108 protein-coding genes, 2 tRNA genes, 3 pseudogenes, 1 riboswitch and 1 other annotated feature (1 of these 115 running past the window's edge) are annotated in these 115,343 nt (G+C 52.5%); of the genes and pseudogenes, 33 read left to right on the top strand and 80 right to left on the bottom strand.

The features are described from left to right. The 9 genes from XI25_RS11315 to XI25_RS11275 form a co-directional block, all read right to left on the bottom strand. Positions 1–397, bottom strand: partial view of an ABC transporter substrate-binding protein gene (locus XI25_RS11315; protein ID WP_046678674.1) — the start only. It extends 626 nt beyond the left edge of the window; only the first 397 of its 1,023 coding nucleotides appear in the window; the start codon lies at positions 395–397; its stop codon lies off the left edge, out of view. A gap of 347 nt (positions 398–744) precedes the next feature. Continuing rightward, entirely contained in the window at positions 745–1,107 is a 363-nt protein-coding gene (locus XI25_RS11310; protein ID WP_046678673.1) for an arsenate reductase family protein, read from the bottom strand. Positions 1,108–1,126: 19 nt separating this feature from the next. Then, positions 1,127–2,095: an RluA family pseudouridine synthase gene (locus XI25_RS11305; protein WP_046678672.1), complete on the bottom strand. Its 969-nt coding sequence runs from the start codon at positions 2,093–2,095 to the stop codon at positions 1,127–1,129. 3 nt (positions 2,096–2,098) lie between these two features. Beyond that, positions 2,099–2,659 (bottom strand): cob(I)yrinic acid a,c-diamide adenosyltransferase, encoded by a 561-nt coding sequence (locus tag XI25_RS11300; protein ID WP_046678671.1) that lies wholly within the window; start codon positions 2,657–2,659, stop codon positions 2,099–2,101. Positions 2,660–2,860: 201 nt separating this feature from the next. Continuing rightward, positions 2,861–3,124 (bottom strand): aspartyl-phosphate phosphatase Spo0E family protein, encoded by a 264-nt coding sequence (locus XI25_RS11295; RefSeq protein ID WP_046678670.1) that lies wholly within the window; start codon positions 3,122–3,124, stop codon positions 2,861–2,863. A 117-nt stretch (positions 3,125–3,241) separates the two neighbouring features. Continuing rightward, positions 3,242–4,447 (bottom strand): aminotransferase class I/II-fold pyridoxal phosphate-dependent enzyme, encoded by a 1,206-nt coding sequence (locus XI25_RS11290; RefSeq protein WP_046678669.1) that lies wholly within the window; start codon positions 4,445–4,447, stop codon positions 3,242–3,244. A 13-nt stretch (positions 4,448–4,460) separates the two neighbouring features. Continuing rightward, positions 4,461–4,961, bottom strand: a complete 501-nt coding sequence (locus XI25_RS11285) for an Lrp/AsnC family transcriptional regulator (protein ID WP_046678668.1) — start codon at positions 4,959–4,961, stop codon at positions 4,461–4,463. 190 nt (positions 4,962–5,151) lie between these two features. Then, positions 5,152–5,535: a spore coat protein gene (locus tag XI25_RS11280; RefSeq protein WP_327204766.1), complete on the bottom strand. Its 384-nt coding sequence runs from the start codon at positions 5,533–5,535 to the stop codon at positions 5,152–5,154. Positions 5,536–5,553: 18 nt separating this feature from the next. Continuing rightward, positions 5,554–5,790 carry a hypothetical protein gene (locus XI25_RS11275; RefSeq protein ID WP_046678667.1) on the bottom strand — a complete coding sequence of 79 codons (237 nt, stop codon included), beginning with the start codon at positions 5,788–5,790 and terminating at the stop codon, positions 5,554–5,556. Between the two features lie 229 nt (positions 5,791–6,019). Between XI25_RS11275 and XI25_RS11270 the strand changes: the two genes are divergently transcribed. Continuing rightward, a complete protein-coding gene (locus tag XI25_RS11270) occupies positions 6,020–7,255 on the top strand; it encodes an NAD(P)/FAD-dependent oxidoreductase (protein WP_046678666.1) in 1,236 nt (411 codons plus the stop codon). Between the two features lie 43 nt (positions 7,256–7,298). On the opposite strand, the gene XI25_RS11265 is transcribed toward XI25_RS11270, so the two are convergent. From XI25_RS11265 to XI25_RS11250, 4 genes are all read right to left on the bottom strand, one after another. Beyond that, on the bottom strand, positions 7,299–8,504 hold the full coding sequence (locus XI25_RS11265) for an MFS transporter (protein WP_046678665.1): 1,206 nt from the start codon (positions 8,502–8,504) through the stop codon (positions 7,299–7,301). A 173-nt stretch (positions 8,505–8,677) separates the two neighbouring features. After that, positions 8,678–9,241 (bottom strand): hypothetical protein, encoded by a 564-nt coding sequence (locus XI25_RS11260; protein ID WP_046678664.1) that lies wholly within the window; start codon positions 9,239–9,241, stop codon positions 8,678–8,680. A gap of 130 nt (positions 9,242–9,371) precedes the next feature. Then, positions 9,372–9,791, bottom strand: a complete 420-nt coding sequence (locus tag XI25_RS11255) for a DUF350 domain-containing protein (protein WP_046678663.1) — start codon at positions 9,789–9,791, stop codon at positions 9,372–9,374. A 119-nt stretch (positions 9,792–9,910) separates the two neighbouring features. Next, complete coding sequence (locus tag XI25_RS11250; protein WP_046678662.1) at positions 9,911–12,277, bottom strand: endonuclease MutS2; 2,367 nt, start codon at positions 12,275–12,277, stop codon at positions 9,911–9,913. A gap of 162 nt (positions 12,278–12,439) precedes the next feature. Between XI25_RS11250 and XI25_RS11245 the strand changes: the two genes are divergently transcribed. Together XI25_RS11245 and XI25_RS11240 are read left to right on the top strand one after the other, a co-directional pair. Further along, the gene (locus XI25_RS11245) at positions 12,440–12,799 is read left to right on the top strand and encodes a phage holin family protein (protein WP_046678661.1); all 360 of its coding nucleotides are present in this window, start codon (positions 12,440–12,442) and stop codon (positions 12,797–12,799) included. Positions 12,800–12,981: 182 nt separating this feature from the next. Next, positions 12,982–13,371, top strand: coding sequence for a cytochrome c oxidase subunit II (locus tag XI25_RS11240; RefSeq protein ID WP_046678895.1), 390 nt, complete (start codon positions 12,982–12,984; stop codon positions 13,369–13,371). Positions 13,372–13,531: 160 nt separating this feature from the next. On the opposite strand, the gene zapA is transcribed toward XI25_RS11240, so the two are convergent. From zapA to XI25_RS11195, 9 genes are all read right to left on the bottom strand, one after another. After that, a complete protein-coding gene (gene zapA, locus XI25_RS11235; protein ID WP_235439826.1) occupies positions 13,532–15,367 on the bottom strand; it encodes a cell division protein ZapA in 1,836 nt (611 codons plus the stop codon). 325 nt (positions 15,368–15,692) lie between these two features. After that, on the bottom strand, positions 15,693–18,143 hold the full coding sequence (gene pheT, locus XI25_RS11230) for a phenylalanine--tRNA ligase subunit beta (RefSeq protein WP_046678660.1): 2,451 nt from the start codon (positions 18,141–18,143) through the stop codon (positions 15,693–15,695). Between the two features lie 28 nt (positions 18,144–18,171). Further along, entirely contained in the window at positions 18,172–19,206 is a 1,035-nt protein-coding gene (gene pheS, locus XI25_RS11225; RefSeq protein WP_046678659.1) for a phenylalanine--tRNA ligase subunit alpha, read from the bottom strand. A gap of 72 nt (positions 19,207–19,278) precedes the next feature. Further along, positions 19,279–19,549 (bottom strand) — a binding site (T-box leader). A 93-nt stretch (positions 19,550–19,642) separates the two neighbouring features. After that, positions 19,643–20,479, bottom strand: a complete 837-nt coding sequence (locus XI25_RS11220) for a nucleotidyltransferase domain-containing protein (RefSeq protein ID WP_046678658.1) — start codon at positions 20,477–20,479, stop codon at positions 19,643–19,645. A gap of 101 nt (positions 20,480–20,580) precedes the next feature. Next, positions 20,581–22,437 carry a ribosomal protection-like ABC-F family protein gene (gene abc-f, locus XI25_RS11215; protein ID WP_046678657.1) on the bottom strand — a complete coding sequence of 619 codons (1,857 nt, stop codon included), beginning with the start codon at positions 22,435–22,437 and terminating at the stop codon, positions 20,581–20,583. Continuing rightward, positions 22,376–22,675, bottom strand: coding sequence for a hypothetical protein (locus XI25_RS11210; RefSeq protein WP_046678656.1), 300 nt, complete (start codon positions 22,673–22,675; stop codon positions 22,376–22,378). The genes abc-f and XI25_RS11210 overlap by 62 nt, the downstream gene beginning before the upstream one ends. Positions 22,676–22,839: 164 nt before the next feature. After that, on the bottom strand, positions 22,840–23,805 hold the full coding sequence (locus XI25_RS11205; RefSeq protein ID WP_046678655.1) for an ornithine cyclodeaminase: 966 nt from the start codon (positions 23,803–23,805) through the stop codon (positions 22,840–22,842). A gap of 11 nt (positions 23,806–23,816) precedes the next feature. Then, a complete protein-coding gene (sbnA, locus tag XI25_RS11200) occupies positions 23,817–24,785 on the bottom strand; it encodes a 2,3-diaminopropionate biosynthesis protein SbnA (RefSeq protein WP_046678654.1) in 969 nt (322 codons plus the stop codon). Continuing rightward, positions 24,785–26,050: an AMP-binding protein gene (locus XI25_RS11195; RefSeq protein WP_046678653.1), complete on the bottom strand. Its 1,266-nt coding sequence runs from the start codon at positions 26,048–26,050 to the stop codon at positions 24,785–24,787. Before XI25_RS11195 ends, sbnA begins: the two co-directional genes overlap by 1 nt. Positions 26,051–26,299: 249 nt before the next feature. Between XI25_RS11195 and XI25_RS11190 the strand changes: the two genes are divergently transcribed. Beyond that, positions 26,300–27,085 (top strand): YheC/YheD family protein, encoded by a 786-nt coding sequence (locus XI25_RS11190; protein ID WP_046678652.1) that lies wholly within the window; start codon positions 26,300–26,302, stop codon positions 27,083–27,085. A 300-nt stretch (positions 27,086–27,385) separates the two neighbouring features. Here XI25_RS11190 and XI25_RS11185 read toward each other — a convergent pair. The 12 genes and pseudogenes from XI25_RS11185 to ilvB all read right to left on the bottom strand — a co-directional run bounded on the left by XI25_RS11185 (position 27,386) and on the right by ilvB (position 40,491). After that, positions 27,386–27,459 (bottom strand) — tRNA-Gly (locus tag XI25_RS11185). 11 nt (positions 27,460–27,470) lie between these two features. Further along, positions 27,471–27,544 (bottom strand) — tRNA-Pro (locus tag XI25_RS11180). Positions 27,545–27,653: 109 nt separating this feature from the next. Beyond that, a complete protein-coding gene (locus tag XI25_RS11175) occupies positions 27,654–29,759 on the bottom strand; it encodes a putative bifunctional diguanylate cyclase/phosphodiesterase (RefSeq protein WP_046678651.1) in 2,106 nt (701 codons plus the stop codon). Between the two features lie 291 nt (positions 29,760–30,050). After that, positions 30,051–31,009 (bottom strand): annotated as a pseudogene (locus XI25_RS11170) (aldolase catalytic domain-containing protein). Positions 31,010–31,119: 110 nt separating this feature from the next. After that, a complete protein-coding gene (locus tag XI25_RS11165) occupies positions 31,120–32,625 on the bottom strand; it encodes a leucyl aminopeptidase (protein ID WP_046678650.1) in 1,506 nt (501 codons plus the stop codon). Positions 32,626–32,767: 142 nt separating this feature from the next. After that, the gene (locus tag XI25_RS11160; RefSeq protein ID WP_046678649.1) at positions 32,768–33,883 is read right to left on the bottom strand and encodes an ATP-binding protein; all 1,116 of its coding nucleotides are present in this window, start codon (positions 33,881–33,883) and stop codon (positions 32,768–32,770) included. Between the two features lie 321 nt (positions 33,884–34,204). Next, positions 34,205–34,612: a hypothetical protein gene (locus XI25_RS11155; protein WP_046678648.1), complete on the bottom strand. Its 408-nt coding sequence runs from the start codon at positions 34,610–34,612 to the stop codon at positions 34,205–34,207. A 326-nt stretch (positions 34,613–34,938) separates the two neighbouring features. Next, positions 34,939–35,478, bottom strand: a complete 540-nt coding sequence (locus tag XI25_RS11150; RefSeq protein WP_046678647.1) for a peroxiredoxin — start codon at positions 35,476–35,478, stop codon at positions 34,939–34,941. A 188-nt stretch (positions 35,479–35,666) separates the two neighbouring features. Next, the gene (leuB, locus tag XI25_RS11145; protein ID WP_046678646.1) at positions 35,667–36,746 is read right to left on the bottom strand and encodes a 3-isopropylmalate dehydrogenase; all 1,080 of its coding nucleotides are present in this window, start codon (positions 36,744–36,746) and stop codon (positions 35,667–35,669) included. A gap of 370 nt (positions 36,747–37,116) precedes the next feature. Beyond that, on the bottom strand, positions 37,117–38,109 hold the full coding sequence (ilvC, locus tag XI25_RS11140) for a ketol-acid reductoisomerase (RefSeq protein WP_046678645.1): 993 nt from the start codon (positions 38,107–38,109) through the stop codon (positions 37,117–37,119). A 146-nt stretch (positions 38,110–38,255) separates the two neighbouring features. After that, complete coding sequence (gene ilvN, locus XI25_RS11135) at positions 38,256–38,747, bottom strand: acetolactate synthase small subunit (protein WP_046678644.1); 492 nt, start codon at positions 38,745–38,747, stop codon at positions 38,256–38,258. 1 nt (position 38,748) lies between these two features. Then, entirely contained in the window at positions 38,749–40,491 is a 1,743-nt protein-coding gene (gene ilvB / locus XI25_RS11130) for a biosynthetic-type acetolactate synthase large subunit (RefSeq protein ID WP_046678643.1), read from the bottom strand. Between the two features lie 604 nt (positions 40,492–41,095). Here ilvB and XI25_RS11125 point away from each other — a divergent pair. Beyond that, on the top strand, positions 41,096–41,539 hold the full coding sequence (locus XI25_RS11125) for a GNAT family N-acetyltransferase (RefSeq protein WP_046678642.1): 444 nt from the start codon (positions 41,096–41,098) through the stop codon (positions 41,537–41,539). 6 nt (positions 41,540–41,545) lie between these two features. On the opposite strand, the gene XI25_RS11120 is transcribed toward XI25_RS11125, so the two are convergent. The 5 genes from XI25_RS11120 to XI25_RS11095 all read right to left on the bottom strand — a co-directional run bounded on the left by XI25_RS11120 (position 41,546) and on the right by XI25_RS11095 (position 44,725). Continuing rightward, a complete protein-coding gene (locus tag XI25_RS11120) occupies positions 41,546–41,863 on the bottom strand; it encodes a hypothetical protein (protein WP_046678641.1) in 318 nt (105 codons plus the stop codon). A 192-nt stretch (positions 41,864–42,055) separates the two neighbouring features. Further along, on the bottom strand, positions 42,056–42,415 hold the full coding sequence (rplT, locus tag XI25_RS11110) for a 50S ribosomal protein L20 (RefSeq protein ID WP_046678639.1): 360 nt from the start codon (positions 42,413–42,415) through the stop codon (positions 42,056–42,058). 30 nt (positions 42,416–42,445) lie between these two features. Beyond that, positions 42,446–42,646 (bottom strand): 50S ribosomal protein L35, encoded by a 201-nt coding sequence (gene rpmI, locus XI25_RS11105; RefSeq protein WP_046678638.1) that lies wholly within the window; start codon positions 42,644–42,646, stop codon positions 42,446–42,448. Between the two features lie 27 nt (positions 42,647–42,673). Beyond that, entirely contained in the window at positions 42,674–43,168 is a 495-nt protein-coding gene (gene infC, locus XI25_RS11100; protein WP_046678637.1) for a translation initiation factor IF-3, read from the bottom strand. A 318-nt stretch (positions 43,169–43,486) separates the two neighbouring features. Continuing rightward, the gene (locus tag XI25_RS11095) at positions 43,487–44,725 is read right to left on the bottom strand and encodes a glycosyltransferase family 2 protein (RefSeq protein WP_046678636.1); all 1,239 of its coding nucleotides are present in this window, start codon (positions 44,723–44,725) and stop codon (positions 43,487–43,489) included. An 819-nt stretch (positions 44,726–45,544) separates the two neighbouring features. Between XI25_RS11095 and XI25_RS11090 the strand changes: the two genes are divergently transcribed. Next, positions 45,545–46,672, top strand: a complete 1,128-nt coding sequence (locus XI25_RS11090; protein WP_046678635.1) for a UDP-N-acetylglucosamine--LPS N-acetylglucosamine transferase — start codon at positions 45,545–45,547, stop codon at positions 46,670–46,672. A gap of 275 nt (positions 46,673–46,947) precedes the next feature. On the opposite strand, the gene trmB is transcribed toward XI25_RS11090, so the two are convergent. Then, a complete protein-coding gene (gene trmB / locus XI25_RS11085) occupies positions 46,948–47,661 on the bottom strand; it encodes a tRNA (guanosine(46)-N7)-methyltransferase TrmB (protein ID WP_046678634.1) in 714 nt (237 codons plus the stop codon). A gap of 281 nt (positions 47,662–47,942) precedes the next feature. Continuing rightward, the gene (locus XI25_RS11075) at positions 47,943–48,122 is read right to left on the bottom strand and encodes a hypothetical protein (protein ID WP_046678632.1); all 180 of its coding nucleotides are present in this window, start codon (positions 48,120–48,122) and stop codon (positions 47,943–47,945) included. A gap of 338 nt (positions 48,123–48,460) precedes the next feature. Here XI25_RS11075 and XI25_RS11070 point away from each other — a divergent pair, with 338 nt between their 5' ends. From XI25_RS11070 to XI25_RS11055, 4 genes are all read left to right on the top strand, one after another. Further along, a complete protein-coding gene (locus XI25_RS11070; protein ID WP_046678631.1) occupies positions 48,461–49,414 on the top strand; it encodes a TIGR01212 family radical SAM protein in 954 nt (317 codons plus the stop codon). Continuing rightward, entirely contained in the window at positions 49,414–49,998 is a 585-nt protein-coding gene (locus XI25_RS11065) for a class I SAM-dependent methyltransferase (protein WP_046678630.1), read from the top strand. The genes XI25_RS11070 and XI25_RS11065 overlap by 1 nt, the downstream gene beginning before the upstream one ends. 90 nt (positions 49,999–50,088) lie before the next feature. Next, positions 50,089–51,057, top strand: a complete 969-nt coding sequence (locus XI25_RS11060) for a type I phosphomannose isomerase catalytic subunit (protein ID WP_046678629.1) — start codon at positions 50,089–50,091, stop codon at positions 51,055–51,057. 65 nt (positions 51,058–51,122) lie between these two features. Beyond that, complete coding sequence (locus XI25_RS11055; RefSeq protein ID WP_046678628.1) at positions 51,123–52,088, top strand: alpha/beta hydrolase; 966 nt, start codon at positions 51,123–51,125, stop codon at positions 52,086–52,088. Between the two features lie 121 nt (positions 52,089–52,209). Here XI25_RS11055 and XI25_RS33690 read toward each other — a convergent pair whose 3' ends face one another. Genes XI25_RS33690 through recQ form a run of 3 tightly spaced genes read right to left on the bottom strand, consistent with a single transcriptional unit; the run spans position 52,210 to position 56,126 of the window. Then, the gene (locus XI25_RS33690) at positions 52,210–52,380 is read right to left on the bottom strand and encodes a hypothetical protein (RefSeq protein WP_235439825.1); all 171 of its coding nucleotides are present in this window, start codon (positions 52,378–52,380) and stop codon (positions 52,210–52,212) included. 39 nt (positions 52,381–52,419) lie between these two features. Next, positions 52,420–54,189 carry a B12-binding domain-containing radical SAM protein gene (locus XI25_RS11050; RefSeq protein WP_046678627.1) on the bottom strand — a complete coding sequence of 590 codons (1,770 nt, stop codon included), beginning with the start codon at positions 54,187–54,189 and terminating at the stop codon, positions 52,420–52,422. 56 nt (positions 54,190–54,245) lie between these two features. Continuing rightward, positions 54,246–56,126, bottom strand: a complete 1,881-nt coding sequence (recQ, locus tag XI25_RS11045) for a DNA helicase RecQ (RefSeq protein WP_046678626.1) — start codon at positions 56,124–56,126, stop codon at positions 54,246–54,248. A gap of 194 nt (positions 56,127–56,320) precedes the next feature. Between recQ and XI25_RS11040 the strand changes: the two genes are divergently transcribed. Together XI25_RS11040 and XI25_RS11035 are read left to right on the top strand one after the other, a co-directional pair. Beyond that, on the top strand, positions 56,321–57,181 hold the full coding sequence (locus tag XI25_RS11040) for a helix-turn-helix domain-containing protein (protein WP_082112326.1): 861 nt from the start codon (positions 56,321–56,323) through the stop codon (positions 57,179–57,181). Between the two features lie 98 nt (positions 57,182–57,279). Beyond that, a complete protein-coding gene (locus tag XI25_RS11035) occupies positions 57,280–57,741 on the top strand; it encodes an SRPBCC family protein (RefSeq protein WP_046678625.1) in 462 nt (153 codons plus the stop codon). A gap of 365 nt (positions 57,742–58,106) precedes the next feature. On the opposite strand, the gene XI25_RS11030 is transcribed toward XI25_RS11035, so the two are convergent. From XI25_RS11030 to XI25_RS31270, 7 genes are all read right to left on the bottom strand, one after another. Then, a complete protein-coding gene (locus XI25_RS11030) occupies positions 58,107–60,197 on the bottom strand; it encodes a glycoside hydrolase family 2 TIM barrel-domain containing protein (RefSeq protein ID WP_235439824.1) in 2,091 nt (696 codons plus the stop codon). Between the two features lie 182 nt (positions 60,198–60,379). After that, the gene (locus XI25_RS34525) at positions 60,380–60,556 is read right to left on the bottom strand and encodes a hypothetical protein (RefSeq protein ID WP_235439823.1); all 177 of its coding nucleotides are present in this window, start codon (positions 60,554–60,556) and stop codon (positions 60,380–60,382) included. Continuing rightward, the gene (locus tag XI25_RS34520) at positions 60,532–61,050 is read right to left on the bottom strand and encodes a hypothetical protein (protein WP_235439822.1); all 519 of its coding nucleotides are present in this window, start codon (positions 61,048–61,050) and stop codon (positions 60,532–60,534) included. The genes XI25_RS34525 and XI25_RS34520 overlap by 25 nt, the downstream gene beginning before the upstream one ends. Beyond that, entirely contained in the window at positions 61,013–61,357 is a 345-nt protein-coding gene (locus tag XI25_RS34515; protein ID WP_235439821.1) for a hypothetical protein, read from the bottom strand. Before XI25_RS34515 ends, XI25_RS34520 begins: the two co-directional genes overlap by 38 nt. Before the next feature lie 8 nt (positions 61,358–61,365). Beyond that, entirely contained in the window at positions 61,366–62,070 is a 705-nt protein-coding gene (locus tag XI25_RS34510) for an extracellular solute-binding protein (protein ID WP_235439820.1), read from the bottom strand. Positions 62,071–62,175: 105 nt separating this feature from the next. Next, on the bottom strand, positions 62,176–63,804 hold the full coding sequence (locus XI25_RS11020) for a response regulator (RefSeq protein WP_046678624.1): 1,629 nt from the start codon (positions 63,802–63,804) through the stop codon (positions 62,176–62,178). Continuing rightward, on the bottom strand, positions 63,801–65,576 hold the full coding sequence (locus XI25_RS31270) for a sensor histidine kinase (protein WP_052759558.1): 1,776 nt from the start codon (positions 65,574–65,576) through the stop codon (positions 63,801–63,803). Before XI25_RS31270 ends, XI25_RS11020 begins: the two co-directional genes overlap by 4 nt. Before the next feature lie 229 nt (positions 65,577–65,805). Between XI25_RS31270 and XI25_RS11010 the strand changes: the two genes are divergently transcribed. The 4 genes from XI25_RS11010 (at position 65,806) to speD (ending at position 69,428) form a co-directional block, all read left to right on the top strand. Next, positions 65,806–66,675: an ABC transporter permease gene (locus XI25_RS11010; RefSeq protein ID WP_046678891.1), complete on the top strand. Its 870-nt coding sequence runs from the start codon at positions 65,806–65,808 to the stop codon at positions 66,673–66,675. Positions 66,676–66,728: 53 nt separating this feature from the next. Continuing rightward, entirely contained in the window at positions 66,729–67,598 is an 870-nt protein-coding gene (locus XI25_RS11005) for a carbohydrate ABC transporter permease (RefSeq protein WP_046678623.1), read from the top strand. Positions 67,599–67,952: 354 nt separating this feature from the next. After that, complete coding sequence (locus XI25_RS11000; RefSeq protein WP_152669118.1) at positions 67,953–68,342, top strand: hypothetical protein; 390 nt, start codon at positions 67,953–67,955, stop codon at positions 68,340–68,342. A gap of 273 nt (positions 68,343–68,615) precedes the next feature. Continuing rightward, complete coding sequence (gene speD / locus XI25_RS10995; protein WP_046678621.1) at positions 68,616–69,428, top strand: adenosylmethionine decarboxylase; 813 nt, start codon at positions 68,616–68,618, stop codon at positions 69,426–69,428. Positions 69,429–69,581: 153 nt separating this feature from the next. Here the strand turns inward: speD and XI25_RS10990 are convergent, their stop codons facing one another. Beyond that, positions 69,582–70,382 carry an MBL fold metallo-hydrolase gene (locus tag XI25_RS10990; RefSeq protein ID WP_046678620.1) on the bottom strand — a complete coding sequence of 267 codons (801 nt, stop codon included), beginning with the start codon at positions 70,380–70,382 and terminating at the stop codon, positions 69,582–69,584. A gap of 17 nt (positions 70,383–70,399) precedes the next feature. Further along, the gene (locus XI25_RS10985) at positions 70,400–71,005 is read right to left on the bottom strand and encodes a winged helix-turn-helix domain-containing protein (protein ID WP_046678619.1); all 606 of its coding nucleotides are present in this window, start codon (positions 71,003–71,005) and stop codon (positions 70,400–70,402) included. Between the two features lie 225 nt (positions 71,006–71,230). Between XI25_RS10985 and XI25_RS10980 the strand changes: the two genes are divergently transcribed. Further along, entirely contained in the window at positions 71,231–71,746 is a 516-nt protein-coding gene (locus tag XI25_RS10980) for a hypothetical protein (RefSeq protein ID WP_046678618.1), read from the top strand. A 139-nt stretch (positions 71,747–71,885) separates the two neighbouring features. On the opposite strand, the gene XI25_RS10975 is transcribed toward XI25_RS10980, so the two are convergent. The 3 genes from XI25_RS10975 to XI25_RS10970 form a co-directional block, all read right to left on the bottom strand. Then, positions 71,886–72,749, bottom strand: a complete 864-nt coding sequence (locus XI25_RS10975; RefSeq protein ID WP_046678617.1) for a VOC family protein — start codon at positions 72,747–72,749, stop codon at positions 71,886–71,888. Between the two features lie 268 nt (positions 72,750–73,017). Continuing rightward, a complete protein-coding gene (locus XI25_RS33685) occupies positions 73,018–73,185 on the bottom strand; it encodes a hypothetical protein (protein ID WP_200901409.1) in 168 nt (55 codons plus the stop codon). A 120-nt stretch (positions 73,186–73,305) separates the two neighbouring features. After that, positions 73,306–74,229 (bottom strand): AEC family transporter, encoded by a 924-nt coding sequence (locus XI25_RS10970; protein ID WP_046678890.1) that lies wholly within the window; start codon positions 74,227–74,229, stop codon positions 73,306–73,308. A gap of 209 nt (positions 74,230–74,438) precedes the next feature. Here XI25_RS10970 and XI25_RS10965 point away from each other — a divergent pair, with 209 nt between their 5' ends. Next, positions 74,439–75,341 (top strand): AraC family transcriptional regulator, encoded by a 903-nt coding sequence (locus XI25_RS10965; RefSeq protein WP_046678616.1) that lies wholly within the window; start codon positions 74,439–74,441, stop codon positions 75,339–75,341. Between the two features lie 169 nt (positions 75,342–75,510). Here the strand turns inward: XI25_RS10965 and XI25_RS10960 are convergent, their stop codons facing one another. After that, complete coding sequence (locus XI25_RS10960) at positions 75,511–76,092, bottom strand: GNAT family N-acetyltransferase (RefSeq protein WP_046678615.1); 582 nt, start codon at positions 76,090–76,092, stop codon at positions 75,511–75,513. Between the two features lie 104 nt (positions 76,093–76,196). On the opposite strand from XI25_RS10960, the gene pdxR reads away from it, so the two are divergent. Then, positions 76,197–77,651, top strand: coding sequence for a MocR-like pyridoxine biosynthesis transcription factor PdxR (gene pdxR / locus XI25_RS10955; RefSeq protein WP_046678614.1), 1,455 nt, complete (start codon positions 76,197–76,199; stop codon positions 77,649–77,651). 24 nt (positions 77,652–77,675) lie between these two features. Here the strand turns inward: pdxR and XI25_RS10950 are convergent, their stop codons facing one another. After that, a complete protein-coding gene (locus XI25_RS10950) occupies positions 77,676–78,176 on the bottom strand; it encodes a GNAT family N-acetyltransferase (protein ID WP_046678613.1) in 501 nt (166 codons plus the stop codon). Between the two features lie 97 nt (positions 78,177–78,273). Continuing rightward, a complete protein-coding gene (locus XI25_RS10945) occupies positions 78,274–78,798 on the bottom strand; it encodes a DUF2569 domain-containing protein (RefSeq protein ID WP_046678612.1) in 525 nt (174 codons plus the stop codon). Positions 78,799–78,958: 160 nt separating this feature from the next. Here XI25_RS10945 and XI25_RS10940 point away from each other — a divergent pair, with 160 nt between their 5' ends. Continuing rightward, positions 78,959–80,050 carry a M24 family metallopeptidase gene (locus tag XI25_RS10940; RefSeq protein WP_046678889.1) on the top strand — a complete coding sequence of 364 codons (1,092 nt, stop codon included), beginning with the start codon at positions 78,959–78,961 and terminating at the stop codon, positions 80,048–80,050. A gap of 151 nt (positions 80,051–80,201) precedes the next feature. Here the strand turns inward: XI25_RS10940 and XI25_RS10935 are convergent, their stop codons facing one another. The 4 genes from XI25_RS10935 to XI25_RS10920 form a co-directional block, all read right to left on the bottom strand. Beyond that, positions 80,202–81,596: an L-cystine transporter gene (locus XI25_RS10935; RefSeq protein WP_046678611.1), complete on the bottom strand. Its 1,395-nt coding sequence runs from the start codon at positions 81,594–81,596 to the stop codon at positions 80,202–80,204. Between the two features lie 343 nt (positions 81,597–81,939). Then, positions 81,940–82,764: an ABC transporter ATP-binding protein gene (locus XI25_RS10930; protein ID WP_046678610.1), complete on the bottom strand. Its 825-nt coding sequence runs from the start codon at positions 82,762–82,764 to the stop codon at positions 81,940–81,942. Next, a complete protein-coding gene (locus XI25_RS10925; RefSeq protein WP_046678609.1) occupies positions 82,761–83,807 on the bottom strand; it encodes a FecCD family ABC transporter permease in 1,047 nt (348 codons plus the stop codon). The genes XI25_RS10930 and XI25_RS10925 overlap by 4 nt, the downstream gene beginning before the upstream one ends. After that, positions 83,804–84,802 carry an ABC transporter substrate-binding protein gene (locus tag XI25_RS10920; RefSeq protein ID WP_046678608.1) on the bottom strand — a complete coding sequence of 333 codons (999 nt, stop codon included), beginning with the start codon at positions 84,800–84,802 and terminating at the stop codon, positions 83,804–83,806. Before XI25_RS10920 ends, XI25_RS10925 begins: the two co-directional genes overlap by 4 nt. 221 nt (positions 84,803–85,023) lie before the next feature. Next, a riboswitch (cobalamin riboswitch) is annotated at positions 85,024–85,233 on the bottom strand. 218 nt (positions 85,234–85,451) lie between these two features. Here XI25_RS10920 and XI25_RS10915 point away from each other — a divergent pair. The 5 genes from XI25_RS10915 (at position 85,452) to XI25_RS10895 (ending at position 90,018) form a co-directional block, all read left to right on the top strand. After that, positions 85,452–85,988, top strand: a complete 537-nt coding sequence (locus XI25_RS10915; protein ID WP_046678888.1) for a sigma-70 family RNA polymerase sigma factor — start codon at positions 85,452–85,454, stop codon at positions 85,986–85,988. After that, complete coding sequence (locus XI25_RS10910; RefSeq protein ID WP_046678607.1) at positions 85,975–87,180, top strand: DUF4179 domain-containing protein; 1,206 nt, start codon at positions 85,975–85,977, stop codon at positions 87,178–87,180. Before XI25_RS10915 ends, XI25_RS10910 begins: the two co-directional genes overlap by 14 nt. An 80-nt stretch (positions 87,181–87,260) precedes the next feature. Next, a complete protein-coding gene (locus XI25_RS10905) occupies positions 87,261–88,226 on the top strand; it encodes a DUF5643 domain-containing protein (protein WP_046678606.1) in 966 nt (321 codons plus the stop codon). 236 nt (positions 88,227–88,462) lie between these two features. Further along, complete coding sequence (locus tag XI25_RS10900; protein ID WP_152669117.1) at positions 88,463–89,257, top strand: lipase family protein; 795 nt, start codon at positions 88,463–88,465, stop codon at positions 89,255–89,257. Between the two features lie 263 nt (positions 89,258–89,520). Continuing rightward, the gene (locus XI25_RS10895; protein WP_235439819.1) at positions 89,521–90,018 is read left to right on the top strand and encodes a YjgB family protein; all 498 of its coding nucleotides are present in this window, start codon (positions 89,521–89,523) and stop codon (positions 90,016–90,018) included. 168 nt (positions 90,019–90,186) lie between these two features. On the opposite strand, the gene XI25_RS10890 is transcribed toward XI25_RS10895, so the two are convergent. Beyond that, entirely contained in the window at positions 90,187–91,506 is a 1,320-nt protein-coding gene (locus tag XI25_RS10890) for an aminopeptidase (protein WP_082112323.1), read from the bottom strand. A 119-nt stretch (positions 91,507–91,625) separates the two neighbouring features. Here XI25_RS10890 and XI25_RS10885 point away from each other — a divergent pair, with 119 nt between their 5' ends. Further along, complete coding sequence (locus XI25_RS10885; RefSeq protein WP_046678603.1) at positions 91,626–92,582, top strand: serine hydrolase domain-containing protein; 957 nt, start codon at positions 91,626–91,628, stop codon at positions 92,580–92,582. Positions 92,583–92,681: 99 nt separating this feature from the next. Further along, positions 92,682–93,683, top strand: coding sequence for a lipoate--protein ligase (locus XI25_RS10880; protein WP_046678602.1), 1,002 nt, complete (start codon positions 92,682–92,684; stop codon positions 93,681–93,683). Between the two features lie 123 nt (positions 93,684–93,806). Here the strand turns inward: XI25_RS10880 and XI25_RS10875 are convergent, their stop codons facing one another. Then, positions 93,807–94,520, bottom strand: coding sequence for a metal-dependent hydrolase (locus XI25_RS10875; protein WP_046678601.1), 714 nt, complete (start codon positions 94,518–94,520; stop codon positions 93,807–93,809). A 249-nt stretch (positions 94,521–94,769) separates the two neighbouring features. On the opposite strand from XI25_RS10875, the gene XI25_RS10870 reads away from it, so the two are divergent. Together XI25_RS10870 and XI25_RS10865 are read left to right on the top strand one after the other, a co-directional pair. Next, the gene (locus tag XI25_RS10870) at positions 94,770–95,672 is read left to right on the top strand and encodes a DMT family transporter (RefSeq protein ID WP_046678600.1); all 903 of its coding nucleotides are present in this window, start codon (positions 94,770–94,772) and stop codon (positions 95,670–95,672) included. A 37-nt stretch (positions 95,673–95,709) separates the two neighbouring features. After that, the gene (locus tag XI25_RS10865; RefSeq protein WP_046678599.1) at positions 95,710–96,519 is read left to right on the top strand and encodes a Cof-type HAD-IIB family hydrolase; all 810 of its coding nucleotides are present in this window, start codon (positions 95,710–95,712) and stop codon (positions 96,517–96,519) included. 105 nt (positions 96,520–96,624) lie between these two features. Here the strand turns inward: XI25_RS10865 and XI25_RS10860 are convergent, their stop codons facing one another. The 5 genes from XI25_RS10860 to XI25_RS10845 all read right to left on the bottom strand — a co-directional run bounded on the left by XI25_RS10860 (position 96,625) and on the right by XI25_RS10845 (position 100,185). Next, positions 96,625–97,398: an MBL fold metallo-hydrolase gene (locus XI25_RS10860; RefSeq protein WP_046678598.1), complete on the bottom strand. Its 774-nt coding sequence runs from the start codon at positions 97,396–97,398 to the stop codon at positions 96,625–96,627. A 131-nt stretch (positions 97,399–97,529) separates the two neighbouring features. After that, entirely contained in the window at positions 97,530–97,760 is a 231-nt protein-coding gene (locus XI25_RS10855) for a hypothetical protein (protein WP_046678597.1), read from the bottom strand. Further along, a complete protein-coding gene (locus XI25_RS10850; RefSeq protein WP_046678596.1) occupies positions 97,757–98,782 on the bottom strand; it encodes a TIR domain-containing protein in 1,026 nt (341 codons plus the stop codon). Before XI25_RS10850 ends, XI25_RS10855 begins: the two co-directional genes overlap by 4 nt. A gap of 126 nt (positions 98,783–98,908) precedes the next feature. Next, a complete protein-coding gene (locus tag XI25_RS35770) occupies positions 98,909–98,995 on the bottom strand; it encodes a serpin family protein (protein ID WP_268794501.1) in 87 nt (28 codons plus the stop codon). Further along, positions 98,992–100,185: a serpin family protein gene (locus tag XI25_RS10845; RefSeq protein ID WP_268794493.1), complete on the bottom strand. Its 1,194-nt coding sequence runs from the start codon at positions 100,183–100,185 to the stop codon at positions 98,992–98,994. The genes XI25_RS35770 and XI25_RS10845 overlap by 4 nt, the downstream gene beginning before the upstream one ends. A gap of 186 nt (positions 100,186–100,371) precedes the next feature. Between XI25_RS10845 and XI25_RS10840 the strand changes: the two genes are divergently transcribed. Then, a complete protein-coding gene (locus XI25_RS10840) occupies positions 100,372–100,947 on the top strand; it encodes a GNAT family N-acetyltransferase (RefSeq protein ID WP_046678595.1) in 576 nt (191 codons plus the stop codon). 249 nt (positions 100,948–101,196) lie between these two features. On the opposite strand, the gene XI25_RS10835 is transcribed toward XI25_RS10840, so the two are convergent. The 4 genes from XI25_RS10835 to cysT are packed head-to-tail and all read right to left on the bottom strand — an operon-like array spanning position 101,197 to position 104,983. Further along, positions 101,197–102,282, bottom strand: coding sequence for a sulfate ABC transporter substrate-binding protein (locus tag XI25_RS10835; RefSeq protein ID WP_046678594.1), 1,086 nt, complete (start codon positions 102,280–102,282; stop codon positions 101,197–101,199). Positions 102,283–102,310: 28 nt separating this feature from the next. Further along, a complete protein-coding gene (locus XI25_RS10830; RefSeq protein WP_046678593.1) occupies positions 102,311–103,372 on the bottom strand; it encodes a sulfate/molybdate ABC transporter ATP-binding protein in 1,062 nt (353 codons plus the stop codon). A 1-nt stretch (position 103,373) separates the two neighbouring features. Continuing rightward, a complete protein-coding gene (locus XI25_RS10825; protein ID WP_046678592.1) occupies positions 103,374–104,171 on the bottom strand; it encodes a sulfate ABC transporter permease subunit in 798 nt (265 codons plus the stop codon). Further along, complete coding sequence (cysT, locus tag XI25_RS10820; protein WP_046678887.1) at positions 104,168–104,983, bottom strand: sulfate ABC transporter permease subunit CysT; 816 nt, start codon at positions 104,981–104,983, stop codon at positions 104,168–104,170. Before cysT ends, XI25_RS10825 begins: the two co-directional genes overlap by 4 nt. A 181-nt stretch (positions 104,984–105,164) precedes the next feature. On the opposite strand from cysT, the gene XI25_RS10815 reads away from it, so the two are divergent. Next, positions 105,165–105,566, top strand: a complete 402-nt coding sequence (locus XI25_RS10815; RefSeq protein ID WP_046678591.1) for a secondary thiamine-phosphate synthase enzyme YjbQ — start codon at positions 105,165–105,167, stop codon at positions 105,564–105,566. 171 nt (positions 105,567–105,737) lie between these two features. Here XI25_RS10815 and XI25_RS10810 read toward each other — a convergent pair whose 3' ends face one another. From XI25_RS10810 to XI25_RS10800, 3 genes and pseudogenes are all read right to left on the bottom strand, one after another. Then, on the bottom strand, positions 105,738–106,340 hold the full coding sequence (locus XI25_RS10810) for a TetR/AcrR family transcriptional regulator (RefSeq protein ID WP_046678590.1): 603 nt from the start codon (positions 106,338–106,340) through the stop codon (positions 105,738–105,740). A 5-nt stretch (positions 106,341–106,345) separates the two neighbouring features. After that, complete coding sequence (locus XI25_RS10805) at positions 106,346–106,978, bottom strand: YigZ family protein (RefSeq protein WP_046678589.1); 633 nt, start codon at positions 106,976–106,978, stop codon at positions 106,346–106,348. 202 nt (positions 106,979–107,180) lie between these two features. Next, positions 107,181–108,535, bottom strand: a pseudogene (locus tag XI25_RS10800) (glucose-6-phosphate isomerase). Between the two features lie 97 nt (positions 108,536–108,632). Between XI25_RS10800 and XI25_RS10795 the strand changes: the two are divergent. Both XI25_RS10795 and XI25_RS10790 read left to right on the top strand, forming a co-directional pair. Beyond that, entirely contained in the window at positions 108,633–109,655 is a 1,023-nt protein-coding gene (locus XI25_RS10795) for an NAD(P)-dependent oxidoreductase (RefSeq protein WP_442950378.1), read from the top strand. A 160-nt stretch (positions 109,656–109,815) separates the two neighbouring features. Then, positions 109,816–110,760 carry a copper amine oxidase N-terminal domain-containing protein gene (locus XI25_RS10790; protein WP_046678588.1) on the top strand — a complete coding sequence of 315 codons (945 nt, stop codon included), beginning with the start codon at positions 109,816–109,818 and terminating at the stop codon, positions 110,758–110,760. A gap of 155 nt (positions 110,761–110,915) precedes the next feature. Here XI25_RS10790 and ppnP read toward each other — a convergent pair. The 3 genes and pseudogenes from ppnP to XI25_RS10775 all read right to left on the bottom strand — a co-directional run bounded on the left by ppnP (position 110,916) and on the right by XI25_RS10775 (position 114,769). Beyond that, a pseudogene (ppnP, locus tag XI25_RS10785) lies at positions 110,916–111,235 on the bottom strand (pyrimidine/purine nucleoside phosphorylase). A 103-nt stretch (positions 111,236–111,338) separates the two neighbouring features. Next, positions 111,339–113,354 carry a transketolase gene (tkt, locus tag XI25_RS10780; protein WP_046678587.1) on the bottom strand — a complete coding sequence of 672 codons (2,016 nt, stop codon included), beginning with the start codon at positions 113,352–113,354 and terminating at the stop codon, positions 111,339–111,341. 368 nt (positions 113,355–113,722) lie between these two features. Next, a complete protein-coding gene (locus XI25_RS10775) occupies positions 113,723–114,769 on the bottom strand; it encodes a 2,3-butanediol dehydrogenase (RefSeq protein ID WP_046678586.1) in 1,047 nt (348 codons plus the stop codon). Between the last annotated feature and the right edge of the window lie 574 nt (positions 114,770–115,343).

The following is a 115,343-nucleotide window of genomic DNA, read 5'->3' as shown; positions in this document are numbered from 1 at the left end:
GCACGCTTCCGTCCGAAATGTAGGGCGTAGCGAAGCCCGTCGTATTGCGATGGCCTTCAATCAGGTTTTTGTCTTCCGGCGACACGTAAGGTTCGTAGAGATCCGCATTTTCGCGATAGCCGGCCATGGAACCGCCGAACATGACGTCAGCGTAAGGATTATCCTTTTCCGACTGTAAGCGCTTAACAATTTCGCCTGTGCCGGCCGTTACAAGCTCGACGGTAATCCCCGTTTTCTTTTCGAACATTGGGATAATCGTCTTGATGATCTCTTCGCTGTTCGGACTGTAGATGACGAGTTTATTAGATGAATCCGAATCCGATTCGCCGTTTCCGCAACCGCTTAATGCCCCTATAACTAACGCACAAGCCAACAGCAGCATAGTAAGCCTTTTCATTTTTATTCCCCCTTGAGCTAAAGTTCGTTTTGGTTTGCATGTTTATTGTAGCAAGGACACTGTAGGGTACTAAATCCTATAATTCGCAAACATCGTCTAAAATCCGCAACCTATTTTAAGAAAAACGTCTATCGACGTACTTCACAGAAGACAGACCACGTTTGGAAGTAGTTTTTCTTGCGATATAAGGAAGCCTCGTCTCCGAAACTTATACTTCTTATATCTTAAAAAAAGAGATCCCTAAGGTCTGTCGACCCAAGGGATCTCTTTTTGGTTCTCTGCAAAGTTTCGGCGCGATCATGATATCCGTCGCTTCCCATGATGCAGCGCTTCGCATTCACGGGCTTCTATGCCTTCCACGCTTCGCTGTACGTCTCTTCCTTAAAACCCACGGTCACGCGCTTTCCGTCCGTAACGATCGGACGTTTGATCAGCATCCCGTTCGAGGACAGCAGCTTGAGCTGATCCTCCTCCGGCATGCCGGGAAGCTTGTCCTTCAGCCCAAGCTCCTTGTAGACCTCGCCGCTCGTGTTGAAAAATTTCTTCAGCTCAAGTCCGCTGTTGCGATGCAGTTCTCTAAGCTCCCCGATGGTCGGCGGGTTCTCTTTAATATGCTGCAGCTCCAGTTCATGCCCTTCATTTTGCAGCCATTTCACCGCATTTCTGCACGTACCGCATTTGGGATATTGATATACTTTCAAACGGGCCATGGTTCAACTCTCCTAAACTTTAATCATTAGTAAACGTTGATTGTTCTTGCAATACCGCTTGCAGCTTCCTCATATCCTCCGGCATGGGGGCCGCAAAGGTCATCGGTTCCCCCCGCATGGGATGGACGATCGTCAGCCGCTCCGCATGAAGCGCCTGGCGATCTATCTCCCGGTCCAAGCGGGTAGCCGTCGATTCCTCCATGCCCGGCCGGATTGCGGGATGCCCATACATTTTATCCCCGATCAGGGGATGCCCCAAGCTGCTCATATGTACGCGGATTTGATGGGTGCGGCCGGTCTCCAGCTTAAGCTCCACCAGCGATGCTCCGGCATAAGCGACACGGACCTTATAACGGGTCAACGACGGGTAGCCTTCCGGCGTAACGATCCGGCGGTGCGGCTCCTGCGGGTCCCGGTCGATCGGCTCGTCTATATCGCCTTCGGCGGGAAAGGGAATGCCGTGCACCAGAGCGACATATCGCTTATCCACCGTGCCCGCAATCATTTGCTCGGACACGTGCTGGTGGATATACGGGTTTTTGGCTATGCAAAGCACGCCCGACGTTTCCTGGTCCAGCCGGTGCACCGCCCGGAACCGGTAACTCCATCCCTGCTGTGCCCAATAATGGACGATCCCGTTAGCCAAGGTATCCGTATAGTGCCCATGGGTCGGATGCACGATAATGCCCGCCGGTTTATTGACCACAAGCAGGGTATCATCCTCATACAAAATATCGAGCGCCATCGGCTGGGGCAAAATATCGTCCGACCGCTCCTGCTCCATGCGGATTTCGATCAAATCCCCGGGTTTGACGTTTACGCTGATGTAGACCCTCTCGCCGTTGAGCATAATTCCATGCTCGGTCAGCTTGAGCCGGGACAGGAGCTTCCGGGATATCCCCATCCTTTTTTGCAAAACGGTCTTTAACAGCATCCCGTCCTCATTTTCCTGGACCCGGTACGTAATGGGCGGGTAATACCGTGTCATGAATTACCGAAACACCTTTCCGCTGCGCACATATTCCACATCCGGCACGCCGGTCCGGACATTAGCCGCTCTTGCCGTCACGAAGAAATAATCCGAAAGCCGGTTTAAGTACCGCAGAACCTCCAAGTTGATCTCCCGATCGCGTCCAAGCGTAACCGTCAGCCGTTCGGCGCGTCTGCAAACGGTCCGGCACACATGGAGGGCGCATGACAGCGGACTGCCTCCAGGCAGAATAAACCGCTCCAGCGGCGGGTTCTCCGCTTCAAAGGCATCCATCCATGACTCAAGCCGTTCAACCAACTCGGCGCTTGTCTTATACTTATCTTCTTTATGTCTTGCATAGGCAAGGTCGGAACCGCAATCGAACAATTCGTGCTGGATCTGAATCAGCTGTTCCGCCAGTTCGTCAAATCCGCTCTGCTCGGCCAAATAAACAGCCTGTCCCGTAAAGCTGTTCAGTTCATCTATCGTACCGTAGGCTTCGATACGGTCATCGTCTTTGGGCACCCTGCCCCCGATAATCGACGTTTTCCCGGCATCCCCGGTCTTCGTATAGACCTTCATTTCCATTCCTCCACTTCACAGTCCTCCCCCGTACACCGGAGTCGGACTTATTATGAATCATGTCCCATGATAACATAACTCGCTGCCCGGATGCATCGGACAGCATGCCCGCTTTCATGCGAACTCATTCACGGAAACTTCTTAATCTGCGGGCACCGGAAACAAAAAAGAGACCCGCACCGGGTCTCCTGAATGGACGTGTTATAATTTCTTTTTGGGATGTGCCTTCATATATTCATTGATCTTTAAATCCAGCAGGCTGCTGATTTCAATGACGATCTCGGAAGTGAAAGACTGCTCTTGCAAAAATATTTGTTCCATCTTGCGACGGAGCATGTGAATTTCCTCTTCCAAGGAAATGTCTTCCGGAGTGGTTCTGGCAGAATTAATAGACCATTTATCGTGATCATCGGTTTCAGCTGAAATATCACCGCGATATGGCGACAATTCATAATCGCAAAACACTGCCATCCCTCCTTGGATTAGACATATTAATGCTCCCAAAATAAAATTATAACACAGTTCTTTGTAATGAAAAGTAAATTTTTTGTTAATTAAGGAAATGGATCAACTATCTTCTTTTTAAGTTAATTTCCGAACAAAATTGCCCATCCGATCCAAAGCTTCATTAAGCTGGGAAATCGAAGTGGCGTAGGAGCAGCGGATAAAGCCTTCGCCGCCAAGACCGAATACCGATCCCGGAACGGCTGCAACCTTCGCCTCCGTGAGCAGCCGCTGGGCAAACTCATCCGAAGTCAAACCGGTGCGCTTGATGCTTGGAAAGGCGTAAAACGCTCCATGCGGTTCATGGCATTCCAGCCCGATATCGCACAGTCCCTGTACGATAAGGCGGCGGCGCTGGTTGTACGACTCCATCATGCGGTCTTTCTCCTCCATGCCGTTTGTGAGCGCCTCAAGCGCGGCGACCTGACCCATAGCCGGGGCACACATCACGGTGTACTGATGGATCTTAAGCATGGCGCTGAGCAGTTCCGGATGGGCACACGTATATCCCATTCTCCAGCCGGTCATCGAAAAAGCTTTGGAAAAGCCGCTTACCAATATCGTGCGGTCCTTCATGCCGGGAACGGACGCAAAGCTTACGTGCTTTCCTTCATAGGTTAATTCAGCGTAAATTTCGTCGGAAATCACGATCAGATCGTGTTTCTCCACAACCTTGGCAATCGGAAGCCAGTCCTCGTAAGTCATGATGGCCCCGGTCGGATTGCTCGGGTAGCAAAGAATCAATACTTTGGATCTTGGGGTGATGCTGGCTTCCAGCGCTTCCGCCGTCAGCTTGAATTGATTCTCGGCCGTGGTCTCGATTCCAACAGCCACGCCTCCGCTAATGGAGGTGATAGGGGTATAGGATATATAACTCGGTTCGGGAACCAAAATCTCATCCCCCGGAACGATCAAGGCCCGGAGAGCCAGGTCGATCGCTTCGCTGCCTCCTACGGTCACCATGATTTCATCCTTCGGGTCATAGGATAGATGAAAGCTGTCATGGAGATAACGGGCAATGGCTTCCCGCAGCTCCGGCATCCCGGCATTCGACGTGTACCGCGTAAAACCGCGCTCAAGGGAATATACGCAAGCTTCGCGAATATGCCAAGGAGTCACAAAATCAGGCTCGCCCACGCCCAAGGTAATAATATCTTTATTCGCACTGACCAGATCGAAAAACTTCCGAATTCCGGATGGCTGTATATCCCTGACCAAAGGTGCCAGATAGGAACTCATCGGTTTCCTGTTGTTTTCTGTTAGTTGTTCTTGTTTCACAATCATACACACTCTTCCTTTACGGCGAGATCAGGAGACGATTGTCTTCTTCGCGTTCTTCATAAATAATCCCGTCTTGTTTATATTTTTTCAAAATAAAGTTGGTTTTGGTTGACAATACCGAATCAATCGGGGACAGCTTCTCCGACACGAAATTCGCGACCTCTCTTAAAGTACGGCCTTCCACTTCCACAAGCAGATCATAGGCGCCAGACATCAGGTATACCGATTTCACCTGCGGGAAAAGATAGATTCTTTCGGCAATTCCCTCAAATCCTCTTCCCCGTTCCGGAGTGATCTGCACCTCGATCAGTGCGGTAACCTTGTCTTCTTCCACTTTTCCCCAGTTCACGACCGTTGCATACTTCACGATAACATGGTCGTTTTCCAGCTCCGAAATCGCGGTTTTCACTTCGGCTTCCTCTACACCGAGCAGTGTAGACAAAAGAGCCGGAGATCTTCTCGCATCCTCTTTCAACAGGTCAAGCACTTTCAATTTCAGTTCGCTTAGCTCTTCCATGGGTTTTCCTCCAGCGCTTAATTCAGGCAGACGGCCAAAGCCGGGTTCCTGTAAAGAGATTAATACCTATATTACAATAATTCATGCACTCTGTGCAAAGAAAAAACCGAAGGCTTTTCGCGGCATTTGGCGGGAAAAGCCTTCGGTTTTTGGATTGATCGTTTCAGAGCGGGCTCACCCGTGGTTAATATTATTGTGCGGGAACATTCGGACGATGCTCGGGCACGTTTGGGGCGTGCGAATAAGCTCCGAGTCCCGCTGTTTTTTGACCGGTGAATTCACGGGTTTTTTGATTGTTTTTTTGTATTTCCTGCAGCTGCTTCTGCACGTCACTCTTCATGGCATGGGGCACGGCGGAAGGATATTGTTTATTTTGCTCAATCAGCTGATACATTTCGCCCTGCATTTTCAGAGTTTCCGAGGTTAGAGTCGTAAACATGCTTCGCACGTCCGGGCAGGAGGATTCGGTTGTCGCTGTCGTATATTCACGCACGGTACGTTTTAATTCGTTCAGGATCGTATTCAGCATATCCTCTTCCGGCAGGAAGGTGTTCCCGTTTTGGGCTGGCATCATAAGCTTCCTCCTTTATGCTTAATGGGATTGCGTCGGCGCGATGTTTTGATGGCTTTGAAGCGATTGAACGAGCATGTCCATATGGCTCTCATGCTTTTGCATGAACCCGAGGAGCGCCTGCTGTACGGACAGATTTTGGATGGACGCGGCCGCTGCGGCGCAATGCTTGGCAAGCGCGCTTTCGTTGGATACGCAATCGACGATGTAATCCAGTTCCTTCGAAGTTAAAGGCTTCATTTGCTGATCTGAAGGCATTGTTCGTCAACCCCTTTCCGGTTTAGCTGCATAAAATGGTGTTCAAAAATCTGCGGCCGGGTAACTCGGCCTTCGAACGGCCTTTATAGTATGGCTAGATCGACGAATTGTATGTGGCGCAATAAATGTCGTGAGATGGATCATACTGAAAAGAGTCCGATTTCGATTTCATAAAACGCAGCCTTTCATCGCTTGGGCAACGTTTTTTAACAGGAAGGTGGTTTCATTTATGAAGCTGACCGGAGGCCATACTCCATGGGAGGCGCTGTATGCCGGAACGATTCCGCAATACCCCCGATTGGAAGCGGACATTTGCTGCGACGTTGTCGTGATCGGAAGCGGCATCAGCGGAGCTCTTGCAGCCTATGTGCTGACCATGCAAGGTGCCGACGTTGCCGTTTTGGAAAAAAAACGGGTCGGCTGCGGCAGCACTTCCGCCAATTCGGGGCTGCTTCAATTCATGAACGACGACAGTTTGAACGAACTCATCGGAAGGTTCGGGGAACGAAAAGGCACCGGCTTTTACCGCATGTGCGCGAATGCGGTCAACCGGCTGGCCGGCATAGCGGAAGAACTCCCTTCGGATGTGGATTTCCGTCGCCGGAGCAGCCTGTACTACGCGACGATCGATGAGGATGCGGGAATGATCCGCAATGAATACGACACGCTAATCCGCCACGGTTTCGAGGTGGAATATTGGGACCGCGACCATATTAAATCCAAGTTCCCTTTTTCGCGTGCGGCAGCTTTATATACGAAAAACGATGCCGAGGTTAATCCGTACAAATTGGCTCTGGCACTCTTATCCTCCGCTGCAGCCAAAGGGCTTAAGGTGTTTGAACACAGCTGCGCGAAACAGGTGAAGTATTCGGAAAAGGGAGTCAGCGTTCAGACGGTGCACGGCTCCGTAAGGGCCGATACGTTGATCTGGGCACTCGGGTACGAAACGCAGGAATGGAAGCCGGATAAATCCGCCTCACTCGAATGTACCTACGCCATCATGACCGAGCCGGTTGCGGACTTGTCATTCTGGCATGAGAGGGCCTTGGTTTGGGAAAGCAACAGACCTTACCTGTACATGCGCACGACGCCGGATAACCGCATTATCGCAGGCGGCCTGGACGAGCCTGTACCGAAAAACGGGCGTCCGAAGGACCGGCTGGCCGGTTACAGTCAAAGGCTCATCAATGAAATTCGCGATCATTTTCCCGGTTTGGTCAACCTGAGAGCGGAATACAGCTGGAGCGGCCTGTTCGGATTTACCAGGGACGGAATTCCATTGATCGGCCGGCATCCGCGGTTTCCCCACAGCTATTTTATTGAGGGTTACGGAGGAAGCGGGACGGTTTATAGCATGATCGCAGCGGATTTGCTGGCTCAGGCCGTTTCAGGAAGCGAGCCCGAGGAACTTTCATGGTTTTCTTTAACCCGTTCCTTTAACATGCAACCCGGATTTAGGGCCTAAAGACAATAAAGCCTCCCGCCTTCGGTTAAGGCGGAGGCTTTATTTATGCTGCCGTTTGACGAATGTTCAGGATTTTCCGCAAAAACAACCATGTTCCGATGGGGGAAGCTCCCAAAACCAACAGCAGCAAAGTCAAGATCCACGGGTCCTTCCGAAAAGACAAGACGGCGATGAAAATAAGCAGGCCTGCGATTCTTCCGGTCATCAGGCTGATTTCCCGGACGACGACAAGCTCTACCTTTTTTTCCGCATTCTTACGGCTCGTCCCCATCAAATCAAAACTGACGGAGACCGCGGGAAGCATGAACAACGGCATGAACAATGAGGTTCCTATCCCGAGAACAAGCAAGGTCATGTAATTCACGTCCCACAAAAGCGGAACGACCACAAGGACCATAATAACGGCTCCCGCAATCATTCCTGCGCTTCGGTATGCCGGCTTCAGCCACTTCCCGGCCGCCCAGTAGCTTACCAGGGAAACCGCCGACGTAATTAGCAAAAACTGCCCAAGCCGCGATTCCTGATTCGTTGCCGTATAGACAAGAAGTGCGATCAAGAAGGAAAAAACCCCTTCCCGTATGCCTTGCATGGCTAAGCCGGCTATGGCCGAGCGCCATGTCCCGTCCTTATCTCTCAGCCGCCGGATCCCTTCAAGCCATTCATAATGACCGCTGGCAGGTCTTTTTTTCAGAAAAAAGCTGAGGACCGCGGTACATCCGAAAATAACCATCGAAATGGTAAAAATCAGCCTGTACCCCCGATCTCCCTGCAGCCAAGTGATGATCAAGCCGGACGCCCAGGGACCTACAATGCCGGTTATGGAGCCAAGCAGACCGACCCATCCGTTAAACCAGTCCCGGTTCTCCGCATCGGTAATTTCAAAATAAACTACATTAAACGCAAGCCAAAATAAACCAAGCGACAATCCAAGCAGCAGACCGAGCGGCCAAATGTAATCAATGGCATTCTTTCCGGCTCCCAGGACAAACAAATAAAACAAACCGGAAACGGCGATGCCCAGCCGCAGCGCGTTCATTTTATTGCCCTGCTTCACCCATTTGCCCGCAATCCAAAACGTCAGCCCGAGCGCAATCTGCTGCGCCATCGTAAACCAGGCGATCATCAAATAATCCTGCCTGCTCTTCCATAGGTACACATTCAGAAAAGTGCCGGACAATGCCCCGGCAAGCACAAACAAACCGTTTACCGCCAGCAGCAGCACCGTTTGGCGGTCTCTGTGCCGCTTCATGCGTAACCGCCCCCCTTCAGCAGCCGAGTTGTATTCCAAAGTTAAGTTGCCCCAAGGATAATAAGTTCATAACCTTAAAAAACCAAAAATGCTGACACCTCAGCGCAGGCTTTGGGGAAGGGCTTCCGCACAAAAAAATGAGCAGCACCATCGCCGCTCATTTTTTCATTATTTTATTGTGCCGGGTCTCCCGTTAATCCTTTGATCAATCGCAAACGGTCATCTTCCGATAGCGTATATTGGACCTGAAAGCATCCCGAACAGATATAGACGTTCAGATGGAACGGAGGCTTCAGCAGGGGCGCCTGAAGCGAAGCCGGCAAGGCAGGCTCAAAAGCTTCACCGCTCACCTTCTGCGTTCCGGCAAGCATCATATATTCCCGGCAATGGAAGCATTCGGGCGTTTCATCCTGATCATCAAGCACGCTCTCGACGGATTCCTCATATGCCATTAGATCATGGTCATCGCCGTATTTATCCAATACCCGAATCGCCGGAACCGTGCCATCCCCGATTCCCCAGAAGGGTTTATTCAAAATATCGCCGCTTTCATACTCGTCATCCTCTTCGGGAGCATGTTCTTCATTGTCAAGCTCCCCATTCTCACCCTCAAGCTCGATGTTCAGCGTACGATAGCCTTTCAATTCATTGTCGCAATGCGGACAGTTCTCTTCCGGTCCGATTTCCTCGTCCCATACAATTTCTGTCTGGCACCAAGGACACACAGTCGGTTCCATCCCTTATTCATCCCTTTCCTTGAATCTTCAATTTATTTCCACATTAAAAATACAATACCGGATACAAAAAAGATCAAGGCTGCCGCGAATAATACCCGCGGTAAATATTTCATCGCCCTCGCTCCTTCATTTAAATGATGCTTGCGCCTATAACGTAAGACAAGGAAACGGTGATGATCAATACGATCAACCCGACCGCCCGGTTATCTTTACCGATCTCTTCATCCACGGAAAAAACAGGCGTCAAAAACTCGAGCAGGAGATATGCCCCAAGCAGCAATACGAACCCGATAAACGACCATATAATCATATCATAGACCGATGTATTCAACTGAATGCTGAAACGCATCACATTGCATATGCCGAATATTTTCCCTCCGGTAGCCATCGCCGCAGCGACGTTGCCTTTTCGGATTTCGTCCCAGCAGTTATATTTGGTAACGAGCTCAAAGCAGGATAAGTACACAATGAGCGCTAGAATCGCAACCGAGAAATAGCCGACCATCACACCCACAGGATGAGCCAGCAGCTGATCAATGCTTTCCGTCATTTTCCCCGCGTTCCTCCCCGTAAAATCGGCGGCTGCGCGGCAGTCCGCCGGTCTTCACACATACTTTTAATTGTATACGAGTCAGAGAACTTTCGGTTCCGAAAACCATGGCGCGCATATTATTTCAGCTCCGCGATCGTTACGCCGGTGCCGCCTTCCCCATAGTTTCCAAGACGATAGCTTTTGACATGCTTATGCTTCCGCAGATATTCCTGAATTCCGGTCCGCAAAATTCCCGTACCCTTGCCGTGGATAATGTAGACCTGACCCAAGTTGCTCAAGAATGCTTCGTCGATGAACCGATCGACTTCGATCAAAGCCTCCTCCAGGTTCTCGCCCCGCAAATCCAGCTCGCTCCGGGTACTTTCGTCCCTCGTCCGCTTCAGAACCGTTGCCGTCCGCTGAGCCTGCGGCTTCTTGCTCGGCGCCGCCGACAGCAGTTCCAGATCGTCCAGGGACACCTTCATCTTCATGATGCCAAGCTGAACCAAAGCTTCCTTCGCTCCGGCCATTTCAACGACATGCCCCTTCTGGTTCAAGCTGTATACCATAACCTCGTCTCCGGGCTCGATCTTCCGTTTCTCCTTGGGGTTCCGCTGCACGGACGATTTCCTTTTCTGCTCCGGCTCTGCTTCATCCAGCCGTTTCCGGGCTGCAATCAGCTTATGCTCCTTGACGGATGCCCCTTCCTCCTGGGCAAGCTTGCGCAGATCCGCGATAATCTCCTCCGCTTCGCTGCGGGCCTTGTCCACGAGCTTTTTCGCTTCCAGCCGAGCTTTGTCCACATACTTGTCCCGCTGCTCCTCAAGTTTGGCCAGTTCGCGGCTGTGCCGTGCCTTCAGCTCCTCCAGTTCCTTCCGGAGAGCCTCCGCCTTCCCGCGTTCCACTTCGGCTTCGTGCCGGTTTTCTTCCAGGGAGGCGATCATGTGCTCTACGCGCTGATCCTCTTCCTTAACCTCTCCCCGGGCAAAATCCAAAATGGCGCCGGGGAGGCCCAGACGCTCCGCAATAGCAAATGCGTTGCTTCGTCCCGGTACCCCGACAAGAAGACGATAGGTCGGGCTGAGCGTATTGATATCGAACTCCATGCTGGCGTTAATCACGCCGTTTCGCTCATAGGCGTAAGCCTTCAACTCGGAATAGTGCGTGGTCGCAATCATTCGGCAGCCCATGGCGTGGATGTGCTCCAGAATCGCAATGGCCAAAGCCGAGCCTTCCGCGGGGTCCGTACCGGCGCCGACTTCATCAAGAAGCACAAGACTTTTCGGCGTCATGTTTTTCAGAATTCTTATTATATTGGTCATATGGCTTGAGAACGTACTCAAGCTTTGCTCTATGCTCTGTTCATCCCCGATATCGGCGTAAATGGCATCGAACACGCACATCTGGCTTCCTTCCTCGGCCGGGATGAACAAACCCGACATCGCCATCAAATTCAGGAGGCCAATCGTTTTCAGCGTCACCGTCTTGCCGCCGGTGTTCGGCCCCGTGACGATGATGGACGTGTAAGAGTTGCCAAGATCCACATCAATCGGTACAACCTGATCTAGGGGAATAAGCGGGTGCCGCCCTTTTTTCAGTTTGAGGTAACCTCGGTCGTTCATTCGGGGAAGCGAGGCTTTCATCACATGAGCCAGACGCGCTTTGGCAAAAATAAAATCTAGCTGGCCGGTCAGATCCACATCTATGGCAAGCAGATCCGCCTGGTCTCCGACCAGAGCGGTCAATTTCTGCAGAATGACCTCAATCTCCCGCTCTTCCTTAAGCCGCGTTTCCCGAAGTTTGTTATTCATCGCAACAATGGACTCGGGTTCAATGAATAAAGTTGCGCCCGAGCCGGACTGGTCATGAACGATCCCGCCAAAATACGAGCGGTATTCCGCTTTTACCGGAATGACAAACCGGTCGCCCCGGATCGTAATAAGTTGGTCCTGCAGCATTTTGGCCACGGACTGGGAACGGATCATGCCATCCAGCTTCTCGCGGATCCTCACCTCTCCGTTCCGGAGCTCACGCCGGATTTGGGCCAGCTCCGGACTTGCGGAATCCATCACTTCAGCGCTTTCGTCAATGCAGGCTTTTATGGCGTCCTCAAGCGGTTTTTGCTCTGAAATGAGTTCGCTTAGATTGTACAGAATCTCGATGGGCTCGTCCTCGTGAATCTGGGCAAGGAAGCGCTTGAGCCGGCGCGAACCCATAATCGTGTTGGCAACGGCAAGAAGCTCGTGCGGGTTCAGCGTTCCGCCGATACGCGCACGCTTAAGCGGTTCGGTAATGTCCGTAATTCCCCCGAAAGACGGGCTGCCCTTCAAACGGTCTACGGTATAAGCCTGGTCCGTGGCCGCCAGCAGCTGTTTGACGTCCTCAAGCTGCACCGAAGGCTTCAGTTGGTCAACGATCGTTCCGCCCATGGAAGTTTGGGTATATTTAGACAGCGTATTTAAAATTTTTCGGTATTCTAACGTCTGTAAAATCTTGTCGTCCAAGAAGTTCACAACTCCTCTCAATCATTGCCTTTATTATATCGAAGACCATCCATTTTCGCTATTTTCAGGATTTTGGCCGATAAATCCTTCCACACATAACTCACTTGAAATCGGAACAAAATAAGTTTGCGTAAATTTGCAGCTTAATAAGGAGGCCGTTCGATGCAATTTCTCGGGCATGTCATACGTTTCATCGTTTCTGCGCTTATTCTGATGATTGTGGGCTGGATCGTTCCGCTGTTCAGCGTAGGGGGATTCGGAAGCGCCCTGCTGCTTGCTCTGGTCATCGCCGTTCTGGGATGGATCATCGAAAGCGTATTTGGAACACGGGTTACCCCGTTCGGGCGGGGCATTGTCGGATTTCTGGTTAGCGCTCTTGTCATTTACGTCGCTCAATTCCTCATTGCCGACGTAAGAGTGACCGTTCTCGGAGCACTGCTGGCTGCCCTTGTCATCGGAATTATCGATTTGTTCATTCCGCTGGCAACGCCATTCGACAAGAATAAAAACGAGAATAAGTAAAATCCGAAGCCGGTTCGGAAAAGCAAGTTCCTGTTTAAATGCAGGGACTTGCTTTTTTCATGAAAAAAATCCCAAAGGAAGTTCACCAATTATTCATATTCAATTCAGCGCACAAACCAAATTTTTACGTTATCATTATAGAAGAAATTTTCACACAATATATAAAGTTAGGGGAGAATTTTATGAAAAAAACGCTTGCATTGATAGTTTCCTGCATGTTGCTGTTTGTTTTGGCGGCTTGCGGCGGGGATAAAGACTCAGCTTCGCCGAACGAAACCGGCGTTACGGATACAGGGGTAGCCCCGGAAGCCGAGCTGGTCATTAGCGCCACCAACTACCAATTCGATAAACAGGAATACACCCTAAAAAAAGGCGTGCCCGTTAAGATTACCTTCAAGAACGAGGAAGGCAACCACGGCGTGTTGATCCCGGCCCTCAATCTGCAGTTGGACAGCAAAAACGACTCCGCGGTCGTTACTCCGGACAAAACAGGCGAGTTCGATATCTCCTGCTCCATCATGTGCGGACCCGGACATACGAAGATGATCTCCAAACTGATTATCGAGGAGTAGGCCAGAATAAGCTTCCCTCTATAACCAGGGAGACAAAAACAATAACCTCCAGCATTCCAAGAACTCTTGCGAATCTGGAGGTTTTCTATGTCGATATGATGAATACGTGGAGCATATTCCCGTCTTTCCGTACATTCTTGTCAGCTTTGGTCCTGCTCAATCAGTTCAATCCATTCGTTGTACTCCACCTGAAGTTTGGAATACTCTCCTGAAGCTTGCGATGCTCCTCCTCCAGCTTGGCGGAATTCTCAAGCTGAAGCTCCCGTTCGGCTTGAAGCAGTCGGTATTGGTGCATGACGAGCTCATATTTTTCACCGAGCTGGGACAGCTCCTCGGCCGCCTCTTTCTTCTCCTCTTCCAGTTGTTCGCAGGTCTCGCTAGAGGCCGCGATCTGCTGCTGCCAGGCATCGAGCTCCCGTCTGAGCGTTTCCTCCGTTTTCTCCCAATCCCGGCGTTCTTCCGAAAGACCCTCATACTTCGTACGCCATACATGAAGCTCTTCTTCTGCAGATTTAAGCATGGCGCTCAGCTCATGATCGCGTCCGTCGCGCTCGGCTGCCGATTTACGAAGATGCTCCAACTGGGAAGATACGGAATCGTATTCTTCCTCCAGCATTTCGTACAACTTTCGCGTTTCTTCTTCCCTGTCCGCTGCCTCACGGCTTGCTTTTTCCATCTCTTCCATTTGAAGCTGAAGCTCGTTCAGCTCCTGTTCGGCGGTATGACGGCGCGAAGCCTCGCGCTCAGCCTCGCCCTTAAGAACCTGCAGTTCCTCCTGAAGGTTTTTCATGCCCTCTTCCAGGGTTTCCGTGACCTCGAGCGCTTCAACCATGCGCATTTCCAGATCTCCGATCTCCTCTTTGCGCTGCTCGGCAAGTTTCTTCCAGGATTCGACATCGGTATTCAAACGCTGGATATCGTCATGCAGCTTTCTCGAGTTCTGATTTGCATCCACCACAAGCTTTTGAAGACGGCGGCGTTCTTCCTCCGACTTTACGGCCTCCTGCTTCAATCCATCCCGCTCCTGAGTAAGCTGATCCGTTTTCTCCTTGGCCGATTGAAGCTCTTTCGCCGAAATTTCAAGCTGACTCCGCGTTTGCTGCAGCATCTCCTTAAGCTTGGAAGACTCGCCCTTAACGGCAGCCAGCTCTTTCTCGCTTCCTTCAAATCGAGTTTGCAGCGTACGGCCCGCATTTTGCTGCTCGGCCAGTTTTTTCTCCAAATTTTGAATGGACGATTTGAGCAGGGATTCCTGCTCGGAGGCAGACTGCTTATATTTTTGTTCCAACCCCTGGACGGTCTGGCTGTGGCTTTGCTTCAACTCCTCCAAGGCCTGCGCATGTTTCTGTTCTGCCTGCTGAAGCAGGCGCTTATGATTGGACTCGTGCTGCTCCGCCGATTGTTTATGGCTTTTCTGCAGCTGCTCCAACTGCGCCGCATGCTGGTTTTTTAAATCGTCGATCGTCTGCTTATGCTTCTTTTCCCACTCGGACGTCCGCTGGGAAAGCGTATTCTCCAGATTTTGCTTTTCCTTCAGCAGCTCGGACACACGCCGGGATTCCTTCTGCAGCAGCTCTTTGGTTCGCTCCGATTCGGCATTCAAAGCATCTTTGGCGGTACCCAGTTCTTTCGCAAGGGCTGTCTGCTCGTTAAGCCGACGTTCCAAATCCTCGGTGTGCTGCTTGAAATGCTGCTGCTGTTCCTGAAGAATGCCCTGGATCCGGGCCAGCTCCGAACGGAGCTCGCTCCGCTCAGCCGTCAGCAACTTGACCTCGTTCTGAAACTGCTGCATCTGCACAGCTTCCTCGGCCATATGTACTGCCGCAAGAACGGCAATTCTCGGCGTATCCAAACGGGAGTGTGCCTTGGAAATCGAGCGCATCCGCTCGTCCACATAATTGGCAACTTGTTTCATATATTCGCTGCTGCTGCCCACAAGTTTATAGGAAGTTCCGTAGATTTCCACGGTAACGCGTGTACGGTCAGGTGTAGTCACAGTTGTGCCCTCCTTCGATTGTCTGTTGATCTAAGATGTCTTTACGGTCTATCACCTTTCTACATTATATATGAGAAAGCTCTTCTAGACGAACCTCGTGTCAGCCAGACCGTATTTTCCCAGATTCATTTATCGGTGAGGAAGCGTTACGCCTCCATGGCTTATCATCCGGTGCAAGTAGAAACGAAAGCCATTCATCCTTTTAAGAAGGCGATGTGTTCCGAGAGTCATATAAATCCGAAGCGAAATTGAAATCCTATGCCTTCTTATATTTCAAAAAACCGCATCGAATGGTGTAATTCGATGCGGCTTCCCCCAATTCCTGCTATTTTCTTAATTCGGCGCCAAAAGTTTCCGTCAGCGCTTGAATCGCTTTATCGGTGGCTCCCGTCACTTCATCGTCGGTCAGCGTCCGTTCCTGGTGGCGGTAGGTCAAAGCGATCGCCACACTCTTCTTGCCTTCGCCGAGCTTGCTGCCGGTGAATACGTCAAATACCTGCACGTTTTGAAGCAGCTCTCCCGCGTGTTCGCGGATGGTGCTCATCAGGGCACCGGCTTCGACCGATTCATCCACCACGATGGCAAGATCCCTCTCCATGGCCGGGAACCGCGGCAGATCGCGGTAGACGATTTCGCTGCTCGCAAGCTCATAGAGCGGTTCGAGCAATATTTCCGCGACGTACGTATCTTGAAGATCTTTTGCCTGCTGCAGCTCGGGGTGAATCTGGCCGAGCGTTCCCAGCAGCACTCTGCTTTCGCCATCCTGAACGTAAATGGAAGCGGAGCGGCCCGGGTGATAATCCGCCGGACGGTCCGCCGCAAACACGACCTCTTCGGATGGAATACCTAAATATTGGATAACCGTTTCAAGCGCACCCTTCAGATCGAAGAAATCGACCGCTTCAGGCTGCACGTTCCACTGCTTGTTCCCGCGACGGCCGCATAGCAGAAGCCCGAGCGCAGGGCGTTCCTGCGGCTGCTTCGTCAGCGTTTCCTCTTCCGTATGAAACAAGTTTCCGATTTCAAACAGCGCCAGATCCGGCTGCTTCCGATTGGCATTGTACGCAGCGATGTCGAGAAGCTGCGGAATCACGCTTGTGCGCAGCACGCTGCGATCCTCGCTCATTGGCATGGCCAGCTTCACAGCCTTGCCGCCGTTTCCGAGCAAAGTAAACGTCTCGGCTTGCTCCGGATGAATGAAGGAATATCCGAGCACCTCCTGCCATCCGCCATGGGTAAGCAGACGGCGGATGGCACGGCGTACGGCCTGAGGTTTCGTCAATCCGCCAGGAGTCGTCGCTCCTTCGATGGCTGTCGTCGGGATATTATCGTAGCCGTAGAGACGGGCAACCTCTTCCATCAAATCCACGTCAAGCGAAATATCCCCGCGGCGGGTCGGAACCTCTACCTCGATCAGGCCCGTTCCGGCATCGCCGCAATCGAAATGAAGGCGGGCAAACAGCGTTTTCACCTCAAGCATGGACAGGTCCGTGCCCAGATGACGGTTCAGTTTTTCCAGGGAAAGCGTGATGACCTTAGGTTCGACCGCTGCGGCCCCGGCTTCGACGATCCCCTGATGAACGGTTCCTCCGGCATATTCGGCCATGAGAGCTGCCGCACGGTTCAAAGCCGGGATGACTGCCGCCGGATCCACTTCTTTTTCGAAACGGGAGCTGGCCTCGGAACGAAGGCCGAGCTGACGGGACGTTTTTCGAACCGTTCCTCCGTCGAACTTGGCCGACTCCAGGAAAATGTTGACCGTGCCGTCCGTCACTTCGGAAGTAAGGCCGCCCATGACACCTGCCAGTGCCACCGGTTTGTCTCCCGCCGTAATCACGAGCATATGAGGCTCCAGACGACGCTCTTGGCCGTCCAGCGTCACCATCGTTTCTCCGGCGCTGGCCATCCGAACCAGCACCGATCCGCCCTCCAGACGGTCCGCATCAAACGCATGCAGCGGCTGACCGTATTCCAGCATGACGTAGTTTGTAATATCCACGATATTGTTGATAGGGCGTACGCCTGCGGCCATCAGCCGATTCTGCATCCAGAGCGGCGATGACCCGATCGTAACGCCCGTAATATAGCGGGCCGCATAATGGGAGCACTCTCCCTTGGCTTCGATGGATACCGAAATATGCCGCTCGGCCGCGTCGCTGACCTCTACAAGGTCCTTTTCGGGCTTCGGAAGCGACAGCTCGCGTCCCAAAATCGCGCTGACCTCATAAGCCGTACCCAGCATGCTCAGGCAGTCCGACCGGTTCGGGGTCAGATCCAGCTCCAAAACCTTATCGTCCAGTCCGAGCACTTTTAGGATCGGCGTACCGATTTCCGTGCTCTCCGGCAGAACCAGAATGCCTTCCTGCAGCTCCTTCGGAAGCAGCTTGTCGTTCATGCCCAGCTCTTTCGCGGAGCAGATCATGCCTTGGGAAACGACGCCGCGGAGCTTCGCTTTTTTTATATCGAGGCCGCCCGGGAGCTTCGCGCCGACCTGCGCGACCGGCACTTTCTGGCCGGCGTCGACGTTTTTGGCTCCGCAGACGATCTGAAGGTCCTCGCCTTGTCCCGCATCAACGACACAGACGTTTAGCTTATCCGCATCGGGGTGCTTTTCCTTGCTCTTTACGTATCCCACGACAACCTTGTTGATGCCTTGGTTCCGGTCCTCGATAATATCAATTTCGATCCCCGCCGAGGTGATTCGGCCAGCCAGGTCTTCAGCCGTGACGCCGTCCAGGGAAATATATTGGGACAACCATTCCGTTGATACTCTCATGTCCGTTCACTTCCTTCTTTTGATTAAGTTAGATCCGAGCAAACTGTTTCAGGAACGACATATCGTTATTATAGAAATGCCGGATGTCGTCCACGCCGTATTTCAGCATCGCAATCCGTTCCACGCCCATCCCGAAAGCGAAACCGCTGTACTTCTCCGGATCGTATCCGCCCATCTCAAGTACTTTCGGATGCACCATGCCGCAGCCCAAAATTTCCAGCCAGCCCGTCTGCTTGCATACCCGGCAGCCGCTGCCGCCGCATTTCACGCAGGATACGTCAACTTCGGCGCTTGGTTCGGTGAACGGGAAAAAGCTCGGACGAAGCCGGATTTGCGTGTTCTCCCCGAACATTTCGCGAACGAACTGAAGCAGCGTGCCTTTCAAATCGCTCATCCGGATGCCGCTTCCGATCACCAGCCCCTCGATTTGATGGAATTGGAAGGAGTGAGTCGCATCATCATCGTCCCGACGGAACACGCGGCCGGGACAAATGATTTTGACGGGGGTTTCCCCTTTCATCTCCAGCATCGTCCGGGCCTGCACCGGCGAGGTTTGCGTACGCATCAGCAGATCCTCGGTCAAATAGAAGGAATCCTGCATATCGCGGGCCGGGTGGTTCTTCGGAAGATTCAAGGCTTCAAAGTTAAAATAATCCGTCTCCACCTCCGGGCCTTCCGCCACGCGGTAACCCATTCCGATAAAAATATCTTCGATATCCTGAATCACTTTGCTAAGAGGATGCACGGACCCTTGAGGGAGCTTCCGTCCCGGCAGGGTAACGTCAACCTTTTCTGCGCGCAGGCGCTCTTCGGTTTCCTTCCGCTGGAATTCCTCCTGTTTGCCCGATATCACTGCTTCAATCGCGCCGCGCACGTCATTGGCCACCTGGCCGATAACCGGACGCTCTTCCGCGCTGAGGGATCCCATTCCTCTCAAAATTTCGGTCAAGGCCCCTTTTTTGCCCAAATATTTAACCCGCAGATCGTTCAGGCTGTTCGGATCCGCGATCTCCCGCAGCAGGCCGAGAGCCTCCTGTTTTAATGCCAACAATTTTTCCTTCATGGCCTTTCATGCCCCCTTCATGGTCTCAAGATGTCTAGACAGGTCAACCAAAACAAAAAGGCCTTTTCTCCCGAAAGGGACGAAAAGACCGTGGTACCACCCTTGTTAGTCCGGATTTAAAGGCTAAAATAACCAAGTTATTCCGTGCTTCAATACCTCGAACTCACTTTGACCGACGTAACGGATCGGAACCCGATATCCCCTACTGAACGGCAAAGCGCCGGGTTCAGGGAACTGCTCCGGAGCGAACTTCGGCAGCCTGTTTCCATAGAGACACTCTCAATCTCCGGTGTCTCCTCCCTGTACAGAGGCACTGCTTACTCTTCTCCTTCAACGCATTTCAATATATCAGCATATATAGCCATTATTATATTCAATTATCTCTCGAATGACAAGTTAATATGCTTGTTCTTGTGGCCGGTTGTCGAAAAAACTTCTATTGATCAAGCAGCATATCGGTTTCCCGGACAAGCTCCTTTAGCAGGTCAACGCCTTCTCTTGTTTGGGTCTCATCCGTTGAAAGAAGGGTAAAGATCCTGTCGACGCGCTCCTTGTAATCCTTGGGTTTGACCGAAAAACCGTTAACCAAGGCCGCCGCCTTTTTCTCGTTGATGCAGTACTCCTTATTCTTGGCGAACAGGGCTTGATTCATGCAGGCTATCGTCCGGAAGCAACAACCGGCGACAAAAGAAATATCGTCTCTGCTCGCGCTGCTGTCCGCATGGATTGAAGAAAAGGAGGCCTCGAACCTGAAATAGCCGATCAAGGCCTTTTGCAGCTCGGAAGGATAAGGATTCGTCTTGGCTTTTAATGCCGCTATTTTCCCGTTAGGATCAGATAAGACTTTGCAGACGGACACTTCTCCCATGTACATTACATTCAAAAACGCATGCGGGTGTCCGGCATGGTAATGCGTCGAAACGTTTCCCGACAAGCAATCGTCGATCACCCGCGACACCCGGTTAATATCGCGCAGTATAAGGTCGACGTGCAGGCCTTGGACCACCAGCCAGCCGCCCGCATTCACCCACGGACCCCATCCGCCAAGCGGGGAAACCAGGTTTTCCCGGTGCTCGTCGTCAAACTGGCCAGCGATCCGGCTCAAATCACCGACGCTGAAACCGTCTGACTCGTCATAATATATGCCGATATCGATATCCGAGGCGGGCCCGGCATTGCCTCTGGCCCTGGACCCGCCCAGCACGACTCCTGCGATTCCCGGAACTCCTTCCAGCTCCTTGCTGATGAACTTCACGATTTCGTCTGCCGTCATCTTTTTCATCTCCTATCATTAATCCTCGGTCAGAATACTTCGCGCATTCAAGAAGCTTATAACTTAATGAACAGCTGAACCTGTGTTTGAACGCATGAACGTTAGCTGTCGCGGAGCTGTTCCAGTTCCAGGCGCAGCGCCCGGATTTCCCTCATCTGTCCCTCTTCTTCCGTAGCGTCGCCGGATATTCCAAGCAGAAGCTCCTGAATCCGGTATTCCAGCTCCATCCGCCGGTTCTCCTTCCCGCTGTCTCCCCGGATTACATGGGTGCGCGATGCCTGCTCTTCCTCCTCCTGTACGCTTCCTTCGAACCAGACCGGCTTCCCGTCCCCATTCAGCGTAAGCAGCCGGTTAGCGATCTTGCGGACGAGATACCTGTCGTGCGAAACAAGCGCGATCGCTCCCGGGTAGGATTGAAGCACGTCTTCGATCACTTCCCTTGTGTCCACGTCCAGATAGTTGGTCGGTTCATCCAGAACGAGCAAATGGGCGCCGCTGAAATAGAGCTTCAGGAAGGCGGCTCTGCACTTTTCCCCCATGCTGAGATCCCCGATGGTTTTGAATACGTCATCCCTGCTGAACAAAAAGCAGCCCAGCAGCGTCCGTGCCCTGCTTTGCGTCATATCCGGCAGGCCGAGCAGGCTGTCAAGCAGGGTCGCACTCAGATTAAGACCTTCCAACTCCTGAGAGAAGTAGCCGATCTTCAGCGCCGGATGCCGAATGATCCGCCCCTCTACGGGTTCCAGTTCTCCCAGCAGCAGCTTCAGCAGCGTCGTCTTGCCGCTGCCGTTCGGCCCCCGGACAGCCAGACGGTCACCTCTCGACAATTGGAAGCGCAGCTTGTCAAACAGAAGTCCGCTTCCGTATCCGAAGGAAACTTCTTCGACGCGGATCAGAGTCCGGGCGCCGAATTCCTCCGCCCCGAGCTTCATGTGCAGTTTCGGATCCTGCCGCGGTTTGCCCACGGCCTCCGCTTTCAGGCGTTCCAGCGCCTTCTGTTTGGCATGGTAGCGGGAAACATTTTTCTTCGCCTTCGCTTTATAAAAGCTTGCCGTGATCTTGACCTCATTCTGTGCGGCGGCGGAATCATGCGCCTGATGAAACCATTCCTGGTAATTGCGGATCGATTCCTCAAGGGCTTTCCGTTCGAGCTCCTGCTTCCGGTGAAGAGCCTCATGCTCCCGCAGTTCCCTCTCCTTCTCCCTCCGGTAATCGGAATAGCCTCCCTTATAACGCTTTAGCCCTTCCGACGTCAGCTCGCAGACAGCGGTCGCCGTCCTATCGATAAACTCCCGGTCATGGGACACAAATAATACGGTACCCTTATAGGAAGCGAGCCACTGTTCAAGCCAACGCAAACTTTCCCCGTCCAGATGGTTGGTCGGTTCATCCAGCAGCAGAAACTGCGGCTCCGAAACGAGAAGTGACGAAAGCATGGCCCTCGTTTTTTGCCCGCCGCTCAGTTGGTGAAAGGAAACCGGCCACAGCTCGGCTCCAAGGCCCAGCATCGTCATGGATTTTTCCACTTCCGTTTCCCACTGGAACCCGCCGAGCGTCTCATACTCGCCAAGCATGTGGCCGTACTTCTCCAGCACCTCCGGATTTTGCTCTGTCTCAACCGTTTCCATGAGGCGTTCGGCTTCGGCAAGCCCTTGCTTTAGCTTCCATAAATTTTCGCTGCTGCCGCGCCTTACGGCATCAAGAGCCGATAGATCGTCATCATGCTGATCCTGCTGCTTCATCCATCCCCATTTGTGGCGCGGAAGGATCATTTCCAACCTGCCGGACGAAGGCTCCCTTACGCCCGTCAATATGGACAAGAGAGTGGATTTCCCGGAGCCGTTGCGTCCAAACAACGCCAGCCTTTCTCCTTCCGCTATCTCCAATTGAACATTTTCAAATAAAATATTTCCTTGCAGCTCGATGCTGAGATCTGTCGCTTTTAAAATCGTTGTCATTTTCCTTCATCCTTTCCATGTGAAAACTCACGAAAAAACCGCAGACGATTGTCTGCGGCGGATGACCGGAAAAGAATAAGTTATCTGAATTCAGTATACGCATAAAAGCTCCGCGGACTTCCATCCCGGCTGTCCATTCCACTTCCAGCACCTTCTTTGCAAAAGCAGCAAAGAGAGATTCCATGAGCTTATGCTTACCCGATAAATTGAAGGGCAACGTATCCTTGTTTTCAGACACACCAAATCTTTCCCCCTACCGCCGTAGAGAAAACGCCTGCATTAAACTTGCAGTTGTCGGAAAAGAAAGGGTGTCTTACTTCATCGGATCGCGTTACCTCGCATTTCTTGGAATGAATTGTTTACATTATAACAAATATATTCCTGCTCCGTCTAGTTCCCGCCTTACGGGAGCTTTACTCCCTTGCCAAGCTTAACCGCCTTGCGCCAGTAATGTCCAGCGATCCCAATATCGAAAATAGCCAAACCCATCGGGTTAAAATAGACCGTGCCCGCTGCTTCCCTGCGGAAGAGGGCGCCGCGGCAAACCACATCGGCCAGCGTACGGACGTCCGACGATTGCAAACCGTACCGGAGATGCAGCTGCTCCACATCGGTATTTTCCCGGCAAACTTCATTCCAATCGTCGACCACGATCGTATTGATATGGGCAACGCTTTCGGGAATGTAATCGCGAAGGGAAACACCCAGCAGCAGCTTTCCCTCCTCCGGGGCCTCGTCAATGTACCGATTCGCCGAAACCGTACAGGTAGCGATGACGTCGGCTTGACGGTATGCGGTGCGCCAATCATCCGTTATAACCGTAATGTCCCGCAATTCGGCGGGTACGGTTTCGGGATCAATTCCTCGAAGGTCATGCAAAATAACCTGCTCCAGCTTCCCGCCGAGAACCGCGGCGCACATATCCAAGTGAAGACGACCGATCGGCCCCCAGCCGATAATGCCCATTTTCAATCCAGGGGGCTGCCTGGCCTCAACATAAGCTTGAAGCATCACGCCGCTGACCGCCGCCGTCCGGAGTCCGCTCAGCATTCCGCTGTTCAGAAAGGCCAGCGGTTCTCCCGTCTCCGTATCGTTTAATATGACGGTGTTGTGCGCGCGCGGCAGTCCGTGGAGATGGTTTTGCGGAAAGCTGGCAATCCATTTGATTCCGGCCAGGTCGAAGCTTCCTCCCACATAAGCCGGCATCGCAATGATCCGGTTCCCGGGGTCTCCGAATCTCAAATAGGGCTTAAGCGGAAACACGCAGTCGCCCGCATCCTCGACCCGGATAACATCCTTTATGATACCGATCAAAACTTGCCAGTCGATTCCCAGTTCCTGGATATGGCTATCGTTCAGATAAAGCATGCTCCCCCTCCTTACGGCAAACGGGGATCGAAACCAAGCTCCCGCCGCACCCAATCATCGTTATATACGGTATCCATGTACCGTTCCCCCCTGTCGGGCAGGATCGCTGCGCATACGGCTCCTTTGGGAATGCGTGCTTTCATGCGAAGCATCGCTGAAATGACGCCGCCCGATGATGCGCCCGCCATAATGGACTCTCTCCTTACAAGCAGACGGCAGCCTTCCACGCAATCCCGGTCGGACACATACAACACCTCATCCGCTACCTCCGGATGATACAGCCCCGGAACGATGCCCGCCCCTAGGCCCGGAAAGCGGCGGGAGCTTTTCTTTCCGCCGAAAATCACGCTTCCGGCAGCGTCGACGGCCACAATTTTGGTATGCTGACCTTTGGACCTTATATAGTCCGAGCAGCCGCGAATCGTGCCGCAGGAGCTGACGCCGCAGAACAAATAATCGATGGGCCCCAGCTCATCGCAAATTTCCTTCATCGTCATCTCGGTGTGGGACAAACTGTTGTCCAGGTTCCCATACTGATTCGTCCAATAAGCATGCGGAATTTGGCGAACCAATTCCTTTACCCGCCGTATTCGCGCCGGCAAAAACTCGCCCGTTTCCTCGTCAGGCTCGGATACGAGATCGATTTCTCCTCCAAAGCCGCGGATGATGCTCTTATGCTGCTCGGTCGTTCGGGGGTCAACCACGCATATAAAACGCAGCCCCAGATAGCGGCACAACTGGGCCAGACTGATGGCCAGATTCCCTGAACTGGACTCTACTACGACGCTGCGCTCCGTAATATCCCCGCGGCGGATTGCTTCCTTCAGTAAATAAAGCGCAGGCCGGTCCTTCCCGCTTCCTCCGGGATTCATGCCCTCCAGCTTGGCATAAGCATCAAACGGAGCATCTTGAAACAGCTGCGACAGGCGAATAAGCGGCGTGTCGCCGATGGTATCGACAATACCTCCCTCGAGCTTCATTACGATCCCTCATTTTTGTCATAGTAAATTTTCTTGTGCTTTACCGACCGGCGCTGTTCCTCATCTTGAAAGCTGCCGCCCGCCACCCGAATACGGCCGATGATTCCCGACCGGATCATCGCCCCGATCTCCGGTATGCGTTCCTCCAAATCCTGCCGGATGGCTTCCAGCATTTCCGGCGTCACGGCGTTGTCCGCACGATTCAGCCCATCGTTATCGGTACCGTATACAAATACCTTTAGTCCCTCTCTATCCATATGGACGCGAACGCTTACCCGCGAGAGGTGCCGGTTCACGACATCCTCGATATCGTAAATGCTAATCTTCTCGCCATGCTTGAGGTCCGGCCCGATTCGTTTGACGATGCTCTGAAAACTCATCCGCTCCACCCCGTCTACGGTAATGGGGCGTAAATCTCGAACCACGTCATACGTTACATAACGTATCGCAGGAAATGCCTCCCGTACCGTCGAAGTCAGAACAAGCACCTGTTCCTTCCCGGGAAGCGGTTCTATCCCTTCGCCGAGATCTTCTGCCCCGACCCCTTCAGCACTCAACCCCTCGGCCAGCAAATAACGTCCGTGCTGCGGCGAATGATAGGCTATCGTACCCATTTCAATGGAGCCGTACGTATCCGTAATCCGTTCCTCATCAATGCCAAGACGTTCGGCGGCACGCCGGATCCAACCGGCAGGGGCCATCTCCCCCACGAGAATAACATGGCGGATGCCATATGCCTCGGGATGCTCGGAAGCAAGCAGTATACGCTCCAAAATTGACGGCATCGTGTAGAGCACCTCAGGCCGAAAGCTTTGCAATCGATCCAAATGCTGTTCGATCGGCAGCGTGTAGGGAATCGATTCAACCTCCATTCCCAGTTCCCTGAACACCTGGACGGCCGTCGCTTCCGCATGGCCCGTTCCCATATCCGCCAAGGCGGTTCGATAGCCGGACGTGCCTAAAACGGTACGGAAAACATTCAGCTTAATCCGCATATATTCCGCTTCATCGGCCTCGGAATAATATATGATTTTGCGTCTGCCCGAGCTGGTGCCGGACGTGCGGTATTTGTAAAGTCCTTCTGAGCCTTGAAGCGGATTATCGTCTGAATAATAATGCTTCTCCAGAACGGATGAGGTGATCAGCGGCAGTTGTTCCAATCGATAAGATTCGTCTATCTGAAGAGCACCAAGCCTATGAACATACCAGGGACAGTACTTGCCAATCCGTTCAATAACCTCCTGAAGAATTGCAGACGAGATCATAAAACGGGCCTCCTCTCAGTTGGACCTAATGTGCCTGTTCCTTCAATCCACTTTATGCAATGCGTGCTTGGTCATGTTCTTGGCCCCACCTTCAAAACGTAGGGCTGCCCGGGATAAAACGTCAATGCAGGCCTATTATTGCGGAAGGATCCGCACAGCATAGGCGGCTTAACCACACCCTGCCGTTCCTTTGGCCATATAATAGATTGCTAAGCTACCAGCCCATTCTTGAAAGGAAGGACGAGAGACATGGCAAAAAAGCCTCCAAGAAGCAAAATCCTGAAAACAAAAATCATGGCCGCCAGCCCAAAGCTGACGGAACATATTCCTCTCACCCGACGGTTGAACCGTCAACTTTTGTCTCGCATGCTCAATCAATATGGCATGGTCTATGTAAAGCCCGATGAAGGCGCTCAGGGAAAGGGCGTTATCCGGGTAGAGAAAACAAAACAAGGCTACCGTTACCAACACGGTATGAATGTACCCGCCTTCGCCGACTTCGGATCGATGTACGCTTCCCTCCGCAGACACATTCGCCATAAGCGGTATCTGGTTCAAAAAGGCGTTCATCTGCTCAGGTACAACGGGCGTCCATTCGATTTTCGCGTCATGATTCAGCGCAATCCGAAAAGGCAGTGGGAGTGTACCGGTACGTTCGGACGCCTGGCCCACCCCCGCAAAGCCGTTACGAACGGAAGCCAAGGGGGCTCGATCTACGAGCCTTCCGTCCTGCTCGCACCCCATGCCGCCACCGGAGAGGTTTCGACTGTGCGGCGAGGCATGAATAAACTCGCCCATTGGACTGCCGCCAGATTAAGCCGGACTTTTCCTCAATTGAACGAGCTCGGTTTGGATATCGGCTTGGACCGGAGGCTCAAACCATGGATTTTGGAGGTCAACTTTTATCCCGATCCATGTCCGTTTACCCTGCTGCCGAATCCAAGGGCCATTCGCACCATCGTGGCCTACGGCAAAGCTTACGGAAGACGGTATCGTCTAAAATGCACCAAGGCGAAGAGAGGCTCCCTCAGGTAAAAGACTGATGGCGGCTGATCGTTATCTTTTTTCTATTGGGTTCGGTTGCTCTGAAAAAACTTGCCCGATTCGATCAAAACGTTGAAACGGGCTTTTTCTCTGTCCAGCAAACGCAAAAAACCGCCTTACGGCGGTTAACTTATGTATGGAGCGGGTGATGGGAATACTCAACATTCTCTATTCTGAACTGCCTGCGGCAGGTCTGGAGGTTAATGTTGACGCGCGTCCTGATTTCCATCGCTACGATGTACGCACGGACGGTCGAACCCTGGGGTTCGCTTCCCCTTAAACTGTGGTTAATGGAGCGGGTGATGGGAATCGAACCCACGCTACCAGCTTGGAAGGCTGGAGTTCTACCATTGAACTACACCCGCAAATTTGACAATCGGGACGACACGATTTGAACATGCGACCCCCTGGTCCCAAACCAGGTGCTCTACCAAGCTGAGCTACGTCCCGTCAAAAACTTGCTGTCTTAACGACAAAAATAAATATACCACGGAGCATCGACAAATGCAACTGGTATTTTCATACAATAGTCCGCCTGAGGGGACAAGGAGCCCCTCAGCTAGCAGACCAAAAACGTTCTTTCAAAATCGAGTGCCCGAACGGGCCGGCTGAAATAATATCCTTGCCCTTCATGGCACTGCTGTTTGCGCAGGAAGCTCAACTGGTCTTCCGTTTCGACCCCTTCGGCCGTAACTTTCAGCTTCAGATGATGGGCCATCGTGGCAATGGTAGAAACGATTGCCGCATTGTTGTTATCCTGCAAAACTTCGTTGATGAACGCTCTGTCGATTTTGAGCCTGTCGATCGGCAAGTTTTTCAAATAATGCAGGGAACTGTACCCTGTCCCAAAATCATCGATGCTGATGTTGACTCCAAGCCGTTTCAGGCTGTGGAGCTGGCCAAGGGCAGCCTCCTTATCCAACGTCATGGATTCCGTAATCTCAAGCTCCACATATTTCGGTTCAAGTCCGATCTCATTCAATACGGCCTCCACCCGATCCGGCAGATTCGTCTGGATAAACTGGCCCATGGAAAGGTTAACGGAAACACAGATGGGCCGGTATCCCGCCTTCTGCCACTGCTTGTTCTGCTTGCAGGCCTGACGCAGCACCCATTCCCCCAGTTGGACGATAAAGCCGCTCTCTTCGGCAACCGGAATGAATTCTCCCGGGTAAACGATTCCCCGCTCCGGATGGTTCCAGCGCACGAGCGCTTCCATCCCTACCGTCTGCCCGCTATCCAAATGGACCAGAGGCTGGTATTCGAGAAAAAATTCATTCCGCTCCAGACCGCGCCGCATTTCGGACTCCAGAACAAGCCGATTTTGGGCCTTCTGCTGCATGGATGGCAGGTATCGCTGGATGCTGCTCTGTTGGCCTTTCGCATCATGCACCGCAGTATCCGCATTTTGGACAAGCCGATCCGCCGTCAATCCATCCTCCGGATAAACGGCAAATCCCGCCGACAGAGACAAATGGTATTCCCGCGTACCGAAAGCCAGCGGTTCTTGAAATAAATCGATATAGCGGCCGATTCGGCTACGGATTTCTTCAAGCTCCAGTTTGTCCGGAAGGATAATCGCGAACTCGTCGCCTCCCATGCTGAATACCTCTTCTCCTTTATCGGCGGCTTCCCGGGTTATCCGCTCGGACGCAAGTTTTAAAATCCGGTCGCCCGCATGGCGCCCCAATGATTCATTAATCATCTTAAAGCGGTTAAAATTCAGCACAATAACAGCCGGTTCCGCTTCCGGACCGTCCGATTGAAGCAAGTCCTCCAGGCGCTGTACAAGTTTCCTTAGATTCGGAAGGCCCGTCAAGTCATCGTGATAGGCTAAATAACTGATCTGGGCTTCAGCTTGGCGCCGTTCTTCCAAAGGATCCTGTATCGTCAGCCGATAGCTTCCCCGGAGAACGAAATAAGACCCGATACAGCCGAAGGCAAGCCCTAAGAGGTGGTACGAGTCAGTTACATATGACGATTCGGCAAACAGGAACTGGCCCACGGCAAAAAACAGCAGCCCCCGTACGATGATCAGCAAGGCTGGCGGCTTCTCGATTCTTCCTTTATATAGGATTGTCGCGGCGGCAACCAGAAAAACGGCCATGATCCCGATATCGATTCCCGACTTCATGGGAGTCAGGCCATTTTCATCCGACAGCACCGGCAGTTCTTGGCCGCCTGAAAAAAACAGCGTCAGGACGGAAACGGTAATCGTCACTCCTGCAGCCAGCAAAACGGTTTTAAACCGTCTGTCCACCGCCCCGTCCCGAAAACCGAATATCAGCAGAATACCGCCGGAAGCTAGGATTTTGGACAGCACGAGCAACCATAAAGATTCGTTCAGTGACAGGGTATTCCAAAAAAGCGGAAAGCCGACCGCTCCCATCATATGCAGCAGATCGAATACGAGCATGCTTAAGAACAGCATGCCTGTATACAGCCTTTGACGCGAAAGCTGGCTGGAGAAGTAAATCCACCCTTGCGTAAAAATCGAAAAGCCGATCGAAGCACTGGCAACACCCGCGAGCAAATACAGGGAAGCAAATTCGTTCCATCCTTGAAACCGGTATGCCGAATCACGAAACATATGAATCAGGAGGACTGCAAAGACAGCTGTGGTACCCGTTCTCACGGTCTTTCTCTCTTCTACGTTATTTAGCATGTAAGCTGTACCTCCATCATATCTGCAAGCAGCATAATGACTACTAAATATTGGATTCCACGCCAAAAGTAATTTTCCTGCTGCATTTTTGCGCAAAATGTCTTTTATATGACATCCTTCGACACATTGTCATTGTTTTTCACCCTGCCTGGTGCGCATTGATACGTTACCCCTGTCTATTTTATCCCTTACTTACTATCGGTTTTTTGACGGACCTATATAAATTCCTAAACGAAAAAAAAGCACTTTTCTCTTCCAAAGAAAAGTGCTTTTTTGGTACGTATCAGCAGATTATTTCTTATTGAATGATACTTCCGGCGTGGTCAGCTTGTCATAAAAATCAACGGCTTTGTCCTTATCCTCCGAGGCGCGCAGCGCCATCGCGGAACGAGGATGCTCATCCAGGGTTCCCGTGATCATATATGGAATGAGGTAGCCCCATTCTTCTTTTTCACGCAGCGGGATCATAAAACGTTCAATAATGTCCAGTACGGGACGAAGCTCGTATTTTGTGCCTTTCAAATGGGTAACCAGCAATTCCGTCGGACAGTTCCCGGCAGCGCGTCCCATCCCGTAAACGGAGGCATCCAGCAGTTCTACGCCATTCTCGGCAGCCACCAGCGTATTCGAAAATGCCAGCTGCATGTTGTTATGCGTATGGACGCCAAGACGCTTGTTCGGTAGGTGCGTTTTGAATTTATCGACCAGGTAGAGGATGTCTTTATGATCCAAACTTCCGTAGGATCCACGATATACACCACGTCGACGACGCTCTCCTTGATCATCTCGAACGCCTCGAGCAGCTCGTGCTCCATCACGTTGGACAAAGCCATAATATTGATCGTCGTCTCGTACCCACGGTTATGGAAGGTTTGAACAAGCTCCAACGCTTTATCTACATCCTTGATATAGCAGGCAACGCGGATCAAGTCCAACAAACTTTCCTCGCGCGGCAAAATGTCTTCTTCATCGACGCGGCCGATATCGACAAGGGCCGACAGTTTGGTTTTTCCTTTTTGCGGAATGACTTCGCGCAGGAAGTCGTCGTTCAGGAAGCGCCATGGACCCGCCTGGTCTGCCCCTTTCAGCAGTTTGGGGGAGTTTTTATAGCCGATTTCCATATAGTCCACGCCCGCCTCATTCAGGCCGGCATATAAATTCTGCACAAACTCCACGCTAAAATCCCAATTGTTGACTAACCCGCCGTCGCGGATCGTGCAATCCACGATTTTGGTTCGACTGCTTTTCATCCAAGCAAACTCCCTTCACTCAAGTTTTTCTCTTCATCATACTTTAGCACCTGCCGAAAAGTAAAGAAAAAAGTCCGCAAATGCGGACTTTGTCAGATCATTCGAACGTTTTATTCCTGGGTCAGAATCCAATCGGCGATGGTGCGGACCATAACCCCCGTCGCTCCTTTGGGATCGACGCCTCTCTCTTTCGGCAAAAACGCAGTTCCGGCGATATCAAAATGCACCCATGGCAGGCCGTCGGCAAACGTGCCGATGAATAATCCCGCAGTGATGGAGCCCCCCAAACGTCCGGTGGAGTTTTTTACATCGGCCACATCGCTTTTCAGCATATCCCAAAACTCCGGATACGAAGGAAGAGGCCATACCTTCTCGCCTGCCCGCCGCGAAGAGGAAACCAGTTCCTGCAGGAAAGTTTCGTCGTTCGTCACGGCTCCCGTCGCAACATTCCCCAGCGCGACCAATACCGCTCCCGTCAGCGTGGCGACATCAATAATCCGCGAAGCCCCAAGCTCTTTGGCGTAAGTTACCCCGTCAGCCAAAACAACCCGGCCTTCCGCGTCGGTGTTCAGGATTTCAATCGTGCGGCCGCTTAAAGTCGTGATCACGTCGCCGGGTTTGACGGCATTGCCGTTCGGCATGTTTTCAGCCGCCGGAATGACCATGACCACATTCAATTTGGGACGAAGCCGTCCCAGGGCTTCCATTACGCCAAGAACGGTGGCGGCACCGCCCATGTCGCTGATCATTTCCTCCATCCCTGCCGCTTTTTTCAAGGATATTCCGCCGGTATCAAACGTTATGCCTTTGCCGACCAAGCCGATTACATGGTCCCAATGGTCGGTTCCCTGGTATTTAATCACGATCATCCGGGGAGGATTGACGCTCCCTTTGCCGACGGCAAGAAGCCCGCCCATTCCCTGTTCCGCGATTTGTTCCTCATTCAGGACATAACCTTCCATGCCGTGACGTTCGGCAACAGACATAGCCGCTTGGGCCAGGTCATCGGGAACGAGCAAGTTCCCCGGCAGATTGGTCAGATCTCGTGCAAGGCAGGTCGCCTCCGCTACGGCTTGCCCCCGGGCGATACCGCGCTCCCATGCCTCGTTAAATTCGTTATCCTTGAGCTCTTCCTCCACGAAGAAGCGAACCTCTTGAAGACCGTTCTTTTCCGTCTGCTCCCTCTTGTACTGCTTTGCCCGATAGCTTCCAAGAAGAAAGCCTTCGGCCAGCGCCTGAGCCGCTTCTTCAACATCCTGCTCCACGGTAAACTGCATCATCGTTACCGGGACCTCCAGCGAAACGCTTTTCGCGCCGATTTTGACAGCCGCTTTTGCCGAATGGGCGGCCGCGAGCCGCAGCTGTTCCGAGGTCATGGGGCCTTCGGTGCGTCCAGTCAAAATCAGCATCCGGAAGCCACCGTCCGTTGGAACGGGAAGCGTATATGTACGCTCCGGGGCACCCTGGAACAAACCTTTTTCATTCAATTCCTTCAAAAACACATCCCACTGCGGAGATGCGCCTCCTTCTTTCATCTGCTGCTTTGTCACGAGCACTACATGTGCGTCGCTGTCCGCCTGATCATGCGTGATTCCGCTTTTCAAAGTCCATTGCATAGCTGATCCTCCATCCTGTCATCCGTTATGAATAATGTTTGGCTGTATCCATATCATAGCTTTCAAATATTGTATCACAAACCAAAAAGGAAAAGCCTGGTCCCCCCCGAACGGCCTTTCCTTGAATTTTCATCGTTAAAGACTATCCATCCACGATTGGAAGCGTTATCATAAACTCTGTCCCGGCCCCTGCCTGGCTCTCCACCGCAATTACGCCCCCGTGATTTTTGATAATCCGGTAGCTGACCGACAGACCCAGACCCGTCCCGCCTTCTTTGGTCGTAAAAAACGGATTGAACAGGTGATTCATTGTATGCTGGTCCATGCCGCCGCCGTTATCCGAAATTATAATGCTTACATGCTTTTCATTGCGTTTGGAGCTGATCTCGATCAACCCCGTACCTTGGTCACCCTGTTTTTGATCGATCGCATCCAACGCGTTTTTGATCAGGTTCAGGATAACCTGTTTGATCTGCTTAACGTCCACTGAAATGTAAGTCTGCATCCGCTCATCTTCATGCAGCAAAATCTGGCAGCCTTTCATTAACGCTTCGCTCTCCGTCAGAAGCGCAACTTCCTTCAACAGGGAATTCACCGGTATCACCGTGGTCTGCGGCGCTGACGGCTTGGAGGAATTCAAAAACTCATATATGATATCGTTCGCCCGGTCGATTTCCGTCAAAATAATACGCGCATACTCATCCTTTCCAAGGCTCATGAGATGCGGCCGGAGAAGCTGGATAAATCCCCGGATGGAAGTGAGCGGATTTCGGATTTCATGGGCGATGGAAGCAGAAATTTTGCCCAGCATGGCCAGCTTGTCATTCTGATAAGCCGTCTGCTCGATTTGTTTGAAATCCGAAACATCTTTCACGCTGATCAGGAAATCGCCTTCCATTTGATCCCCGTACGTCATCGTAACCAACCATGAACGTCCGTATTCGTCCAGCAGTTCATGGAATCTTTTACGGTGAAAGATCGTTTCCCGAAATATGCGCAGTATTTTCTTTTTCTTGAACCGGGTGAGCTGGGGATGACGCAGCAACTGGGTCAACGTACAGCCTGCAAGCGATTTTCTGGGTACGCCCAACAGCTTGGCCATCTGTACATTAACAAACGCCAACACTCCGTCACTATCAAAAAGGATGATCCCGCTGTCGAGATTCTCCAAAATATTCTCGTACTTGTTTTTTACAAGTTGATTGGAATGAAACGACTGCATTTCCTGCAGCTCGGTTTCTCGGATTTCACTCAACAAGATGGCTCCCCCTTTTCTCCATAAGATGAACTTGCCAAACAAGCCTCATGCAGACAACAGACAGACCGATTCGCGTCCTTAGTGGTCTCCCATTCCAGAATTTACTGTTTTCTCCATGATAGTCAGCTTGGTAGAGAAACGTCAATCAGAGATACTGTCGAAATAGATCAGATCTTCGCATATGCGTAATCAACGTTGACTTTTAGGCAGCAAAAAAACGCGTTCAGCATGGCATCTTATGAAAATGGTTGCATCATCCGTAGAGCATACCCCATAGAGCTGATTACATAAAAAGCCCCCGTAAGGAGGCTTATCATGATGTTACGCTTTTTGCTGCAGCCGGAGTCGACGCTGACTCATCACTGCGAGTCTCCTTTTTAATTCGCTCTGCCATTTTTCATCGTTCATCCATTTGGCTACAGCCAACAGATCGAGCGACATATCGATCTGGCTCTGAACGACCTCCAGCGCGTCCTCGGACTCTCGGTTCACGACATTTTCAAAGATGGTTTCTTCATCTTCCATCACGTAATCCTGAAAATCCACATGCGATGCACCGTCGCCGTGAGCGTATTCCGCCAAAATTTCATATTCGTTCTCAACCCGATGATGAACTTCCACCCGATGGCAAACCGGACAAAACAACAGGGGAACATTATGCACCTGAGTTCGATAATGCTTCAATGTACCTTTTGTTCCCAGCATACTTGCCCCGCAGCAAAAACTCATATCGTTCACCCTCCCCTGATTTCCCATCGCTTCTTGTCATTGTATTCGCTTTCACGGGCCCTGATTCCTTCAAGTTTTTAATAGTTTTCGGGAAATTGGGTCATACGTCCCGAGCAAAGTCATTAAGCCCTACGTTTATATGCTATATATCAACCTCTATAAGCATCCTTAAACGTCGATAAAACTGAAAATGCCTAACGGCATCTCTCACAACATGTCCCGTTTCAAGGAAGTTTATTCTAGTATTTTGAAAAAACCCCCACACCTGTGAAGAATGCGACAGGAAATGGGGGCTACTTCAAATACTCTAAATTGTCCTGGATACCTTACAGGTTTTTGTCACCCGGTTTCCAGTTCATCGGGCACAATCCGCCGGATTGCAGAGCTTGAAGAACACGAAGTGTTTCTTCCACGCTGCGACCAACGTCATTGTGGTTTACAACTTGATATTTCAGTTCGCCTTCCGGATCGATAATGAACAGGCCGCGCAGAGCCACGCCCTCTTCTTCGATCAGTACGCCGTAGTCTCTTGCCACGTTTTTCGTAATGTCGGAAGCCAGCGGGAAATTCAAAGTTCCCAGTCCGTTAGCTTCCTTGGAAGCGTTGATCCAAGCTTTGTGGCTGTGCACGGAATCGATGCTCACGCCAAGCACTTCGGTGTCCAATGCTTTGAATTGGTCATATGCATCGCTTAATGCCGTAATTTCGGTAGGGCATACAAACGTGAAATCAAGCGGATAGAAGAAAAATACAAGCCATTTTCCGCGGTAGTCGGACAGGCTGACTTTGCCGAAATCATTACCGTCGCCGGATACCATTTCCATCGTGAAATCCGGAGCTGCTTTACCAACCAAACGTTCTGCCATGATTAATATCCTCCTTCATTATGTAAGAAAATTTAAATATTTTCTTATAGAATGCAGAATAAATGTTCCGGTGAACATTTTCTAAAATGATGTTATCATTGAGGCTTGGCAAAGTCAAGATTATATAAGTTATTTTATTATAATAATTCTAAATAAGAAGATTATTTGAATTTTCTCGTTCCTAGAATCTATTTCCGGATGGCTTTGGCGATCAAATCCCCCATTTGGGAAGTGTTCAGCGCCTTGCTTTTATCCACCGCAATGTCAGCGGTACGATGGCCGGCATCCAGTACCTCGGCCACTGCCCGTTCAATGGCGTCGGCCGCTTCGGCATAGCCGAACGTCAAGCGGTACATCAGAGCGACGGACAGGATCGTCGCGATCGGATTCGCCAATCCCTGTCCCGCAATATCGGGAGCGGAGCCGTGAACCGGCTCGTACAGCCCGTAGCTTCCTTCGCCCATCGACGCCGAGGCAAGCATTCCGATGGAACCGGTCAGCATGGCCGCCTCATCGCTCAAAATATCGCCGAACATGTTTTCCGTCACGATAACATCAAAGCTTGACGGGCGGCGAAGCAGCTGCATCGCACAGTTGTCCACAAGCACATGCTCAAGCTCGACATCCGGATATTCAGGAGCGATCCGGTTTACCGTTTCGCGCCACAGGCGGGAGGTTTCGAGCACGTTGGCTTTGTCGACGGAGGCCAGTTTTTTACGGCGCTTTTGGGCGATTTCGAAGGCTTGGCGCACGATGCGCTCGACTTCCGAAGTGTTGTATACACAGGTGTCAACCGCTTCCTCGCCGCCTGCCCCTTCGCGTCTGAACTTCTCTCCGAAGTAAATGCCGCCGGTCAGCTCGCGCACAACCATCAAATCCGTTCCTTCCAGAACCTCCGGCTTCAACGTGGAAGCATCCTTCAGACAATCGAAAATGACGGCCGGACGAAGGTTGGAGAACAGCCCGAGCTCTTTACGGATGCCAAGCAGCCCGGTTTCCGGCCGAAGCTCCTTGGGATTGTTATCCCACTTCGGGCCGCCTACCGCACCAAGCAGGACGGCATCCGCATTTTTGCACACGTTCAGCGTTTCCTGCGGAAGCGGCGTGCCTTTCTCGTCTATGGCAATCCCCCCGAAGAGCGCATGTTCCGTCGTAAAGGAATAGCCGAATACCTCTTCCGTCCGTTTGATGATTTTTTCCGCCTCGGCCACTACCTCCGGTCCGATTCCGTCCCCCGCGATGACCGCGATTTTCTTAGTTTCTGCCATGGTTATCCACTCCTTATTTTTATGTGCGTCGTCCGTATAATCCTAATTACTGTTGTAACATACATCAGGTAAGTTGACCAAGATATAGAATCTATGGACTTAATAAGTTTCACCTATAAGAGGTTGTTCAAAAAAAACCGATGTTCCGGAACGCCTAAAGCTCGCCTTGGGGCCAGGGGGCAATATAGGCAAAAAACAGGCGCCTGTTCCTAACTCCTAACAGGGCCTGTTTTTATAAAACCGTTATTGTATTTACAGACCGACGCGGTCACGGCGCCCGAATGTCTTGCGTTTCTCGATCAGCTGGTTCACCGCGTCCGCAGATCTGTCCCATACCGCCGGCAGATTGTTATTTATCCATTATACGTGATTATTTCTTGATCCAATGCATCATTTCACGCAGTTGCGCACCGACGACTTCTACCGGATGCTCAGCTTCGTTGCGGCGGGTAGCCGTCAGGAACGCGCGGTTGGATTGGTTCTCCAGGATAAAGTCGCGGGCGAATTTGCCCTGCTGGATGTCGGAGAGAACGGCCTTCATCGCTTTTTTCGTTTCTTCGGTAACGATGCGAGGACCGGTTACGTAGTCGCCGTACTCGGCCGTGTTGCTGATGGAGTCGCGCATGGAGGCAAGTCCGCCTTCATAAATCATGTCAACGATCAGCTTCAGTTCATGCAGACATTCGAAGTACGCCATTTCCGGAGCATATCCGGCTTCGGTCAAGGTTTCGAAACCGGCTTTGATCAACGCGGATACGCCGCCGCAAAGTACGGCTTGCTCACCGAACAGGTCGGTTTCGGTTTCTTCGCGGAACGAGGTTTCGATAACGCCCGCACGCGTGCAGCCGATGCCCTTCGCATAAGCCAATCCGATTTCTTTGGCTTGTCCGGTTGCATCCTTCTCGATGGCGATCAATCCTGGAACGCCGAAGCCTTCAACGTACGTACGGCGGACCATGTGGCCCGGGGATTTAGGAGCTACGAGCAGAACGTCGTTTTCTTTTGGAGCAACGATTTGCCCGAAATGCACGTTAAATCCATGGGAGAACATCAGCGCTGCGCCTTTTTTCAGGTTTGGCTCGATGTCGTTTTTGTACACGGCTGCCTGCGTTTCGTCCGGCATCAGGATTTGCACCACGTCCGCCTGCTTTACCGCTTCGGCTACGGAGTACACTTCAAAACCGTCGTTCTTCGCATTGTCGAAGGATCTGCCTTCACGAAGACCGATAACGACCCGAAGGCCGCTGTCGCGCAGGTTTTGCGCTTGGGCATGTCCCTGGCTGCCGTAACCGATGATGGCGATCGTTTTGCCTTTCAGTACGCTAAGTTCTGCATCTTGCTCATAGTAAGTAGTAACTGCCATTTTAAAAATCCTCCTTTAATTTAAGCCCCTTCATGAATGAGCGGGTATTTCAACCGACCCGGTTATCGCCCGGTCTCCTGAAACACCCGCTCATTGAAATCCGGAAGCAGGTGTCTCATTTTGGTCGTTAGGAATAGAATGAAATGTTAAGCATTGCCTCGAATCATTGCGGTGACGCCGGTTCGGGTAAGCTCTTGGATGCCGTATGGCTTGAGCAGTTCGATCATGGCATCGATTTTCCCCGTGTCGCCGACGACTTGAACCATCATGCTTGATGCCCCGATGTCCACGACCGAAGCGCGGAACGTTTCGACAACGCCCAGGATTTCCGGGCGGGCCGAAGGTTCGGCCTTCACCTTGATCAGGGCGAGCTCTCTCGCCACCATCGGCTTGGAGCTCAGGTTGATGACTTTGATGACATCGATCAGCTTGTAAAGCTGCTTCTCGATTTGCTCCAAGGTTGTGTCATCTCCCGTCGTTACGATGACCATCCGGGACAATCCGGCTTCCTCGGATTGCCCCACGGTGATGCTCTCAATGTTAAATCCTCTCCGGCCGAACAGACCGGCGACCCGCTGGAGTACGCCAGGCTGATCGTTTACGAGTACAGCAATGGTATTGTGTTTTAAACTCGTCATCTTACGCATCTCCCATCAGCATTTGGTCGATTGTGGATCCTTGAGTGACCATCGGATATACGTTTTCGCCTTTTTCAACCACGAAATCGATGAGCACAGGACCGGGGGTTTCCAGCGCCTCGGCCCAAGCGCGGCGCGCTTCTTCTTTCGTTGTCGCCCGCAATCCCTTGACGCCGTATGCTTCAGCAAGTTTTACGAAGTCCGGGCTTCCCGCCAGGTCGATATGGCTGTAGCGGTTATCATAGATTAGCTCCTGCCACTGGCGAACCATGCCAAGCACCTGGTTGTTAATGACAACGATTTTGACCGGAATGTTGTTTATGGCGCAGATCGCAAGCTCCTGCGAGCACATCTGCATGCCCCCGTCGCCGTTTATCGAGATAACTAATCGGTCCGGGTGCGCCATTTGGGCACCGATCGCCGACGGGAATCCGAAACCCATCGTTCCCAGACCGCCGGAGGTGATCCAAGACCGCGGCTGGTTGAACTTGTAATACTGGGCCGCCCACATTTGGTGCTGACCGACGTCCGTGGTTACGATCGCTTCGCCTTCCGTCGTTTCGTTCAGCATTTCGATGACCCATTGAGGCTTCAAAACTTCATTCGAATCGTTGTACTTGTACGGATATTCCGCTTTCCACTTCCGAATCTGATCTCTCCACGCATCCGCTCTCGCTGCTGCGGGGACATCCGGGTTTATCATTTCCAGCACCGTCTTCACATCTCCGACAATCGGAATGTCGGTTGGAACGTTTTTGCCGATTTCGGCCGGATCGATATCGATGTGGACGATTTTGGCGTTCGGCGCAAAACCGTTAAGGTTGCCGGTTACCCGGTCATCGAATCTGGCGCCGATATTGATCAGCAAGTCGCTTTGTTGGATGGCGTTGTTCGAAGTATACGTTCCGTGCATGCCCGGCATCCCCGTCCACAGATCATGGCCGCTCGGGAATGCGCCGAGTCCGAGAAGCGTCGTTGTGATCGGGATTTGCGTCCGGTTCACGAATTCGTACAACGCTTCGTGCGCTCCCGAGTAGATCACGCCGCCGCCCGCAAGGATCATCGGACGCTCGGCATCTTCGATGGCCCGGCACAGCTTATCAAGCTGCATCCGGTTCGGCACCGTCCGGGGATTGTATCCTCTAAGGTGAACGCTCTCTCCCGGCTGGAACAACGCCTTCGCCGCGGATACGTCTTTCGGAATATCGATCAGGACGGGACCTTTGCGGCCGGTCGATGCGATGTGAAAGGCTTCGTGGATGACCCGCGGCAGATCCTCTACATCGCGGACTAGGTAACTGTGCTTGGTGATCGGCATCGTGATGCCGGTAATATCGGCTTCCTGGAACGCATCCGTACCGATCAGGGTCGTGGCTACGTTGCCGGTAATGACTACCATGGGAACCGAGTCCATATAAGCGGTGGCAATGCCGGTTACCAGGTTGGTCGCCCCCGGGCCCGACGTTGCAATGCAAACGCCGACCTTGCCGCTTGCCCGGGCATATCCGTCAGCCGCATGGATCGCACCCTGCTCGTGACGCGTCAATACATGTTTGAAATCTTCAAATCCATACATGGCATCGTAAATGTACAGCACGGCTCCTCCCGGATAGCCGAACACGCACTCGACACCTTCCAAAAGTAGGCTCCGAAGCAAAATTTCCGATCCGGTAATCACTTCGGGCTTCATCCATTTCTCTCGTAATTGTTCTGTAGACCGCACTTCTGGAGTTTGCGCGCTCATCAGTCATCCTCCTCTCAAAAATTGGCTGCTTCTCATCTTTGTTAGCAACAAAAAAACCTTTCGTCCTCCACGCCGGATCTCTCCGCGTGAGGGACGAAAGGTTTAGCTTCCGTGGTACCACCCATGTTTGCTTCACATTTCGCAATGCGAAGCCTCAGCAGGTATGAAGACGGCCTCTAACAAGGCTTGAACTTCAATATCTGCGGTTCGTAACGAGAACCAGACGATTCTCCCTAATAGACGCTGACCCATTAATGCATTGAAGTGTCAGATTAGCGTTTTTCAGGAAAACAGCTCCGAGGTGAGCTCGTATAAAAGGGATTTTGGTGGAGGTTGCAGCTGATCCTTCCACTCTCTGAGCAAAAGAGCCCTTTAAACTTCGTCCTCATCATTGCCGATGGAATATGTTCGTTAAAATGTTTAGAAACATTATATGATTCAATGATTCCAGAAGTCAACACATTTATTTTACTTTGTACGTCAGCTTTTCATTCCCCGCCTGACCCCAAACCTCCCTGATGTCCCTCCAAACACCCTTCCAGCCCTTGCTACATACGATAAAACTAACCATGTTAAAACGGCAGCGAAGGGAGGACAAAGATGCATGATTCGCTATCGAAGTCCCGAACACGACGACCCGGCAATTTACCAGTTAATTGAATCCCAGCTGGTCCCGTTATCCCACTTGAGCCCGAAAGAACTGGACAATGTCCGCAGGGAAATACCGGTCAGGCTTCGCCGGGGAGTCACGTTCGTCGCATCCTCCGGTACGGAAGATCGGGTGGTCGCTTTTGTCCATTTTATGATGCACGGCGAGCTGCTGTATATCGACATGTTGGCCGTTGCACCCGATGCTCAGCGAAAACGCTGGGGGGTATCCCTTATGCGGCAAGCCGAGGGCTTCGCCCGGTCGCGCGGATGCAAGCGGGCCAAAGTGATGGTTGATCTGGGAAACGATAAAGGACTGTCTTTTTATCTAAAGCTCGGGTATCGCATGGTGCGGGTCATTTCGCTAAGTCAATGTTACGAGCTGGAAAAATCCTTGTGATAGAGCCTACCAGAAAAATCCGCCGGGCGGATAACCGTAACCGCCATATCCCGCTCCGGGTGCAGAATAACCGCCGTAACTTCCATATCCCCCTCCAAACGGGCCGTAAGCATACGGGGCTGTTCCAATGGCCAGCAGATCAAACAGCACAAGAGGGATCACCGCTTTGGTTTTCACCTTTTTTCCGGCATTCGCTTCGAGGATGAGACGGTTCCCCGACATCCGAACCAGCTTGCCCGTTACGACGCTTCCGTCTTTCTTGTAAGCCGCGATTTGTTTGCCGATATATTGCTTTACTTGCGCTTTACTTACAGGCTTATGCATATTATTCCCTCCTTAGCAGTATAAAACCAGAATATTCGCATAAGCGGGGGGATGCTTGTTTTATCGCCCTGCAAAAACAATAAGGGCACGGGCAGCCAAAAAAAGTACTTTCCCGCTGCAAAGGGCGAAAGTAATTCTGCAAAAAAAAGAACCGCCCGAAACCAATCGGACGGTTCTTGCTGCAGTATAAAATTAAGCATTCACTTTTTCTTTAGCTACAGTAGCCAAAGAATTGAACGCGTTCACGTCGTTTACAGCCAGATCGGCCAGCATTTTGCGGTTGATGTCCACACCGGCAAGCTTCAGGCCGTGCATCATTTTGCTGTAGGACAGGCCGTTCATGCGAGCAGCCGCGTTGATACGAACGATCCACAATTTACGGAAATTGCGTTTCGTTTGACGACGGTCACGGTATGCATATACCAGGGACTTCATGACCTGCTCGTTAGCTGTTTTAAAAATACGGTGTTTGGAACCGAAATAACCTTTCGCAAGCTTCAATACTTTTTTATGTCTACGACGAACCACAAATCCGCCTTTAACTCGTGCCATATCAAAAGACCTCCCAATAAATGTTGTTTACTATTTCAAGTTAGCCAAGCCTTGCTTCAAACGCTTAACATCTCCAGGTGCCATTACAGGGCTGGTCCCGAGGACACGCTTCGCACGCTTGGATTTGTGGGAAAGCAAATGGTTTTTGTAAGCTTTGTAACGTTTCACTTTACCGGTACCGGTAATTTTGAAGCGGCCTTTCAGGCTGCTGTGTGTTTTCATTTTAGGCATTGTACTACTTCCTCCTCTAAATGTCTCTTAGGCTTTGGGAGCCAAGATCATAATCATGCTGCGGCCTTCCAGCTTAGGCTGGCGTTCCACAATGCAAAGATCGGCAACTTCCGTCTTCACGCGCTCCAAAATCTTTTGGCCGATGTTGGCATGAGTGATTTCGCGGCCGCGGAAACGGACGGAGCATTTCACCTTGTCGCCGTCTTTCAGAAACTTCACGACATTGCGAAGCTTCGTTTGGTAATCGTGCTCCTCGATGTTCGCACGGAACCATACTTCCTTGATATCAACGATCTTCTGGTTCTTGCGGGCTTCCTTCTCTTTCTTCTGCTGTTCATAGCGGAACTTGCCGTAGTCCATGATGCGGCAAACCGGCGGTTTAGCCTGAGGTGCCACGTTGACAAGGTCAAGATTAAGATCGATGGCCATTTGCAGCGCTTCGCGAATCGGCTTGATTCCGATTTGCTCGCCTTCCGCGCCGACCAAACGCACTTCCTTCGCCCGAATTTCCTCATTGATCATATGTTCCTTACTGATAGTTCTCCACCTCCGATATAATATAACGTTAATGATGTACCCTAGGAAAGCAGACCGCTTCAGGGAAACTGTCATAAGACAAAAATAAAGGGATGACGGTTTAATCACCGGCATCCCAATTGATACACATCTTAAAAAATGAAGTGAATTCATTCATTAGTTACGTGATCAAACCAGCCAACTTGTGTCGGACAGGTGAGAAGCGGCGCTTCTGCTTGCAATCAGTATTAAGTTCAACAGTCTAAAATAGTTTAGCATGCGATTATCCAAGTGTCAATAGCCTTGTCTAAAAATTTTCTTATCCTAGCCCTGCTTGCTCTGAACTTCCTCAAGCCGCACGACACGCGTATGCTTCGTATGGCTCCACTGTTTGTTGTTTTGCGTAAAGAACGCATAAACGGTGATCGGATACCAGGACACCAGGTAAACCGGAAACAGCACAAGGTATGCGTACACCTTTTTAAACGTGACCTTCTCCAAGACCATGGCGATCATGAACGTAAAGATATTGGCCCCAATGACCGTAAAGCTTAGCCAGAACGGCAGATGGCCATAAAGATTAGAGATATTCGGCCCGTCAAAGAATGAGTTGTCGACCCATATGACGGCCGTCAAAATAAAGGTCAGCAGCACGATGTATACGTTGACCCCGTACAGAGCCAAGTCCAGCTTCACGATGCTGCGTTCTTTTATGGCTCGCCACAGCAGCGGGAAGAAATATCGGCGCGCAACCGTAAAGTGTCCTTGCATCCAGCGGAGACGCTGTCTGGCCGAAGCCTTGAAGGTCAGCGGCTTTTCGTCAAACACCTTGGCGTCGTAGTTAAACTTCGGATACACGCCGCGCATGACACTGCGCATCGTAAATTCCAGGTCCTCGACCAGGCTTGTGGCGCCCCAGCCGATTTCCTTCAGCAGATTGGTTTCAAAGCACATTCCCGTTCCGCCGAGGAAATTCGCCATGTTCAGGTTATGGCGGGACAGCTGCCACAGGCGGTTAATGTACCAGTAGGACACGCCGTAAGCGGCAGTAATCCATGAATCCTCAGGATTTTTGGTATCGATGTATCCTTGGATTACCTTCGCTCCGGAGCAAAGATCGTTGTTCATTTCGATCAGGAAATCCGGATGGGCCAGATTATCGGCATCGAACATGACGACGGCATCGAATTGACGGGGCATCGCCCAAAGCTCTTTAAGCATCCATTCGATCGCATAGCCTTTGCCGCGCAAATTCTGATTCGTGCGGACGCAGGCGTTCATGCCGTGCTCGCGGACGATATCCGCCGTCCGGTCCGTACAGTTATCGCAAATAACAAATACTTCGTATAGCTCTTTTGGATAATTAAGCTGCTTGAGGTTCTCCATGAGAGCCCCGACAACCTGTTCTTCATTGTGAGCCGCAACGAGTACGGCAAAAGATTTGACCGGTTCGTAATGCTTCTTTTTCTTTTTCTTGTACAGTCCAAACAAAGAGAACACAAACTGGTACACACCAACCGCGCCCAAGAAAATTTGCAGCGCGATGAAAATGGCGTCTATCATGATTCTCCGTTACCCCCTTTTATACCCCGAGAATGTAATGCTGATTATCTCTCTAGATTGCTTTTGTCTCTACATGACCCTTGTTACAGTCTTTCTTGCTTTGCCGTCTTTTTGATTTAGCTGTCTTTCTGCGCTGCTCTTTAACGGTGACGTCTTCTCTCTTTAGCATCTTTCCCGTCCCGGTGTCACGGGGCCGTTTCGCACGTCATATCGATTTTCCACACTTTAAGATCATTTGTCAAAAGCGCGAAAAGCTCTAATTCGGAAAAATCCTGTTAAAAAGAGCTTCACTTGCTTACAGCGTGGCAGCAAGCTTCGATTAAACGGCATTAGTTCTTATTTTCATCCGTTTTCTTGCTTTTTATTTCTCCGTCTGCCTAATTTTCTTCGGAAAGTTTGTCCGACCCTAAATTAAAGACGTTTTGAAACCATAAAAAGTTTAAGTCAGGGCTTCAAATTTTTATAAACTTTTACGGCTCGTTTGAATCATTGTAGCTATAACCTCGACACAAGTCAAAAGACCACAGACCCTTCTTTCCGCCAAATTCCGCGTCCGGGAGCCACTCTTCGTTATACTCGGAAAATCTCCATTTCCGCCTCCCCGGCGGCCGGCCTGTTATATCGGGACGAAAGTCCCTGTTGTCAATAACACCAATTTATTTACACTAATTGGCATTTTACGAAATGAAAAACGGGGCTATTGGACATCCCGGACACAAAATTTTTATTGACAAAACCCGGCGTAAGCGGTTGCATTCTACTCTCAAAGACATTATGTTAGGGATATTGAAATAACGCTGCAGGAACGGGTGAAAAAGAGTGGCTAAGAAACGAGTTTTGCTGTTATCCGAGGGCTTCGGGGCCGGTCATACGCAGGCCGCTTACGCGCTCTCCAGCAGTTTGCGCCAATTGTCTCCAAACATCCAGCCCCGGGTGATGGAACTCGGCAGTTTTCTCAATCCCAAAGTGGCTCCTTTGATCATTTCGGCCTACCGCAAGACCCTGACGTCCCAGCCGCGGCTGATCGGTTATATGTACCGGCATCAGAAATCCTTTAGCCGGTTCACCGCCTTGGCGCTGCACCGGATTTTCTATACAAGCACCAAAAATGTCGTGAGGCAGCTGAGGCCCGACATCATCGTGTGCACGCATTTCATACCCAGCGCCGTCATTTCCCGCCTAAAGCGCCTTGGAACTGACGTTCCCTTATGCACTGTCATTACCGACTATGACGCCCACGATACCTGGATCAGCCCCGAGGTGGACCGTTATTTCGTCTCCACCCCCGAGGTCAAGCGGAAGCTGCTGAACCGCGGTGTATCCCAGGCCAAAATCCAGGTGACCGGCATTCCGATCCACCCGGATTTCTGGGAGCATCCCGGCAAAGAAGAAATCCGGGAGAAGTTCGGCCTGTCGGCGATGCCCACCGTCCTTGTGATGGGGGGAGGCTGGGGGCTCATGAACGACCAAGTCGTTCATGAGTACTTGACGAGATGGCGTGATGAAATCCAGGTGATTTTTTGTTTCGGCAATAATGATAAAGCACGGATGGAGATGGAGTCCAATCCCCGCTATCGTCACCCGAATATCCGCATTCTGGGCTTTACCCGGGAAGTCGATAAGCTAATGGAGGTTTCCGACCTTCTCGTTACGAAACCGGGAGGAATGACCTGCACCGAAGGTCTCGCCAAAGGAATCCCCATGCTGTTCCACCATCCCCTGCCGGGTCAGGAAGAAGAGAACTTCCAATATTTCACGGCCCAAGGCTTGGGCGAAGCGATCTCTTCGCTCGAGGTACTCGGCAAATGGATGAACAGGCTTCTGAACGATTATGATCGGATCGTCCATCAGCGGGAACACAATCTGAACAATATCCAGCGTTACCATCCGATGCAGAGCGCCCGGAGCATACTCGAGATGCTCGATAATGAAAAGGTGCACCCCTAAGAGGGAGTGCACCGGAGCTGTCGAATTTTCGACAGCTTTTTTAAGAGATAAGAAAGTATAAACTTCAGGGGTTTGCCATCCTTATCTCGCAAGAAAAACTTCCGCTAAATGCGGTCTGTCTTCTCAGAAAGTACGTCGATAGACGTTTTTGTTATCGAATTGCCGAACGGCAGCCGCAGTCTTGCCTGGCTTCGCTCTTGAATATTTATCTTCTATAAATAAATAGATCGCGCAAACGCTATCATAGCCCCGGCGGGATGTTAAGCCTCAGGATTTTAGATTCCATATTTTTTCAAGCGATCCTTCCGGTATTCCGCAAGCGCCTCCGGACCGACAATAACCTCGCAACGGTGGATATTCATCCCCTGCCCGACAAACTTCGTTTCATATTCCGTCATCACGAATTCCTCGTTAATCCCGTCCCTGTGCAGGTCCAGGGAAATATTGGTCATCTGCAGGCCGTAATCCGCAAAGGAATTCAACGAAAATTCGAACAGACTGACCGAATCGGTCTTAAAATGAATCTGGCCGCGCTTATTCAATATCATTTTATATTTATCGAGGAACCTCGGGTGGGTTAACCGACGGCGGCCATGCTTCGCCTTTGGCCAGGGATCGCTGAAATTCAAGTAAATCCTTTCGATCTCCCCCGGCTCGAACACCTCCTCCACGTTCTCGATGTTCATCAGGGCAAGCTTCAGGTTCGGAGGTGTCTCCACATCCTCTTCGGACCAGGCATTGCGGCCTTTCTCGCTTGCCCGGCGGATGAGCTCGTCGTACATATCGACACCGATAAAGTTGAAATCGCGGTGTTTGTAACTCATCTGACTGATAAACTGTCCTTTGCCCATTCCGAATTCCACATGAATCGGCTTGTCGTTGCCAAACAGGGAAGCCCACTTCCCTTTATATTGCCGGGGGTCAAGAACGACCAGATCCTGCTGCTGCTCCAGATTTTCCCGGATGCCTTTTCTTCCGCGTAGACGCATGTTATACCTCCGAAACTTCGCTATGAATTAACTTATACTGAAATATTGTGACGAACTTGTCCGCAAAAGTAAAGAGCCAAGTAAAAACGACGTCGTCCTTCTCAAAGGAGAACGGCGTTTCTCCTGAAAATACTGGCCGAGTCAGGGCATGCCCCCGGATTTTACCCACCCCTGTTTCAAAAGAAAGAGGAACGCCTTTTCTCCGCAAATAACAGAGAACAAGGGTTCCTCCCTCTTTATATTTGGAATTGGGGTTCCGCGATAGTTAAACTGTGATTAGTCTACCTTTCTTCGGGTGCAAAATCAAATGTCTTTTCAAAAGCGGCCCGGATTTTTCGCTGGGCGGAAGCTTTGACCTCGCGGTTGGCGTTAAATTCCACGCCTGTCAGCGCCAGTGCTTCATCCCGGGTAAACTCCACAGCAATTCTTTCTTTTGGCTCAGTATTAACCGTTGAATTCATTGCAATCACCTCACGGTATCAGTATATCCATGATGAAGCATCATTATGAATTCCACTCGCTGCATATGGTTTACCCATTATGCGGCTTGATGAAACGGCTGCTGCATAAAAAGTTTTGCAATCGGTGTAGGAACCGCGTTTAACGGATGTTTTTCTGCAATATAATGAACTCCGAGATTTTATGCTTTCCTATATCTTAACAATATCCCGTACCGTGATCAAGAGATGTTCTCGGGATGTTTTGGGACGCATGACGCCCGAAGCCGTTTTTTGATACAATACATAGTAAAATGAATGGATACTATGAGAAATATCCCAAGACCGCAAAGGAGAACTGCATGAATACACCGCTCACTTCCGTCCCGCTGCTATGGGGCGATAAACGATTTCATACATGGAACTACGAAATGCGCAGCCAGTTTCGGGATAAGGTGTTCAAGGTCATGCTTGATGCCGGTTTTACCTGCCCCAACCGGGACGGCACCATCGCCAAGGGAGGCTGCACCTTCTGCAGCGCCCGAGGCTCGGGCGACTTTGCCGGACGCAGGCGCGACGATCTGGTCACCCAGTTCGACACGATCCGGGACAAGCAGCACCTGAAATGGCCCAACGCGAAATATATCGGGTATTTTCAGGCCTATACCAATACCTATGCACCGGTCGAAGAGCTTCGGGAATATTATGAGGTCATCCTCCAGCAGCCGGGCGTAGTAGGCCTTTCGATCGCGACCCGCCCGGACTGCCTTCCCGATGACGTCGTCGAATATTTGGCCGAACTGAACGAGCGCACCTACCTGTGGATTGAAATGGGGCTGCAAACGATCCACGACTCCACCTCGGAGCTCATAAACCGGGCGCATGACACCGAATGCTACCTTAAAGCCGTCGAGAAGCTGAGAAAGCATAACATCCGCGTCTGCACCCACATCATTTACGGGCTGCCGCAGGAGGATCATGAAATGATGCTGGCTACAGGCCGGGCCGTCGCCGGCATGGACGTTCAGGGGATCAAAATCCACCTGCTTCATCTTATGCGCAAAACGCCGATGGTGAAGCAGTATGAAGCCGGCCTGCTCCGATTTCTGGAACAGGATGAATACGTCAAGCTGATCGTCGACAGCCTTGAAATGCTTCCCCCGGAGATGATCGTTCATCGCCTGACGGGCGACGCGCCGCGCGACCTTCTGATCGGACCGATGTGGAGCCTGAGAAAATGGGAAGTGCTGAATGCCATCGATGCGGAGCTGAAGCGCCGCGACACATGGCAAGGCAAGCAGTGGAGGGAGTCCTGATGGGCTTCCTTTCCGTTTTGAGCTTCGCCCATAAGCTCGCCGCAGAACGCCTCAAGCCCGGCGGCATCGCCATTGACGCCACGGCGGGAACCGGGGCGGACACGCTGTTCCTGGCCCGGACGGCTGGGAACCGGGGCCGAGTGTTTGCTTTTGACATTCAGGAGGAAGCGCTGGCGCTTACACGCCAGCGCTTGGCCAAGGAGGACATGCTCGCAGAGGTGACGCTTTTTCACGGCAGCCATGACCGCATGAAAAGCTTAATTCCCGCGTCATATCAAGGAAAAGCATCCGTGGTGATGTTCAACCTGGGGTACCTCCCCTCGGAAACGTCGGATAAGACCGTCATCACCTCTCCGGACAGCACGATACCGGCACTGGAGGCTGCATTGGAAATGCTGGCGCCGGGGGGCGTCATTACCATTGTCCTGTATCCGGGCCATGATGGCGGCAGCCTGGAGGCCGCGGCCGTGGAGGCATGGGCTTCTTCGCTTCCCCAACGCTCCGCGCAAGCGGTTATGTACCGCGGCATCCAGCGTCCCGATGCGCCTTATCTTATTGCGCTGGAACGAAAAAAGACGTTATGATAGGTGGTGGCGTCTACCGGCGTAGTCTCACGGTGGACAAATGTACACATGGATTTACCACAACTTTGGCGAAAGGTAGTTGAACACAACATGACGAAACCGTATCCGCTGTTATTTCAACCTGAATTTAAAGAACGTGTATGGGGAGGACGCGCGCTTGAGCAGTTCGGCCTGAGCTTGCCCGAAGGCCATATCGGCGAAGGCTGGATGATCGCCGACCATCCGAACGGAACCACCGCGGTCATCAATGGCGACCTCGCCGGATTGGGTTTGGACCAGGTTCGCGAGCAGCTGGGCCGCGAATGGTTCGGTACGAAAGGATTTTCCGAAGTCAACGGACGCTTCCCGCTCCTGATCAAGCTGCTGGACTGCAATGACGATCTCTCCGTACAGGTCCACCCGACCGACGATTATGCAGGCCTGCCCAAGGGGGAGCTCGGGAAAACCGAAATGTGGTACGTGCTTGACGCGAAGCCCGATGCCAAAATCATTTACGGCCTGAAGGATGGCGTAACCCGCGAGGATTTAAAAACCGCTTTGGAAAACGGCACGGTCATGGATTCCCTTCAGGAAGTGCCCGTAAAAGCCGGCGATACGTTCTACATACCTGCTGGTACCGTGCACGCCCTTTGCGCCGGCGTCGTGGTAGCCGAAATCCAGCAAAACTCCGACACGACGTACCGGATTTACGATTACAACCGTCCGGGACTGGATGGCAAGCCCCGCGAGCTGCACATTGAGGATTCCCTGAACGTAACCGCTTATGAAGGGTCGGGAGCTACCAAAATGAGCACCGACAGCGCGGTGCCGGGCGAATGGCTGAAGCTGGCAGAGTCTCCTTATTTTATCGTTGAAAAAGGGATCGTGAGCGGCCCGTGGAACCTCAAGACGACCCAGGACAGCTTTACGATTCTCGTGACCTGCGACGGTGAAGGCTCACTGAAATGGAATGGCGGGTCCCAACCCTTCACTTCCGGCCAGTGCTTCCTGCTCCCGGCGAACCTCGGGTCTTACACGCTTGAAGGAAACGCAACCGTCCTCCGTTCTTATTTGCCTTAATAGAGCGACGGCATTCTGTAACGTAAGGAACCCTATCCAACCATTTGTGGAGGTGCCAAATCGCGATGCAGACCGAAACCTTTACGATGTTAAACGATTCGGGAATGAACATTTTCGTGTATAAATGGCTGCCGGAAGCCGACAAGGAGTTCAAGGCCGTCGTCCAGATTGCTCACGGCATGTGCGAAACCGGGGAGCGCTATGCCGAGTTGGCTTCCCTGCTGACGGGACACGGTTATGCCGTCTACGTGAATGATCACCGCGGACACGGCAGGACGGCAGGAAAGCCGGAGGCGCTGGGAGACGTGGGCGAGAACGGTTTTGAAGGCATGATTGAGGATCTGATCCTTCTCTCAGGAGTCATCCGGGAGAAGCATCCCGGGCTTCCCCATTACTTGCTTGGCCACAGCATGGGCTCTTTTCTTACCCAAAAGATCATGTGTAAGCATGGGGAAAAATTTCACGGCTTTATGCTGTCAGGCTCCAACGGTCCGCGCGGCCTGCTCTCCTTCGGCCAGGGCCTTGCAGCCTTTCAGGCCAAGATTCAAGGAGAAACCCACCGCAGCCTCATGCTGAATACGATCGTCTTCGGCCCGTATAGCAAAGGCTTCGGTCTGATCCGGACTCCTTTCGATTGGCTGTCCAGGGATGAAGAGGAAGTCGATCGTTACGTGAACGATCCGTACTGCGGCGAGGTGTGCACCGCCCGCTTCTTTCGGGATTTTTTCGGGCTGCTGCGGCAGATCCACAAACCCAAGCTGCTGAAGAACCTGGCCAAAAACAAGCCGGTTTACATTTTCTCCGGAGATGAGGATCCGGTAGGCATGCGCGGAACAGGCGTGCGCAAGCTCATTGACCTCTATCGGGAGCTGGGCGTCCAGGACCTTGAATATCGCCTATACCCCGGCGGAAGGCATGAAATGCTGCACGAGATCAACCGGGACGAGGTCGCCGAGCATGTGCTGGACTGGCTTGAACGGCACACGCCCCAGGCTGGCGGGAAGCCTCCTGAAGCAAAACCCGCGATGTAATCACATATGTACTTTAAATACGGAAAAACGGCTGGGAGTCCGGAATGGACTACCCAGCCGTTTTTTATGCGGTATGACGATGTTTAAACTTCACGCAAGATTTCCTGCGGCCTTCCACTCCCTAATCCTCCGGCGTATGATCCAACGCCAGCCGGATCACCTGCGTATAGTCGCCGCGCTTCACTTCTTCTTCGGTCGCTTCTTCCTGAAGAACCTCATTCGGCCCCATTCCCGGTGCCGCCTTGGGTTCTTCCTGCATCGACGGTTTCGGCTTGTTCGAACGCATCATCATCCCTCCTCTTTACCTTAGAGTTCCGGATGAAGGTCCATTTTAAACCGCCTTTGTAAAATATTGAGGGCGTCCGTCTTCCGACTGCTGATACAGAACGACCAGCATCGTGCGGCGTGCGTTCCCCTGTTGTCCGTCATTTTCGGTACCCGAACTGTTCCGGTGTATAACGGCGTCCAAATCAAAAGGCAGGACTTCGATCATCGCATGCTTTTGCAGTTCCCGCTCGCTGACTTCCAGCTTGGCGAAACCTGCGGTAAAGTCCTCCGCCTGATCGACAACAATCTTCAAATGATTGGCCCATTCGTCTTTATCCAAAGTAAAATCCCACCAGATTTTACGAGGCTTATATTTATGTCCCAGGAAATAATCGAATTTCATCAAGCCGGAAATGACGTCCATACGCGGCGTCTTCCTATCCTCAAGGAAGGAAGTTAGACGAGTGAACAAATCCTCCAGCTGATGTCCGATTTTTTGCCAGCCCCGGGCTTCCCAGTAATCTCCGAACTCCTGGAAAAAGTCGAACGGTGAAGGAAATTCATGCGTCATCAAGTATTTCAGCGTGTAATCCATACGATGTGCATTCCAGTATTTTTCCAGCACGTCTTCGAGCCTCTTCAGCCGCACGATGTCCGAAAACGGCAAGACGTCGCTGCTGAGGATTTCATACGGCGCATGATCCATATAGGTGTAATGGTATTTCGGCGCATCGATCCGCAGTCCGGTTCCGCGCAGCATTTTCAGAAAGCCCAGCTGCAGCTCCTCCGGCCCCAAGGCAAACACGTCATTGAACGTTTTGCGGAACGTGTCGTAGTCTTCGAGCGGCAGGCCCGCGATCAGATCCAAATGCTGGTCGATTTTGCCGCTTTCCTTGATTTTGGTCACGGTGCGCGTCAGCTTGGAAAAATTCTGTCTGCGCTTCACCAACTCGTTCGTCGGATCGTTGGTCGATTGGACGCCGATCTCGAAACGGAATATGCCCGGAGGCGCATTTTCCGCCAAATAATCCAATACTTCAGGACGCATGATGTCAGCCGTAATTTCGAATTGGAAAACGCAACCCCGGTGGTTTTCGATCAAAAAACGGAACATCTCAAGCGCATAGTCTCGTTTGATGTTAAACGTGCGGTCCACGAATTTGATCAGCTTGGCACCGTTGTCGATCAGGTAGAGAATGTCGGACTTTGTCCGCTCGATATCGAAATACCGGACGCCCACCTCGATGCTCGACAGGCAGAACTGGCAGTTGAAGGGACAGCCCCGGCTCGTCTCGAAGTAGACCACGCGGTTGCCGAGACTCGGTATATCCTCCGCAAATCGGTACGGAGAAGGAAGATCTTTCAGATCAGCCTTAGGCCGCGGAGGATTGATGATCACTTCATTCCCTTTGCGGTAAGCGGCACCGTAAACGAAATGATATTTCCGGTCGCCTTCGATTTCCTTGAGCAGGTGATTGAGCGTTTCTTCCCCTTCGCCCATGATGATGAAATCGACATTTCGGAGACGATTCATCCAATATTCCGTATCGTAGGACACCTCGGGTCCGCCCAAAATAACCGTTACCTCGGGCATTACCTTTTTAACGATATCAATAACTTTGATCGTCTCTTCGATATTCCAGATATAACAGGAGAAACCGATCACGTCGGGTTTCCGCTGAAACAGGTCGGAGACGATATTCATGACGGGATCCTTGATCGTATACTCGGCCAGTTCAATATCGAAATCCTTGTCGCTGTAGGCCTTCAGACAGCGGATCGCCAGCGATGTATGGATGTACTTGGCGTTTAATGTGGACAAAATGACTTTCATGGTTCACGACCTTCGCTAGTTTATTCCGGTTGCTGCTCTATCCTCAGCTTATCCTTTTATTCGTAATCGTAGGCAGAATCGCCATGTTCCATCCCGCCGGACTGATTCTGGAAGAACTCCAGAAACGGCTTTCCGTATTTGCGGAATTTCACTTCCCCGACCCCTTTGACGTTCAGCATTTCGTCTTCGGACTGCGGGCATACAACACTCATTTCCCGCAAGGTCGCATCGTTAAAAATGATATAAGACGGCACATGCTCCCGGCTAGCCAGCTCCCGGCGGATAAGCCGCAGCTGCTCGAACACCGTTTCATTAACGGCCGACGGCGAGGCATCCCGGCTTCCGCTCCGGCGCTGTCCCCCTGAAGCCTTGGACGGACGGGGCACCCGCTGGGTCACTTCCCGCTGGCCCCGCAGAACCTCGCCTGCCGCGCTCTGCAACCTGACCACGGGATACTGCCCTTCCGTCAGGGCCAAATACCCTTCCGAGATCAGCACGTTGATCGTCTCGGCGATTTCCTTCTCGGTACGGCCCGACATGACGCCGTATGTCGGCAGCCGGTCAAAGCCGTATTCCAACACTTTCTTGGCTCTTGAGCCTTTTAGCACGGACGATACCATGGAGACCCCGAAGCGTTCGCGCATCCGGTGAATACAGGAGAAAATTTTCTGGGCATCCACCGTAATATCGACCAGCTCACGGTCATCCGTGCAGGAGCTGCATGTCCCGCAAGGCCTGTCCTCGTGCGATTCCCCGAAATAGTCCAGCATGGCGCTGCGCAGGCACCGGGTCGTGTAGCAGTAGTCGATCATCTGCTGCAGCTTCCGGTACTCGTTCAGCTTGCGGCCTTCGTCCTGCGGATTTTGCTCGATCAGGAATTTTTGGGTCATAATGTCCTGGGCGCTGAACAGCAGGATGCACTGGCTCGGCTCCCCGTCGCGGCCGGCGCGGCCGGCTTCCTGGACGTAAGATTCCATGTTTTTCGGCATATTGTAATGGATGACGTAGCGCACGTTGGATTTGTCGATCCCCATGCCGAAGGCATTGGTTGCGACGATAACACGGATATCGTCATACAGAAACGCTTCCTGGCTGGATGCTCGCTCCTCGTCGCTCATTCCCGCATGGTAGCGCCCTGCGGCCAGCCCTCTCAGCTGCAAACGCTGGCACAAGTCGTCGACCTCCTTGCGGGTGGCGGCATAAATAATGCCGGACTCGTGGGTATGGGAAGCCGCATAATCCAGCACGTACTCGCGCTTGTTCTCCCCGCGGAGAACAGACATGTGCAAATTGTCCCGTCCAAGGCCGGTTACGAACACCTGCGGGTCTTCAAGCCGCAGCAGGCGCTGCATGTCCTCCATGACCTCCGGCGTGGCCGTAGCCGTAAAGGCGGCCAGAATCGGACGCTCCGGCAGTCCCTTCACGAACGGGGCAACCGACAAATAGCTTGTGCGAAAGTCGTGTCCCCACTGGGACACGCAGTGCGCTTCATCCACCGCAACGCACGAGATATTCAGCTGGGCCATCTCCTCCCGGAACCAATCCAGTTCCAGCCGTTCCGGAGCTACATACAGAAGCTTGAGTTCCCCTCGCTGGGCGGCACGGATCACGTTATTGACTTCCTTGCCGGTCAACGTGCTGTTAATGTACGCCGCGGAAAGCCCCGCGCTCAGCAGCGCGTCTACCTGGTCCTTCATCAGCGAGATGAGCGGGGAAACGACAAGCGTTAATCCCGGAAACATCAGGGCAGGGATTTGGTAGCAAATCGATTTCCCCCCGCCCGTTGGCATAATGCCGAGCGTATCGCGGCCTTCCAATAAACTGGCGACGATCTTTTTCTGGCCCTCGCGAAAATCGGGATAACCGTAAAATTTTTGCAGATATTCCCTTGCCGTATTCAAATCCATCGGCTTCCGGCGGTTTTCTTCCACATTCATCAATTCAAAAACTCCTTATATCAGCCTTAAAGGCGCTTTGGGGACACTTTTGTCGGCATAAACCTTTATCCTTTAAGTTTACCGGGCTTTGCGGCGACGGGCAACCAAGAAGAATGATTTAGCAATGATGAATGGTCCGCTCCGCCTGCGTATGATATAGTTAATTGGAAAACATTTCTTGGCGGAGAGATACTATGGACGATAAAAGTTTCAACCCAACGGAACAGGGGGACGCGGGCGCTCCCCATGACCGGCAGCTTCCGTCATCCCCTTCCCTAAACGAGGATCACCGGGTTGCCGTGGAACGGGTAATCGAGTACATGAAAAAACACATGGAGGAGCCTGTCACAACCGCGCAATTAGCCGCACACGCAGGCTACAGCCCATATCATTTTACAAGGGTGTTTAAAGCCGTTACCGGAATATCGGTGCGCCAATACCTTTCCGCCCTGCGGATCGAAGCCGGAAAAATCCGGATTCTGCAAGAACAGTCCCTGATGGTTAAGGTGCTCCGGCGGATCGGCTTCAGCAGCATCGGCTCGTTCCAGACCCGGTTTAAGGATTACGTGGGATTGCCCCCGAAAAAGTTTCGCTCCCTGTCACGAACCCTTCACGGTTACGTCAACCAATATGAGGACATCCCCCTTTCCTTTCCGGAACAGGGGGATGCGGAAGCCCTCCCCAGGATCCGCTGCCGTATCGAGGCCCCGCCGTCATTTCGCGGCATCATTTTTGTCGGCCTGTTCCCAAGGCCCATTCCGGACCGGAGGCCGGCGGCGGGAAGCGCGCTGAACATGCAGAACCGGACATGCACCTTTTCGGACGTTCCTCACGGCACGTATTACCTGCTTGCCGCCGGTATCCCTTGGAGCCTGAATCCGAAGGATTATTACCTGCTGGACAAGACTCTCCGCGCCAAACACGATAAGCCCATTCAGGTCGATTCGGGAACGGACCTTCAGTTCAGCCTGACCCTCCGGGAGCCGCTTCCCTTCGATCCCCCTATCGTCATCAATCTTCCCCTCCTGTTGTTTGAGAAGAAGAACCGGAAATAAAAGCGCAAAGCAGAAGAATTTCCGTATCCGTTTACGCGTTATAATCCGGCTAAAGGCTTGACTTCGTTTATCATTTTGCGAAAACAGGAGGATGCTGCATGGATATCGTGAAGGAAATCCGAATTGCCGCCGACCGCAAGCTTGTATGGAAAGCATGGACGGAGAGCGAAAGGATTACGCAGTGGTTCGCGCCGGAGGCGCACATTCAGCCCGAGGTCGGAGGGGCTTTCGAGCTGTATTTCAACCCCGGCAATAAAGACGTCATGAGCACCAAGGGCTGCAAATTCATAAGGCTGAATGCGCCTGAAACGTTGGCATTCGAGTGGAAAGGGCCGGACCCCTTCGCCGCAGTGATGAATGAGGCGGGGAACCTGACGGTGGTTGAGGTTGTCTTGGAAAAGCTGGACGGCGGCACGGCCGTCCGGCTGCGCCATAGCGGCTGGGGGGACTCCGCGGACTTCGAACAAGCTAGGGCTTGGCATGTGGAAGCCTGGGAGCAGATGCTGGGCAGCCTGAAATCCAGCATGGAAGCCGGCGAAGGCATTCTGTGCTGCCAGTAAGGAGGAATCTCTATGGCGAATTTTTGCGTTATCTCCATCAACGTACCGATATGGAGAAAGCAACCCGGTTCTAAGCGGATATCAGCTGGCGAAAAATGACTTAAGGGCATACTGGGACAGCTGATGATATGCGCCTGGCAGTCTACCGTGCATCAGACGAAGCCAGCGCTTCCCCTAGACGGAGAAGCGCTGGCTCTTTATTGAAAATTCAGTCGGTAAATCAGCCCCATCCATATCACCGTTTATTTAACATTAAACAGTTCCCCAACTTTGTTTGCGATTCCCGAATTCGCAGGTTCTCCGTCCTTTTCTTGAATCATCTGATTCTTGAGGATGGCGAAAAGGCCGGCACGCGCTTACCTTCGTCAACGGCCGGCCATGGCCCCGTAATCCCGCTTCAAACGCTCCTTCACCGGTTTTTCAAGCGAACGGTCCATATGGTACAGCCCCATCGTCTGCACCCACTGGCCGTGATTCACGTACCAGTTGTACATCGGCCAATAGTCGATCCCGGCGAGATAGCCGTCCGGACGCTCATCGGCTTCCGGGGTGATCGCGGATTTTTCTGTCAGCGCTCTGAACGTTTCCTTGTACATATGCTCTTGGATGTCGACCTCGCCATTATCTTCCCTGCTCCAGTACCCATATTCGGTGTTTAGCAGCGGTTTGTCCGGCCATAGGCGGTGCGCTTCCTCCAGGAAGCGCTTCGTTCCTTCGTACGGCTCGCCGCCGTGGAAAATGCCGAAATACATCGTCCACGCCGCCACGTCGAGCGGTTCCATCGACTCGTCATGGGCGCCCGGCTGGTCTGCCGCCGCGCTTTGCGTAATCAGCCGCCCGTCGTTATAGCGCTCCCTCACATCCCCGACAAGACGCTCGTTGTAAGCCTTGCGCAGCTTGACTTCCTTGCTTTCGTTCTGCGTGCTCCACATGAGCACGGAGGGGCGGTTGTATTGGGAAAAAATCATTTCCCGCCACATTTGATCGGACAAGCCCTTCTTCTCCTGCGTCTCGTAATGGATCGTCTCAAACTGCCACAGCGGAATCTCGCTCATGGCCGCCAGGCCCAGCCGGTCTGTCAGGATATACGTATAAATATGGTTAGGGTAGTGGCCGGTGCGCACCATGTTCGCGTTCAATTCCCGGACCTGCCGCAGATCCGATAGAATCCGCCCCCATTCCGCCGTCCGCCCGTATCCGGGCCACTCCTCATGGCGGGCGATCCCCCGTAGGAATACCGGCTTGCCGTTCAGATGGATTTGGCTGCCGGACGTGCGAACCGTGCGAATGCCGAACTGGGCCGACAGCGAATCGGAATGCCCTTCCCCTTCATCATTCGACAGCGTAAGCTCGGCCACGTAAAGGTTCGGCTCCTCCATGCTCCACAGCTTCGGCTCTTTGACCCGGACATCCCAGACGACGGCAGCCTTGCCATAGGCTTTCAGTTCCATCTTCCTGGCGTCCCAGCCTTCAGCTTCGGCAGCCGAAGCTTTGATCGTATCCGCATAAGGAGAAGCCAGCCGCAGGTCCTCCTCGGTTACGGCCTCAAACAGCCGTCCTTCCAAAAAAACGGATGCATCGCGATCGGATCGGTTCTCCACCACCGCCTTGAACCGGAGAAGCCCCTGTTCGTTCACGGGAACGATATCCAATCGGGAGACGTGCGTTAACGGCGCGGCTGCCAGATAGATGTCCTGAATGACGCCCGTGTAGTTGAAAAAGTCCGTATCCTTCAGTGCCGGGATCGTGTCGATTCGCGAACCCCACGGCGGATTGTCGACACGGATGGCCATGGTGTTGGTCCCCTCCTTCACCAGAGGAGTGACGTCAAGGGCAAACGGGGTAAACCCGCCTTCGTGGTAACCCGCCCATCGGCCGTTTACCCAAATGTCGCATACATAGCTGATACCCAGGCTTTTTAACGTAACCGATCGACCGGACCAAGACGCATCCAGATCAAAAGTGCGGCGGTACCATACCCCGTTCTCGTAACGTTCCGCGCCGGACGGACTCTCCTCGCCCGTCATCCCGTTCTCCGGCTGCGGAAGGCTGACCGTCCACCAGGATGAATCGTCAAAGCCTGACGTCGTGCGCCCTCCGGCCGCGTCCTCCACGCGTTGTACCCACGCCTTGCTGCGGGGGGACATGGACAGCTCATGATCGCTGTCAAACCGTTCCTTGCGCCAGTCGCCGTTCAACGACAAGGTACGTCTGCGCTGCGGCTCAAAAGTGGGTACGGGTATTCCATTTTGCACGGGGATGTATTCCTCGCCGGATTCCCGGACCGTCAGCGTCGGTTTCAAATATCCTCCTTGCACCGTCTCCGGAAGTTGATTAAGCATGTTTCTTCCTCCATTTCGTCCGTCTTTCCATGGTGCCGTTCCGCACATGGTGGCCGCTCCTGCGGCAAACAGGGCCGCGAACAGCCAAATCATCAGCTTGCGTTTTTTGTTCATGCGCCCACCCGTTTCCTTGATTCCGTATGAGGAGCAAAAACGGCTTCGCATCTTTCCCGTTCCGGACGAAGACGTTTCTCGCGAGAAAAAACGTTAAGCTGCGTAATAATGGATAATGTCGATGCCTGCCTGTTCAATTTTCGAAAAAAGGACGCTCTTCTTGAGACGTCCTCTCCTTCGGATTATTTACCGGACACGGACCGGTACCATTCGTTGACTTCCTTCGTGACCTGTTCCCCGCCGTTTTGCTTCCACTTTTCCACGAACTTGTCAAACTCGTCAGCCGGCAGCTTGCCGTAGATGATTTTATTGAACGTTTCCGATTCCGACTGTCTCAGCAGATTCCACTTGCTCTGCATCGTCGGCGTCGCGCGCCGTTGAAGTAGTTTTTGCGGCGGATGTCCTTCTGGTCCATCACGACTTTGGCGGCGTACCAGTTCTCGGGCTTCCGCTTCTGTGCCAAAAGCTTTTCGTAAGGCGTCGCAGGCTTCTCCCCATTGGCCAGCTTGACCAGGGACGACATGTACAGGTCCGGAATGACGGCCGGGTTGTTGTTGAAGCCGGTAATGAACATAAACTCGTTGTTATACTCCTTCACTTTGGCCGGGTCGCTTGTCGGTGTTCCGTCCACGATATCCCAGTCGTACCCTTTGGCGAAGCCGTGCTCGAATTCTCCGCCCTCTTTCGGGTTGGCATAATTCTCGAGCAGGTAATTGTAATATACGAAAATCGCTTCCGGATGCTTGGCATGCTTGCTGATCAAAATATTGCCGTTCGCGCCCGAACTGCTTCTCCATTTGGTTCCGATCTTTCCGTCAGGTCCCGCAGATCGGGTATGCCTTGTATTCCGCATGCGGCACGTTCTTCGTCAAATCCGGAGCCGGCCAATCGGGAACCCACTGCGCACCCGGCAGGATGCCCGCATTCCCTTTGGTCCATATTTCGGCGGATTTGCCTTCGTCCCAAAGCGCCGTATCCGGGTGAATGTAGCCTTTTTCCATCCATTCGCGAAGCTTGGCCAGCGCCTGCTTCGTCCCCGGATGAACGGAGCCGTACTGAAGCGTTCCGTCCTCGGCCATGTTCCACTGCTCCGGCACCTCGCCGTAAGCGGCAAACACCCATTCAAGCGACCCCATCCAGCTGTTGTACCCGACCTTCATGGCGCCCGTTAGAGGGAACACCTGGTCCGGGGATAGCCGTCCGGATTGTTGTTCTTGAACTGCTCCATGATGTTTTCCAGATCGGCTATCGTCTTAGGCGCGGACAGATTCAGCTTTTTCATCCAATCCTCGCGAAGCCAAAGCACGGTGTTGTCGTTGTCCAAATTTTCCAAAATGGGCAGGGCGTATTTCTTGCCGTCTTTCGCATACGGATACCAGATTTCAGGGTGCTTCTTGGCATGTTCCTTATAGATCGGCGATGCGTACTTCTCAAACAGCTCGTCAATTGCCATAAACTCTTCCGAATCAATCAGCTGTCCGATGACGACGGGATCGTCATAATACGGAACGAAATCCGGGATCTCCTCTCCGGAGGACAACGCCAGCTGAAGCTTTTGTTTATACTGGTCGGTATTCGCCGGCTCCCAGATGTTTTTGATCTTGATGCCAAGCTTTTCTTCCGCCCAGCGGCTGTGGACATTGTTCTCCTTCGTGTCCCCGTTTGTATACTTGCGCTGGCGCCCGACGCTCGTAATCTCGATCGGGGCTTCGTATTTTCCGTCCTTGACGGCCTGTTCGGCCGACTTCGCCTGCTCCTCGCTCTGCTGCGGCGTCTCTGGCTCTTCTGCCGTACCCTGACCGCACGCCGCCAGCAAGCTGACGGACAACACGGAAATGAGCAGCAGCTTAAACCATGACTGATTTCTCTTCATTCCTGATCTCCCCTTAATGGTAATGGATTAGATAGGCTCATCTTAACAACCGGGTGTATACGTTTCCATAAGGGTTTGTTGTGATTGATAAGAGTTTGTTGTTCATTACGGCTGCGGCTGGTGGCGTTCACGGTATTCCTGCGGCGTCATGCCGTAATACTTGCGGAACACCTTGATGAAATAAGCCGGGTCGAGATAACCGATCCCCTCGCAGATCTCGTATATTTTCAAATTCGTCTCCGTCAGCATCCGGCCGGCCCGCTCCATGCGGACATTCATCATGTATTCGCTCAGGCTTTGCCCGGTTTCGAGTTTGTAGATTTTGGACAGGTGGGTCGGATGCATATGCACCTCGTCCGCGATCGCCCGAAGCGAAGCATCGATGTGCAGGTTTTTCTCGATAAACAAGTGCACCTTGCGGATGACCGACTGCCTGCTGCTCTGCACTTCCATCTTCTGCAACTCGCGGATCAGGCGGAACGCATCCATCGACCACTGCTGAAGCGCCGCAATGGAACGAAACGGTACAAAATCGCCGAGAGCCGCCATGAGCTCGGGGGCCGCATCCCTTAAGTAAGAACCGCTCCGGTGAATCAGCTGGATGTAAGCCCCGCTGATCTCCATGCCGGCGACGAGAAGATGCTCAAGCGATTCCGGCCATTGGCTGCCAAGCTCCCCGAACAGCTCAAAGAGACGCTGTTCCGCCTGTTCCCACTGCGACATTTCCAACAGATGCAGAAGGCTCGGCGCGTATTGCAGCGTCCGCAGCGATTTCGGCGCAGGGCTCGCGGACGGCGATTCGAACAGAATCAGCTCCCGGCGGTCGCCGACCTGCTGGCGGAAAGCGGCGACGGCCTTTTCATAAGCGGTGCTGACGCCATCCGGAAACGCAAGCCTTTCGGTAAGATGCAGCGACACCGGCTCCTTCAGGATCGATTTCAGCTTCTGCTGCAGCCCGAGCAGCACTTTTTCCAGAAGATGCAGCACATCCTCTGTCTCCAAGGCGCCTTCATGCGGCTTCAGCAGAACGACGAGATATCCCCGGTCGTCCCGGCAGCCCCAGACGTGAAACTCGGGAGCCATCCACTCCCCGGTAATGTTCAGTACGGCAAACTCCACCCAGCCGCGGTCCTGGTCTGTCGGCACGGCTGGGGTCATTTCGTTCTCCAGGCGGACAAGCAGCATCCATGCGGAATCCTTCCCGCCGAAAGGTATGCCGTACCGCTCCGCCTGCTCCTCCCATGGGCCGGACAGCCTCCTTCCCGTCAGCACGGACCGAAGCAGATGGCTTCGGATCAGCGGCAAGCTTTCGCCCAGGGAATACTGCAGCTTTTGAACGACCCGGCGGTCGCTTTCCCGCTGCTTCAGCTGCTCCAGCGCCTTGTTGACTACGCGGAACAGCTCCTCGTCCTTGACCGGCTTCAGCAAATAGTCAAATGCCTTCAGGCTCATGGCCTGTTTCGCATATTCGAATTCCGAATAGCCGGACAGCAGCAGGCATACGGTTTCAGGCCTTTTCTTGGCAATCTCCTCGATCAGCTCCAAGCCCGTCAGCTCCGGCATCGAAATATCGGTAATGACAATGTCGATCGGGTAAATATCGATAAGTTCCAGCGCTTCGAACGGGGAGTACGCTTTATGCACCACGTCGATCCCGAGCTCGTTCCAAGGCTTATGGTCCGCCAGGTTGTCCACCCAGTGTGCCTCGTCATCCACAATCATCAGATGTCTCATTCTTCTTCCTCTCCTTTGCCCGCTTCCGGCTCGGATCTTTCCGCGGCCTGCCCGCACCACGTGATTCGGACGACCAGGCCGCCGCCCCCGGCATGATTGATCGTTAGGTCCGCTCCTTCGGCGTACCGGTGCAGAAGCCGCTGCCTGACGTTCCACAGCCCGTAGCCGACCGGCGGGTTTTCCGGCGCCAGGACCGCCTGCTGCAGCTCCGTCAGCTCCTTGCCGGTCATTCCTTTGCCGTTATCTTCTACTTCAAGCCATATATAGTCGCCCTGCCTTCCGCCCCGGATAGCAATCAACGCCGGGCGGATGGTCCCGCTCAATCCGTGAACGATCGCATTTTCTACCAGCGGTTGAAGAATCAGTCTTGGCACAATCAGCGATTCCAGGGATTCGGGAATGTCGGTTTCCACCCGCAGGCGAGGATTCCGCATCCGCTGAATATCCAGATAGCTGCCCACGACGGCAAGCTCGTGTTTCAGCTGAACCTCCGAAATATCGATTCGGGTCATGTACCGGTAGTAATCGCTCAAATTATGGGCCATGGTCACGGCCGCCTTATCCTGCTTCATTTCGATCATGTTGATGATGAAACCGAGGGAATTGTACAGAAAGTGGGGATTGATCTGTGCCTGGAGCTGCTTCAGATAGGCATCCTTCGCGCGCAGCTGCTCCATCAGTATATTTTCGATCAGCGTTTTCATCTGCTTGCTCATCTCGTTAAAGCGGCCGAACACGAAATTGAATTCATCCTTCCGGTCCGTTTTGATCTGTATGGAGTAATTTCCGGATTGAATGCCTTTCAGCCCCCGCATGAGCCTTTTCATCGGCGACAGCACCTGGCGGTACAGCATGTAGGACATCACGATCGAAAGGATGAACAAGACGGCGAATACCGCATAGAAAAAACGGTTCACGACGGACAGCGGCTTCATGGCATCGCTGAGGAGGGTGCAATCGATCATGTACCACTCCAGGCTGTTCGATTTGACCCCGGTCACCAGATAATTTTGGTCTTTCGCCTTAAACGTAAACTGAAAGGAATTTCCGACGTTTCGATTTTTCAACTGCCCGATCATCAAATCCGTCATGGACGGGTTTGCCCCGCTGGCCCCGATATATTGATCCTTCATGTCGTACAAAATCATCGTGCCGCGGTCCGCCTCGGTCGCCCGGTCGAGCGTCTCCCTGATGTTGGTTTCCGGAAAGGAAGCACCGACGATCGTTGTCGCATGATGGGATTTATCACCCCGGATAATGCCGTCAAGCGCATACCGGTAAAAGCTGCGCCCTCCGCCTTTTCCCTCCTTCAACCCGCTGGGCATCAGCTCCCATTTGGCGGACAGTCGGTCCGTAAACAGATTTTTCTGGAACACGCGGCTGTCGAGGGCGATCATCTCCTGATTGAGCACGGAATAGACGCCGTACGAGCTCTTCCACTGGGCAAACGTATTTTCTTTATATGCCATTTTGTCGAGAATGGCGGAACGGTTCTCGATCCGGTCATAATCGATCGGATCCATATAAACCGAAGCAAACTGCTTTACGGAGGAATCCGTCAGCAAAATCAACTGAAAATCCGTCATTTGCTGGACTTTGTTGTCCAGCTCGCCGGTCAGCAGCATCAGCTTCTGCAGGCTGGAACGGCGGATTTCATCCTGCAGGATCGTTGTTGTGCGCTGGTGGGCAATCCCGTAAACCGACATGATGATCAAAAACACAACCGCCAAGCCGAGATTCAGCTTCCTGAACAGGTTACCACGAAAATTCATTGGATTTGCCCCTTTTCTCCCAAGTGCCTAAGGAAACCCTACCAGACTAACAACGCCATATAGGCACTGCCCCTGCCTGCTAGTAAGATGAAGTATATCTGAAACCGTATTCTTCGAAAAGGGGGCATTACTCATGAGCCAGTCTCTTCCGTCCGCAGAACCATCAGCACCGGCTCCCCGCCGCAAGCGCAGCGGCAAATATCTCAATCCGCTGCAGCAACACACCTGGATGCTGCATCTGATGGTGCTGCCGGCGGTCATTTTAACGTTTATTTTTGCTTATCTTCCGATGTCCGGCATTTTGATGGCATTTCAGAATTACAAGCCGAAGCGGGGAGTTTTCGGATCGGAATGGGTGGGGCTGGAGCATTTCCGTTATATGCTTCAGAATGACTACTTTATACAAATCGTGGGCAACACCCTGTTCTTCGCCTGCATCAAAATCGTACTGAACCTTGCGGTGCCGTTCATCTTTGCCCTGCTGCTGAACGAGGTGCGGAAATCGCTGATCAAACGCTCCGTTCAAACGATGGTTTATCTGCCGCATTTCCTATCTTGGGTCGTTCTGGCCGGCATCTTGATGGATATGCTGTCACAAACCGGCATCGTCAATCAGTTCCTCGTCTGGCTGCTGGGAATCAAACCGATCTTTTTCCTGGGTGAAGGGAACTGGTTCAGGCTGGTCATTATCGTCAGCGACGTGTGGAAGGAATTCGGGTTCAGCACCATCGTCTTTCTGGCCGCGCTCGCCGGCGTGAACCCTTCCCTGTATGAGGCCGCCGAGGTGGACGGCGCAAACCGCTGGAAACAGACGCTGTACGTTACCATTCCGGCGATGATGCCGATTCTGATCGTCGTGGGCACGCTGGCTCTGGGCGGCGTATTGAACGCCAACTTCGACCAGATCTTCAACCTGTACAATTCGCTTGTATACGATAAGGCGGATATCATCGACACGTTCGTCTACCGCGAAGGCCTGCTCAGCGGACAATACAGCTTTGCGACGGCCGTCGGCCTGCTGAAATCGGTGATCAGCCTGTTCCTGATCATCATTTCCTACACGCTGGCTTACCGGTTCGCCAATTACCGCATTTTTTGAGAAATAAGAAATCTACTTGAACCAGGCCGTTTTTAGAGGAGGTTAACGCCCACATGTACCATAAAACATTCGGGTACCGCGTCTTTTCATCATTCAATCACTTTTTTCTGATCCTTCTGTCGATGCTGTGCATCCTGCCCCTGGTCCACCTGCTGGCGGTTTCCTTCAGCGGGCCGGCACCGGCAAACGCCGGGCTCGTCACGTTCTGGCCCAAGGATTTCACTTGGGAAGCTTACCGAAAAACATTTGAAAATCCAAACTTTCTGAACTCCATGTGGGTCTCCGTCCAGCGGACCGTGCTGGGCACCACGCTCAGCATGGCCGTGACGACTTGCGCCGCGTACGCCCTTTCGAAAGAGAAGATTTTTCGGGGACGCAACGTGTATATGTGGTATTTCATCTTCACGATGCTGTTTAGCGGCGGCATCATTCCGACCTACATTCTCATTACGAAGCTGGGCCTGACCAATACGCTGTGGGCGCTGATTCTCCCCGGCCTGGTCGGCGTGTACAACATCATCCTGATGCTGAATTTCTTCCGGGGCATCCCGCGGGAGCTGGAAGAGGCCGCCGTCATCGACGGGGCCAACCATTTTCAGACGTTCCTGAAAATTTATCTTCCGATTTCCCTGCCGTCCATCGCGACGATCACCCTGTTCATCATCGTGGGACACTGGAATTCCTACTTCGACGGATTGATCTACATGCGCGAGGTGGAAAAGCTGCCGCTGGCTACGCTGCTCCAAACCATTGTCGTGCAGACCGACTTCAGCAACATGGATCCCGAGACGATCAAGAACCTGTCCCAACGGACCGTAAAATCCGCCCAAATCTTCATCAGCCTCATCCCGATTTTGGCGATTTATCCGTTTCTTCAAAAATACTTCGTGCACGGGATCGTGCTCGGCGCGGTGAAAGAGTAAGCGGGAATCGAGCCGTCGGCTATTCTCCGTGCAAGAGGGGGCGGCCCCAAAGGGCCTTGGACCCGGGACGCCCCTCGTGTTTTGTCAAGGGAAAGCGGCCTGCAGCGTAAAACGGCTAATGTTGACACTAGTTCCGCTATATGCCCGAAAAACGCGGATTTAACCGGTTAACGTGACACTGGTTCCGCTATTGGGCTTCAAAAGGGGCTTGTAGGCAGCTAAACGCCCTAATCACGGAGCAGTTGTCACGAAACAAGCTCAAATCGCTCGACAACAGAAATGAACGGAACCAGTGTCCACGATTGAGCTTTTCGTCATTGTAATTGTTTTCCACGTTATGCGCCTGAATCTCCATTGGCGCAGAAGTGGTCCGGAATCACGTACCAGTTGGAGGAGAATAGGCTTGGACTGCAGACTTTTTCCTTCGAAACGGCTGACGGCCGTATCACCGAAACCATGCAAAATGCAACCGGGGAGCACGTACTCGTCCACGGAACCGACGGTTGGGCGGAAAGCCGCACTTCCTTGCTGAGGGGAAGTCCCGAGCAGGTCGCCGCCAACGCCGGATGGGAATCGGAAGATACGCTAGTGCTCACGCAGCAGTTTGTTGAAACGCCGTTTCGCATGACGACCGCCGTCACCTTCAAAGACAACGTCATGGAATTATCCTTCCGTCAAAACGTCGGGACTGACGAAACGCTTATCATCCATGGTACGGCCCTAGCCGGCGCTAAAGAGCTGTAGACCGGTTCTTCCGCATGGTTGGCGCATCACAAGCACAGCAATCATGTTACAAGCATATCTATATAGGCCGTCCGCATTAAAATGCGAGACGGCTTTTTCCGTGCAGAGCAGGAGCTCTAACCCTCGTGTTAACCTTTCCGGTGAAACGGGTAAGGAACAAGAAGAAGGTGACGGAAACCTCACACCGTCTATTTTCGACTAAGAATGCGATCTATTGGAAAACATAGGGGCATCCGGTCGTCATCCAAACCAGATCATAAGGGGAAATCGCATATGAAACCAGCATCGGAAGAGCGGATCACCCTGCACGGGTTCAACAATCTTACGAAGACCTTAAGCTTCAATATGTATGACATCTGTTACACCAAAACCAGGGAAGAACGCGAAGCTTACATCGAATACATCGACGGGCAGTACAACGCCGACCGGCTGACGAGCATCTTAAAAAACGTATCCGATATTATCGGCGCACATGTCCTGAATATCGCCAAGCAGGATTACGTCCCGCAAGGGGCCAGCGTCACGGTGCTCGTTTCCGAAGGGCCGATCGTCGAGGTTCCGGACGAATCATACGACGAATCGCCGGGACCGCTGCCGGACAGCGTCGTTCTCCAGCTGGACAAAAGCCATATCACCGTCCACACCTATCCCGAATATCACCCGGATGAAGGAATCAGCACCTTCCGGGCCGATATCGACGTGTCCACCTGCGGGGAAATCTCGCCGCTAAAGGCGCTCAACTATCTTATCCATTCGTTCGATACGGACATTATGACGATCGATTACCGGATACGCGGCTTTACGCGGGACATTAACGGGCATAAGCTGTTTATCGACCACGAGATCGGCTCCATTCAAAACTACATCCCGGACGAGGTGCAGGAGCTGTACCATATGATTGACGTCAACGTGTATCAGGAAAATATTTTCCATACCAAATGCAAGCTGAAAGAGTTTGATTTGGATAACTATCTGTTCGGTTACACGAAAGACAAGCTGTCTGCCCGGGAACAGCAGGAAATCACCGAGCGTCTGAAGCTCGAAATGGACGAAATTTATTACGGCAAAAACATCGACCGGAGTTAACGAATGAAGCCCGCCTCTCCTGATATTCAAGGGAAGCGGGCTTGTTCATGATCTGTGACAGCATGCCGTTCGTTACGGAACCTCGACGCATCCAAAACATCTTGTTGGGGTGGCGGCAGGGATCAAATCGCCCTTTTGTTATGCTTTCCCCGCCTAAAATTGAATGCGCAAGCCTTCGAAGGTATGTATGCCCGTGCCGTGGCGGATAACATCCTTTTCGCGCAGTTCCTTGACCGCGCTCCGCGCGACCCGAAGCCAGGCCGGATCCAGCCCGATGCTGTTATGGCTGCCGAAAATCCGTTTCACCCCGGCGATGTTTGATATTCTCTCCAGCGAATTCACCAAGTCCACGGGGTCCGTCGTCGGATAATAAGCGTAAACCGGCGTTTCGTCGTAAAGCAGATCGCCGGTGAACAAGTATCCCCTGCCGGTATCAAACAACGCGATATGACCCGGAGAATGTCCCGGCGTATGATAAACTTTCAGACTCCGGCCCCCCAATTCAATCACGTCCCCGTCACGCAGCAGTCCCGCCGGTTTGCCTTGATAAGGCGTATAGTTCAGCGGATTGAAGGTGTCCGGAACCGGTCTCGTGATGTCTCTGGAAATATCCTTCCGTATCTGCTCTATCCCCAGGCCTTTAATACCGCTGACAAGCCAGTCCTCTTCGGCTTCGTGCACATAGATCTGCTCGAATTGGCCGTGGCTTCCGATATGATCCCAATGGACATGCGTAGTCAGGACCAGAATCGGGAGGTTCGTAAGGCGGTCCGACATGCGCTTGATCCGGTCGATGCCGAGGCCCGTATCAATCAGCGCCGCTTTTTCATGACCGATGAGCAGAAAGGAATGAACCTTCTCCCAGTGGCCGAATTCGCTGATCGCGAACGTGTCCGCATCAATTTGGGTTACCGTAAACCAAGGATCGTCGATGATCACATGAAGCTCGTTCATTTGGGAATCCCCTCCGTTTATTTGGAAAATGTAATGTCCTCATCGTTATCCTGAAAGCCGATAAGCGAGATGTAATAGCTTTTTGTCCGTCCGCTCGCCTCGGGAGATTCCTTCAGGCTGCCGAAGTGTTTATGCAGCAGGTCTTTGAAATCCTGAAGAAACGCCGTAAAATTTTCTTCGTCGCCCTGCAAGGCGTAGGCGGCTGCTATGTTTTTTCTTAAAAGCTCATTCGAACGGCTCAGCGCAAAAGACTCGGCAGGCGCCTTCAGAATCTTCGACCTTGTCGCCTCAACCGTTTCCATGAATACCTGCCTGGACGTCTCGATCAAATCCTCGCTTGGAAGCAGATGCTCGTCCGGGATAAACCGGCTCGCCACCGCCCGGTAGTATTTTTGCACGATTCCATTCTTCTCTTCTTTCCGCACGACATGAATGACCTGATGCTTTTCAAGCTCCTTCAGATGGAAATAGATGTTGTTGCGCGTAATATCCAGCAATTCGGCCAGCTGTTGCCCTGTGTATTCTTTCTTTACCAAATTCATCAGGATTTTGGTCCGGAGGGGATCGGCGATGGCCTTCAACTGCTCATGCGTTTGGATCCTGTAGACTCCCGTAATATCCATACCTTCACCTCACATTATTTTACCGGTAAAATTATTTTTACTGTTGCGGAAGATTGTATCAAACTCCTTGGTTCAAGTCAAATGCATCTCCGCAAAACTTGGTTGAATTTTCATGCGATTCGTTTTAGGATACAAGCGATGTCCATGCATGTTCCATCCCCCGGTGCGGGTATGGTATATTTATGCACGAGTCTGTGTTGATCACGGTAAGAAGGAAGTGGTCCGATGTTCGATCCCACGATTTTTGAAAATTTGAAGGTTGCTTTGGAAAATATCATTTATGATCTGGATAATTTGGATGGAAAAGTGTTAGTCACCGGGAGAAGCGACCGGCTGGATATGGCCGTGATGTCGAGGGAGTTTAACATCCGGTTTGATCTGGTTCCGGCAACCGGCGTTACCGCGGAAATCCGTTTGGAAGCTTTTTTGAAAGACTTGTCTGCGGAAATTTTGGAAACGCCCGGAGATGTTCCGGGCTGCGCCTTATCCCTGCGATTTTATACGGAAGTGGACGAGGGCCAGAGCGCCTGCAATGCGATTAGAGAGCTGATGAACGTCATCTGGGAGCCCCAGGTACCGCCGATTCAAACCCTTAGTTATGTTTTCGGGGATCATCCGGCTGTTCTCAGCAACAGGATCGAGCTGAAATTTCCTCACAAGATCAATGAAAACAACATGTCGGATCTTCCGAGTCTGGTGGATCACGTGATCCGCACGCTTGAAGAGCTGGCGCGAATTTAAGAGGATGACGACGAGAAAGAACCCTTGTGCCTCAAGTATTCAAAGAGGACAAGGGTTCCTGAGTTTTACGGATGTCTAACCACCCGTATCGTTATTCACTCCTGCGCATTTTGGGAAGCCGTCATTACGCCGTCTTGCTTCAGCGGCTTGCGGTAACCAGCCGGACTTCAATGTCCGAAGGATCCAGCACGTAAGAAGCTCCGTCCCGCTCTTGCACCGTCAAGCCGGCGCTTCGGACCCTGTCGCTTACGGCGGCAAGCTCTTCCTTATCCGGCAGCACGACGGTAAAATAATTCATGCCTGCGGCATTGCGGGGAGTGTTCGGTACGCCGACGCCAGCCCATACGTTCAACCCGATATGGTGATGATACCCTCCGGCCGAAATAAACAAAGCGGCGCTGCCGTAATGGGCCGTCAGTTCAAAGCCGATAATGTCGCAGTAAAAGCGCTTGGCTGCCTGAAGATCGGACACGTGAAAATGCACGTGGCCGATCACCGTCCCGGCAGGAAGACCGTTCCACTCCACTCCTTCCGATACCGCAAGCAGGCTTTCCACATCCACCGGATCGGTCGTCATCATGATTTCTCCGCTCGCATCCCGCTTCCATGTATCCCGGGGCCGATCGGCGTATATTTCTATGCCGTTATTGTCCGGATCGCTGATATAAAGAGCCTCGCTGACCAAATGGTCTCCCTGGCCGACCGGAACATTAAACGCGGCAAGATTGCGGACGACAAGCCCGAGGCTTGGCCGGTCCGGTACCAGAATCGCAAAATGGTACAATCCGGCGGCAGACCGTTCCCGCTGCCGAATCAGTCCTTCCACTTCTTCAAGAACGAGCAGCGCATTATTGCCGTCTGCCGTTAACTCCGCTGTCCTTCCTTGCTGCCGAAGTACCTTCAAACCGACAACCTCTGTATAAAATCGTACGGATTCCGCCAAATCGCGGATTCGCAGAGAAACCTGTCCAAGCTCTGTAGACGGATGCAGCACTGCTGACATGTTGTTCACTCCTTCATTGATATCCATTCATTATTCTATCCACACGCACGTTTCATTCACTTTGGCATATACCATAGAATTCGTTTTATATAATTATTATAGTTACAGAGAAAAAGAAAGTCAATATATTAAAATGTTGCTTCCCGCCTTATTCGAACTTTCTGGTTTATCCGTTTGGCATATCCGTTCAATTTAAAGCCTTTAAGCGCGTTTCCCCACATTAAAAAGACCGGACAAGGGTCCGGCCTTCATCGTTATTCTGCATGCTTTAAAACATCGGGAACACATACCTGATCAGAAAATAAAGAAATCCGAAAAAGATAATCAGATAGGCAACATACTTGATCAGCGTCGACGCAACGAGACTGGAGTCATTCCGCTCCTCTACGTTGCGCGTTTCAACCTCGACATTGTCGTGGCGCCGACGGGAATTCATATGCTCCACCTCCCTTTTCTGGCCTGCGGCTGCAGGCGGCGGGTATCCGCTGCTTGTTTATCTATACACGCAACCGGAACGGTTGAACCATACGATCATCGGCAAACCCGTCGGCACTATTCACAGTATGCCGATCAGAACCGGAAGAAACACAAAGGAGGCGAGCGTCGTCCAGAGGATACACATGGATACGAGCCTTGGAGCCGCGTCATATTGCTCGGCCAGAATCACCGCATTAACGGCGGCCGGCATGGAGGACAAAATCAGAATGACCGCAAACAATGTCCCCTCCACGGATAATGCCGCCAAAATCGCCCAGGCGATCAAAGGAGCGACAGCCAAACGCATCGCCATGCCTGACCAAAACCCGCGCCGGGTGACGGGCGAGGCCTCGCGGCCGTCCCTAACCCCTACCATTTGCGCGCCCAGAATAACCAACGCAAGCGGTGCGTAAGCGGCCGAAAGCATGCTGATTCCGGTTTCCAGGGCTCCAGGCAGGGCCGCTCCGGTCATCCGGATCAGCACGGCAAGAGCGGCGGCATACACGGACGGAAGCGTAAATACCGATTTTACCGCCTTTGCCGCCGAGAAGTGGGAACGGGCCGCCAGATAAACGCCAAGCGTGTTGATGATCATAATCTGGACGATGACGTAAACGGAAGCCTTGTCGAGACCGGCCTGCCCGAATGCGAGAAGAACAAGCGGCAAGCCGTAATTAACGCTGTTCGTAAACAGTGTCGTTAAAGCAAGGCCCGAGCGTTCCGGCTGAGACAGCTTAAGCATTTTCCCCGCGAAGCCGCACAGCAGCCAGAGGATCAGCATATTCAGAAGGCAGAAAGCCACGGTCACCGCGATGTCGCCTGAAGTAATGGAAGCCCGTTCAAGCGTCTCAAAAATAAGCGCCGGACTCATGACATATAATGAAAGCGCGGATAACGGCTTGGTCTCCAATCCTTTGAACCGCTTCAACAAGCCGCCTCCGATCACCGGAAGCGAAATCGGCAAAAATACGCTGTACAGCGTTGACAAAAAGGAAGATATCATATTTAACAAGCCACCTTGGAACATATTCAACGAACCGTTTCCATCGTAACGCATTTTCTTGGCATCCGTCCAAGACTCGCTGGCTATAAACTTATAGGCACCCGCTTTCCCGTTGTTTAAGGTCACCGTCGACCCTGCATAATCGTGCACGAAATGTCGGGTGAATCCGTTTGGTCCATGCTATGCTATCGGTAAAGGGAGGTCATATAGTGGATTTGCTTAAACATATGAATGGAGCTTTGGAGTACATCGAAGAAAACCTTGCGAACGATATTGACTATAAGGAAGCGGCAAGGCTGGCGTTCTGCTCCGAATATCATTTTAAACGAATGTTTTCGTTTCTTGCGGGCATTTCGCTTTCAGAATACGTTCGCCGCAGACGGCTAACGCTCGCAGCATTTGAGCTTAGAGACGGCAATCTCCTGATCATTGACCTTGCGGTGAAATACGGGTATAACTCGCCCGATTCTTTCACGCGGGCCTTTCAGCAATTGCATGGGATCACGCCGTCCGAAGCCAGAGCGGGCGGCCGCCCGCTTAAAGCTTATCCGCGAATGACCTTCCAGCTATCCATCAAAGGAGGAAGCGAAATGAATTACCGAATCGAAGAAAAAGAAGCTTTCCGAATCGTGGGGATCAAGAAAAGAGTGCCCATTATTTTTAATGGCGTTAATCCGGAAATCGCTTCGATGTGGGAAAGTTTGGATCTTGAAACGATTCAAAAGCTAAAGGCTCTCTCGAATGTCGAGCCCAAAGGGCTGATCAGCGCATCCACGAATTTTTCCGAGGGCAGAATGGAAGAAAAAGGGGAACTGGATCATTACATTGGCGCGGCAACCACAAAAACATGCCCGGATAACCTGGTGCAGCTTGAAGTTCCCGCCTCCGCTTGGGCCGTGTTCGAAGCCAAGGGGCCGTTTCCGGACGCGCTGCAGGATGTGTGGGGACGCATCTATTCCGAGTGGTTTCCCTCCTCAAACTATCAACAGGTCGAAGGTCCGGAAATGCTGTGGAACGAGAATAAAGACGTCACCTCCCCCACTTTCAAAAGCGAAATATGGATACCCGTTATTCTCAAGCAAGCGGCAAGCGAACCTGAAAAGCAGCCGTAATAACATAAGAACCCGCCTTTGGCAAAGGTGGGTTCTTCGGGTTATTCCAGATGGTTACATTCCTATCGATGCGGAGCTCATGCCAAGAGGCGAAGCTGCCGGGTCAAAGTGAACAGTCCGCGGTCTATGGCCACGGTCTACATAATGATACTTGCGTTCAAGAAAAAAGTCATTCCGCTTGTTGATGATAAAGCGCCCTAAACTCGTCTTCCAGCATGCTCATGATGACCGAATCATGGTACCGGTGATTATAGTAAAGCGCATCCCGCTGCACCCCTTCCCGCTTGAAGCCCACCTTTTCATAAGCCTTGATCGCCCGCACGTTATAACCGAATACCTGCAGCTCGATCCGGTGCAGATTAAGAATGCCGAAGCCGTATTCCAGCAGAAGCCGCATCGACTCCGGGCCGAAGCCCTTGCCCAGATGCTCCTCCGAATCGATGGCAATCCGGATGTTCGCATTCCGGTTTGCCGGATCGATATCCTGAAGGGCAATGTCTCCGATCACCTCGTCGCTGTCGCGCAATGCGATCAAGAGCAGCACGGTCGAAGCATCGCCCGTTTTCCCGTCAATGTAACGCCGGATTCCTTCCAATGTTAAAGCTTGCCGGGTTCCCGTCAGTCGCCGCATTTCAGGATTGAACAGCATCCGAAAATACCCTTCGGCATCCTCCTGCCCCACCGGTCTTAAATAGATCCGTTCCCCTTCTAAAAAACGTACCGGTTTCGGGTTCCATAATGTTGTGCTCATCGTTACCTCCTGTTTTAAATCTCCATCAAATCCCCTATACTATAGCAAGAAATTGACCATCTACAAATATGCAGTTTTTATCTTTTAAAAAGGACAGATTTGACATGAATCAAGTTTCCATCCATTTGAACGGAATCAGCCCGGCTTTGGCCGATCCCTCCGTTCCTTTATACGTTCAGCTGTACCAGTACATGAAAAAGGAAATCGCCTGCGGCCGCTGGAAGGCCGAGGCCCGTCTTCCCTCCGTGCGCAAGCTTGCCGAGCTTCTGGGCGTCAGCACAACTCCGATCGAGATGTGCTATCAGCAGCTGCTGGCCGAAGGCTTTATTCTTAGCCGCCCGCGAAGCGGCTATTTTGTCCGGAAGCTGGCGGATTCCCCCATTCCCCTCCCGCCCGAGCCGGAAGCACCGAAAGGGCAGTTGCTCCGACGGCACCATTCCTTCCGGTACGATTTTCACATGTCCAAAAATGAATACGGGTATTTTCCGATTGCAGAATGGAGAAAAGCGTATAACCGCACCCTCCGGCATGAAAACGCGGCCGAGCTGCTGTTTTTCGGGGATCCGCAGGGCGAAAAGGGACTTCGTTACGAAATTGCCAAATATGCAAGAAGCGTGCGGGGCGTCTCCTGCTCCCCGGAACAGGTGGTCATCGCCTCGGACCCTTATCCTCTTCTGGATATCATATGCCGGCTGCTTCGCCCCTACGGCAATGTTATTGCGGTGGAAGACCCCGGCTATCCTCAATACCCCGAGGTTTTTCGCCGGAACGGATATCAAGTGATTCCCGTCCCGCTAAAGGAGGACGGGATCGACCTGGACCTTTTGCGCGGAAGCCATGCCGGACTGGCCGTCGTATCTCCGTCGCACCAGTTTCCTGCAGGCATGGTTATGCCTTTTTCCAAACGGCTTGCCCTGCTCCAGTGGATTCAGGAATCCGGCGGCTTTCTGATCGAGGATGATTACGACGGGGAATTCCGATACTACGGACGGCCGATTCCCTGCATGCAGGGTTTGATACCCGATAGCCGGGTCATTTATCTGGGAGGATTTTCGCAGGTGCTTTCGCCCGCGCTGGGCATCCAATACATGATCTTGCCGTCCGTGCTGCTTGAGGATTATCATCATCTGAAACATCAGCTGTTTCTTGAATGCACCGCTTCCCGGCTGCACCAGCATACGTTGGAGCGTTTCATGCGCGAAGGGTACGTCGATCGGCATCTCCGGAAGATGAGGGCGATTCTACGGAAAAAGCACGATCAACTAATGGCCTCCGCTGGGCGGCATTTTGGAAAAAGGGCTTTCGTATCCGGGACGGGGGCAGGCTTTCATCTTATGTTATCGCTCCGTCATCCCTTATCCGAGGCCGAGCTTGAATTGAGGGCGGAGAAACAAGGAATCCGGATTCATTCTGCTGCCTATACCCGTTTCCATAGCCAGGATTCCTCCAAAGGCTCCGGTATAAGAGAATTTATCGTCGGATTCGGCGGCATTCAGGAGAAGGATATCGATGACGGAATTCGGCTGCTGGCATCCTGCTGGCTTGAAGAAGTCGAATAACGGAACTGCTGCTTTATTCGCCGGTCATACCGCCCGGCCGACAATGACGAGATCGCGCTTGACGCCGTCCATCTCGGCAACGCCCGGCAGAAGCCCCCACTGCTGAAAGCCGAACTTTCGCAGCAGCCTCAGGCTCGGCTCGTTATGTCCGAACACGAAGCCGACCAGATTGCTCACCCCAAGACGCGGGCATTCCGCCAGAGCCTTCTCGATCATCACGCCGCCTACGCCGGCGCCGCGGTATTTTTCGTGGACATAAATGCTGATCTCTACGGTGCCATCGTATGCCGGACGGCCATAAAACGATTGAAAGCTCATCCAGGCCGCAATTTCCCCGCCGTCCCGCAACACCCATAAAGGCCGGCGATCCGGATCATGCTCCTCGAACCACGTTATCCGGCTTTCCAAAGTAACCGGCTCCAGATCGGCGGTCACCATTCTTCCGGAGACGGTAGAGTTGTAAATATCTACAATCGCTTGCAAATCTTCTTTCCGGGCAAATTCGATTTGTTCATATTGTGCCATGGCTATTCCTCCGATGATGTGTTTTCCGGGTTAGCTCTATTTTAACGGAGGATGATCCGAAACGCTTTATTTTTTACGGTTTGTGCTTTCGGCTGCCTTACTTCACGAATGTGTTGCGTACACGCTCCGATCGCAGGAAATAGGGAATCCAGATGCAGCAGTAAACGATCGACCGCACGATTTCCCTCGGCGTGTTCACGCCTTCCATTTCGGCGATAAACTTAATTTGGTTAGCCATCGCGTAATCCACAGCGGCCAGCAGGAGGCTTGCAATCATGAGCGTTATCATGGTTTTGGGAAATGCTCTCTTTTTGCCGTACAAAAGAGCAAGAATGACAATCAAGAAAAGCAACAGCACCGAGTTGCCCACAGCTTCGAAGATGAGCATCGGTTTCCACAAAGGATCGTATACGGGCGAAGACGGGGCGGTAAGGACATTCCAAAATTCCGGTTTAAAGGCGGGAATGACGTTATTGAACAGCATGATAGCGACAGAAATAAGAGATAAGTAAACGGAAACCTGGACAAGGATCAACCAGCCGCCCAGCCCCTCCAATCTCTTGTATCTCGTCGAGGGTTGTCCTTGCGGAGCCGGACTTCCGTGCATTGGATTTGAATCCATGAAGAAACTCCTTTCAATTCCATATTATGTATTTATTGTATCTGAGCCATTATATAACAAGACAACCCCCGAAAAAAAGACTTTCTTTACTTCATTTCCGGAAAGAGCTAACCTAAACTTATGGAAAAAATCGTATTTTGATGCGAAAGGATGGAGCATGATGAATGACAGACTTCAACATATAACCGAAGCCATGAACAGCCGCGGCTGGGATTTGCTTTTAATTACCGATCCCAAGCATGTGTACTATTTAACGGGCTTTGCCTGCGACCCTCATGAACGTTTTCTAGGTCTTGCGCTATTCCGGGGAGAAGAGCCGCTGCTGATGGTTCCCGCTCTCGATGCAGAAGCTGCCGCCGCAGCCTCTTCGGTAACGAATATCGCGACGCATCAGGATACCGATCAGCCTTACGAGCTTTTGCGCAAACATATACCGGGTTCCATCGGTACCCTGGCATTGGAAAAGGACCAGCTCACCGTATCCCGGTACGAGCAGCTTCAGCATCATTTTTCGGCACGCGGGTACGTGGACGCCGGTGAAATCCTCCGGGAGATGCGCGTTCGCAAGTCCGCAGATGAAATCCGGGCGATGAAGCAGGCCGCCGTTCTTGTTGAGCAAGTCCTCTCCGAGGGACTAAAACAGGTCAAGGCGGGGGTTCAGGAAATCGAGCTTGTCGCCGAGCTTGAATACCTGATGAAAAAATTGGGCGCCGACGGGCCTTCCTTCGAGACGATGGTGCTGGCCGGTCCGAATACCGCGCTGCCTCATGGCGTGCCGGGATCGCGCCGAATCCGGGAAGGCGATCTCCTTATGTTTGACCTCGGCGTCTTCTCAGGCGGTTACGCCTCGGACATCACCCGAACCTTTGCCGTAGGCGGCATCGGTCCCGAAGCGGAAAAAATCTACAACACGGTACTCGCGGCAAATGAAGCAGGCATTCGTGCCGTCAAACCGGGGGTTACTTACGGGTCCATCGATAAGGCCGCTCGCTCCGTCATAGAACGGGCCGGCTACGGAGAGGCATTTGTGCACCGGTTGGGCCATGGTCTCGGCATGGATGTGCATGAATATCCGTCGGTCCACGGCTTGAATGGCGATCTGCTGCAGCCCGGCGCGGTTTTTACCATTGAACCCGGCATTTACGTGCCCGGTCTGGGCGGGGTACGGATCGAAGACGACGTGCTGGTTACGGATGTTGGTGCGGAGGTGCTCACTTCTTTCCCTAAACAGCTTACGGTTATCGGCTGCTAGTCCACGAATACAAAATTAAATGCTATTGTTATTCTGAGACCATGATCAAGCTTTCCGCTTATCTAAACAGGTAGTGCCCCAGGTCAATTGACCTGGGGCACTACCTTCTTTATTCAACCCTAGCTGTACCATTACTTGCTTTAAACGTCCTTTATGCCTGCATCACATCAATGTCCTGATTCCGGTTCTTGTACACCGAAGTGTCCACTTCATTCATGACTTTCCCGGTTATCAAGCCGGCGGTCATGGAATCGTTGACATTGAGCGCCGTCCGGCCCATATCGATCAGCGGCTCCACGGAAATGAGCAGGCCGGCCAGCGCCACCGGGAGATTCATGGTCGACAGAACGATCAATGAAGCAAAGGTAGCGCCCCCGCCGACACCGGCTACTCCAAAGGAGCTGATCATGACCACGACAACGAGCATCAGGATAAACGACCAGTCGGTCGGGTCGATGCCAGCCGTTGGCGCAATCATTACCGCAAGCATTGCCGGATAAATGCCGGCGCAGCCGTTCTGCCCCATCGTGGCTCCAAACGAAGCGGACAGGTTCGCGATCCCTTCCGGTACGCCCAGTCTTTTGTTCTGCGTCTGCACGTTCAGCGGGATCGTGGCCGCACTAGAACGCGACGTGAAAGCAAATGTCAACACCGGCACCACCTTGCGGAGGTAAGTAACCGGATTAAATCCGAACAAGGACAGCAGTATCAGGTGGATGATAAACATGACGATCAGCGCCACATACGAGGCCAGCACAAAATCAATCAAGTCAAGGATGACCTGCAGGTCCGTCCCCGCAATCGTTTTCGCCATCAAGGCCAAAATGCCGTAAGGCGTCAGACGGAGAATAAGCGTGACGATTCGCATCACGATTCCGTAAAGCGCGCGGATCATGCCGCGGAAGGTCTCCGCTTGTTCCGGATGCTTCCGGTCAAGGCCGAGAACGGCAACGCCTATGAAAGCCGAAAAAATTACGACCGCAATGGTAGAAGATTTTCGGGCTCCCGTCATATCCGCAAAAGGATTCGCCGGAACGAACTCCAGAATTTGCTGAGGCAGCGTCAAATCCTCGACGTCACCCAGCCTCTCCTCCAGCAAAGCACCCTGCTCGTGTTCCGCGGCTCCCGCTTGGATATGTTCCGCCGAAAGGTCAAACGTCAGCGCCGTCGCGATGCCGACAGACGCGGCCACCCCCGTCGTCAAAATGAGTACGGCGATGATCAGCCCGCTCATTTTGCCGAGATTGCGCCCGCCCTTCAAATTCATGATTGCGGAAATAATCGAAACCATAATGAGCGGAATGACCATCATTTGCAGCAGCCGGACATAGCCGTAACCGACAAGATTGAACCAGTCCGTAGACTTGGATATCACATCGGAGTTCGCTGTATACACATACTGCAGCACTGCCCCAAATAGCACCCCGAGCCCAAGCCCCGCGAACACCCGCTTCGTGAACGAATAGTGCTTTTTCTGCATCCAGTACAAAACGCCGATGAGCAAAGCCAGAATCAGGACATTCACAATGATTAAAAATGTTTCCATCCCTAAAACCTCCTCTATATTTAATAAGTGCACTACTACGTATTCATTCCAATTATTCCCCACTTTAAACATTACCCTGCATATCCACTTCGAAGCCAAGCATCGTCTCTAATAGATAAAAACGGCATTCCTATAAAATCGGACGTGAGTCCTTTTCAACTGCTTTGACGGACTGCGTGAGTGCTGCATAAAGCTTTATTCCAAGTTTTCCGCTGTGTTTAAGATTATAAGAGATATCCTTCCGGCTTACAATAGTTAAAAAATTACATAAAAAAGACGGCTTATTAGCCGTCCAAATCCTAAGTTTATGGGTTGCAAAAACAACTGGCGTTTGCCTGCATGATCATTGTTCGGCGCCGGCGTATGCCTCTTCCCGTCCTTCTTCGGACTTCCCTGCACCAGCCGTTAACAGCACCTGAGGCGAGCCGTTTGCGGGATGGGCCACCACCGACGTATCCACCCGGAAAATCCGCCGGATGTTGTTCTCCGTCAGCATGTCTTCCGGAGAACCCTTTCCTGCCATTCTCCCTTCGTGCAGAACGAGCAGCCGATCGCAGAACTGGGCTGCCAGATTGAGGTCATGGAGCACGCTGATTACCGTAATCCCCGTATCTCTGCGCCAATCCGCCACCATATCCATGAATTGCAGCTGATAGCGGATATCCAGATACGTGGTCGGCTCATCCAGCAGAAGAATCGAGGGCTCTTGGGCCATGACCTTGCCAAGGGCGGCCCGCTGCCGCTGCCCCCCGCTCAGCTGATCCAGGCGCCGGTATTCGAGACTTTTCAGCTCCAGCCTCTCCATGATCGAATCAAGCAGGGGCCCGGCGTCGCTTGGTTCCCGGCCAAACCAGTTCTGGAACGGGTAGCGTCCCATTTCCAGCACTTCGCGCACGGTAAAATCCGTCGGGCCCAGCCCCTCCTGCTGCAGAACGGCCAAGGTTCGGGCCAACTCCTTCCGGCCGTAATCCCTTACGTCCCTGCCGTGGATCGTCACCTTGCCGGCAGTCGGGGCCTCCACTCCGGACAACATCTGAAGCAGCGTTGATTTGCCGCTGCCGTTAGGGCCGATAATGCCCCACCATTCCCCTCCTTGAATCTCCCAATCAATCCCGGCAAGAGCGTCGACCCGGTCAAACCGCTTGCTCACGCCTTGAAGCGAAATCATAGGCTCCCCTCCCAGCGTTTCTTCTTGTTCCGATAGAGTAAAAAGGCAAAGAACGGAGCCCCTACAAACGCCGTGACCACCCCGATCGGAATTTCGGTTGGCGATAGCAGGGTTCTTGCGGCCGTATCGGACCATACCATGAATATCGCGCCTCCCAGCGCGGACAGAGGGATAATGATGCGGTAGTCGGAGCCCGTCACCAGCCGGATCATATGCGGCACGACAAGCCCGACAAAGCCGATGACGCCGGACACCGATACCGCCGCCGCGGTAAGCAGGGTCGCCACCACCAGAACGCTCGTCTTCAACCGGTCGACGTGAAGCCCCATATGGGCCGCCTGCCGCTCACCGAGCGACAGCAGGTTTAAAGCGCGCGAACGGCTCCACAGATAAATAAAACCGACCGCAAAATAAGGCAGCAAAACGGCAATATAGGACCAGCCGCGCAGGCTGAAGCTGCCCATCGTCCAGAACAAGATGTCGGTCAGCGTATCTTTCGACATGACCGTCAAAAAGGAAACGGCCGCCCCCAAAAAGGACTGCATCACCACGCCGGCCAGAATCAGCCCGTGCGTGGGCAGCTTTCCATTGTCCCGCGCCAAGGTCAGCACAATCCAGAGGGTAACCGCTCCCGTCAAAAAAGCGACGAGCGGCAATGTCCATACGCCGGCAAAGGAGAACTGGAGCCCGTAAAAAATCAACAAAGCAGCCCCGAGGGAAGACCCCGAAGCCACGCCAAGCGTAAAAGGATCGGCTAACGGATTCCGCAGCACCCCTTGATAAGCGGCTCCCGCCACCGAGAGCGAGGCTCCTACCAACATGCCGAGCAGAATCCGCGGCAACCGAACCTTCATAATGATTTGCTCCGAGGCCGTCTCCCAATTCGGTACAATGGAATCTCCTAGCCAAGGCAGCTTATGAAGCAGCATGGCTCCAATCTGATTGACCGGCAGATGGACGGAGCCGATGCCGAGACTCGCGACAACCGTCAGCAGTAAAAGCGCAAGCCCCGCCGCACCGTACCCTGCAAGCTTTTTGCTCATGGAGCCATCAATTCCGGATAGACGGCTTTCGCGACTTCGATAAGCCCTTTTGTCACGCGGGGACCCGGACGGCTGATCAGGTTGTCGTCAAGCTTCGCAAGCTTATCGTTTTTCACGGCCTCGATCTGATCCCAGCCGCTGCGCTCTTTGATCAACTGGTCCAGCGTTTTTTTCGTGGATTCATCCACAACGTTGCCGGAATAAAGAATGACATCCGGATTTTCGGCGATGATTTTTTCTTCGCTCACTTCAAACCAGCCCTCGGTGTCGGCGGCAACGTTAACCGCATTGCTGAGATTCAGCATTTCGTCCATATACGTTCCTTTTCCCACCGTCCAGCCCGGGGAGAATTCCACATAGACTTTCTTTTTCTCCTCGGCCCTTACGGATTTCACGGCTTGTTTCACCGAATCGAGCTCTTTCTGCATTTGATCCACGATGCCTTGGGCTTCGGCCTGACGGTCGGTGATTTCGCCGACCAGCTTGATATTATCCATCACTTCCGCAATCGTTTTCGGATCGTTGACGAACAGCTTTACGCCCAGCCCGCGGAGTTTTTGAATGTTTTGCTCGTTCATGGCCGCGGTGAATACCACGTCCGCCCCCGAAGCGATGATCGCCTCCACGTCCATTTCATAACCGCCCATCTTCGGTTTCGCTTTCGCGGCTTCCGGATAGTCGTCGACTTCGGAAACGCCGACGATTTGCTCGTCCAGACCGAGCGCGAACAATTTTTCCGTTTCGGATGGCGACAGGGACACGACCTTCGCCGGGGCCTTCTCAAACGTCATTTCTTCGCCGGTGGCGTCTTTAACCGTCAGCGGGTAAGCGGTTTTGGCGTTATCGGCGACATCGGGCGTTTCAGACTTTTGCCCCTGATCGGTAGGTGCCGGCGCGCTTTGCTTCGGTGTCGCATCTCCGCCGCAAGCAGCCAGTGACAGGACCAACAGAAGCATGGCCAGCAGAGCAGACCAGGACTTCATCCAATTCTTCATCTCGATTTCTCTCCTAACCCTAAATTGAGAACACGGCTTGTCTTCAGTACTCCATAAACCGGCATCTGACGGCCATGTCTCCCTAAAAAAAGCCCCCGACTCTCAACAAGAAGAATCAGGGGCTACGTTATGGGATAACCGACAACCCTTGGACCAGCAAGCCGCAAATTTCGGGCTTCACGTCAGGGTTTCTCCAAACGCAATCCTCTCCTCGAAGGACCGTCAGATCATCACGCGAAGCAGGTCTCCTGACTTACAGGTTGTGACGAAACCTCCGCCTTCCCGTGCCTGTGACCAGGCCAGTGGCAGTGTGGAGGATATCCCTGTTTTACAGTGGCGGGACCGTGCCGGACTTGCACCGGCTTCCCTTTTAACCCGAATGGCTGCCGTAAATCGGCTTCGCAGTCGGGACCTCGCGAGTAAGATATGGTATGTTTTCAAGCTTGCCTCTCTGTTGACGATTATATGAGATATCTCCTTGGCTTACAACTAAATGTCTCGGTGACGCATGTACGTACATCGGATAAGCAGCCGATTCTTCATGGAATCGGGCAATTTGTTTTTTTATCGTGTAATATAACATTTTGGCATACTCGTCCATCTAATCTTATAGAGGGCCCTCAAAAGGAGATGAAATTTCGTGCAGGATATGGAACTCGAAGTCAAGAGAGCGCAGCGGGGAGATCGCGAAGCGTTTATCCGGCTCTTCCGGAGGCTGGAGCCCGAGCTGTACGGCTTGGCGAAGTCCATTGTGAGACGCGATGAAGATTGTGCGGATGTCTTTCAGGAAACAACGCTCAAGGCATATAAAGCAATGTCGACATTGAAAAAACCCCAATACTTTAAAACCTGGGTGATTCGGATCTTGATCAATGAATGCAATCAGCTGCTTCGAACCCGCGAAAGAACCGTGGCCATGGCTGAAGTGCCGGAAACGGCAAGGTCCGCCCATTATTACGAAGACAGCCGCAAGCTTGACCTTCGTGAAGCGGTAGAAAACTTGGATGAATCGCTTCGTATCGTCATTCATTTATTTTATTATCAAGATTTGCCCATCAAACAAATCTCCGGCGTGCTGGAAATCTCGGAAGGTGCCGTCAGGGCCCGCCTCCACAGAGCACGCGGGATACTGTCGGACCAAGTAAAGCAAACACGGGAGGGGAAGCTGGCGTATGAATCCTTTTGACTTGGATAAAGAACTCCGGGAGACCGGGAGGAAGCTGGCGGCCGAGCTTCCGGATATGATCCGTCAGCGTCAGGATGAGGTCTATGCTTCATTATCCGACCTCCCGATGCAGACCCGAACCGGGCGAACACACAGCTCCAAAAAAATACGCGGATATGCGGGAGCCGCAGCCGCAGCCGCCTTCATCGGCGTGATGAGCAGTGCCTATGTGTCACCGATTATGGCGGAGTCCCTAAAGAGCATTCCAGTGATTGGCAGCATCTTCAAGCTGGCGGACGACCTGGGGCTTCAGACAGCCGAGGAGCGCGGGCTGGTGGCTGAACCGAACGTCGGTGCCACCCACGAAGGGGTGACCCTCCGCATACCCGAGGTCGTATATGACGGAACCCGTCTATCCCTGGCCGTTAAGCGGGAGGGCGAAGGACTTATTGGCGGCATATCGGATTATGAGGTGGTACAGGAAGGCGATTCTACCAATCATATATACCCAAGAGGCGCCATAACGGAGGTTGAGATGTTCATTGACGGCACTTCCATTTATGACTATAACGGAGGGAAAAGGCCCGGGCTGATCGGGAATCCGACATCGGACCCCAATGTGGTTCTGTACCAATTAACCGGCTATTCCCATCTGGGCGAAGGAGCTCCGATGCTGCCCGATCAATTTCTGTTAACGGCAAAAATCACGCTTGAAGGAATTGAAGAGCCATATATCATCGATGTTCCCGTTCGCAAAAGCTCAAACCAAATCGTCGTAAAATCCGGTGAGACAAGAGAGTGGGGCGGCCTTAAATTAACGTTGGAGCAGCTTAAATTCACTCCGATCACGACCGATCTCATCATTCATGCCGAGCAAATCGGCAACCCGGAAGACGGCAATCATAAAGATTTGCTTTACGAGGTGCGGGATGACCGGGGCAGGATACTCGGTTTGGTGACTGGCATGGGAATATACAAGGACGATTCGCAACGAGAACAGCGGACGGAATTGATTTTTGAGCGATTTGAAGAAACGACGAGCTCCATTACGCTTAAGCCATTCCTGCCCGTATTTCAGGATCCTTCTGCCAATGGCGGCCTATATGCAGTCGACGGCAACGGGGATATTGTCAAGAAGTACCTGAAAGACTTGGAAATCACCATTCCGGTGGATCGCGCAAGCTTGGAAAAGCTGTACGACAGTCATCAATAAAGAATTGACCAAAAGATGCGGATCCAGCAGTTCCGAACAGATCAAGGCCGATAAAGTAAAAATGACAAGGAGACATGGACATGAAAAAAATATATAAAGTTATGAGCACGATGACGCTGGCTGCCATGATTTTGGGAGGTGCGGCTTTGGGGACCGCTCAAGCGGCCAGCCCATCCGCGACTAAAGATAAGGTAACCGCGAGCGGCTCGACGCAGAGCAAATCCAAGACGGCCAGCGTTACTCAAGACGGCATCACATTGGGATTGTCCAAGGCGTTATATGACGGAAACTGTGTCAGCATTCAAATGGAGCGGAGCGGCAAGGGGCTTATTGGCGGCATGATCGGAGGGAAATGGGATGATAAGGCCAACGAGTTCGTTCAGGAGAAAGGCATGATCCATAAGATGGACGTCTTTATCAACGGCAAATCCTTATACGAGTACGGGGATCGTATGGCACAAAGACCAAGCTTAAGCATGACACCGGGCGCTGACGCGAATCATGCGTTTATCATTCTGAGCGATGCTTCCCAGCTTGGGGGCAAACTCGAGACTTTCCCCGACAAGTTCAAGGTTACGGCCAAAATCAGCCTGGAAGGCGTAGATAAACCATATAACCTCGAGATTCCGGTCCAAAAAACAGCGGACAAAGCGGTTGCCTTACAGCCTAACCTTACGAAAAAATGGAACGGCCTCGGCATGACGCTGAAAAACGTGAAGATGACCTCCTCCTCCACAAGGTTGCAAATGGTTCTGAAGGGCCAAAACGAGGATTCAACCATCCTCTATGAATTTGTCGATGATCAAGGAAACATGCTTGACCAAATAACAGGAATCGGCACCGACGAGAACAACGCCAACGGCGACTTTTACTACGACTTCATTGTTGCCGCTCTGGATAAGGACGCCACGTCGATTACAATCAAGCCGTTTACCCCCGAATTTGAAGAGCCGAATGCAAAACACGGCGCATTCAAGGTCGACAACAACGGTGAAGTCGTCAAAAACTACATTGAAGAACTGGAAATGACCGTCCCTGTAAAGTAATTCCATGACGAACGTTTTAACTTGAAAAAGGATGCTCTGCAGGTTCATTGAACCGTGACCCGTAAGAAGGAAACTTTGAAAAAAGTTACCCTCTTGCGGGTTATTGTTTATCGGGGCAACCGGTCCAGACACGCAAGTTGAGGTTGTGACGGAAAATGCACCGAGATTATGCCTGTTCTCCAGGCACCTCGCCTTCATCCCCCTAATATAGTGTAGGAGAGAAAGGCGGGATACACGTGAGCACGGTGGATGATCTGGAGAAACGGGCCATTTTTCTTGCGGCCATCTGTGGACAGACCTACACGCAATTCGAAAACGCGGACGGCTCGTTTGTCGTTCCGGCCCGTTATTCGCTCCATGATACCATAGAAGCGCGATCCATTATCGGCGTATGGGAACGCTTCGGATTTATTCTTGAGTCCGCGCAGGAGATCATCATTGCCTTCCGAGGGACCAGCTCAACGACGAACTGGATTTCCGACATCATCGCATCCCAGAAAAAATTCAAGTACATCAAGGAAGACTGCCTTACGCACCGGGGCTTTACAAACATCTATGATTCCGCTCGCGGCCAAATGATTTCCGCGCTGGCCAAGTTGTCCCCCGATAAGGCATTATTCATTACGGGTCACAGTCTCGGTGCTGCTCTAGCCACGTTGTGCGCCATCGATATTGCGGCCAACACCTCTTTTCGCTTTCCGTTCCTGTTTACGTTCGGGTCGCCTCGCGTAGGCGATCCGGCATTCGCAAAGGCGTTTGCCAAGCATGTCCCGAACAGCTGCCGCACCGCCAATCCGTTTGACGTCGTTACGCATGCCCCGCCCTCCGTTTACAAGCTGCCCAAGCGGGAAAAAAGATACTATTACAGTCATGTCCGGACCTTGTCGTCCCGGCCATTCCAGAACGGATCGCTAGGCGCGAACCATGTGATTTCAAGCTATTTCGCCGAGCTTTCCAAGCTCCAGCCTCAATTTACGGAACGGTTGTGCTCGGCGAATCCAGGATTCTGCCCGGACAAATGGAAACGATGACCCTAAGCTAACGATGAAACCACCTCGATGTCAAAATTGACATATCCTCTTCATGGATACGTAACCCAATCGCTCTCCCATTCTACTATGATTTAGAAGAAACATGACACGTATGGGTTGGATGAAGAAAACATGTGGTAAATACATGTTACAAGGAGAGGATATGACATGAATATAAAACAACCGGCAAAAAAAGCGGCGATCGCCTTGGCTATGGCAGGCGTTATGGGCCTTGGCGCGTTTGGAGCCATATTGCTTTTCCTGTGCATCACGCTGACGCCGCGGCATCGGCACCTAACGACGACTATGCTTCCAAGCTGGCCCTCAAGACGCTGAACAGCTTTTATAAACCCGCGCTGAAAGGCCAGTTCCCCGGAGCGGTGAGCGGCCTCACGATTGGGCGCAGCACCAAGCAGGATGTCATTCAAAAGATCGGCCAGCCGGAAATGCCCGGAAAGGATGCCGACGATTTCGACCTGTATGGCGCGAATATGGGGAATCCGGGTTACGCCTTTCATTATAAACTTGGCAAAATCCGCGAAATGCGCTACTTCGGCACCAATGTGGAACGCCAAACGAACATCGGCGGCATTACGATGAACATGCTGAAACGGAACTGGTTCAAACCGAGCTCCACGACCACGTTCAAAAACGGGAAAACGACGCAGACCAAATTGACTTACATCCGCGGGGACTATAAACTCGAGTTTATTTTCAACAGCAGCACGGAGCTGGATCATATTAACCTTGCGGCCAAATAACCGGCGTAAGTAGAAACGACTTCGGCGGCCTTCTTATGGACGATAGCATTTCTGCAAGAAATATAAGCCGAATATAAATGGAAGCTTATACTCTCTTATATTTTCAAAAAAGACAGCGACTCATTCGAATCGCTGTCTTTTGATGTTTTTTAAATGCTGCGAATTGTTTTATAAAATGGCCCAATTGCCGCTGCGGAAGATCGCTTCCCTGCGTCCGTCCTCGGTGATTCCGTCAATGGACAGCTGATCGGAACCGATCATAAAGTCGACGTGAATCAAGCTTTTGTTGACCCCATGCTTTGCCAGCTCCTGATCATCCATATCCTTGCCGCCCTCCAGGTTGACCGGATAGGCTTGACCAAGCGCCAAGTGGCAGGAGGCATTCTCGTCAAACAACGTATTGTAAAAAATTACGTCGGCATTGGAAATCGGAGAATCATGGGGAACCAGCGCAACCTCTCCAAGAGCACGGGCGCCGTCATCCGTATCCAGCAGCTTCCTAAGCGCCTCCGCTCCTTTCTCGGCCGTGAAATCCACGACCTTGCCGTCCTTGAAGGTCAGCTGGAATCCGTCGATGACAACCCCGTTGTTGTTGAGCGGTTTCGTGCTGCGGACGGTTCCGTTAACGCCGTCCTTGCTTGGAAGCGTGTATACTTCCTCGGTCGGAATATTGGGATTAAATAAAACCCCTTTGGCGTTGTATTTTGCGCCTCCCAGCCATAGGTGGCCCTTGGGAAGCTCAATGGTCAGCGATGTGCCGGGCCCTTCATATTGAAGCTTGCCGTACCGTTTATCGTTCAGGACTTTCACGATTTCGCTTAGTTTTTCATTATGCTCTCTCCATGCTTCAACCGGATTCTCCCGGTTGATCCGCGTAGCGTCGATAATGCGCTCCCACAGCTTCTCCAGCGCCGCTTCCTCCGCGTCGTCCGGAAATACTTTCGCAGCCCACTCGGGCGTCGCGTAAGAGATCAGCGTCCAGGCATTGGCGTGCGCCATCAGGTAGCTGCGATACTTGTTCAACGCGGCGGCAGCCGTTTTAGCCGCGGTCGCAATCCGCGACGGGTCCACCCCGTTCAGCAGATCCGGGTCCGGAGAATAAATCTGGATGAACGCGGCTCCGTTCTCCGCGTATTCTTCCATTGCCTTGGCCCGCCACTGCGGGTATTCCGAGAATGCTTCTTCCGGAGCATGCAGGTATTTGATCTTGGACAGCTGCTCATCATTGTACTCCACATGCACATTACGCGCGCCCGCTTCATATGCTTTCAGCGTGATCAAACGGACAAGGTCCGCCGCAGCGATCGGTGCCATTACAACAACCGTTTGTCCCGGTTGAACGTTCACCCCCACCTTGACGGCAAGCTCGGCATAATTTTCTAACTGCAATCGGGTCGGATACACATCGATTCCTCCATTCTCATGACAATCCCTCTCTATTATATTCGCTGCCAAGGAAGATCGCCAAACTTGTCCTCCCCGGCTCATGGCATCCTCCTTTGTTGTAACCTCTGGTTTAGATCATGTATTCTAATGAGTATGATTGATTCGGAATGCACGGGACCTCCCGTTTTCAACTTATCCTACCAACGTAAAGGAAGGTTCTGATGGATTTATCTTCATTGTCTTCAACCATCGCACCGGTGGATTTGAGAAGCTGCTTGATCAGCCGGAACGGCCGGCTTATATTTGAGCATTACCGGAATCGGCATGTGCCTGAGGAAACCGCCAAAGTGAACTCCTGCACCAAAAGCTTCCTGTCCGCGCTGATTTGCATCGCGATGGATCAGGGGATTCTGCCGGGGCCGAAGACGCGGATCGCCGAATTTTTTCCGCGGCTTGCCGCAGACCCCGATCCCCGCAAACGGGAGATCACGCTGGAGCACCTGCTGACGATGACCGCCGGTTTCCAATGGACCGAATTCGGAGGACAAAAATCGTTTCCCCGCATGACCCGATCCCCCCATTGGATCGATTTCGTATTGGATCAACCCATGTCCGAAATGCCGGGAACCCGGATGGAGTACAACTCGGGAGTATCGCAGCTGTTGTCCGCCATCCTGGTACAAGCCGCAGGTGTAAAGACGGCCCGTTTTGCCGAAACGGAACTGTTTGGCCCGCTGGGCATTGAAGACTATAAGTGGGAAGCCGATCCGCAAGGGATACATACCGGGGGGTACGGGTTGTGGCTTCGCCCTGCGGATATGCTCAAGTTCGGGCGGCTCTACCTGCAGCTGGGACGCTGGGAACAGGAGCAGCTTATTTCCAAGGAACGGGTCATACGTTCCGTGCAGCCCGCCATTCCAGCGAATGCGCCGAACCGCGGCTTTTACGGCTGGCATTGGTGGACGGATACTTACGAAGCGGAGGCGGATGGAGACGGCCCTGGCTCGCCTGCTTTCGGCTATTATTACGCCAGGGGGTACGCAGGGCAATTTATTTATGTCGTTCCCATCCTGGAGACCGTTGTTGTCCTCACCGACGATAAACGCAAGAGGGAACGGCATCCCGCCAATGTGTTCCGCCAATTCATTGCGCCTTTGCTTACGCAGGCTTTGAGATGAGCGATTTTTGCATTCCTTGGCTTTGCCCTTCCCGGCGAACATGGTTTACAATGGATCATAGGCACTACGATACAGAATGAACCATACGGAGGCGTACATATGCTGTTTATTGATAACCAGGGAATTCATGATCCCGCCATCAACCTAGCCATCGAGGAATATGCGCTGAAGCATCTTCCTATGGATGACAGCTACCTGCTTTTTTACATCAACCGGCCCTCGATCATCATCGGCAAGCACCAGAATACGATCGAAGAAATCAATCAGGAGTATGTCCGTAATCACGACATTCAAGTGGTTCGGCGATTGTCCGGAGGAGGAGCCGTGTATCACGACCTCGGCAACCTCAACTTCAGCTTCATTACCAGAGACGACGGACAGTCCTTTCATAACTTCCTGAAGTTCACGCAGCCGGTCATCGATTTCCTGCAAAAAATGGGAGTGCCCGCGGAGCTGAGCGGCCGCAACGACCTACAGGTCGGGGAGAAAAAGATTTCGGGGAACGCCCAGTTTTCCACGCGCGGGCGCATGTTCAGTCACGGCACGCTCATGTTCGACCTTGACCTGGACAACGTGCAGGCTTCGCTTAACGCGAATCCCGAGAAGTTCAAATCCAAGAGCACGAAATCGGTCCGCAGCCGGGTTGCGAACATCAAGGAACTGCTCGGCACCGACATGACGATTGAACAATTCCGGGCGGAGCTGTTGCGCTCGATCTTCGGCATGGAGCCGGATCAGGTTCCGCAGTACGTCCTGGAGGACAAGGACTGGAAGGTCATCCATGAAATTTCCAAGGAGCGCTACCAGAACTGGGACTGGAATTACGGGCTCTCCCCGGAAAGCAACGTGAAACACGCGAAAAAATTCCCGGTCGGCATCATCGACATCCGGATGAATTTGAAAGACGGGCATATCGCCGACATTAAAATTTACGGCGACTTTTTCGGCGTAGGCGATGTCGCTGACATAGAAGATGCGTTGAGAGGCAAACGGTACGAGGAAGCCGAGGTAAGAAAAGCTCTGTCGAGTATCGACGTTAAGCATTATTTCGGCAACCTGGAAATGGACGACCTTGTCGGACTTGTCTTTCTTGAAGAGTAGTTTCTTGAGGAATTCAAAATATAAGTCTGCCCAAAAGAATATCGGCGACCGACTTTCGCATGATTAGGTCAACCGGGTTACCGGTTGGCCTTTTTACTGCCATTGACTTTCAAAGCTCCCCGGCTATTTCGAAGCGATAAACACGTACCAGACAAGCACGAACGTCAGCCCCATGCAGATATTCTCCACCAGGTTCCCCCATTTGGTTCCGGTGCTCATGAGGCTGAGCTTAAGTCGGAACTTTAAAGGAGGCAGCGGTTTGATTCCCCTGTTCGTCAGCATGTCGGCCACCAGGTGAAGCGTATAGGAAAGGCCTCCGGCCAGCCAAACGCTTTCGCTGCCTGGCAAGCCCTTGGTGCCGTAATAAAGCAGGCCGGCCCACCCGGCCGCAGCATAAACGCTGTGCGTCAGGCCGCGATGGGACACGAGGGACGATATCATCAGGATACAGCCGGCAATCGTATTCCATGGGCTTAAATTTTGTGCAAATTGGAGCAATCCCAGACCGATCATAAACATGACGATGTGACGCAGCGTCCTTCCGGGCAAAAACGACACGACCGCAATCAAACCGGCGAGCGCCAGATTCCAGGGTGCGTAATCTTGTCCGTAATAATAAATAAATACGGCTCCCGTAACCAGGATCAGCTGCAAAATACGAAGCAGCCCCGAGGGGATTGCCGTTCTGACGAGGATCGAATTCGGCTCGTCGATATCCGGCAGCAGCGAGCTGACAACGGCAACCGCCGCCGCGGGGAGGGTAACGGGAACTCCGGCCAGCCCCAAGACCGACAAAGAAACGCCGGTTCCGATTACCAAGTGGGCTCTTCCCATCATGATTCTTTCTTCCTTTCATTCTCAAGGTGCCTTGTCAAAGCCGAAACATTCCTTCATAACACAAAAATGGGAATATACGTTCGGCATTCAAGTATAGCAAAAAAAACCTCTTTTTGTCTACCCCTTCCACTGAGATTGGATCCGCTCAGGTCTTTGGGCCTTTCGATTTCTATTGTCGGCCGGGGCGTAATGGGATACAATTTGATCACTTGCGTGATTTATGTACATGTTAGAAAAGGAGGATAAGACTTGACCCGCTCCCGTATTGCGGACCTCAGCCTGCTTCTGGTCGCCATGATGTGGGGCTGCACCTTTTTGATCGTCCAGCACGCCGTGCGCGTACTTCCGCCCATGGCGTTCAACGGCATCCGTTTTCTAGGAGCCGCACTGCTGCTTGCCCTGATTATCACCTTGTTTTACCGCAGGCAATGGCGCGAAATATCCGGAAAAATGCTGCTTCACGGCAGCCTGCTCGGCCTTTTTTTATTTATCGGCTTTGGTTTCCAGACCGTCGGCCTGCTCTACACCACGACGTCAAATACCGGTTTTATTACCGGTCTGTCGGTCGTTATCGTGCCGTTCCTTTCCTGCTTCCTGTTAAAACACCCCATATCCCGCTTTACATGGATCAGCGCTTTGCTTGCGGCAGCGGGGCTTTACTTCCTTGCCTTTGCAGGATCCGAAGTGAACTGGAACAAAGGGGACATGCTCGTGTTTTTCTGTGCCGTCGGTTTTGCCCTGCACATCGGCTACATGGGGAAATACGCATCCCGCTATCCTTCCCTGCCGCTGGCGTCGCTTCAGATGGGCGTTGTGGGGATTCTCAGCGTAACGGCCTCCTTGTTTACCGAAAGTGTCGGCAGCCTTTCCGTTCTGTACGAGAGCTTGACGGTACCGGAAGTGCTGACCGCCCTGCTAATTTCGATCGGTCCGACCAGCGCGTTTGCCTACTGGATTCAAACCGTTTGCCAGAAATATACGACGCCTTCCCGGGTGGCGATTATCTTCGCAACCGAACCGGTATTCGCCGCACTGACGGGAATGATGTTTGCCGGTGAAACGCTCGGCTTGCCGGGAGGTTTCGGATGCCTGCTTATTTTGGCGGGAATGGTCATTGCCGAATTGAAATCGGCACCGCAGACGGTACAATAGAATTAGAGCGATAGAGAGAAGGAGAGATAATCAAACCATGACTACTTACAAACTGATTGCCATCGACATTGACGATACCCTGATCAATGACGATAAAGAGGTCACTCCCGGCGTGCAGCGTGCGCTGGAACAAGCCGTAGCCCAAGATGTCGTCGTCACCCTGGCTACCGGCCGGGCTTACGCGTCCGCACAGAAGATTGCCCGCCAGACCGGATTGAACGTGCCGATCATTACCTATCAGGGGGCACTGATCAAAAACCTGTTGGACGAAAAGGTCCTGTATGAGCGCTATGTTGCGCTGGATGCGGCAAAAAAACTGTTTGAATACTGCGTGGAGCATAACCTGCACCTGCAAACCTACATTGACGATAAGCTGTATGCTCGCGAGGAAAACCAGAAGCTGATCGACTATTGCGCCCTGAACCGCACTCCTTATTACATCGAACCGGATTTCATCAAAATGGTGAACCAACCGACGCCGAAAATGCTCATTATTGACGATCCTTCCTATCTCGATGAGCTGATTCCGGTGTTCAGGGACCTGCTTGGAGATGAAATGCACATTACCAAATCCAAGCCTCACTTTTTGGAGTTTATGCATAAAGAAGGCACGAAAGGACATGCCCTCACCTTCCTTGCGAACCATTTCGGCTGCGCGCTGGAGCAAACGATTGCGATCGGCGACTCCTGGAACGATCACGAAATGCTGGAGTGTGCGGGTCTTGGCGTGGCCATGGGCAATGCGATCGAGCCTTTGAAGGAAATCGCCGACTATGTCACGTTCAGTAACAATGAAGACGGCGTTAAACATGTGATCGAGAAATTTGTTTTGAATAAAGGGTTATAAGTTTCGCTTTGGGAACGCCAAAGCCCGTCTGGTCCGGAGGACTTGACGGGCTTTTTTGAATACGTGCGTGCGGCTTCCGCTTTGACAAGAACCGGTTATATCAGATTAGTTGGACAACGCGATTTCCATGCCTGTCAACGCAGCTTCCGTTCCGGCGGGTAGGCCAAGCGGCTGCGTTAGATCCACGTCGTGGGACATATGCGTGTACAGCGTCCGCCCGGGCTTAACCTCCGCCACCAGTTCTGCGGCCTCCTTCATGTCGTACACCGAACGGGTTGAAAATTCGGCCGTCTCATGTACAAAGCTTGTCCCCAACACGAGAAGATCGAGATTATGCAGGGGCTTTTTCTCCTCGGCATTCAGATTGATGGAGTCCGAGTTGTATACCCAGGCAAACCCGTGTTTTTCAAAACGGTAAGCATAAGAGTATCCGTTTTTGCCGTGATTGACCTTCCAGCAGGCGATATCCCATCCGCACAGCCGGATGCCATCATCGGCCTCCTTCATCTCCATATGGTTGGGAAGCCAGGGGTACTGCCTTGAGATCCGTTCCAGCACCTCCCGCGGGGCAAACAGCCGCCCATTTCGGCCAAGCCACCGGCAAGCATCCGCCCACTCCGGCAGGCCGCCGATATGGTCGAAATGGGCATGCGTCACGAGCATGTCCCGGATATGGCGGATACCGGCAGACTCCATCATCGGACGCCAATCCGGACCGCAGTCGATCAGAAAGCGCTCCTCTCCGCGGCTAACCATGACCGACGATCGCAATCGGCGGTTCCTGCCCGTCGTTCTCGCTTCCGTGCATACTTTACAATCACAATAGACGCGGGGTACCCCCATCGCATCCCCGGTTCCCCAAAAAGTTAATGTATCCATGCCGACCTCCCAAAATATTGCGCCAAAATTACCTCACTTAAACAAAAACCGCCCGGCAACGTGCCGAACGGCTTAATTCTAGGATAGGACCGCCTAGTTCGGCGGGTTTCCCTTATAGGTTCAATTAAAAATCATGCAAATGAGGGCTTCTTGTCATCCACCGAGCCGCTGATGACTTTCACGTATTTCTTGTCGGTTCCCTCCACGGAAGGGCCGATAAAAATGCTTGATTTAGTCTGGCGTTTAACCCGGCGCTCACGCGATTTTAAACTCCCTGTCTGCGGCACGTTTCCGCGGATCACCCAATGACCGCTGGTAGAACCAAGGTTTCCCGTACTCTTTTTCTTACTACTCCTGTTCATGGGGTATCCCCTCCAACCAAATGTCTGATGGTTCTAAGCAGCTCGCTGTTATGCTCCACGACTTCTGCCAGCTCTTCGTCGGACAAAATCACATGTCCCGTTAAGTGTACGGATAACACATGCTTCTCACCTAAAGGATAACAGAACACGTATACCTCTGCAACTTCCTCTTCGTGATAAAATGCCCATTTTCCGCTGTTATAGACATCGATTACGTAAATGGACTGTGTACTCCCGGTTTTGCCTCCTTGAAACGGAAAAAAACGCCCCTTCCCTACATTACCCCCGATTTGAGCCATTCCATCTTTTCCGGTGTTTGCCCAAAATGCCGCACCGGTCACCCTGAAATCCCCCCGTCCCGGCGGGAGCAGGGAATTGCGGACCGCCTCGCTAAGCGCATGGTATTTTTCGGCCTGATCCGTCACATGAACGTTCCGGTTGTATTCCCAAAAAAAGTGGAGCACGCTTTGTTTGCGCCTCAGCTCCAGCTCCTTCTGCTCGATAATATCGACGGGATGCTCAAAAAGAGATTCCGTTTCAACCGCGTGCAAGATGTGGCCGCAGGCGACATCCACCGCCGATTTGAAATCTCCGTCGCTGCGCAGCTCGTATTCCAGCAGCGTCAGTCCTTGAAGATCGGACAGCAGGTGGTATTCTTTCACCGTGATATCCTGGACCAGCTTGTCGTCAGGCTCCACCTGGTCCGGTATGATGCAGAATACTCTTCGCCTGCCTAGCTTGCCCCAGAACAGTCCCATCTCAAACAGCGTATTGTCCCTAGTGACAAATACATGCTTTCCGCGAATGAGCGCCACGTCATCGGGCGAGAATACGAATACCCCGAAATCGCTTCGCGCAAGCTGCCGCTCCAGTGCCTCCATCGTGTACATATTGGCCCCGAAGGTGCCGCCGTACCACGGGGTGACTTGAGCGGCGCGCTTCAGCTGCTCATGAACGGCTCGGGCATATTTGATGGCTTCCCGGGATGAACCAATGAATAAATTCGGCTTCGGTATGGACATAGGCACATCGCATACTCCCCTTGTTGTTCAAATGGTTACTCTAATTTTTCGAACTCATTATTGGACCATTATAACAAAGTTACCTAATTTTATGGGAAATATTTGATGGTTTCGGTTTAGTATATGCTACGGACGATTGACCGACCCCATAAATATCCACGTACCCGTGTCCCGATCTTCAATGGCAAAGAAAAATGGACGGTTTACCGTCATCTCCACGGGCTCCATAGGCACTGCCGCGCTGGTCGCATGCCGACGGCCGTGACCGCGGCAGCCTTCGTTCCTTTCTCGTCCACATCCACAATCGCTTTATGTTTAACCTCCCCTATGAACAGGGGCAGGCCGTCGATCATGCCGGAAAAATCAGCCCTTTGGGGATCCACGGCCGATTTCATGCCCAAACCTTCAAGAACTTTCTCCAGTTTCAAGTCGGTTTCGGCCTTAAACTTCGGCAGGCCCAGCTTTACCGTTTCAAAGGAATAATCGTCCATCCACACGGAAGGGTCCTTCCACAGCTTCTTGTGCACCTGTTCAAGAGACGACGATTCTCGGGGCAAAATCACGAGCATATGCATTCTCCCATCCCCGTACGGTAGCCTAACGGCCTGCCACTCCTTGCTTTCCTTATATCCGAATCCCTCTTCGATGCGCATCATGGGTACCTTTTTAACCGACCCGTCCGGCAAGGAGAAGTTCTCCTCTTTGGTGTATTCAGGGTTGAATTCGTCCATCCATCCGCCATTGAAATAGATCGCATTTACAAGTACCGAATTCGCTTCGGGCGGATTTTGGTATATCCCCTTGATCATCCCGTTCGTCTTTTGATCCACCCATCCGTTAATCTCTTCCACGAAGGCTTGCGAACTCAGATCCGCCGAACGGGCTTCGGCGCCATAGCTCGTCTTCACCCGATTCAGGTAGTTCTCCTGGAATGCATAGCCTTTCTGAACCCACACTGCATTCGCGATGTTCAGCGTCACGCCCGCCCCTTTTTCCAGCAGCGATTTCAATTGGCTGTTTCCCTCGTTAACCTTGTCCAGTCCTATTCCCTTCCAGCCCAGCACTTTCTCCATTTCTGCTGCCGTTTGCCCCGCGCTGCCGTTATAGGCCAGAGCCAAGGCGGTTGAGATGCTGTACGGGGATAAAACTAGGTTGTCCGTTTTGCCCGTTGTTTTGGTTAATTCCCGGTGAAGGCGCAGCCCGAATGCATTTTCCGCCTCCGCGATTCTTTTGTCCAGCTTGGTCAATATGGCCTCCCGCTCTTTCTGGTCAAGGGGCATGGGCTGCTCCGGGTTCTGTCCCACAGCCTGATCCGCACCGTGTCTATCTTTTGCTCCCGAGATTTCGCAGGCCGTCAGCGCCAGCATAAGACCTAATCCCAGCGCAATCCAATTCCGTTTCATTTTGCGTTCCTCCTTACGTCATCTACTTCAACTGGTGTAAATTGGTTATATAATAAACGCTTTTGATTTCATTAAAGTTGCCTCTTTTTGCAATATCGGGTAGCGGAAATGAAGGAATGCCTGATCAGCGCATGGAATATGGTAGCGAAGAACGGCTTTTAGATGAATTATGGAGTGGAAGATACTATGGTTACGAAAAGAATTTTTTTGCATGGAGATAAGGTTACCCTGAGAACGCGAACGCCGGAAGACATGCCGGTGCTGTATCATCTCATTTACGGATCGGAACAGCCGGAATGGAAAAAATACGACGCTCCTTATTTCCCCCTCGAATCCTTAAGCTATGAGGATTTTCTGAAACGCTGGGGGAACGGCTCCTCTTCCGAAGAATACCCCGACGATCTGGTGATTGAGGCGAATGATCGGGCGATCGGCATCGTGACGTACTATTGGGAGCATCAGCCGACGCGCTGGCTGGAAGCCGGCATCATTATCTACCTGCCGGAATACTGGAGCGGCGGATACGGAACGGAGGCCCTATCCTTATGGGTGGACTTTTTGTTCGAGCATTTGACGATCGGCAGAGTCGGCATCACGACCTGGTCCGGCAACCCGAGAATGATGCGCTGCGCCGAAAAGGCGGGCCTGAAGCTTGAAGGGAGAATGCGAAAATGCCGATACTATAACGGCGAATACTACGACTCCATCCGTATGGGCATCACGCGCGAGGAGTGGGAAGCAGGCCGGAATCGGAATATTTAAGTTACAGGAAGCTTATTTCATTTCACATCCGCAACGTCAGACAATCTTAAGCTGGGGCTGATCGGTTATGCGTTTGCTCGGTATTGTCATCCTGCTAGTAGCCTTACACGCAAAAGAGCTGCGCCCATCCGTCATTAAAGACTTTTGAGCGCAGCTCTTGTTTCAAGATATGGACCTCAAGAAACGCATCCTGATATCGCAAGAAAACCTACAATTTATAGCGGTCTATCTTTTTTGAGAGTACTTCGATTAAATTCCCGCCAGCACTTGGTACCAGATGCCGCGCTTGGAGTACAGCGTTTTCCGCACGTGGTCCCAACCGCCGAGATATTCGATGTCAAACAGGCCGTCCGGCTGAGGAAACCGCCCCTTGTTTTTCTCGTATACCGATTCCTCCACCGGACGGAAACCGTGCTTCGCAAAGATCGACTGCGCCTCCGGGGAACGTAAGTAGTCCACGAACGCTTCCGCCAAATCGAGGGTACCGTGTTCCTCTGCATAGGTACGGACGACGGCGGCCGGGTTCTCGATCAAAATCGTATGTTCAGGTATGACAATATCGTAGCGAACCCCTTTCGCGATCCGCGCAAGCAGTTCATTCTCATAAGTAACAATGACATCCCCCACGCCATACTCAAAGGCGGCCATGGATGCCCGTCCGCTCTTGTCGAGGGATTCCACGTTTTTGTGCACCTTCTCCAAAAAAGCTTTGGCTGCCTCGGGATCCTTGCGTCCCTGCTCCTCGGAACGCTTCAGTCCCGCACCGTAGATCGCGTTAATATCCCATTGGGCCCCGCCGGACGTTTTCGGATTCGGATACAGCACCTTGACCTCCGGCCTGGTGAGATCCTCAAACCCCCGAATATCTTTCGGGTTGCCTTCTCTGGTACCCAGCACAACGATCGAGCGGGTTACCATTCCGCCGTAAGGCTGTGTCTTCCAGTCCCCGGAAACCAATCCGGCCTTGACCAGCTTATCGATGTCCCCTTCCAGGGCCAGCAGGGTGACATCCGCTTCAAAACCGCCGGCAATGGACCTTGCCTGGGTTCCCGAAGCCTCATACGATTCCTGAAACGTAATGTTCTCGCCGGTTTTGTCATGCCATTCCTCCCGGAACCGGGGAAGGATTTCCGCCATAGCATCCTTCGCCACGCTGTAAGCGCCCACGACAAGGGTCCTTTCACCAGACCCGGTAAAAGCCGTTTTCGCCGTTGCTACAGCCGCTTTTTCATCCCTCCCGCCGTCAAAGCAGCCCGCCAGCAAAGGGAGCAGGAGAAACAGGATCAAACCGGATATCCCTAGACGCCCGCTATTTCTCCGTATCTCTGTTTTCATATCCGCCGTCTCTCTCCTTTTCGCTCGGCTATATGATGACCGGCATGGGGTCGAATTTCAGCCGGTTCTCTTCGATCCAGCTCTCTTCCTCATTGAATAAGTAAGCGCGGTGAATGAACACGCGAACCTTCTGTCCCGGCTGAAGCGTCTCCTTTTCCAGGGAACGGTAGGTGACCAGCTTATGCCCCTTAACATCCACTTCGACCAGCCATTCGCTGCCGCGAAAATGAAGATGGCGGACGATGCCTTGCTCGGTCGCGGAAAGCACCGGAAAATCATGGTCCCCTCCAAGCTCGATATATTCGGGACGGATTAATGCCCGCGCCTGCTCATCGAATCCCGTTTCAAAGCCCTTCAGGATCGAGGCTTCCTCGACGATCGTGGACTCCCCGATGAAGGTGGCCACAAACGGGGTTTTCGGCTCCTTGTAGATATCCCAAGGCGTTCCTTTTTGCTCTACCCGCCCCTGATTGATAATCATGATTTCATCCGCAACCTCGATGGCTTCATCCTGGTCATGCGTCACGAAAATCGACGTGATTCCGACCCGCTCGATCAGATCGCGCAGCCAGGAGCGGAGCTCCTGCCGTATTTTCGCGTCAATGGCGGCAAAGGGCTCATCCAGAAGCAGCAGCTGCGGCTCCGGCGCCAAAGCCCGGGCAAAGGCGACACGCTGCCGTTGTCCGCCGGACAGTTGGTGCGGGTAGCGGTGCTCAAACCCTTTCAGCCCGGTCAGCTCCACAAGCTCCATCACTCTTTCTTTGATTTGGGGCTTAGGTATTTTTTTTACCTGCAGGCCGAAGGCAATGTTGTCGTACACGGACATGTGCTTGAACAGAGCATAGTTTTGAAAGACAAAGCCGATCCCGCGCTCCTGCGGCGGAATGTCGTTTACGACCTGACCGTGAAACGCGATATCGCCGCCGTCGGGCGTTTCCAACCCGGCCAGCATGCGCAAAATCGAGGTTTTGCCTCCTCCGCTCGGCCCCAAAAGGCCGATCAGGTGTCCCTTCTCGATGTCAAAACTGACGTCTTTAACGGCGTGAAAGCCGCCGAAATGTTTATTCAGGTTACGAACCTCAACATGCATGTCAATGCACTCCCTTTCTCTTTTTGATCCACTCCATCAGCAACAGAAGACCGGCTGAGAAAGCTGCCAGTACCAAAGCGACTCCGCTGGCCGCAGCCACATTGAAGTTCTCGACATCTTGATAGACGAGCGTTGTGGCGGTTTGGGTTTTGTTCATGATGTTGCCCGATACCACGAGAACCGCCCCGAACTCCCCGAGAGACCGAGCGATGGTCAGCACCATCCCGTAGACGACCGCCCAGCGGATCATCGGCCAGGTCACCTTGCGGAACGTCAACCATTCGTACGCTCCCAGCGTCGATGCCGCCTGCTCCTGCTCGGTACCGATTTCCTGAAGAACGGGCATCACTTCCCGGACCATAAGCGGAAACGTCACGAACAGCGTGGCGATGATCATGCCGGGAAAAGCATATACAACGTTAAACCCGATCCCTTCGAAAAAACCGCCGATAATGCTGTCCGGTCCCAAGAGGAGCACAATCATCAATCCGCCGATGACCGGGGAAACGGCATAGGGCAAATCCACGATGCTGTTCAGCAGGCTTTTGATTTTTCCGCTGAGCCAGCCGGCACGTACAAGATATAACGCCATCATGATGCCGAACAGCGCATTCAGCAGCGTGACGATAACCACGATGGCACCTGTCATGAGCAGTGCGTGAACCGCCTCCGGCCGGCCAAGCGCTTTGCCAAGACCCTCAAGGCCGCCGCTGAAAGCGCTGGTTACGATTTTGGACAGCGGGGCAATGAGCAGAACAAAAAATATGCCATACGTCAGTCCGATCAAGGCTCTTCTCATGATCGCCGCCCCCTTTGCTGCACGCGGTTCATCAGCCATAGCACGATAAAGGACAACGTCAACAGGAGGACCGATACCGCCGCCGCGCCAACCGGATTATCGCTTTCCACTTCTCCGTAGATAAACACGGAAGCGACAAGCGTACGTCCGGGAATGTTGCCGGCAACAAGCACGACAGCCCCGAATTCCGCCAAGGCTCGCGAAAAGGCGAGCATGCCCCCGCTGATGATTCCGGGAAGCATGGCAGGTAAAATCACCCTAAAAAAGGTGCGGGCCTTCGACGCCCCCATCGTATACGCCGCTTCCTCCTGAGACGGTTCCATCTCTTCCAGCAAAGGCTGAACCGACCGGATCACAAAGGGAAACGTTACAAAAACCATCGCAATGACAATGGCCGGCTGATGAAAAACGATTTCCACGCCAATCCGCTCAGCGGCAAGACCGATCCAGCTTCCCGGCCCGAGCAGAAGCAATATCATCAATCCGCCCACCGCCGTCGGAAGAGCGAACGGGAGATCGACAAGGCTGTTCAGCAGCGTTCTGCCGGGAAATCGGTACTTCGTCAGCACCCAGGCAACCATCGTCCCGATTACTACGTTGATCAGAGCCGAGATCAGTCCCAGCTTTAGCGTCAGCACGACGGCCTTCCAGGCAATGGGGTCGCTTAAGCTTTCGGCAAAAGCCCCCCAGCCGTCCGAGAATGATTGAACATATACACCGAAAATCGGAAACACGATAAGAATGCAAAAGTAGAGCAAAATCGTGCTCCGAAATCCCCACTTCCACCCTTTATGGCGGATCAGTGCCGTCAACATGAGTCCCTCCTGCCTTCGAACGTCTTCTCGTCCGTTTTTATAAACTCACATTTCCTATTAGTATACTTGGTATTAATATGATTAACACTTTACCAAAGGGGTATGGAATCGTCAATCCATCTTTTGAGCTTCTTCGGGTAAAATAGTAGTAAATAACTTTTGAAGGAGATGGATCTTCATGCTGTATCATATGGAGCTTTCAACGGTAAAGCGGGATGAGATGAGGGACATTACACGGGAGATTAAGAATCTTGTGACGGAAAGCAGCGTCCAGAGCGGGATTGCGCTTGTTTACTGCCCGCATACCACAGCAGGCATCGCCATTAACGAGAATGCCGACCCCGATGTCAAGCGGGACGTGCTGATGCGTTTTGACGAAGTTTATCCATGGGAACATCCGAAATACCGCCATATGGAAGGCAATACGGCATCCCACCTGAAATCCATAACGTGTGGGCCCTCTCAACACATTATTATTCAAGATGGGCGTCTTTTGTTAGGCAAATGGCAGGGAATTTATTTTTGCGAATTTGACGGACCGCGGAGCAGGGAATATTACGTGAAAATCATGCAGGGGTAAAAATGCGAAATTCCGGCCGATTTAAGGAGGCGCCCTCGGATCTGCAAACAAAAAAAGACAGGCAGCGGTTATGGCCTGCTCCTGTCTTTCATTCATTAGGTAATTGACGTTTCAACGCTACATCGAAGTAATTCGTTGAAGCGCAAGTCCGCAAAAATTCGTTTCACCGTGCTACAAGGGGTTAGATTTTGCCGTAAAGCCCCGGCATAATGCTTTCACGTGCGCAATGGCAGCAGGCTTGATCTCATCAAAGCTAACACGGTCCTGGATATAAAAAGATACGAAGCCGTGCGTCGATAAGAACAAGGTAAGCGGCAGGTTGCGCCTCTCTTCTTCACTGAAAACGTCTTCAAGCAAATGCTTGCGGACGAGCGCCGAAAACATATCGAAACACCGGCTCTGCTCGGTACGGCAGTAAGCCAACAGCTCCTCGTCCCGGATCATAAACATGATCTCATATTGATATGGATGATCCAACCCGAAACGGACAAACTCAAGCAGCAGCTGCTCAAGTTTCGAAATTCCGTCGCTGGGCGCCTTTCCTGCCGCTTCGTGCAGCAGCAAAGCCAGATCATTGAAGTCTTTCATGACAATGGCGTAGAAAAGCTCCGCCTTTTCCTTAAAATGATAATATAAGGACCCGTGGCTGTAACCCAGGTGCTGCCCGATGCTCCGCATCGAGATGGCCCGGTATCCTTTGGTTATAAACAAATGCCTGGCCGCTTCCAAAATACGCTCTCTTGACAACTCCCGTTCTACCGCTCTTCGTGCCATATCATTTATTCCCCTTCAATAAAATAAAGCGACTCTCCCTCCGTGATCACGGACTGACCCTGCGTCAAATCTACCATCCATGCCACAAAGCCATCCTTTTCCCCGTCCAAAGGCAAACAGGTTAATGTCACCTTGTCGGCAAAAGCCGTTTCCCCCATCCGGGTATTCCGACTGCGCAGTTCGTTCTCCACCTTGCCGAGCCACGTGTAATCCAGCTCAACAAACACTTCACGGTGAAGGACGCGCGTGATCGGATCCCCCGATTCAATGGCAGCCACAGCCCCGTCGGTGTAGGCTCGGATCAAGCCTCCCGCACCCAGCATGATTCCTCCAAAATAACGGGTAACCACGATCGCCACATTTTTGAGTCCCTGGTTGCGGATCACCTCGAGAATCGGCTTCCCCGCCGTTCCGCTGGGTTCCCCGTCGTCGGACTGCTTTTGGATCTCATCCCGTTCCCCGATCATGTAGGCGGAACAGTTATGCGTTGCGTTCCAATGCTTTTTCTTGATATCTTCGATAAATGCGACGGCCGACTCTTCGGTTTCAACCGGCATCACATGGCCGATGAACCTGGATTTTTTAATGACAATTTCCTTGGATCCCGCTGACCGCACCGTTTTGTAACGTTCCAGCATATGCCGATATCAACCCCTTATGGCCAGGCAGAAAGTAGTGCGTCTTCCTTTCTTGAAAGGTAGACGGCGTGTCCTTCATGAAATATAAATCAAGCCTAACGAATCTTAGACTTTCTTATATTTCAAGAAAAGCAGTCCCCGGCATAAATACCGGGAAACTGCTTCCTTCAGCTGCTCTGTCTCTCTGTTCGTCCAAGTGGTGTTATTCGGAAAGTCTGGCTTCAAGCTCGGCTTTTTCTTTCTCGTAACCCGGCTTGCCGAGGAGAGCGAACATATTTTTCTTGTACGCTTCTACGCCCGGCTGGTCAAACGGGTTCACACCCAACAGATAACCGCTGATTCCGCAGGCCTTTTCGAAAAAGTATACCAGATATCCGAACGAATAGGGAGTGAAATCTGGAATTGTAACAATCAAGTTGGGAACCTGGCCGTCCGTGTGCGCCAGCATGGTGCCTTGGAACGCTTTTTTGTTAACGAAGTCAAGCGTTTTGCCGGTCAGGAAATTCAGGCCGTCCAGATCGTCCGGGTCGGACTCGATGGTAATGTGGTTGGCCACGTTTTCCACCTGAATCACCGTTTCAAAAATGTTCCGGCTGCCTTCCTGGATGAATTGGCCCATGGAGTGCAGATCCGTGGAGAAATCAACGGACGCCGGATAAATGCCTTTATAGTCCTTGCCCTCGCTCTCGCCGTAAAGCTGCTTCCACCATTCGGAAACAAAGTGAAGGGACGGCTCGTAATTGACCAGAATTTCGATGGCTTTGCCTTTACGGTACAGCGCATTGCGGACGGCCGCATACTGGTAAGCTTCGTTCTCGGCCACGTTCGGACTGCTGTATTCCTTCGAAGCGTCCGCGGCGCCCTGCATCATTTCCTCGATGTTGATTCCGGCCGTAGCGATCGGCAAGAGCCTACGGCGGTCAACACGGAATAACGGCCGCCCACGTCATCCGGAATGATGAAGGATTCGTAGCCTTCTTCGTTGGCGAGCTTTTTCAAAGCGCCTTTTTCTTTATCGGTGGTTGCGTAGATGCGCTTCCGAGCCTCTTCCTTGCCGTAACGCTTCTCCAGCTCCGCCCGGAAAATGCGGAAGGCGATCGCCGGCTCCGTCGTCGTGCCGGATTTGGAGATGACGTTAACGGAGAAGTCTTTGCCTTCGATCAACTGCAGCAGGTGGCTCACATACGTGGAACTGATGTTGTTGCCCGCAAAATAAATCTCCGGCGTCTTGCGCTTGTCCTTCGGAAGAATGTTGTAAAAGGAGTGGGACAGCATTTCGATCGCCGCCCGGGCTCCCAGATAAGAACCGCCGATGCCGATGACGATCAGGACGTCCGAATCGCTTTGGATTTTGGCGGCCGCCTTCTGAATGCGGGCAAATTCCTCTTTGTCATATTGGGTTGGAAGGTCGATCCAGCCGAGGTAATCGGAACCCGCGCCGGTTTGGTTATGTAACTGATCGTGCGCCGTACGGATCGGTTCGGCGAAATAATCGATTTCATGCTGGTTTACGAAAGAAAGGGCCTTGCTGTAGTCAAATTTAATTTTTTTCGACATCGTTTACAGCCTCCTGTTTTATCTTAATTGTAGAGAGAGTCAACATTCATAAGTAGGATACTTTAATTTAGGGACGGGTTCAAGTTTGTGACCGCAAGTGTCAAGCTTCCGCCGAAAGTGCATAAATCGCCTGTCCGTCAGCCGCTCGGGGGTGTATAATAAACGGCAGGCGGATGGCAGGATGAAAGCGTTCGGCGAAATAACATATTTGAAGGTGATATCCATGAAAAAAATCGGATTTATCGGTCTAGGCACGATGGGAGCTCCCATGGCCTCCAATCTGCTTAAACAAAATTACGATGTGACGGTATACAACCGTACGGAAGAAAAATGCCGCCCGCTGGCGGAGCAGGGTGCCTCAACCGCATCCACCCCGCGGGAAGCCGCCGAAGGAGCGGATGTCGTCATCACCATGGTCAGCAATGACGACTCCGTGCGCGACGTGTTCTATGGCGAGAACGGCGTCCTCGCTTCGCTGACGGCCAGCATGACCGTCATTGACTGCAGCACGATCTCTCCTGCCCTCGTTAAGGAAATCGCGGCCGAGGTATCCGGCAAAGGCGCTTCCTTCCTTGACGCTCCCGTAACGGGCAGCAAGCCGGCCGCCATTGACGGCACGCTTGTCTTCATGGTTGGGGGCGATCAGGCTGTGATCGAAGCCCATGCCGACGTGTTCGACACCCTAGGCAAAAAAGTAATCCCCATGGGCCCGAATGGCAGCGGCGCCGTGGCCAAGCTTGCCCACAACACCGTGGTCGGCATCAATAACCTCGCGCTTGCCGAAGGCTTTGCCATTGCCGCCAAGTCCGGCATTCCGGCACACAGCTTCCTTGAGCTGGTCCAGCTCGGTTCCGCCGGCAGCAAAGCTGCCGATTTGAAGGGACGCAAAATCATCGACGGCGATTTCAGCAACCAATTTTCGCTTGCCCTGATGCTGAAGGACTTAAAGCTGGCTTCTTCCCTTACCGACGGAATCGGCATGCCTTCACCGATGCTGAATCTGGCCAAAAGCCTGTTCCAGGCCGGTGCCAGCGAAGGCTATGGCGAAGAGGATCTCTCCTCCGTCGTGAAGTGTTACGAAGCCTGGATCGGCCAGACGATCGGCGGCAAACAGCTGTAATTTCTTTGTCATGAGAGCCTGCCCGCCGGGTAATCTATCCATCCCTTTTCCTGCGGATAGAGACCGGTTGGCCAGGCTTTTTCGTTTTCGCGTTCAGGCCATTTTCGCAACCTTTTGGGATTCATGACGTTAATTAACCTGAAGGGAGGAATTTCCTAACATGAACAAGAGAAGTTTGAAGACATGGACAACCGCTGCCCTTATTGCAGCCTTCCTGTCCCCAGTGCTTGCTCCGCCTTCGGCACAGGCTGCGCCGGATTCCGGCCCTTCCGCTTACATTAACAGCGGAAAAGCGTACGGAAGTGTCTTGATCCGGGAAGGGAACACGTTTGTCACCCTAACCGACCTCAAAAACCTGGGCAGCTATAGTTTCCGGTACGACAAAGCCAACCAGCAGGTGACCATTAGCACGAAAGGAACCCAAGCGGTTTTGACGATCGGAAGTAAGACGCTGCAGATCAATGACAAGAAGACGACTTTACCCGTCGCTCCTTTCCTTTACAAAGGAAAAACCATGATGCCGCTTCGAGCCGTATCCGAAGCCTTCGGAGCCAAGATTTATTGGAACGGTCCCGCCAAAACGGCTTATATCGCCAAGCCCGATGCCAAGGTGATCGCCGATCTGAAGAGCGGCAATCTGACAACGGCACGCAATGCAGCGCTGCAAGTTCCTATAATCTCCTCGATCCCCAAGCCGTCTCCCGAGATGACTTATATGGAGATGCAGGGCGTAAACTACTATTTCCCGAAAGGCAAGGCGGACAAGTACTTTGAAGTCGACAACGATCTGGCCAGTTATTATGAGATTCGCAACAACATCGTGGAACTGAAGTGGCAGGCCAAGCTGGATTACGCCAAAGGAAAGAATGCGAAAAGCGGCATATTTTTCCTTTCGCACCACTTCGTGAAAGAAATCGGCAAACAGCCTGACGTCAACGGCTGGACCGTGGCCGAATTCAAATTCCGGTATCCGGTCGGCGTTACTACCTACCGTTTGCTGAACGGCAAGGGCGAGATTTCCGGCGGCTTTGCCGAACTGGACAATCAAAGCCCGTCCTATCAAGGCGTCATCGTCGAGATTCCGGAGGAATCGGGCACAAAATAGCAAAGGATTAGCGGGCTCAGGGCTTTGCCTTGGAGCCCGTTTTCTCGGATTAGACGTTTTTCTTATGAACGCGCTGCTTCCTCTGAACCCGCCTGCCGTCCGTTATGGCCCTGGCGGCGGCTGCAACATCCGAGCCTCCAGGGGCGCCACCAGGCTTACAGCTCGGACGGATAAGAGCAGCAGTAGTCCGTAACCTTCCGGATTTCCAGCTTAAACGAAGAGTTCGCCGGCACGTTAAATGTCGCTTTCCCCTGAATCTCGCGCCACTCCTGTTCCCCCGGCAGCAGTACCTTTAGATCCCCTGACAGGATCTCCATAATTTCCGGGCCGTCCGTACCGAATTCGTAACTGCCCGGCAGCATGATGCCCAAGGTTACTTTTCGGCCATCCTCCAAAATAACCGTACGCTGGTGACCTGGCCTTCATAATAAATGTTTGCCTCTTTCTGGATAACCGCATTGCTGAACTGTGACATGGACCTCTTCTCTCCTTTCAGTCATATGTATATATAGATCGGCACCCGCAATATTGCGGGTGCCGATATCTATTCATCAGGACGTTGAAGACGCCTATGGTGATTAAAGCAGCGCCTTCACGCGGCTGACCACATTTTCAACGGTAAATCCGTATTCCGCAACGACGCGGTCGCCGGGCGCGGAAGCGCCGAACGTGGAAATGCCCAAAATATCGCCTTGATCGCCGACATAACGCTCCCACCCAAACGGATGAGCCATTTCCACGGCAAGGCGTGCTTTGACGTCCGGAAGCAGGACGGAATCCTTATAAGCTTTATCCTGCTGGTCGAACAGATCCCAGCTTGGCATGCTGATGACGCGCACATGGATGCCTTCTTGGGCCAAAGCTTCCTGGGCCTTAACCGCAAGCTGAACCTCGGAGCCGGTTGCGATAATTTGTGCCTGTGCTTTGCCTTCCTTCGCGTCGGCAACAACGTAAGCACCGCGTTTGATGCCTTCACGGGCGTTATCCACCGTTCCGGCCAGGATTGGCAGGTTCTGGCGCGTCAACACAAGCGCTACCGGACGATCCTGATTCTCCATGGCATATGCCCAGGCAGCGGAGGTTTCGTTGGCGTCGGCAGGACGGATGACGGTCAGGCCAGGAATGATGCGCAGGGAAGCCAACTGCTCGATCGGCTCGTGAGTAGGACCGTCTTCGCCTACCGCAATACTGTCATGCGTCAATACGTACGTTACCGGCAGCTTCATGAGAGAGGCCAGACGAACAGCCGGACGCAGGTAATCGGTGAATACGAAGAAGGTACCTCCGAATACTTTCAGACCGCCGTGCAGGGCGATACCGTTATTCGCGGCTGCCATGGCAAACTCGCGTACACCGTAGTACACGTTGCGGCCCTCATAGCTGTCAGGCGTAAAGGATGCCAGATCGTTGAGATGCGTCATCGTGGAGCTTTCCAGGTCGGCAGATCCGCCCAGAAGCTGAGGCACGCCGGCAGTCAGACCGTTCAATGCTTTACCGGAAGCGACGCGGGTAGAAACCGCTTTGTCTTCGGTGCTGTATTTCGGCAGGTCTTTGTCCCAACCTTCAGCCAGCTTGCCGGCAACGGCAGCTTCAAACTGTGCCGCCAGCTCCGGATAGGCCGCTTTGTATTTGGCGAACTGCTCTTCCCAGGCTTTATAAGCCGCGATGCCGCGATCTTTCGCTTGAGCAAAGTGCTCGCGAACTTCTTCAGGCACATAGAAATCTTCTTCGTATACCCATTTGTAAAATTCCTTGGTCAGCTTGGCTTCCTCGGCTCCCAGCGGGGAACCGTGCGTACCGCCATGGCCGCCCTTGCCCTGCTTGTTCGGGCTTCCGTAACCGATGATCGTTTTCACTTCGATCAAGGTCGGACGGTTGGTGTCTCCTTGCGCTTCGGCAATCGCCTTTTCGATGGCGGGAAGGTCATTTCCGTCTTCAACGCGCAGTACCTGCCAACCATACGCTTCAAAACGCTTCGCCACGTTTTCGGAGAATGCAAGGCTCAACTCGCCGTCCAGCGAAATGTCATTGGAGTCATACAGCATAATCAGCTTGCCCAGCTTCAAATGTCCGGCCAGGGAAGCGGCCTCCGCCGAAACGCCTTCCATCAAGTCGCCGTCGCCGCAAATGGCGTAAGTATAATGGTCCACGACTTTAAAATCGTCTTTATTGTATACAGCACCCATATGAGCCTCAGCCATTGCCATGCCGACAGCCATGCTAACCCCTTGTCCCAAAGGACCGGTCGTTGCGTCAACACCGGCGGTATGGCCGAATTCCGGATGTCCCGGGGTCTTGCTGCCCCATTGGCGGAACTGCTTCAGATCGTCCATCGATACATCGTATCCGCTCAGGTGAAGCAGGCTGTACAGCAGCATCGAGCCGTGTCCGGCCGACAATACAAAGCGGTCGCGGTTGATCCAGGAAGGCTGGTCGGGATTATGATTCATCGTTTTGGCAAACAGCTGGTATCCCATTGGCGCGGACCCCATCGGCATGCCGGGATGTCCGGATTTTGCCTTTTCGATGGCATCGATGGCCAATGTCCGGATGGTAGCAATGGACAGGTTGTCAATCGTCTGATTGGTTGTCATGATTCGTCCTCCTCAAATACGGTGCTAAATGCAAGCTTGTTCCGTTGTCGTCTGCCCTGGTTACAAGGCTGAAAGGCAGTTAGGAATGTTGAGAATATCATTTTGACTCTTATTGTATCACCTGCGGCGTTTCATTTCCATATGCGAATTTATCATTCCCTCTTTTTGGCCTCTCGCATCCCATATGCATTATGTCCCATCATGGATCGGTTATAACCGGATAAACAACGTTTGAAGCATGGAATAAGCCGTATTAACCTTTTGGAAGGTGACTCCTGCTCGGACGATAAGGATTACGGGGTTACGATTCCTTGCATCCAAAAAAACCGGAATCCCGATCGGGATTCCGGTTTCGTATCATTGCGTCATTACTCGGCTTTCACGAGGATTTTAACCTGGTTTCTCTCTTTGAGAAGCCCTTCAAAGCCTTCGTCAACGGCCTGATCCAGCTTGATTCTTTTGGTAACGAGTTTGTCGGCCTGGAAGTACCCCTGCGCCATCAGGCTGATGACCGCCGGGAAAACGTCACGGTAGCCGATAATCCCGGTCACGGTGCGTTCTTTCAGGACGATATTTTGCGGATGAATCGAAGCTTCCTTCTCGAAAATGCTGACAATCATCGTTTCGCCGCCGATTCTGGTCGAGTTGATCGCCTGGGTCAGCACCGGAGGAACCCCGGTAACCTCAAAGGCAACGTCTACCCCGCCCTGCGTGCGTTTATGAATTTCTTCAACCGCATCGTATTGTTTCGGGTCGATTACGATGGCACCCAGTTCGGCCGCTTTCTGTTTCCGTTCTTCCGAAAGCTCGACCGCATAGATTTCAGATGCGCCCGATGCTCTTAACGCTTCAATGACGAGCAGGCCGATCGGCCCCGTGCCGAACACGGCCGCTTTGTCTCCGACTTTCAGTTTGCTGGAGCGTACCGCATGCAGCGCCACCGCGGAAGGTTCAACCAGCGCGCCCTGCTCGAAGGATACCGATTCAGGGATTTTGTGAATCATCGCTTCCGGTACGGCCGCATACTCGGAGAAACCGCCGCCCCCGCCGGCAAGCCCGTAGAAGCCCATTTTATCGCAAAGGTTGTATTTGCCCTGTTTGCAGGCCTCGCAGGTTCCGCAGGAGTAGATCGGTTCCACGACCACGCGGTCTCCCACCGCCGCGCGGGTCACGCCTTCTCCAACTTCCACCACTTGTCCGGAAAATTCATGCCCCATTGTGATCGGGGCTTTGTCTCCGCTGAGCGGATGGGGTTCAAGAGGGATAAATATCGGCCCTGCCGTGTACTCATGCAGGTCGCTGCCGCAAATGCCGCACCATTCCACTTTTATTTTAACTTCGCCTTTTGCCGGCTTAGGTTCCTCGATGTTTTCCAATCTCAGGTCTTTGACACCATGCCATCTTAAAGCTTTCATCGCAAACTCATCTCCCAGTAAAATTGTAATCCGTTTAATTGCATATCTAGTGTACTCCTAAATTTTAATATTCACAAAGTTAATATCTTAAATTATTGTCATTTCCAGACGAATTTACTTTCTTATCCATAGGAGGTGTAAAAAGGGCCTCGTTGCGCATCCAAAATCGTTTCCCTTTTATGGAGACGGATGATACATAAGAAAAACGTCTATCGACGTACTTTCACTGAAGACAGACCGCATTTAGCGGAAGTTTTTCTTGCGAGATAAGGAAGCCGAGTCTTTCGAAGCTTATACTTTCTTATCTCGTAAAAAAGACTCATCTCTACCGAGCCTGCGGCAATAAAAAACGCTCGCGTCCCCTAGGTGGTTAAAACCAGGGACGGGAGCGTCAAGTATGGATGAGCTTTCATAATACGATGGCATGTTTAAGCATTAACTCTCTTTAGCGCGAGCCGCGGTTTTTGGCTTTCAGCAGGCGGTCCATCGCAGAACCGCCCTGCTCTTCCGCGGCCGCGCCTTGCCCCCGCCGGATGCTTTGGGCGGCGGTGGTGGAGGAGGCGGGCTCGCGTAG

Origin of the sequence: Paenibacillus sp. DMB20 (assembly GCF_000987955.1) — a bacterium.
Lineage (GTDB): Bacteria > Bacillota > Bacilli > Paenibacillales > Paenibacillaceae > Paenibacillus_AQ.
The sequence above is the reverse complement of the archived record's forward strand: the minus strand, read 5'-3'. Positions and strand labels throughout refer to the sequence as shown.

What these genes read in the sequence shown, in the direction of transcription:
- XI25_RS11310 (WP_046678673.1), bottom strand. Translation starts at nt 1,107, where the DNA reads ATGGCCCGTTTGAAAGTATATCAATATCCCAAATGCGGTACGTGCAGA.
- XI25_RS11305 (WP_046678672.1), bottom strand. Translation starts at nt 2,095, where the DNA reads ATGACACGGTATTACCCGCCCATTACGTACCGGGTCCAGGAAAATGAG.
- XI25_RS11300 (WP_046678671.1), bottom strand. Translation starts at nt 2,659, where the DNA reads ATGAAGGTCTATACGAAGACCGGGGATGCCGGGAAAACGTCGATTATC.
- XI25_RS11290 (WP_046678669.1), bottom strand. Translation starts at nt 4,447, where the DNA reads ATGATTGTGAAACAAGAACAACTAACAGAAAACAACAGGAAACCGATG.
- XI25_RS11285 (WP_046678668.1), bottom strand. Translation starts at nt 4,961, where the DNA reads ATGGAAGAGCTAAGCGAACTGAAATTGAAAGTGCTTGACCTGTTGAAA.
- XI25_RS11280 (WP_327204766.1), bottom strand. Translation starts at nt 5,535, where the DNA reads ATGATGCCAGCCCAAAACGGGAACACCTTCCTGCCGGAAGAGGATATG.
- XI25_RS11275 (WP_046678667.1), bottom strand. Translation starts at nt 5,790, where the DNA reads ATGCCTTCAGATCAGCAAATGAAGCCTTTAACTTCGAAGGAACTGGAT.
- XI25_RS11270 (WP_046678666.1), top strand. Translation starts at nt 6,020, where the DNA reads ATGAAGCTGACCGGAGGCCATACTCCATGGGAGGCGCTGTATGCCGGA.
- XI25_RS11265 (WP_046678665.1), bottom strand. Translation starts at nt 8,504, where the DNA reads ATGAAGCGGCACAGAGACCGCCAAACGGTGCTGCTGCTGGCGGTAAAC.
- XI25_RS11260 (WP_046678664.1), bottom strand. Translation starts at nt 9,241, where the DNA reads ATGGAACCGACTGTGTGTCCTTGGTGCCAGACAGAAATTGTATGGGAC.
- XI25_RS11255 (WP_046678663.1), bottom strand. Translation starts at nt 9,791, where the DNA reads ATGACGGAAAGCATTGATCAGCTGCTGGCTCATCCTGTGGGTGTGATG.
- XI25_RS11245 (WP_046678661.1), top strand. Translation starts at nt 12,440, where the DNA reads ATGCAATTTCTCGGGCATGTCATACGTTTCATCGTTTCTGCGCTTATT.
- XI25_RS11240 (WP_046678895.1), top strand. Translation starts at nt 12,982, where the DNA reads ATGAAAAAAACGCTTGCATTGATAGTTTCCTGCATGTTGCTGTTTGTT.
- pheT (WP_046678660.1), bottom strand. Translation starts at nt 18,143, where the DNA reads ATGAGAGTATCAACGGAATGGTTGTCCCAATATATTTCCCTGGACGGC.
- pheS (WP_046678659.1), bottom strand. Translation starts at nt 19,206, where the DNA reads ATGAAGGAAAAATTGTTGGCATTAAAACAGGAGGCTCTCGGCCTGCTG.
- XI25_RS11220 (WP_046678658.1), bottom strand. Translation starts at nt 20,479, where the DNA reads ATGACGGCAGACGAAATCGTGAAGTTCATCAGCAAGGAGCTGGAAGGA.
- abc-f (WP_046678657.1), bottom strand. Translation starts at nt 22,437, where the DNA reads ATGACAACGATTTTAAAAGCGACAGATCTCAGCATCGAGCTGCAAGGA.
- XI25_RS11205 (WP_046678655.1), bottom strand. Translation starts at nt 23,805, where the DNA reads ATGCTTTATCTGAACGATAGCCATATCCAGGAACTGGGAATCGACTGG.
- sbnA (WP_046678654.1), bottom strand. Translation starts at nt 24,785, where the DNA reads ATGAAGCTCGAGGGAGGTATTGTCGATACCATCGGCGACACGCCGCTT.
- XI25_RS11195 (WP_046678653.1), bottom strand. Translation starts at nt 26,050, where the DNA reads ATGATCTCGTCTGCAATTCTTCAGGAGGTTATTGAACGGATTGGCAAG.
- XI25_RS11190 (WP_046678652.1), top strand. Translation starts at nt 26,300, where the DNA reads ATGGCAAAAAAGCCTCCAAGAAGCAAAATCCTGAAAACAAAAATCATG.
- XI25_RS11175 (WP_046678651.1), bottom strand. Translation starts at nt 29,759, where the DNA reads ATGCTAAATAACGTAGAAGAGAGAAAGACCGTGAGAACGGGTACCACA.
- XI25_RS11165 (WP_046678650.1), bottom strand. Translation starts at nt 32,625, where the DNA reads ATGCAATGGACTTTGAAAAGCGGAATCACGCATGATCAGGCGGACAGC.
- XI25_RS11155 (WP_046678648.1), bottom strand. Translation starts at nt 34,612, where the DNA reads ATGAGTTTTTGCTGCGGGGCAAGTATGCTGGGAACAAAAGGTACATTG.
- XI25_RS11150 (WP_046678647.1), bottom strand. Translation starts at nt 35,478, where the DNA reads ATGGCAGAACGTTTGGTTGGTAAAGCAGCTCCGGATTTCACGATGGAA.
- leuB (WP_046678646.1), bottom strand. Translation starts at nt 36,746, where the DNA reads ATGGCAGAAACTAAGAAAATCGCGGTCATCGCGGGGGACGGAATCGGA.
- ilvC (WP_046678645.1), bottom strand. Translation starts at nt 38,109, where the DNA reads ATGGCAGTTACTACTTACTATGAGCAAGATGCAGAACTTAGCGTACTG.
- ilvN (WP_046678644.1), bottom strand. Translation starts at nt 38,747, where the DNA reads ATGACGAGTTTAAAACACAATACCATTGCTGTACTCGTAAACGATCAG.
- ilvB (WP_046678643.1), bottom strand. Translation starts at nt 40,491, where the DNA reads ATGAGCGCGCAAACTCCAGAAGTGCGGTCTACAGAACAATTACGAGAG.
- XI25_RS11125 (WP_046678642.1), top strand. Translation starts at nt 41,096, where the DNA reads ATGATTCGCTATCGAAGTCCCGAACACGACGACCCGGCAATTTACCAG.
- XI25_RS11120 (WP_046678641.1), bottom strand. Translation starts at nt 41,863, where the DNA reads ATGCATAAGCCTGTAAGTAAAGCGCAAGTAAAGCAATATATCGGCAAA.
- rplT (WP_046678639.1), bottom strand. Translation starts at nt 42,415, where the DNA reads ATGGCACGAGTTAAAGGCGGATTTGTGGTTCGTCGTAGACATAAAAAA.
- rpmI (WP_046678638.1), bottom strand. Translation starts at nt 42,646, where the DNA reads ATGCCTAAAATGAAAACACACAGCAGCCTGAAAGGCCGCTTCAAAATT.
- infC (WP_046678637.1), bottom strand. Translation starts at nt 43,168, where the DNA reads ATGATCAATGAGGAAATTCGGGCGAAGGAAGTGCGTTTGGTCGGCGCG.
- XI25_RS11095 (WP_046678636.1), bottom strand. Translation starts at nt 44,725, where the DNA reads ATGATAGACGCCATTTTCATCGCGCTGCAAATTTTCTTGGGCGCGGTT.
- trmB (WP_046678634.1), bottom strand. Translation starts at nt 47,661, where the DNA reads ATGCGTCTACGCGGAAGAAAAGGCATCCGGGAAAATCTGGAGCAGCAG.
- XI25_RS11075 (WP_046678632.1), bottom strand. Translation starts at nt 48,122, where the DNA reads ATGAATTCAACGGTTAATACTGAGCCAAAAGAAAGAATTGCTGTGGAG.
- XI25_RS11070 (WP_046678631.1), top strand. Translation starts at nt 48,461, where the DNA reads ATGAATACACCGCTCACTTCCGTCCCGCTGCTATGGGGCGATAAACGA.
- XI25_RS11065 (WP_046678630.1), top strand. Translation starts at nt 49,414, where the DNA reads ATGGGCTTCCTTTCCGTTTTGAGCTTCGCCCATAAGCTCGCCGCAGAA.
- XI25_RS11060 (WP_046678629.1), top strand. Translation starts at nt 50,089, where the DNA reads ATGACGAAACCGTATCCGCTGTTATTTCAACCTGAATTTAAAGAACGT.
- XI25_RS11055 (WP_046678628.1), top strand. Translation starts at nt 51,123, where the DNA reads ATGCAGACCGAAACCTTTACGATGTTAAACGATTCGGGAATGAACATT.
- XI25_RS33690 (WP_235439825.1), bottom strand. Translation starts at nt 52,380, where the DNA reads ATGATGATGCGTTCGAACAAGCCGAAACCGTCGATGCAGGAAGAACCC.
- XI25_RS11050 (WP_046678627.1), bottom strand. Translation starts at nt 54,189, where the DNA reads ATGAAAGTCATTTTGTCCACATTAAACGCCAAGTACATCCATACATCG.
- recQ (WP_046678626.1), bottom strand. Translation starts at nt 56,126, where the DNA reads ATGAATGTGGAAGAAAACCGCCGGAAGCCGATGGATTTGAATACGGCA.
- XI25_RS11040 (WP_082112326.1), top strand. Translation starts at nt 56,321, where the DNA reads ATGGACGATAAAAGTTTCAACCCAACGGAACAGGGGGACGCGGGCGCT.
- XI25_RS11035 (WP_046678625.1), top strand. Translation starts at nt 57,280, where the DNA reads ATGGATATCGTGAAGGAAATCCGAATTGCCGCCGACCGCAAGCTTGTA.
- XI25_RS11030 (WP_235439824.1), bottom strand. Translation starts at nt 60,197, where the DNA reads ATGAACAAAAAACGCAAGCTGATGATTTGGCTGTTCGCGGCCCTGTTT.
- XI25_RS34525 (WP_235439823.1), bottom strand. Translation starts at nt 60,556, where the DNA reads ATGCAGAGCAAGTGGAATCTGCTGAGACAGTCGGAATCGGAAACGTTC.
- XI25_RS34520 (WP_235439822.1), bottom strand. Translation starts at nt 61,050, where the DNA reads ATGCGGAATACAAGGCATACCCGATCTGCGGGACCTGACGGAAAGATC.
- XI25_RS34515 (WP_235439821.1), bottom strand. Translation starts at nt 61,357, where the DNA reads ATGAAGGTCGGGTACAACAGCTGGATGGGGTCGCTTGAATGGGTGTTT.
- XI25_RS34510 (WP_235439820.1), bottom strand. Translation starts at nt 62,070, where the DNA reads ATGAAGAGAAATCAGTCATGGTTTAAGCTGCTGCTCATTTCCGTGTTG.
- XI25_RS11020 (WP_046678624.1), bottom strand. Translation starts at nt 63,804, where the DNA reads ATGAGACATCTGATGATTGTGGATGACGAGGCACACTGGGTGGACAAC.
- XI25_RS31270 (WP_052759558.1), bottom strand. Translation starts at nt 65,576, where the DNA reads ATGAATTTTCGTGGTAACCTGTTCAGGAAGCTGAATCTCGGCTTGGCG.
- XI25_RS11010 (WP_046678891.1), top strand. Translation starts at nt 65,806, where the DNA reads ATGCTGCATCTGATGGTGCTGCCGGCGGTCATTTTAACGTTTATTTTT.
- XI25_RS11005 (WP_046678623.1), top strand. Translation starts at nt 66,729, where the DNA reads ATGTACCATAAAACATTCGGGTACCGCGTCTTTTCATCATTCAATCAC.
- speD (WP_046678621.1), top strand. Translation starts at nt 68,616, where the DNA reads ATGAAACCAGCATCGGAAGAGCGGATCACCCTGCACGGGTTCAACAAT.
- XI25_RS10990 (WP_046678620.1), bottom strand. Translation starts at nt 70,382, where the DNA reads ATGAACGAGCTTCATGTGATCATCGACGATCCTTGGTTTACGGTAACC.
- XI25_RS10985 (WP_046678619.1), bottom strand. Translation starts at nt 71,005, where the DNA reads ATGGATATTACGGGAGTCTACAGGATCCAAACGCATGAGCAGTTGAAG.
- XI25_RS10980 (WP_046678618.1), top strand. Translation starts at nt 71,231, where the DNA reads ATGTTCGATCCCACGATTTTTGAAAATTTGAAGGTTGCTTTGGAAAAT.
- XI25_RS10975 (WP_046678617.1), bottom strand. Translation starts at nt 72,749, where the DNA reads ATGTCAGCAGTGCTGCATCCGTCTACAGAGCTTGGACAGGTTTCTCTG.
- XI25_RS33685 (WP_200901409.1), bottom strand. Translation starts at nt 73,185, where the DNA reads ATGAATTCCCGTCGGCGCCACGACAATGTCGAGGTTGAAACGCGCAAC.
- XI25_RS10970 (WP_046678890.1), bottom strand. Translation starts at nt 74,229, where the DNA reads ATGATATCTTCCTTTTTGTCAACGCTGTACAGCGTATTTTTGCCGATT.
- XI25_RS10960 (WP_046678615.1), bottom strand. Translation starts at nt 76,092, where the DNA reads ATGAGCACAACATTATGGAACCCGAAACCGGTACGTTTTTTAGAAGGG.
- pdxR (WP_046678614.1), top strand. Translation starts at nt 76,197, where the DNA reads ATGAATCAAGTTTCCATCCATTTGAACGGAATCAGCCCGGCTTTGGCC.
- XI25_RS10950 (WP_046678613.1), bottom strand. Translation starts at nt 78,176, where the DNA reads ATGGCACAATATGAACAAATCGAATTTGCCCGGAAAGAAGATTTGCAA.
- XI25_RS10945 (WP_046678612.1), bottom strand. Translation starts at nt 78,798, where the DNA reads ATGGATTCAAATCCAATGCACGGAAGTCCGGCTCCGCAAGGACAACCC.
- XI25_RS10940 (WP_046678889.1), top strand. Translation starts at nt 78,959, where the DNA reads ATGAATGACAGACTTCAACATATAACCGAAGCCATGAACAGCCGCGGC.
- XI25_RS10935 (WP_046678611.1), bottom strand. Translation starts at nt 81,596, where the DNA reads ATGGAAACATTTTTAATCATTGTGAATGTCCTGATTCTGGCTTTGCTC.
- XI25_RS10930 (WP_046678610.1), bottom strand. Translation starts at nt 82,764, where the DNA reads ATGATTTCGCTTCAAGGCGTGAGCAAGCGGTTTGACCGGGTCGACGCT.
- XI25_RS10925 (WP_046678609.1), bottom strand. Translation starts at nt 83,807, where the DNA reads ATGAGCAAAAAGCTTGCAGGGTACGGTGCGGCGGGGCTTGCGCTTTTA.
- XI25_RS10920 (WP_046678608.1), bottom strand. Translation starts at nt 84,802, where the DNA reads ATGAAGAATTGGATGAAGTCCTGGTCTGCTCTGCTGGCCATGCTTCTG.
- XI25_RS10915 (WP_046678888.1), top strand. Translation starts at nt 85,452, where the DNA reads ATGGAACTCGAAGTCAAGAGAGCGCAGCGGGGAGATCGCGAAGCGTTT.
- XI25_RS10910 (WP_046678607.1), top strand. Translation starts at nt 85,975, where the DNA reads ATGAATCCTTTTGACTTGGATAAAGAACTCCGGGAGACCGGGAGGAAG.
- XI25_RS10905 (WP_046678606.1), top strand. Translation starts at nt 87,261, where the DNA reads ATGAAAAAAATATATAAAGTTATGAGCACGATGACGCTGGCTGCCATG.
- XI25_RS10890 (WP_082112323.1), bottom strand. Translation starts at nt 91,506, where the DNA reads ATGAGCCGGGGAGGACAAGTTTGGCGATCTTCCTTGGCAGCGAATATA.
- XI25_RS10885 (WP_046678603.1), top strand. Translation starts at nt 91,626, where the DNA reads ATGGATTTATCTTCATTGTCTTCAACCATCGCACCGGTGGATTTGAGA.
- XI25_RS10880 (WP_046678602.1), top strand. Translation starts at nt 92,682, where the DNA reads ATGCTGTTTATTGATAACCAGGGAATTCATGATCCCGCCATCAACCTA.
- XI25_RS10875 (WP_046678601.1), bottom strand. Translation starts at nt 94,520, where the DNA reads ATGATGGGAAGAGCCCACTTGGTAATCGGAACCGGCGTTTCTTTGTCG.
- XI25_RS10865 (WP_046678599.1), top strand. Translation starts at nt 95,710, where the DNA reads ATGACTACTTACAAACTGATTGCCATCGACATTGACGATACCCTGATC.
- XI25_RS10860 (WP_046678598.1), bottom strand. Translation starts at nt 97,398, where the DNA reads ATGGATACATTAACTTTTTGGGGAACCGGGGATGCGATGGGGGTACCC.
- XI25_RS10855 (WP_046678597.1), bottom strand. Translation starts at nt 97,760, where the DNA reads ATGAACAGGAGTAGTAAGAAAAAGAGTACGGGAAACCTTGGTTCTACC.
- XI25_RS10850 (WP_046678596.1), bottom strand. Translation starts at nt 98,782, where the DNA reads ATGTCCATACCGAAGCCGAATTTATTCATTGGTTCATCCCGGGAAGCC.
- XI25_RS35770 (WP_268794501.1), bottom strand. Translation starts at nt 98,995, where the DNA reads ATGACGGTAAACCGTCCATTTTTCTTTGCCATTGAAGATCGGGACACG.
- XI25_RS10845 (WP_268794493.1), bottom strand. Translation starts at nt 100,185, where the DNA reads ATGAAACGGAATTGGATTGCGCTGGGATTAGGTCTTATGCTGGCGCTG.
- XI25_RS10840 (WP_046678595.1), top strand. Translation starts at nt 100,372, where the DNA reads ATGGTTACGAAAAGAATTTTTTTGCATGGAGATAAGGTTACCCTGAGA.
- XI25_RS10835 (WP_046678594.1), bottom strand. Translation starts at nt 102,282, where the DNA reads ATGAAAACAGAGATACGGAGAAATAGCGGGCGTCTAGGGATATCCGGT.
- XI25_RS10830 (WP_046678593.1), bottom strand. Translation starts at nt 103,372, where the DNA reads ATGCATGTTGAGGTTCGTAACCTGAATAAACATTTCGGCGGCTTTCAC.
- XI25_RS10825 (WP_046678592.1), bottom strand. Translation starts at nt 104,171, where the DNA reads ATGAGAAGAGCCTTGATCGGACTGACGTATGGCATATTTTTTGTTCTG.
- XI25_RS10815 (WP_046678591.1), top strand. Translation starts at nt 105,165, where the DNA reads ATGCTGTATCATATGGAGCTTTCAACGGTAAAGCGGGATGAGATGAGG.
- XI25_RS10810 (WP_046678590.1), bottom strand. Translation starts at nt 106,340, where the DNA reads ATGGCACGAAGAGCGGTAGAACGGGAGTTGTCAAGAGAGCGTATTTTG.
- XI25_RS10805 (WP_046678589.1), bottom strand. Translation starts at nt 106,978, where the DNA reads ATGCTGGAACGTTACAAAACGGTGCGGTCAGCGGGATCCAAGGAAATT.
- XI25_RS10790 (WP_046678588.1), top strand. Translation starts at nt 109,816, where the DNA reads ATGAACAAGAGAAGTTTGAAGACATGGACAACCGCTGCCCTTATTGCA.
- tkt (WP_046678587.1), bottom strand. Translation starts at nt 113,354, where the DNA reads ATGACAACCAATCAGACGATTGACAACCTGTCCATTGCTACCATCCGG.
- XI25_RS10775 (WP_046678586.1), bottom strand. Translation starts at nt 114,769, where the DNA reads ATGAAAGCTTTAAGATGGCATGGTGTCAAAGACCTGAGATTGGAAAAC.